The sequence below is a fragment of the Streptomyces sp. CB00455 genome (assembly GCF_001905445.1).
Lineage (GTDB): Bacteria > Actinomycetota > Actinomycetes > Streptomycetales > Streptomycetaceae > Streptomyces.
In genome coordinates this window covers 226,889-341,384 of the sequence record NZ_LIVQ01000003.1, presented here as the reverse complement: position 1 = coordinate 341,384, position 114,496 = coordinate 226,889, and the positions used below count along the sequence as shown (strand labels likewise).

General features: G+C 73.1%; 103 protein-coding genes, 2 pseudogenes and 1 riboswitch (2 of these 106 cut by a window edge). Of the genes and pseudogenes, 67 read left to right on the top strand and 38 right to left on the bottom strand.

Annotation, left to right across the window (positions count from 1 at the left end; all coding sequences use genetic code 11):
* A protein-coding gene (locus AMK16_RS14120; protein ID WP_073914464.1) for an ROK family glucokinase crosses the window boundary here: on the top strand, window positions 1-528 show its 3' portion. The gene continues 414 nt to the left of window position 1, outside the view; 528 of the gene's 942 nt are visible here — the last part of the coding sequence; its start codon lies beyond the left edge, outside the window; the stop codon is at window positions 526-528.
* A gap of 68 nt (window positions 529-596) precedes the next feature.
* A complete protein-coding gene (locus tag AMK16_RS14115; protein WP_073914461.1) occupies window positions 597-1,358 on the top strand; it encodes an endonuclease/exonuclease/phosphatase family protein in 762 nt (253 codons plus the stop codon).
* Between the two features lie 116 nt (window positions 1,359-1,474).
* Here the strand turns inward: AMK16_RS14115 and AMK16_RS14110 are convergent, their stop codons facing one another.
* Both AMK16_RS14110 and AMK16_RS14105 read right to left on the bottom strand, forming a co-directional pair.
* Entirely contained in the window at window positions 1,475-2,074 is a 600-nt protein-coding gene (locus AMK16_RS14110; protein ID WP_073914459.1) for a hypothetical protein, read from the bottom strand.
* Window positions 2,067-2,846, bottom strand: a complete 780-nt coding sequence (locus tag AMK16_RS14105) for an alpha/beta hydrolase (protein ID WP_073915970.1) — start codon at window positions 2,844-2,846, stop codon at window positions 2,067-2,069. Before AMK16_RS14105 ends, AMK16_RS14110 begins: the two co-directional genes overlap by 8 nt.
* Before the next feature lie 155 nt (window positions 2,847-3,001).
* On the opposite strand from AMK16_RS14105, the gene AMK16_RS14100 reads away from it, so the two are divergent.
* From AMK16_RS14100 to AMK16_RS14085, 4 genes are all read left to right on the top strand, one after another.
* Window positions 3,002-3,730 (top strand): lysophospholipid acyltransferase family protein, encoded by a 729-nt coding sequence (locus AMK16_RS14100; RefSeq protein ID WP_199885439.1) that lies wholly within the window; start codon window positions 3,002-3,004, stop codon window positions 3,728-3,730.
* 33 nt (window positions 3,731-3,763) lie between these two features.
* Window positions 3,764-4,981, top strand: a complete 1,218-nt coding sequence (macS, locus tag AMK16_RS14095; RefSeq protein ID WP_073915965.1) for a MacS family sensor histidine kinase — start codon at window positions 3,764-3,766, stop codon at window positions 4,979-4,981.
* A complete protein-coding gene (locus AMK16_RS14090) occupies window positions 4,978-5,685 on the top strand; it encodes a response regulator (RefSeq protein ID WP_242438724.1) in 708 nt (235 codons plus the stop codon). The genes macS and AMK16_RS14090 overlap by 4 nt, the downstream gene beginning before the upstream one ends.
* Before the next feature lie 145 nt (window positions 5,686-5,830).
* Window positions 5,831-6,859, top strand: coding sequence for a 6-phosphofructokinase (locus AMK16_RS14085; protein ID WP_073914455.1), 1,029 nt, complete (start codon window positions 5,831-5,833; stop codon window positions 6,857-6,859).
* A gap of 164 nt (window positions 6,860-7,023) precedes the next feature.
* Here AMK16_RS14085 and AMK16_RS14080 read toward each other — a convergent pair whose 3' ends face one another.
* Window positions 7,024-8,913: an anthranilate synthase family protein gene (locus tag AMK16_RS14080; protein ID WP_073914452.1), complete on the bottom strand. Its 1,890-nt coding sequence runs from the start codon at window positions 8,911-8,913 to the stop codon at window positions 7,024-7,026.
* A gap of 333 nt (window positions 8,914-9,246) precedes the next feature.
* On the opposite strand from AMK16_RS14080, the gene AMK16_RS14075 reads away from it, so the two are divergent.
* Complete coding sequence (locus tag AMK16_RS14075) at window positions 9,247-10,602, top strand: class II 3-deoxy-7-phosphoheptulonate synthase (protein WP_073914450.1); 1,356 nt, start codon at window positions 9,247-9,249, stop codon at window positions 10,600-10,602.
* A 157-nt stretch (window positions 10,603-10,759) separates the two neighbouring features.
* Window positions 10,760-11,044 (top strand): (2Fe-2S)-binding protein, encoded by a 285-nt coding sequence (locus AMK16_RS14070; protein ID WP_073914448.1) that lies wholly within the window; start codon window positions 10,760-10,762, stop codon window positions 11,042-11,044.
* A gap of 24 nt (window positions 11,045-11,068) precedes the next feature.
* On the opposite strand, the gene bfr is transcribed toward AMK16_RS14070, so the two are convergent.
* Window positions 11,069-11,545: a bacterioferritin gene (gene bfr, locus AMK16_RS14065; protein ID WP_073914445.1), complete on the bottom strand. Its 477-nt coding sequence runs from the start codon at window positions 11,543-11,545 to the stop codon at window positions 11,069-11,071.
* 172 nt (window positions 11,546-11,717) lie between these two features.
* Between bfr and AMK16_RS14060 the strand changes: the two genes are divergently transcribed.
* The gene (locus tag AMK16_RS14060) at window positions 11,718-12,350 is read left to right on the top strand and encodes a sulfite oxidase-like oxidoreductase (protein WP_073914443.1); all 633 of its coding nucleotides are present in this window, start codon (window positions 11,718-11,720) and stop codon (window positions 12,348-12,350) included.
* A gap of 23 nt (window positions 12,351-12,373) precedes the next feature.
* On the opposite strand, the gene AMK16_RS14055 is transcribed toward AMK16_RS14060, so the two are convergent.
* The 5 genes from AMK16_RS14055 to thiO form a co-directional block, all read right to left on the bottom strand.
* Window positions 12,374-13,231, bottom strand: a complete 858-nt coding sequence (locus AMK16_RS14055; protein WP_073915958.1) for a deoxyribonuclease IV — start codon at window positions 13,229-13,231, stop codon at window positions 12,374-12,376.
* Window positions 13,232-13,303: 72 nt separating this feature from the next.
* The gene (pknB, locus tag AMK16_RS14050) at window positions 13,304-15,211 is read right to left on the bottom strand and encodes a Stk1 family PASTA domain-containing Ser/Thr kinase (RefSeq protein WP_073914440.1); all 1,908 of its coding nucleotides are present in this window, start codon (window positions 15,209-15,211) and stop codon (window positions 13,304-13,306) included.
* Between the two features lie 171 nt (window positions 15,212-15,382).
* Window positions 15,383-16,177 carry a thiazole synthase gene (locus tag AMK16_RS14045; protein WP_073914438.1) on the bottom strand — a complete coding sequence of 265 codons (795 nt, stop codon included), beginning with the start codon at window positions 16,175-16,177 and terminating at the stop codon, window positions 15,383-15,385.
* A 4-nt stretch (window positions 16,178-16,181) separates the two neighbouring features.
* Window positions 16,182-16,382 (bottom strand): sulfur carrier protein ThiS, encoded by a 201-nt coding sequence (gene thiS, locus AMK16_RS14040; protein ID WP_073914435.1) that lies wholly within the window; start codon window positions 16,380-16,382, stop codon window positions 16,182-16,184.
* Complete coding sequence (thiO, locus tag AMK16_RS14035) at window positions 16,379-17,548, bottom strand: glycine oxidase ThiO (RefSeq protein WP_073914433.1); 1,170 nt, start codon at window positions 17,546-17,548, stop codon at window positions 16,379-16,381. Before thiO ends, thiS begins: the two co-directional genes overlap by 4 nt.
* Window positions 17,546-17,658, bottom strand: a riboswitch (TPP riboswitch). (Overlaps the previous gene by 3 nt.)
* An 80-nt stretch (window positions 17,659-17,738) precedes the next feature.
* Here thiO and AMK16_RS14030 point away from each other — a divergent pair.
* The 5 genes from AMK16_RS14030 to AMK16_RS14010 all read left to right on the top strand — a co-directional run bounded on the left by AMK16_RS14030 (window position 17,739) and on the right by AMK16_RS14010 (window position 22,099).
* A complete protein-coding gene (locus tag AMK16_RS14030) occupies window positions 17,739-18,959 on the top strand; it encodes an NAD(P)/FAD-dependent oxidoreductase (protein ID WP_073914430.1) in 1,221 nt (406 codons plus the stop codon).
* A 70-nt stretch (window positions 18,960-19,029) separates the two neighbouring features.
* Window positions 19,030-19,395: an Rv2175c family DNA-binding protein gene (locus AMK16_RS14025; protein WP_073914428.1), complete on the top strand. Its 366-nt coding sequence runs from the start codon at window positions 19,030-19,032 to the stop codon at window positions 19,393-19,395.
* 75 nt (window positions 19,396-19,470) lie between these two features.
* Complete coding sequence (thiE, locus tag AMK16_RS14020; protein WP_073914425.1) at window positions 19,471-20,106, top strand: thiamine phosphate synthase; 636 nt, start codon at window positions 19,471-19,473, stop codon at window positions 20,104-20,106.
* A 132-nt stretch (window positions 20,107-20,238) separates the two neighbouring features.
* A complete protein-coding gene (gene metF, locus AMK16_RS14015) occupies window positions 20,239-21,153 on the top strand; it encodes a methylenetetrahydrofolate reductase [NAD(P)H] (RefSeq protein ID WP_073914422.1) in 915 nt (304 codons plus the stop codon).
* 49 nt (window positions 21,154-21,202) lie between these two features.
* The gene (locus AMK16_RS14010; protein WP_073914420.1) at window positions 21,203-22,099 is read left to right on the top strand and encodes a hypothetical protein; all 897 of its coding nucleotides are present in this window, start codon (window positions 21,203-21,205) and stop codon (window positions 22,097-22,099) included.
* A 34-nt stretch (window positions 22,100-22,133) separates the two neighbouring features.
* Here AMK16_RS14010 and AMK16_RS14005 read toward each other — a convergent pair whose 3' ends face one another.
* From AMK16_RS14005 to AMK16_RS13985, 5 genes are all read right to left on the bottom strand, one after another.
* Window positions 22,134-23,549: a phytoene desaturase family protein gene (locus AMK16_RS14005; protein WP_073914417.1), complete on the bottom strand. Its 1,416-nt coding sequence runs from the start codon at window positions 23,547-23,549 to the stop codon at window positions 22,134-22,136.
* A 103-nt stretch (window positions 23,550-23,652) separates the two neighbouring features.
* Window positions 23,653-24,279, bottom strand: coding sequence for a DUF4126 domain-containing protein (locus tag AMK16_RS14000; RefSeq protein WP_073914415.1), 627 nt, complete (start codon window positions 24,277-24,279; stop codon window positions 23,653-23,655).
* Window positions 24,280-24,385: 106 nt separating this feature from the next.
* Entirely contained in the window at window positions 24,386-24,790 is a 405-nt protein-coding gene (locus AMK16_RS13995; RefSeq protein ID WP_073914412.1) for a DUF3040 domain-containing protein, read from the bottom strand.
* 275 nt (window positions 24,791-25,065) lie between these two features.
* Window positions 25,066-25,824 carry a methyltransferase gene (locus tag AMK16_RS13990; protein ID WP_073914410.1) on the bottom strand — a complete coding sequence of 253 codons (759 nt, stop codon included), beginning with the start codon at window positions 25,822-25,824 and terminating at the stop codon, window positions 25,066-25,068.
* A gap of 74 nt (window positions 25,825-25,898) precedes the next feature.
* Window positions 25,899-26,417, bottom strand: a complete 519-nt coding sequence (locus tag AMK16_RS13985) for an SAV_6107 family HEPN domain-containing protein (protein ID WP_073914407.1) — start codon at window positions 26,415-26,417, stop codon at window positions 25,899-25,901.
* A 173-nt stretch (window positions 26,418-26,590) separates the two neighbouring features.
* Here AMK16_RS13985 and AMK16_RS13980 point away from each other — a divergent pair, with 173 nt between their 5' ends.
* From AMK16_RS13980 to AMK16_RS13970, 3 genes are read left to right on the top strand one after another with little or no spacing between them, the layout of a single operon-like run.
* The gene (locus AMK16_RS13980) at window positions 26,591-27,550 is read left to right on the top strand and encodes an ATP-binding cassette domain-containing protein (RefSeq protein ID WP_073914405.1); all 960 of its coding nucleotides are present in this window, start codon (window positions 26,591-26,593) and stop codon (window positions 27,548-27,550) included.
* Window positions 27,522-29,609: a YhgE/Pip family protein gene (locus AMK16_RS13975; RefSeq protein WP_073914402.1), complete on the top strand. Its 2,088-nt coding sequence runs from the start codon at window positions 27,522-27,524 to the stop codon at window positions 29,607-29,609. Before AMK16_RS13980 ends, AMK16_RS13975 begins: the two co-directional genes overlap by 29 nt.
* Window positions 29,610-29,638: 29 nt before the next feature.
* Window positions 29,639-30,271 (top strand): TetR/AcrR family transcriptional regulator, encoded by a 633-nt coding sequence (locus AMK16_RS13970; protein ID WP_073914400.1) that lies wholly within the window; start codon window positions 29,639-29,641, stop codon window positions 30,269-30,271.
* A gap of 583 nt (window positions 30,272-30,854) precedes the next feature.
* Here the strand turns inward: AMK16_RS13970 and AMK16_RS13965 are convergent.
* The 4 genes from AMK16_RS13965 to AMK16_RS13950 form a co-directional block, all read right to left on the bottom strand.
* The gene (locus tag AMK16_RS13965; protein WP_073915954.1) at window positions 30,855-33,311 is read right to left on the bottom strand and encodes a transglutaminase family protein; all 2,457 of its coding nucleotides are present in this window, start codon (window positions 33,309-33,311) and stop codon (window positions 30,855-30,857) included.
* Window positions 33,308-34,672: a DUF58 domain-containing protein gene (locus AMK16_RS13960; RefSeq protein WP_073914397.1), complete on the bottom strand. Its 1,365-nt coding sequence runs from the start codon at window positions 34,670-34,672 to the stop codon at window positions 33,308-33,310. Before AMK16_RS13960 ends, AMK16_RS13965 begins: the two co-directional genes overlap by 4 nt.
* Window positions 34,672-35,682 (bottom strand): AAA family ATPase, encoded by a 1,011-nt coding sequence (locus AMK16_RS13955; RefSeq protein ID WP_073914395.1) that lies wholly within the window; start codon window positions 35,680-35,682, stop codon window positions 34,672-34,674. Before AMK16_RS13955 ends, AMK16_RS13960 begins: the two co-directional genes overlap by 1 nt.
* 135 nt (window positions 35,683-35,817) lie before the next feature.
* Complete coding sequence (locus AMK16_RS13950; protein ID WP_242438723.1) at window positions 35,818-36,369, bottom strand: beta-class carbonic anhydrase; 552 nt, start codon at window positions 36,367-36,369, stop codon at window positions 35,818-35,820.
* A 438-nt stretch (window positions 36,370-36,807) separates the two neighbouring features.
* Here AMK16_RS13950 and rsmH point away from each other — a divergent pair, with 438 nt between their 5' ends.
* From rsmH to AMK16_RS13870, 17 genes are all read left to right on the top strand, one after another.
* Window positions 36,808-37,737 (top strand): 16S rRNA (cytosine(1402)-N(4))-methyltransferase RsmH, encoded by a 930-nt coding sequence (gene rsmH / locus AMK16_RS13945; protein WP_242438763.1) that lies wholly within the window; start codon window positions 36,808-36,810, stop codon window positions 37,735-37,737.
* On the top strand, window positions 37,734-38,432 hold the full coding sequence (locus AMK16_RS13940) for a septum formation initiator family protein (RefSeq protein ID WP_443333564.1): 699 nt from the start codon (window positions 37,734-37,736) through the stop codon (window positions 38,430-38,432). The genes rsmH and AMK16_RS13940 overlap by 4 nt, the downstream gene beginning before the upstream one ends.
* Window positions 38,433-38,436: 4 nt before the next feature.
* Window positions 38,437-38,571, top strand: a complete 135-nt coding sequence (locus AMK16_RS38095) for a hypothetical protein (RefSeq protein WP_274535361.1) — start codon at window positions 38,437-38,439, stop codon at window positions 38,569-38,571.
* The gene (locus AMK16_RS13935) at window positions 38,568-40,574 is read left to right on the top strand and encodes a peptidoglycan D,D-transpeptidase FtsI family protein (protein ID WP_073914387.1); all 2,007 of its coding nucleotides are present in this window, start codon (window positions 38,568-38,570) and stop codon (window positions 40,572-40,574) included. The genes AMK16_RS38095 and AMK16_RS13935 overlap by 4 nt, the downstream gene beginning before the upstream one ends.
* 45 nt (window positions 40,575-40,619) lie before the next feature.
* The gene (locus AMK16_RS13930; protein WP_073914384.1) at window positions 40,620-42,314 is read left to right on the top strand and encodes a UDP-N-acetylmuramoyl-L-alanyl-D-glutamate--2,6-diaminopimelate ligase; all 1,695 of its coding nucleotides are present in this window, start codon (window positions 40,620-40,622) and stop codon (window positions 42,312-42,314) included.
* A complete protein-coding gene (locus AMK16_RS13925; protein ID WP_073914382.1) occupies window positions 42,311-43,735 on the top strand; it encodes a UDP-N-acetylmuramoyl-tripeptide--D-alanyl-D-alanine ligase in 1,425 nt (474 codons plus the stop codon). Before AMK16_RS13930 ends, AMK16_RS13925 begins: the two co-directional genes overlap by 4 nt.
* Window positions 43,732-44,802, top strand: coding sequence for a phospho-N-acetylmuramoyl-pentapeptide-transferase (mraY, locus tag AMK16_RS13920; protein ID WP_073914379.1), 1,071 nt, complete (start codon window positions 43,732-43,734; stop codon window positions 44,800-44,802). Before AMK16_RS13925 ends, mraY begins: the two co-directional genes overlap by 4 nt.
* Window positions 44,784-46,229 carry a UDP-N-acetylmuramoyl-L-alanine--D-glutamate ligase gene (gene murD / locus AMK16_RS13915; RefSeq protein ID WP_073914377.1) on the top strand — a complete coding sequence of 482 codons (1,446 nt, stop codon included), beginning with the start codon at window positions 44,784-44,786 and terminating at the stop codon, window positions 46,227-46,229. Before mraY ends, murD begins: the two co-directional genes overlap by 19 nt.
* 64 nt (window positions 46,230-46,293) lie before the next feature.
* Window positions 46,294-47,655 carry a putative lipid II flippase FtsW gene (gene ftsW / locus AMK16_RS13910; RefSeq protein ID WP_073914374.1) on the top strand — a complete coding sequence of 454 codons (1,362 nt, stop codon included), beginning with the start codon at window positions 46,294-46,296 and terminating at the stop codon, window positions 47,653-47,655.
* A 6-nt stretch (window positions 47,656-47,661) separates the two neighbouring features.
* Entirely contained in the window at window positions 47,662-48,756 is a 1,095-nt protein-coding gene (gene murG, locus AMK16_RS13905; protein ID WP_073914372.1) for an undecaprenyldiphospho-muramoylpentapeptide beta-N-acetylglucosaminyltransferase, read from the top strand.
* A 32-nt stretch (window positions 48,757-48,788) separates the two neighbouring features.
* Complete coding sequence (locus AMK16_RS13900; RefSeq protein WP_073914369.1) at window positions 48,789-49,625, top strand: cell division protein FtsQ/DivIB; 837 nt, start codon at window positions 48,789-48,791, stop codon at window positions 49,623-49,625.
* 278 nt (window positions 49,626-49,903) lie between these two features.
* Entirely contained in the window at window positions 49,904-51,109 is a 1,206-nt protein-coding gene (gene ftsZ / locus AMK16_RS13895) for a cell division protein FtsZ (protein WP_073914367.1), read from the top strand.
* Window positions 51,106-51,837 (top strand): peptidoglycan editing factor PgeF, encoded by a 732-nt coding sequence (gene pgeF, locus AMK16_RS13890; RefSeq protein WP_242438722.1) that lies wholly within the window; start codon window positions 51,106-51,108, stop codon window positions 51,835-51,837. Before ftsZ ends, pgeF begins: the two co-directional genes overlap by 4 nt.
* 3 nt (window positions 51,838-51,840) lie before the next feature.
* On the top strand, window positions 51,841-52,560 hold the full coding sequence (locus tag AMK16_RS13885) for a YggS family pyridoxal phosphate-dependent enzyme (protein WP_073914362.1): 720 nt from the start codon (window positions 51,841-51,843) through the stop codon (window positions 52,558-52,560).
* 149 nt (window positions 52,561-52,709) lie between these two features.
* Window positions 52,710-53,327, top strand: coding sequence for a cell division protein SepF (locus AMK16_RS13880; protein WP_073914360.1), 618 nt, complete (start codon window positions 52,710-52,712; stop codon window positions 53,325-53,327).
* 60 nt (window positions 53,328-53,387) lie between these two features.
* Entirely contained in the window at window positions 53,388-53,684 is a 297-nt protein-coding gene (locus tag AMK16_RS13875; RefSeq protein WP_073914357.1) for a YggT family protein, read from the top strand.
* A gap of 82 nt (window positions 53,685-53,766) precedes the next feature.
* Window positions 53,767-55,020, top strand: coding sequence for a DivIVA domain-containing protein (locus AMK16_RS13870; protein ID WP_073914355.1), 1,254 nt, complete (start codon window positions 53,767-53,769; stop codon window positions 55,018-55,020).
* A gap of 425 nt (window positions 55,021-55,445) precedes the next feature.
* On the opposite strand, the gene ileS is transcribed toward AMK16_RS13870, so the two are convergent.
* Window positions 55,446-58,604: an isoleucine--tRNA ligase gene (gene ileS, locus AMK16_RS13865; protein ID WP_073914352.1), complete on the bottom strand. Its 3,159-nt coding sequence runs from the start codon at window positions 58,602-58,604 to the stop codon at window positions 55,446-55,448.
* A 572-nt stretch (window positions 58,605-59,176) separates the two neighbouring features.
* Between ileS and AMK16_RS13860 the strand changes: the two genes are divergently transcribed.
* From AMK16_RS13860 to AMK16_RS13840, 5 genes are all read left to right on the top strand, one after another.
* Complete coding sequence (locus AMK16_RS13860) at window positions 59,177-59,971, top strand: TraR/DksA C4-type zinc finger protein (protein ID WP_079191501.1); 795 nt, start codon at window positions 59,177-59,179, stop codon at window positions 59,969-59,971.
* A gap of 242 nt (window positions 59,972-60,213) precedes the next feature.
* The gene (gene lspA / locus AMK16_RS13855; protein WP_073914347.1) at window positions 60,214-60,774 is read left to right on the top strand and encodes a signal peptidase II; all 561 of its coding nucleotides are present in this window, start codon (window positions 60,214-60,216) and stop codon (window positions 60,772-60,774) included.
* Between the two features lie 41 nt (window positions 60,775-60,815).
* Window positions 60,816-61,757, top strand: coding sequence for an RluA family pseudouridine synthase (locus AMK16_RS13850; RefSeq protein WP_073914345.1), 942 nt, complete (start codon window positions 60,816-60,818; stop codon window positions 61,755-61,757).
* Window positions 61,754-62,236, top strand: a complete 483-nt coding sequence (locus AMK16_RS13845; protein ID WP_073914342.1) for a GNAT family N-acetyltransferase — start codon at window positions 61,754-61,756, stop codon at window positions 62,234-62,236. Before AMK16_RS13850 ends, AMK16_RS13845 begins: the two co-directional genes overlap by 4 nt.
* 106 nt (window positions 62,237-62,342) lie before the next feature.
* A complete protein-coding gene (locus AMK16_RS13840) occupies window positions 62,343-63,932 on the top strand; it encodes a Na+/H+ antiporter (protein WP_073914340.1) in 1,590 nt (529 codons plus the stop codon).
* 96 nt (window positions 63,933-64,028) lie between these two features.
* On the opposite strand, the gene AMK16_RS13835 is transcribed toward AMK16_RS13840, so the two are convergent.
* Window positions 64,029-65,129, bottom strand: a complete 1,101-nt coding sequence (locus AMK16_RS13835) for a mechanosensitive ion channel family protein (RefSeq protein ID WP_073914337.1) — start codon at window positions 65,127-65,129, stop codon at window positions 64,029-64,031.
* 48 nt (window positions 65,130-65,177) lie between these two features.
* Between AMK16_RS13835 and AMK16_RS13830 the strand changes: the two genes are divergently transcribed.
* Entirely contained in the window at window positions 65,178-65,756 is a 579-nt protein-coding gene (locus AMK16_RS13830) for a dienelactone hydrolase family protein (RefSeq protein ID WP_073914335.1), read from the top strand.
* A gap of 139 nt (window positions 65,757-65,895) precedes the next feature.
* Here AMK16_RS13830 and AMK16_RS13825 read toward each other — a convergent pair whose 3' ends face one another.
* The 5 genes from AMK16_RS13825 to AMK16_RS13805 all read right to left on the bottom strand — a co-directional run bounded on the left by AMK16_RS13825 (window position 65,896) and on the right by AMK16_RS13805 (window position 71,808).
* A complete protein-coding gene (locus tag AMK16_RS13825) occupies window positions 65,896-66,849 on the bottom strand; it encodes a zinc metalloprotease (RefSeq protein WP_073915947.1) in 954 nt (317 codons plus the stop codon).
* 222 nt (window positions 66,850-67,071) lie between these two features.
* Entirely contained in the window at window positions 67,072-68,754 is a 1,683-nt protein-coding gene (locus AMK16_RS13820; protein ID WP_073914332.1) for an alkaline phosphatase D family protein, read from the bottom strand.
* Between the two features lie 108 nt (window positions 68,755-68,862).
* Window positions 68,863-69,657: a DsbA family protein gene (locus AMK16_RS13815; RefSeq protein WP_073914330.1), complete on the bottom strand. Its 795-nt coding sequence runs from the start codon at window positions 69,655-69,657 to the stop codon at window positions 68,863-68,865.
* 62 nt (window positions 69,658-69,719) lie between these two features.
* Entirely contained in the window at window positions 69,720-70,409 is a 690-nt protein-coding gene (locus tag AMK16_RS13810; protein WP_073914326.1) for a hypothetical protein, read from the bottom strand.
* 64 nt (window positions 70,410-70,473) lie between these two features.
* Window positions 70,474-71,808 carry a DUF2252 domain-containing protein gene (locus tag AMK16_RS13805; protein WP_073914322.1) on the bottom strand — a complete coding sequence of 445 codons (1,335 nt, stop codon included), beginning with the start codon at window positions 71,806-71,808 and terminating at the stop codon, window positions 70,474-70,476.
* Between the two features lie 158 nt (window positions 71,809-71,966).
* On the opposite strand from AMK16_RS13805, the gene dnaE reads away from it, so the two are divergent.
* Entirely contained in the window at window positions 71,967-75,509 is a 3,543-nt protein-coding gene (gene dnaE / locus AMK16_RS13800) for a DNA polymerase III subunit alpha (protein ID WP_073914319.1), read from the top strand.
* 92 nt (window positions 75,510-75,601) lie between these two features.
* Here dnaE and AMK16_RS36620 read toward each other — a convergent pair whose 3' ends face one another.
* Window positions 75,602-75,766: a hypothetical protein gene (locus AMK16_RS36620; RefSeq protein ID WP_199885438.1), complete on the bottom strand. Its 165-nt coding sequence runs from the start codon at window positions 75,764-75,766 to the stop codon at window positions 75,602-75,604.
* Between the two features lie 221 nt (window positions 75,767-75,987).
* On the opposite strand from AMK16_RS36620, the gene AMK16_RS13795 reads away from it, so the two are divergent.
* The 4 genes from AMK16_RS13795 to AMK16_RS13780 are packed head-to-tail and all read left to right on the top strand — an operon-like array spanning window position 75,988 to window position 79,912.
* Window positions 75,988-77,298: an NYN domain-containing protein gene (locus tag AMK16_RS13795; RefSeq protein ID WP_079191500.1), complete on the top strand. Its 1,311-nt coding sequence runs from the start codon at window positions 75,988-75,990 to the stop codon at window positions 77,296-77,298.
* Window positions 77,299-77,326: 28 nt separating this feature from the next.
* Window positions 77,327-78,364 carry an ABC transporter ATP-binding protein gene (locus AMK16_RS13790; protein ID WP_079191499.1) on the top strand — a complete coding sequence of 346 codons (1,038 nt, stop codon included), beginning with the start codon at window positions 77,327-77,329 and terminating at the stop codon, window positions 78,362-78,364.
* A gap of 20 nt (window positions 78,365-78,384) precedes the next feature.
* Window positions 78,385-79,227, top strand: a complete 843-nt coding sequence (locus AMK16_RS13785; RefSeq protein ID WP_107417160.1) for an ABC transporter permease — start codon at window positions 78,385-78,387, stop codon at window positions 79,225-79,227.
* Window positions 79,228-79,261: 34 nt separating this feature from the next.
* Complete coding sequence (locus AMK16_RS13780) at window positions 79,262-79,912, top strand: hypothetical protein (RefSeq protein ID WP_073914314.1); 651 nt, start codon at window positions 79,262-79,264, stop codon at window positions 79,910-79,912.
* 84 nt (window positions 79,913-79,996) lie between these two features.
* On the opposite strand, the gene ybaK is transcribed toward AMK16_RS13780, so the two are convergent.
* From ybaK to AMK16_RS13765, 3 genes are all read right to left on the bottom strand, one after another.
* The gene (ybaK, locus tag AMK16_RS13775) at window positions 79,997-80,494 is read right to left on the bottom strand and encodes a Cys-tRNA(Pro) deacylase (RefSeq protein WP_073914312.1); all 498 of its coding nucleotides are present in this window, start codon (window positions 80,492-80,494) and stop codon (window positions 79,997-79,999) included.
* A gap of 15 nt (window positions 80,495-80,509) precedes the next feature.
* Window positions 80,510-81,247, bottom strand: a complete 738-nt coding sequence (locus tag AMK16_RS13770; RefSeq protein ID WP_073915936.1) for an LON peptidase substrate-binding domain-containing protein — start codon at window positions 81,245-81,247, stop codon at window positions 80,510-80,512.
* A 65-nt stretch (window positions 81,248-81,312) separates the two neighbouring features.
* Window positions 81,313-82,911, bottom strand: a complete 1,599-nt coding sequence (locus AMK16_RS13765; RefSeq protein ID WP_073914310.1) for an oxidoreductase — start codon at window positions 82,909-82,911, stop codon at window positions 81,313-81,315.
* A gap of 139 nt (window positions 82,912-83,050) precedes the next feature.
* On the opposite strand from AMK16_RS13765, the gene hisD reads away from it, so the two are divergent.
* Genes hisD through hisF form a run of 8 tightly spaced genes read left to right on the top strand, consistent with a single transcriptional unit; the run spans window position 83,051 to window position 88,839 of the window.
* Window positions 83,051-84,373, top strand: a complete 1,323-nt coding sequence (gene hisD / locus AMK16_RS13760) for a histidinol dehydrogenase (RefSeq protein ID WP_073914308.1) — start codon at window positions 83,051-83,053, stop codon at window positions 84,371-84,373.
* Window positions 84,370-85,491, top strand: a complete 1,122-nt coding sequence (locus AMK16_RS13755) for a histidinol-phosphate transaminase (protein WP_073914305.1) — start codon at window positions 84,370-84,372, stop codon at window positions 85,489-85,491. Before hisD ends, AMK16_RS13755 begins: the two co-directional genes overlap by 4 nt.
* The gene (hisB, locus tag AMK16_RS13750) at window positions 85,488-86,081 is read left to right on the top strand and encodes an imidazoleglycerol-phosphate dehydratase HisB (RefSeq protein ID WP_073914303.1); all 594 of its coding nucleotides are present in this window, start codon (window positions 85,488-85,490) and stop codon (window positions 86,079-86,081) included. The genes AMK16_RS13755 and hisB overlap by 4 nt, the downstream gene beginning before the upstream one ends.
* Before the next feature lie 2 nt (window positions 86,082-86,083).
* Window positions 86,084-86,251, top strand: coding sequence for a hypothetical protein (locus tag AMK16_RS36615; protein WP_199885437.1), 168 nt, complete (start codon window positions 86,084-86,086; stop codon window positions 86,249-86,251).
* A complete protein-coding gene (gene hisH, locus AMK16_RS13745; protein WP_073914300.1) occupies window positions 86,248-86,889 on the top strand; it encodes an imidazole glycerol phosphate synthase subunit HisH in 642 nt (213 codons plus the stop codon). The genes AMK16_RS36615 and hisH overlap by 4 nt, the downstream gene beginning before the upstream one ends.
* On the top strand, window positions 86,889-87,629 hold the full coding sequence (priA, locus tag AMK16_RS13740) for a bifunctional 1-(5-phosphoribosyl)-5-((5-phosphoribosylamino)methylideneamino)imidazole-4-carboxamide isomerase/phosphoribosylanthranilate isomerase PriA (RefSeq protein ID WP_073914297.1): 741 nt from the start codon (window positions 86,889-86,891) through the stop codon (window positions 87,627-87,629). Before hisH ends, priA begins: the two co-directional genes overlap by 1 nt.
* Complete coding sequence (locus AMK16_RS13735; RefSeq protein WP_079191498.1) at window positions 87,626-88,087, top strand: RidA family protein; 462 nt, start codon at window positions 87,626-87,628, stop codon at window positions 88,085-88,087. Before priA ends, AMK16_RS13735 begins: the two co-directional genes overlap by 4 nt.
* Window positions 88,084-88,839, top strand: a complete 756-nt coding sequence (gene hisF, locus AMK16_RS13730) for an imidazole glycerol phosphate synthase subunit HisF (RefSeq protein ID WP_073914295.1) — start codon at window positions 88,084-88,086, stop codon at window positions 88,837-88,839. Before AMK16_RS13735 ends, hisF begins: the two co-directional genes overlap by 4 nt.
* Before the next feature lie 187 nt (window positions 88,840-89,026).
* On the opposite strand, the gene AMK16_RS13725 is transcribed toward hisF, so the two are convergent.
* Window positions 89,027-89,659 carry a TIGR03085 family metal-binding protein gene (locus AMK16_RS13725; RefSeq protein ID WP_073914292.1) on the bottom strand — a complete coding sequence of 211 codons (633 nt, stop codon included), beginning with the start codon at window positions 89,657-89,659 and terminating at the stop codon, window positions 89,027-89,029.
* Between the two features lie 92 nt (window positions 89,660-89,751).
* Here AMK16_RS13725 and hisI point away from each other — a divergent pair, with 92 nt between their 5' ends.
* The 11 genes from hisI to lgt all read left to right on the top strand — a co-directional run bounded on the left by hisI (window position 89,752) and on the right by lgt (window position 99,067).
* Window positions 89,752-90,120, top strand: coding sequence for a phosphoribosyl-AMP cyclohydrolase (gene hisI / locus AMK16_RS13720; RefSeq protein WP_073914290.1), 369 nt, complete (start codon window positions 89,752-89,754; stop codon window positions 90,118-90,120).
* Window positions 90,121-90,135: 15 nt separating this feature from the next.
* Window positions 90,136-91,626 carry an anthranilate synthase component I gene (locus tag AMK16_RS13715; RefSeq protein ID WP_073915928.1) on the top strand — a complete coding sequence of 497 codons (1,491 nt, stop codon included), beginning with the start codon at window positions 90,136-90,138 and terminating at the stop codon, window positions 91,624-91,626.
* Between the two features lie 14 nt (window positions 91,627-91,640).
* A complete protein-coding gene (locus AMK16_RS13710) occupies window positions 91,641-92,291 on the top strand; it encodes a TIGR02234 family membrane protein (RefSeq protein WP_073914287.1) in 651 nt (216 codons plus the stop codon).
* Window positions 92,292-92,383: 92 nt separating this feature from the next.
* The gene (locus AMK16_RS13705) at window positions 92,384-92,635 is read left to right on the top strand and encodes an HGxxPAAW family protein (protein WP_073914285.1); all 252 of its coding nucleotides are present in this window, start codon (window positions 92,384-92,386) and stop codon (window positions 92,633-92,635) included.
* Between the two features lie 370 nt (window positions 92,636-93,005).
* Complete coding sequence (locus AMK16_RS13700; RefSeq protein ID WP_443333563.1) at window positions 93,006-93,377, top strand: DUF2752 domain-containing protein; 372 nt, start codon at window positions 93,006-93,008, stop codon at window positions 93,375-93,377.
* A 172-nt stretch (window positions 93,378-93,549) separates the two neighbouring features.
* Window positions 93,550-94,359, top strand: coding sequence for an indole-3-glycerol phosphate synthase TrpC (gene trpC / locus AMK16_RS13695; protein ID WP_073914279.1), 810 nt, complete (start codon window positions 93,550-93,552; stop codon window positions 94,357-94,359).
* Between the two features lie 64 nt (window positions 94,360-94,423).
* The gene (trpM, locus tag AMK16_RS38515; protein ID WP_397735302.1) at window positions 94,424-94,579 is read left to right on the top strand and encodes a tryptophan biosynthesis modulator TrpM; all 156 of its coding nucleotides are present in this window, start codon (window positions 94,424-94,426) and stop codon (window positions 94,577-94,579) included.
* Between the two features lie 201 nt (window positions 94,580-94,780).
* Window positions 94,781-96,052, top strand: a complete 1,272-nt coding sequence (trpB, locus tag AMK16_RS13685) for a tryptophan synthase subunit beta (RefSeq protein ID WP_073914274.1) — start codon at window positions 94,781-94,783, stop codon at window positions 96,050-96,052.
* Window positions 96,049-96,876 carry a tryptophan synthase subunit alpha gene (gene trpA / locus AMK16_RS13680; protein WP_073914271.1) on the top strand — a complete coding sequence of 276 codons (828 nt, stop codon included), beginning with the start codon at window positions 96,049-96,051 and terminating at the stop codon, window positions 96,874-96,876. Before trpB ends, trpA begins: the two co-directional genes overlap by 4 nt.
* A gap of 95 nt (window positions 96,877-96,971) precedes the next feature.
* Window positions 96,972-97,958, top strand: coding sequence for a DsbA family protein (locus AMK16_RS13675; protein WP_079191497.1), 987 nt, complete (start codon window positions 96,972-96,974; stop codon window positions 97,956-97,958).
* Window positions 97,959-98,044: 86 nt separating this feature from the next.
* Window positions 98,045-99,067 carry a prolipoprotein diacylglyceryl transferase gene (gene lgt, locus AMK16_RS13670; protein WP_073914266.1) on the top strand — a complete coding sequence of 341 codons (1,023 nt, stop codon included), beginning with the start codon at window positions 98,045-98,047 and terminating at the stop codon, window positions 99,065-99,067.
* A gap of 139 nt (window positions 99,068-99,206) precedes the next feature.
* Here lgt and AMK16_RS13665 read toward each other — a convergent pair whose 3' ends face one another.
* From AMK16_RS13665 to AMK16_RS13635, 8 genes and pseudogenes are all read right to left on the bottom strand, one after another.
* Window positions 99,207-100,028: an HpcH/HpaI aldolase/citrate lyase family protein gene (locus tag AMK16_RS13665; protein WP_073914264.1), complete on the bottom strand. Its 822-nt coding sequence runs from the start codon at window positions 100,026-100,028 to the stop codon at window positions 99,207-99,209.
* Window positions 100,025-101,218, bottom strand: a complete 1,194-nt coding sequence (locus tag AMK16_RS13660) for a CaiB/BaiF CoA transferase family protein (protein ID WP_073914261.1) — start codon at window positions 101,216-101,218, stop codon at window positions 100,025-100,027. Before AMK16_RS13660 ends, AMK16_RS13665 begins: the two co-directional genes overlap by 4 nt.
* Window positions 101,215-102,120, bottom strand: coding sequence for a ribokinase (rbsK, locus tag AMK16_RS13655; protein ID WP_073914259.1), 906 nt, complete (start codon window positions 102,118-102,120; stop codon window positions 101,215-101,217). Before rbsK ends, AMK16_RS13660 begins: the two co-directional genes overlap by 4 nt.
* A pseudogene (locus tag AMK16_RS13650) lies at window positions 102,117-103,169 on the bottom strand (ADP-ribosylglycohydrolase family protein); the annotation flags it as partial. The pseudogene AMK16_RS13650 and the gene rbsK, both read right to left, overlap by 4 nt.
* A 537-nt stretch (window positions 103,170-103,706) precedes the next feature.
* A pseudogene (locus tag AMK16_RS37190) lies at window positions 103,707-103,982 on the bottom strand (ADP-ribosylglycohydrolase family protein); the annotation flags it as partial.
* 389 nt (window positions 103,983-104,371) lie between these two features.
* On the bottom strand, window positions 104,372-105,511 hold the full coding sequence (locus tag AMK16_RS13645) for an ADP-ribosylglycohydrolase family protein (RefSeq protein ID WP_073914256.1): 1,140 nt from the start codon (window positions 105,509-105,511) through the stop codon (window positions 104,372-104,374).
* Between the two features lie 7 nt (window positions 105,512-105,518).
* On the bottom strand, window positions 105,519-106,754 hold the full coding sequence (locus AMK16_RS13640; protein WP_079191496.1) for an ADP-ribosylglycohydrolase family protein: 1,236 nt from the start codon (window positions 106,752-106,754) through the stop codon (window positions 105,519-105,521).
* Between the two features lie 662 nt (window positions 106,755-107,416).
* On the bottom strand, window positions 107,417-108,403 hold the full coding sequence (locus tag AMK16_RS13635; RefSeq protein WP_073914254.1) for an ADP-ribosylglycohydrolase family protein: 987 nt from the start codon (window positions 108,401-108,403) through the stop codon (window positions 107,417-107,419).
* A 246-nt stretch (window positions 108,404-108,649) separates the two neighbouring features.
* On the opposite strand from AMK16_RS13635, the gene AMK16_RS13630 reads away from it, so the two are divergent.
* The 3 genes from AMK16_RS13630 to AMK16_RS13620 form a co-directional block, all read left to right on the top strand.
* Window positions 108,650-109,381 (top strand): VIT1/CCC1 transporter family protein, encoded by a 732-nt coding sequence (locus AMK16_RS13630; protein ID WP_073914250.1) that lies wholly within the window; start codon window positions 108,650-108,652, stop codon window positions 109,379-109,381.
* Between the two features lie 343 nt (window positions 109,382-109,724).
* Complete coding sequence (gene gltB, locus AMK16_RS13625; protein WP_073914248.1) at window positions 109,725-114,326, top strand: glutamate synthase large subunit; 4,602 nt, start codon at window positions 109,725-109,727, stop codon at window positions 114,324-114,326.
* A protein-coding gene (locus AMK16_RS13620; RefSeq protein WP_073914245.1) for a glutamate synthase subunit beta crosses the window boundary here: on the top strand, window positions 114,319-114,496 show its beginning. 1,283 nt of this gene lie beyond the right edge of the window; the window shows 178 of its 1,461 coding nt (coding positions 1-178); it begins with the start codon at window positions 114,319-114,321; its stop codon lies beyond the right edge, outside the window. The genes gltB and AMK16_RS13620 overlap by 8 nt, the downstream gene beginning before the upstream one ends.

Here is a 114,496-nt window from a genome sequence, read left to right as displayed (position 1 = left end):
ATCATCGGCAACAAGCTGCGCCGCGGACGCTTCGGCGTCGCCGCCGAGTTCGGCCACATCCGGGTCGTCCCGGACGGCCTGCTGTGCGGGTGCGGCAGCCAGGGCTGCTGGGAGCAGTACGCCTCCGGCCGGGCGCTCGTGCGGTACGCGAAGCAGCGCGCCAACGCCACCCCCGAGAACGCGACGGTCCTGCTCGGGCTCGGCGACGGAACCCCCGACGGCATCGAGGGCAAGCACATCAGCGAGGCCGCCCGGCAGGGCTGCCCCGTGGCCGTCGACTCCTTCCGCGAGCTGGCCCGCTGGGCCGGCGCGGGCCTGGCCGACCTCGCCTCGCTCTTCGACCCGTCGGCCTTCATCGTCGGCGGCGGCGTCTCGGACGAGGGCGACCTCGTGCTGGACCCCATCCGCAAGTCGTTCAAGCGCTGGCTGATCGGTGGGGCCTGGCGCCCGCACGCGCAGGTCCTCGCCGCCCAGCTGGGCGGCAAGGCCGGACTCGTCGGCGCCGCGGACCTGGCCCGCCAGGGCTGACCCGCCCGTGACGCGACTGCCCGCCGCGCCCCTTGGGGGAGCGGCGGGCATCTGCGTATGTTGCGGGCATGGACCAGCTGCTGCCTTCGCTGCCGAAGTCTCGTACGGAGCCCGACGGTTCTGCCGTGATCCGCGTGCTCACCTACAACATCCGCTCGCTGCGCGACGACGAGGAGGCGCTGGCCCGGGTCATCCGGGCCTGCGCACCCGACCTCGTCCTCGTGCAGGAGGCGCCGCGGTTCTTCCGATGGCGCAAACACGCGGCCCGTCTGGCCGCCACCTGCGATCTGGTGGTCCTCGGCGGAGGCGCCACGGCGGCCGGGCCCCTGCTGATGTGCTCGCTGCGGGTCTTCGTGGAGCGGACCGAGGACGTGCTGCTGCCGCTCACCCCCGGCCTGCACCGCAGGGGCCTCGCCACGGCGGTGGTCCGGATCGGGGCGGCGCGGGTGGGCCTGGTCTCGGCGCACCTGTCGCTGGACCCGGCGGAACGGCGGGCCCAGGCCGCGATGCTGCTGGAGCGGGCCGCCACCCTGGACGCCCCGCACACGATCGTCGCGGGCGACCTGAACGAGGGCCCCGGCGGCCCGGCCTTCGGGCAGCTGGCCGCCGCCTTCCAGGACTGCCGGACGGTGGCGCCGTGGGGCGGGGAGGGGACCTTCCCGGCGGGAGCGCCGGAGCGCCGGATCGACGCGGTCTTCGCGAGCCGGGACGTGCGGGTGCTGGGCTGCGGTGTCCCCGCGGGGCTGGCGGGGATCTCGCCCGGCGACCTGCGGTCGGCCTCCGACCACCTGCCGGTACTGGCCGCCCTGCACCTCCCGGCCACGCCGTAGCTCCGCGGAGTCGGCCCGCGCCGGCGCTGACGGGGGTCTTCGCCCGGGGGCACGCACAGCCCCGGGCAGGAGCCGCCGCGGGGCGGGCCCGGCTCCGGCCGTGCCCGTCCCCCGCCTCAGACCACCGCGCCGCGGCCCGGGTCGTCGTCCTCGTCGTCGCCGTGCGCCATCCGCGCCACCAGGGTCGCGAACCCGCCCAGGAAACCGCCGATGCACAGCGTCGCCAGCCACCAGGTCATGTCCCACTGCAGCAGCACCGCCACCAGCAGGAGCACCGGCCCGCCGACCACCGCCAGCCACGCGAACTTCGCCGTCGTGTCCGCCGGCGGGAGCTCCGGCTCCGGAGGGACGAAATGGCCCTCCTCCGCGGGGTCGGCCGGGACCGCCGCACCGTCGTCCTGCGGCTGCGCGAGCGAGTGGTCCCGGGGGCCCGAGAGCCCCACGCCCGGCGCGAAGACCACCGAGCCGCCCAGCGCGGTGACCGGCGGTTCGCTCTCCTTCTCCGGATCCGGAGCCGGGTCCTTCTCCGGCGGCTTCACGTCCATCTCCGGGGGCTTCACGTCCTCCTCCGGCAGCAGGAGGTTCTCGATCGGCCTGTACGGTCTGGACCCCGGCGGGTCCGGCGGCTCCTGCCCGTACCCGGCGACGATGGCCGCCCAGGCCGCCTCCTCGTCCAGCGGCGGCACCCCGCCCGACTGCTCCTCGTGCTCAGCCACCCGCCTGCGCCCCCTCCCTGCCCACGCTCTCCGCCAGCCGGCCGACGAACGCATAGCTGTCCGCGAAGATCCGCTCCGCGTCATGGTCCAACGTCGCGACGTGGTAGCTCTGTTCCAGCAGGGTCTCGGTGACGTCCGTCGACGACACCCGCGCCAGGATCCGCGCCGAGTCGGCCGGGTGCACGACGTGGTCCTGCGGGCTGTGCAGCAGCAGCACGGGCTGCGTCACCTGCGGCAGCTCGGTGTCCACCAGCCGCAGGAACTGCCGCAGCGAGTGGGCCGCCCGCGTCGGTACCCGGTCGTACCCGACCTCGTGCGAGCCCGGCTTGGCGATGTCGCTGGCGATGCCCGGCGTCGAGCGGACGAAGTGCCGGGCCACCGGCAGCGCGAAGGCGAGCGGGTCGTGCACCTTGTTGACCGGGTTGACCAGGACGATGCCGCTGATGGCTTCCCCGTGGCGGGCCGCCAGCCGCAGCGTCAGCGCGCCGCCCATCGACAGGCCGAAGACGAACACCCGCGTGCAGCGGTCGAGCAGTTCCCGCAGCGCGCGGTCCACCTCGGCGTACCAGTCCTGCCAGCCCGTGAGCTGCATGTCCTGCCAGCGCGTCCCGTGCCCGGGCAGCAGCGGGAGCGACACCGTCAGGCCCCGCCCCGCCAGGTACTCGGCCCAGGGGCGCAGCGACTGCGGGGTGCCGGTGAAGCCGTGGCAGAGGAGGACGCCGACCTCTCCGCCCTCGTGGCGGAACGGCTCGGCTCCAGGGAGGACGGGCACCAGGGTCTCCTTGATCATGATGTACGTCGGGTGTGTGCGTTGCTCTGTGTGACTTCACCGTACGCGACCGGGGTGACACCGACCAGGGCCGTCGGGCCGCTCCTGCGTGAGCCACGGGTTAAGGTCTGTTCGACAGACACAGGAAGGCTTTCGAGTTGATCTACGGCGCAATGAAGTTCTCCATCGGCGGTTCGCTGAAGCTCGCCTTCAGGCCGTGGGTGGAGGGCCTCGAGAACATTCCCGACGAGGGGCCGGCGATCCTCGCGAGCAACCACCTGTCCTTCTCGGACTCCTTCTTCCTGCCGGCGGTGCTGGACCGGAAGGTCACCTTCATCGCGAAGGCGGAGTACTTCACCTCCCCAGGCGTCAAGGGCAGGCTCACGGCCGCCTTCTTCAAGGGCGTCGGCCAGCTCCCGGTGGACCGCTCCGGAGCGCGCGGAGCCGGTGAGGCCGCCGTCAAGAGCGGCATCGACGTCATCGAGCGGGGTGAACTGTTCGGTATCTACCCCGAGGGGACGCGTTCACCCGACGGACGCCTCTACCGCGGCAAGCCCGGCGGTCTGGCCCGCGTGGCCCTGGCCACCGGCGCCCCCGTGATCCCCGTGGCGATGATCGACACCGAGAAGATCCAGCCGCCCGGCAAGGTGGTCCCCAAGCTGATGCGCCCGGGCATCCGGATCGGCAAGCCGCTGGACTTCAGCCGCTACCAGGGCATGGACGGCGACCGCTTCATCCTGCGCTCGGTGACCGACGAGGTCATGTACGAGATCATGAAGCTCTCCGGCCAGGAGTACGTCGACATCTACGCGACGGCGGCCAAGCGCCAGATCGCCGACGCCGAGAAGGCCGCCAGGAACGAAAAGGCCGACGGCAAGGCGGAGTAACGGCGGGATCTGCGTCCGCGGGGGGTGGGGGAGATGGCCAGACGCGAACGCGTCGTGCGCATGTCGGTCGAGCAGCCGCTGTGGCAGGCCCTGACGGGCTATCGGCTGCTGACGGCGCTCTACGCGGCGCTGCTGTTCGCCTCCGCGTACGAGGAGTACGGGCGCCCCTGGGTCGCGGCCGGCTACCTCGCCGTCCTCGCGGCCTGGACCCTGGCCACGCACCGCAAGGTGGCCGGCGCCGCCGGCTGCACCAGGCGCTTCCTCGGCGCGGACCTCGGCGTCGCCCTCCTCGGGATCCTGCTGACCCCCCTCGCCGACACCGCGCAGCGGATCACCGCCGGCGGTCCCACGCTCCCCTCCATCTGGACGGCGGGCTCGGTCCTCGCCTTCGCGATCAAAGGCGGCTGGCGCTGGGCGGGGTTCGCCTCCACCTTCGTCGCCGCCGCCAACATCGTCATCCACGGCGGCGAGCCCACCCGGGACACCCTGCACAACGTCCTGCTGGTCTGGGTCGCCTCCATAGCGATCGGCTACGTCGTCGAGGTCGCCCGCGCCAGCGAGGCCACCCTCGCCCGCGCCCTGGAGATCGAGGCCGCCACCCGCGAGCGCGAGCGGCTCGCCCGCGACATCCACGACGGAGTGCTCCAGGTCCTCGCCATGGTCCAGCGCCGCGGCACGGAACTGGGCGGCGAGGCCGCCGAGCTGGGCCGGATGGCGGGGGAGCAGGAGGTGGCGCTGCGCACCCTGGTCTCCACCGGGCTGGTGCACCCCTCCCGGGTCTCGCGCGACGGGTCGCGCGGCGCGCTGGTGGACACCTATGAGGAGGAGGAGACCGGCGCGGACGGCGGCGAGCTGGACCTGCGCACCCTCCTGGCCCCGCACGCCGGGTCCCGGGTGAGCTTCGCCGAACCGGGCACCCCGGTTCCGCTGCCGGTGCCCGCGGCCAGGGAGCTGGCCGCGGCGGTGGGCGCGGCGCTCGACAACGTGCGCCGGCACGCGGGGGAGGGGGCCCGTGCCTGGATCCTGGTCGAGGACTGGGGCGACGAGGTGGTCGTGACCGTCCGGGACGACGGGCCGGGCATCCCGGCGGGCCGGCTCGACCAGGCCGAGGGCGAGGGCCGGATGGGGGTGGCCCTGTCCATCCGCGGCCGGCTGCGTGACCTCGGCGGCAGTGCCGAGCTGGTGTCCGTCCCCGGGCAGGGCACCGAAGTGGAACTGAAGGTACCGAGGGCCAGGACGGACAAGAGATGAACGAGCACACCGAGTTGCACCCGTGGGACGAGCCGGCCGGACCGGGCGGGATCAGGGTGATGGTCGTCGACGACCACCCGATGTGGCGGGACGCGGTCGCCCGCGACCTGGCCGCCGCGGGTTTCGACGTGGTGGCCACCGCCGGGGACGGCCCGGAGGCGGTCCGCCGCGCCCCCGCGGTCACCCCGCACGTCCTGGTCCTCGACCTCAACCTCCCCGGCATGCCGGGCGTGCAGGTCTGCAGGGAACTGGTCGGCGCCCACCCCGCACTGCGGGTCCTGGTGCTGTCGGCCAGCGGCGAGCACGCGGACGTCCTGGAGGCAGTGAAGTCCGGCGCGACCGGGTACCTGCTGAAGTCCGCCGGCGCCCAGGAGCTGATCGACGCGGTCCGCCGCACGGCGGCGGGCGACCCGGTGTTCACCCCGGGCCTGGCCGGACTGGTCCTCGGCGAGTACCGGCGCCTGGCCACCGACCCGGCCCCGGCCGCCTCCGACGAGCCGAAGGCGCCGCGGCTGACCGACCGCGAGACCGAGGTGCTGCGGCTGGTGGCCAAGGGGCTCTCGTACAAGCAGATCGCGGAACGGCTGGTCATCTCGCACCGCACGGTGCAGAACCACGTCCAGAACACCCTGGGCAAACTCCAGCTGCACAACCGGGTCGAGCTCGTCCGCTACGCGATAGAGCGGGGCCTCGACGACGCGTAGCCGCGTGCGTACGTCGTACTTACCTCCCCGTCCGAGTGAACGGGCGTACGCAACGCCCCGCGATTCCACCTGAATTGCGCGATCCGGACCCCTTGCTGTGACCTGAGTCACCACTAGCGTGACCGTCATGGCGAAGGGAGATTCCATGAAGGTCGGAGTGCTGACCGGCGGCGGCGACTGCCCCGGGCTCAACGCGGTGATCCGGGCCGTCGTCCGCAAGGGCGAGCAGGAGTACGGCTACGGGTTCATCGGATTCAAGGACGGCTGGCGCGGCACGGTCGAGGGGGCCGCGGTCCCCCTCGACATCCCCGCCGTGCGCGGGATCCTGCCCCGCGGCGGCACCATCCTCGGCTCCTCGCGCACCAACCCGTTCAAGACGGAGAACGGCGTACGGCGCATCAAGGAGAACCTCGCCAAATACGAGGTGGACTCGCTCATCGCGATCGGCGGCGAGGACACCCTCGGCGTCGCGGCGAGGCTGTACGAGGACTACGGCATCCCCTGCGTCGGCGTGCCGAAGACCATCGACAACGACCTGTCCGCGACGGACTACACCTTCGGCTTCGACACCGCCGTCGGCATCGCGACCGAGGCCATCGACCGGCTGCACACCACGGCCGAGTCCCACATGCGGGTCCTGGTCGTCGAGGTGATGGGCCGGCACGCCGGCTGGATCGCCCTGCACTCGGGGCTCGCGGGCGGCGCCAACGTCATCCTCATCCCGGAGCAGCGCTTCGACATGGACCAGGTGTGCGCCTGGGTGGCCTCCCGCTTCAAGGCGAGCTACGCGCCGATCGTGGTGGTGGCGGAAGGCGCGATGCCCAAGGACGGGGAGATGGTCCTCAAGGACGCCACGAAGGACTCCTTCGGCCACGTCCGGCTGTCCGGCGTGGGCGAGTGGCTGGCCAAGGAGATCGAGGCGCGGACCGGCAAGGAGGCCCGCACGACGGTGCTCGGTCACATCCAGCGGGGCGGCACGCCGAGCGCCTTCGACCGGTGGCTGGCGACCCGGTTCGGGCTGCACGCGATCGAAGCGGTGCGTGACCGGGACTTCGGCAAGATGGTCGCGCTGAAGGGGACGGACATCGTGCGGGTGCCGATCGCCGAGGCCACGGCGAAGCTGAAGACGGTGGACCCGGCGCTGTACCGGGAGGTCGGCGTCTTCTTCGGATGACGCCGGGCGGCGCCCGCGAACCACGGGTCCTACCCGGCGGGCTGCCTCGCGGACCGCCAGTCCGAGAAGACCCTGGTTCCCCCGCCCTCCTGACGCCGCCGCCCGCCGCCCGCCGCCCTCCGGACGCCGCCCGGAGCCGGCGGCCGGACGGCCGACCGGGCGGGTCATACCGGCTGGGCCGGGGCCGTGACGGCGGCGACGAGGTCGCGCAGCAGGTCCGCGCCGCGCAGCGTCAGCACCGACTCCGGGTGGAACTGGACCCCCGCGAAACCCGCGGCGGCCGAGCGCAGGGCGTGCACCTCGCCCGTCGCCGGATCGCGCGCGACCTCCACCCCCTGCGCGGCCAGGCGGGCCGCCGCCGGGGCGTCGCAGTGCGCGGTGTACGTGTTGTAGAAGCCGACCACCTCCTGCGCCCCGAACAGGTCGATCCGGATCTGCGCCCCCTGCGCCGGCTCCGCCTTGCGGACCAGCGGCAGGCCCAGCTCGGCCGCCAGCAGCTCATGGCCCAGGCAGACCCCGACCAGGCCGCGGCGGTGCCCGGCCAGCAGCGCGGCCGCCAGGGAGCGCAGCATCCGCATCTTCGGGTCGCCCGCGTCCGCCGGGTTCCCGGGGCCCGGACCCAGCACGACCGGCCCCTCCCAGGCCAGGGCCGCCGCCCGCAGCCCCGGGTCGTCGTAGCGCCGTACGGTCACCTCCAGCCCGGCCACCCGCAGCACGTGCGCCAGCATCGCGGTGAAGGTGTCCTCGCCGTCCACCACCAGGGCGTGCCCGGCCGGGGCGCAGGGCCGTTCCTGCATGCGGAGCCAGAAGGGGGCCAGGTCCGCCCGCCGGGCCGCCAGCGCCGCCTGCACCCGGGGGTCGTCGGCCAGGTGCGCCCCCTCGAAGGCCGGGCGCGGGGCCGCGGGCCGGACCCCGAGCGCCGCGAGCACCCCCGCCGCCTTCGCGTGTGTCTCCGCCACCTCGCCCGCCGGATCGGAGTGGCGCACCAAGGTCGCTCCGACCGGCACGCGCAGCAGCCCCTGACGGTCGATGTCGGCCGTGCGGATCAAGATGGGCGAGTCCAGCGTCTGCGCCCCCTCGCCGTCCCGCCCCAGCAGGGCCAGCGCGCCCGCGTAGTAGCCGCGGCCGCCGCTCTCGTACCGCTCGATCACCCGGCAGGCGTTCTGCACCGGCGAGCCGGTGACCGTCGCCGCGAACATCGTCTCCCGCAGCACCTCCCGTACGTCCAGCGAGGAGCGGCCGCGCAGCTCGTACTCGGTGTGCGCGAGGTGGGACATCTCCTTGAGCCGGGGCCCCACGACGACCCCGCCCATGTCGCCGACGGTGCACATCATCTTCAGCTCCTCGTCGACCACCATCGACAGCTCCTCGGTCTCCTTGCGGTCGCCGAGGAAGGCGAGCAGCGACTCGGCCGTCGGGCCGGCGGCGGGATAGCGGTACGTCCCGCTGATCGGGTTCATCACGACCGTGCCCCCGGACATCCGCACGTGCACCTCGGGGCTGGCCCCGACCAGGGTGCGCTCCCCGGTGTGGACCACGTACGTCCAGTACGCGCCCCGCTCGCCCACCAGCAGCCGGCGGAAGAGCGCCAGGGCGTCGGCCCGGCCGAAGCCCTCGATCCGGCCCTCGAAGGTGCGCCGGATGACGAAGTTCGCGCCCTCGCCGCGCCCGATCTCGTCCCGGATGACGCGCTCGACGGTGGCCGCGTAGTCGGCGTCGGGCACGTCGAAGGCGCCGCCCCCGACCCGGACCTCGTGCGCGGGCAGCCGCTCCAGCGCCTCGGCGAGCGGGATCTCGTGCGCCTCCGCGGCGACGAGCACGCTCAGCGGGGTGCCGTCGTCGCGCACGTCGAAGCCGCGCTCGCGGATCTGCCGGAAGGGGACGAGGGCGAGGGTGGGCAGCTCGCCGACGGGCAGGTCGGCGAGGCGCTGGGCCTCGTGGACGGTGCCGATGAGCACTTCGACGGTGTCGTGGTCGCGGCCGGGGGTACGCCGTCGCAGCAGGGCGAACGGCGGGCAGGAGTCTTCGAGCAGTCGGCTGAGTACCGCGTTCATGGGGTGGGCGTCCTTCCGGTGGGAGGAGCGGCCCTGCTCTGCGGCGGTCGTCCACCACATGCGGAAGGCCGCCCCTGGGGGCGGCCTTCGCGTCGGTCGTCAGTGGGTACGCGCGAGGAGTGGGCCGCCGGGAGCGGGCCACCACCAGTTCTGGTTCGAGTGCGCGTACATGGGGGCGACCCTAGCCCACGCCCGGGGCGGAAGCGAAGCGTCCGAACCCCGCCGCGGGCGGAATTGTGCACTCCGCCCACGGGTGGACCGGTACGGGGGATATCTGTCTCACGTTGTGGGCACAGGGCCGGACGGGGGGTGGGACGCCGTAATGTGTACGGGGTGACCGTGAACGCTGAGACCCAAGCCCCCGCCGCAAAGGCGACCTGGCGAGACCTTCCCGCGGCGCAGCAGCCTTCGTACCCCGATGCCGAGGCTCTGCGCGCTGTCGTCGCGGACCTCGAGTCGTATCCTCCGCTCGTTTTCGCGGGTGAGTGCGACCAGCTGCGCGCCCGTCTGGGAGCCGTCGCCAAGGGCGAGGCGTTCCTCCTGCAGGGCGGCGACTGCGCCGAGGCCTTCGACGCCGTGTCGGCCGAGCACATCCGCGCCAAGCTGAAGACGCTGCTCCAGATGAGCGCCGTCCTGACCTACGCGGCCTCCGTGCCCGTCGTCAAGGTCGGCCGCATCGCCGGCCAGTACTCCAAGCCGCGCTCCAAGGACACCGAGACCCGCGACGGCGTCACCCTGCCGACCTACCGCGGTGACTCCGTCAACGGCTTCCCCTTCACCGAAGAGGCCCGGATCCCGGATCCCGAGCGGCTGAAGCGCATGTACCACGCCTCGGCCTCGACGCTGAACCTGGTGCGCGCCTTCACCACCGGCGGTTACGCCGACCTGCGCCAGGTGCACGCCTGGAACCAGGACTTCGTGAAGTCCTCCCCGTCCGGGCAGCGCTACGAGCAGCTCGCGCGGGAGATCGACAACGCGCTGAACTTCATGAAGGCGTGCGGCACCGACCCGGCCGAGTTCAAGGCCGTCGAGTTCTACGCCTCCCACGAGGCGCTGCTGCTCGACTACGAGGGCGCGCTGACCCGCACCGACTCGCGGACCGGCAAGTTGTACGACACCTCGGGCCACATGGTCTGGATCGGCGAGCGCACCCGCCAGCTGGACCACGCGCACATCGAGTTCTGCTCGCAGATCTCCAACCCGATCGGCATCAAGCTCGGCCCCACCACCACGGTGGACGAGGCGCTCACCTACATCGACCGCCTCGACCCCGAGCGCGAGCCGGGCCGGCTGACCTTCGTCGTCCGCATGGGCGCCGACAAGGTCCGCGACCGGCTCCCGGCGCTCGTCGAGAAGGTCACCGCCTCCGGCGCGACCGTCGCCTGGGTCACCGACCCGATGCACGGCAACACCTTCGAGGCGGCCTCCGGCCACAAGACGCGCCGCTTCGACGACGTGCTCGACGAGGTCAAGGGCTTCTTCGAGGTCCACAAGGCCCTCGGCACCCACCCGGGCGGCATCCACGTCGAGCTCACCGGCGACGACGTCACCGAGTGCGTGGGCGGGGGCGACGAGATCTTCGTCGACGACCTGCACCAGCGCTACGAGACGGCCTGCGACCCCCGGCTCAACCGCAGCCAGTCCCTGGACCTGGCGTTCCTGGTCGCCGAGATGTACCGCGACCAGTAGGGAACGGCCTGTAGCCGTCTACGGGAGCGGGGCGCGGATCCATGTGATCCGCGCCCCACTGTCGTATCCGGGACTTTTAGGCCACCCTAAGTTCGGCTACGGTTAGGTAAGCCTCACCGAACAGGGGATGGCCCGCCGAACCGTTCCGCCCAGAGAGGTGAACCGCGTGTACGTCTGCTCTTGCTTCGGCATCACCGACCAGCAGGTCAGGCAGCACGCGGCCGACGGGGCCTGCACCCCGCGCCAGATCGCCTCGGCGACCAAGGCCGGCACCGACTGCGGCTCCTGCGTGCGCACCATCCAGGGCATCCTGGGCCGCGGTGCGTGCCCCCGCCGGGAACTGCCGGCGAAGGGCGACGCCGCGGGCGTCCTCACCGCCGACGTCCGGCCGGCTCCTTCGCCCCTGATGGCGCAAGCGCCCCTGATGGCGGAAGCCGCCTAGACCTGGCCCGGCCGACCGGCCCGCCTAGCTCGGCTGCTCGATCAGCTGCGCGATGTACAGCGCCTCACCCAGCGACTCGACGAGCTCCAGCTGGGTGTCGAGGTAGTCGATGTGGTGCTCCTCGTCCTCCAGGATCTCCTCGAAGAGGCGCGCGGAGGTGATGTCGCCCTTGCCGCGCATGACGTCGATGCCCCGCTTGAGCCGGTCGATCGCCTCGACCTCGACCTGGCGGTCCGCCTGGAACATCTCCGTGACCGTCTGGCCCACGCGCACGTGGAAGAGGCGCTGGTAGTTCGGCAGGCCGTCGAGCATCAGGATGCGCTCGGTGATCTTGTCCGCGTGCTTCATCTCGTCGATGGATTCTTCACGCGTGTACGTGGCGAGCTTGGTCCAGCCCTTGTTGTCCTGGATGCGGTAGTGCAGCCAGTACTGGTTGACGGCCGTCAGCTCACCGGTCAGCTGCTCGTTCAGAAACTCAAGGACCTCGGGGTCGCCCTGCATCGCAGAGGCTCCTTCCAGGCTGTGTCAGCTATGTGACGGGGCAGGTGCGCGCATCCTCGCACCGCTGCCGGGGGCAGTCCAGTAAGTACCTCCTTAGTGGGAGTTACCATGACTTGCCCGAATCGGTCGTGCCTGGTCACGACCACCCTGCCCGGTCTGTCACCATGGACTCATGGGTCAGCCGGAAAGCCGGGAATCTCCGGGAGCAGAGCAGCCGGAGCTTCCACCGGGGCAGCGGTTGCAGCGGGGCTGGCCGGTCACCCACTACGGTCCCGTGCCCAAGTTCAAGCCCGAGCGCTGGGAGTTCCGCGTCTTCGGCGCGACGGCCGACGGCGACAAGCACTGCTGGAACCACGAGGACTTCGCGGCCTTGCCGTTCGAGTCCGTCGTCGCCGACCTGCACTGCGTGACCAAGTTCAGCATGCAGGGCGCCGAATGGGGCGGGGTGCTGGCCCGTACGATCCTCGCCCTGGCGCCGCCCGCACCACAGGTCACGCACGTTATGGTGTGGGCCGAGTACGGCTTCAGCTCCAACATGCGGCTCGCCGACTTCGCCTCGGAGCGGACCGTGTTCGCCACCCACCAGGGCGGGGAGCTGCTCACCGCCGAGCACGGATTCCCGCTGCGCCTCGTGGTCCCGCACCTGTACGCCTGGAAGGGACCCAAGTGGGTCCGCGGTGTGGAGTACATGACCGCCGACCGGCGGGGCTTCTGGGAGGAGCGGGGCTACCACAACCTCGGCGACCCCTGGCGTGAGCAGCGCTTCTCCTATCAGGAGGAGCCGGGGGACGGCCCCGAGCTGTAGGCGGGCCCGGCGTCCTCGCCCGCTCACCGCGCGCCGCGCAGCTCCTTCAGCAGGGCCACGTCCGCCGTGTGGCCCTCCTTGCCCCCCGGGGTCTCGGTGATCAGCGGGACGCCCGCCGTCGCCGGGTGCGTGAACAGCTCGGCGAAGGGCTCCCGGCCGATGTGGCCGTGGCCGATGTTGGCGTGCCGGTCCTTGTGGGCGCCCGCGCCCTCCTTGGAGTCGTTCGCGTGGACCAGCTTCAGCCTCCCCTCGCCGACCGTGTCCACCAGCAGGTCCAGCATCAGCTTCGTCCCGCCCGGCTCCGCCAGGTCGTGTCCGGCCGCGAAGACGTGGCAGGTGTCCAGGCAGATCCCCAGCTTCGGGTGGCGGTCCAGCGCCTCGAAGTACGGCCCGAAGTCCTCGGCCCGGGAGCACAGCGAGGAGCCCTGCCCGGCGGTGGACTCCAGCAGCAGGAAGGGGTCCTCCTCGTGCGTCAGCTCGTCCAGCAGCGGCAGCATGTACTGGCTGACCTGGGCGTAAGCCTCCTCACGCGGGCGGCCCCCGGTGGCCGAGCCGGTGTGGACGACCACCCCGAGGGCGCCGATCTCCCGGCCCCGGCGCAGCGAGTGGCGCAGGGACTCCACCGACTTCTCGACGGTCGCCTCGGTGTGCGAGCCGAAGTTGATCAGGTACGGGGCGTGGACGTAGGCCGGGATGCCCTCGGCCGCGCACCCGTCCCGGAAGAGTTCGTCCTGGGCCGGATTGCCCGCCGGGGTGGCCCAGCCCCGCGGATTGGCGACGAAGACCTGGACCGCCTCGGCGCCCATCTCCCGGGCGTACGCCAGCCCGACCGAGGCGAGGCCGCCCGCGACGGGGATGTGCCCGCCGACGGGATTGCGCAGCGCCCGCGCCGCCTGTGCGGCCCGCTCGTCGTACTCCGCCCGCTCCGCGGGTGTCAAATGGTCCACGTCGCCCTACAGCCCCTTGGTCCTGATGGTGATCGTGCTGCCCTCGGGGGCGCTCTGGCCGCCGGGCACCGACTGCGCGTCCACGGTGTTGCTGAAGGACAGGAAGGGCCGCTCCACCCTCACCTTGAAGCCGGAGGTCTCCAGTGCCTTGCGGGCCGCGTCCACGTCCTGGCCGGTGACGTCCGGTACCGGGAGCTGGCGGGGGCCCTTGGAGAGGGTCAGCGTGACGGTGTCCCCGGCCGCGGCCTGGGCGCCGGCGCCGACGGACTGGCCGGCGACCGTACCGGCCGGCGTCGGGGCGTTGACCTGCTCGGGGGCGGTCGCGACCTTGAGGCCGAGGCCCTCCAGTGCCGCCCGCGCCTGCTCGAAGGGGACTTGGGCGACGTTCGGGACCTGGACGGGACGGCCCCTGCTGACGACCAGGGCGACCGCCGTGTCGGGGGCCCGCTTCTCGCCTCCCGCCGGGTCGGAGCCGATCACCGAGCCCTGGGCGACGTCCTGGCTGAAGGACTGCGTGACGACGCCGGGGGCGAGCCCGGCCTTCGTCAGCTCGGCCCTGGCCTGCTCCAGCGGCCTGCCCTTGAGGTTGGGCACGGCCACGACCTGCGGGCCGCGGGAGAGGGTGACCACCACCGCTCCGTTGCCGCGGATGCGCTTGCCGCCCGGGGGATCGGTGTTCATCACCGTCCCGCGGTCGAAGGCGTCGCTGAACTTGCGGTCCACCCGCTTCACCCCGAGCCCGGCCGCGGACAGCTGCGACCTGGCCTGCTCCTCGGTCTTGCCGAGCAGGTTGGGGACCTTGGTGAACTGGCCGGAGTTGATGTACCAGACGCCCATGGCGAGGCCGAGGGACAGCAGGACGCCGGCGATGACCAGGAGCGTGCCGCGGCGCGGCGCGCGGCGCCGGTGCGGCGGCACGTGCGCCGGCGGTGCGGGCGGCATCTCCAGCCGGGAGGTGTGGAGCACGGGCTGCTCCACGGCCATCGGCCGCGGGATCACACCGGTGCGGTCCTCGCTGGCCGTGCGCGCTTCGGCCCGGGCCTGCGGCGGTACCGCGTCCAGTTCGGGATCGCTCAGTCGCAGGCGCGCCGCCCGGGCGAGGCCGAGCAGCGCGGCGGCGTCGTACGGGCGCAGCTGCGGGTTGCGGGCGGCGGCGTGCGCGACCAGCTCGTCGAGGCAGACGGGCAGGCCCGGGACGGCCGCGGACGGGGGCGGCACGTCCTCGTGCAGGTGCTGGTAGATCACCTGGGCGGCCGAGCCGCCGGTGTGCGGCTTGGCGCCGGTGAGCATCTCGTAGAGGACGACGCCGCAGGCGTAGACGTCCACCCGGGTGTCGGTGACGCCGTTCTCGATCTGCTCGGGAGCCAGGTAGGAGACGGTCCCGAGGACGGAGCCGGTGGTGTGGGTCACCGAGTCCACGGACCGCACCAGTCCGAAGTCGGCCACCTTCACCCGGCCGTCGTCGCCGATCAGGACGTTCTCGGGCTTCATGTCGCGGTGGATGAAACCTGCCCGGTGGGCCGCGCCGAGGGCGGCGAGGACGGGCTCCAGGATGTCGAGGGCGGCCCGCGGCTGGAGGGCGCCGCGCTCGCGGAGCACGTCGCGCAGGGTGCAGCCGGAGACGTACTCCATGGCGAGGAAGACGTACGGCCCGTCCGTGCCCTGGTCGAAGACGGCGACGACGTTGGGGTGGGCGAGCCGGGCCACGGACTTGGCCTCCCGGATGAACCGGTCGACGAAGGCGGCGTCCGCGGCGAGCGCCGGGTGCATCACCTTCAGGGCGAGGACGCGGTCGAGGCGGGTGTCGAGGGCCCGGTAGACCGTGGCCATGCCGCCGGCCGCGATGCGGGCGTCGACGCGGTAGCGGCCGTCGAGCACGCGCCCGACGAGGGGGTCATCCAGGGTCGTATCCACCCGGCGATTCTACGAGGGGCGCGGCGCCCGCCGGCCGGGGCGGGTCGCCTTGCAGCGCAGCTGTGACGGACCCGGCCGCGGACGGGGTCCGGGCGGAGCCCCGGGAGGCCGGGCCCGGCGTGGCCCGGGCCCGGGCGGTTCCCGGGCCCGGGGGCGCGGCTCACGACGGCGTCAGAAGGCCGGGCGTTCCGGGTCCAGGGCCGCGCGGCCCTGCGCCGGGGACGAGGCGTGGGCGAACCGCCGCTGCGGGATCCGTCCCGCGCGGTAGGCCAGGCGGCCCGCCGACACCGCGTCCCGCATGGCCGCCGCCATCAGGACCGGGTCCTGCGCCCGCGTCACCGCCGAGGCCAGCATCACGGCCGCGCAGCCCAGCTCCATCGCCAGCGCCACGTCGGACGCCGTCCCGGCCCCCGCGTCCAGGATCACCGGGACCCCGGCCCGCTCCGTGATCAGCTCGAAGTTGTGGGGGTTGCGGATCCCCATCCCGGAGCCGATGGGGGAGCCCAGCGGCATGATCGCCGCGCAGCCCGCGTCCTCCAGCTTCCGCGCGAGCACGGGGTCGTCGTTCGTGTACGGCAGGACGGTGAAACCCTCGTCCACCAGGACCTCGGCGGCGTCCAGCAGCGCGACGCCGTCGGGCAGGAGGGTCCGCTCGTCCGCGACCACCTCCAGCTTGATCCAGTCGGTGCCCAGCGCCTCCCGCGCCAGGCGCGCCGTGAGCACCGCCTCGCCCGCCGTGAAGCAGCCCGCGGTGTTCGGCAGGACCGCGATGTCCAGCTTCGACAGGACGGACAGCACCGAGCCCTGGACCGTCGGGTCCAGCCTGCGCATCGCCACCGTGGTGAGCCCGGTCCCCGAGGCCACCAGGGCCCGCTCCAGGACGTCCAGGCTGGGGGCGCCGCCCGTGCCCATGATCAGACGGGAGGAGAAGCTCCGGCCGCCCAGCGTGAAGAGGTCCCCGGCCATGCCCTCAGCCTCCCTGGACCGCGGTGAGGATCTCGATCCGGTCGCCCTCGCCGACCGGCGTGGCCGGCCACTGCCCGCGCGGGACCACGGTCTCGTTGAGCGCCGCCGCGACGCCCGAGGGCGCCGTCGTCAGGGTGGCGACCACCGCGGCGAGCGTGGTGCCGGCCGCGATCTCGCGCGGCTCGCCGTTGACGGAGATGCTCATGCGTACGACTCCTGACGTGCTGCCGAGAACCGGCGGGGGCTGAAGGGGCGTGCGACCGGCGGCAGTTCGCCGGTGGTCAGCAGCTGCGCCATCACCTCGCCGGTGAGCGGGGTCAGCAGCACCCCGTTGCGGTAGTGCCCGGTGGCCAGGTGCAGGCCCGGAAGGTCCGTCGGGCCCAGGAGCGGGGCGTTGTCGGGGGAGCCCGGCCGCAGCCCCGCCAGGGTCTCGGTGAGGGGGAGTTCGGTGATGCCGGGCACCAGCTCGTGGGCGTCGCGCAGGAGTTCGTAGACCCCGCCCGCCGTGACGGTGGTGTCCCAGCCGAGCTCCTCGCTGGTGGCGCCCACGACGAGCTCGCCGTTCTCGCGGGGGACCAGGTAGACGTGGCTGCCGCGTACGACGGCCCGGACCGTCCGCGACAGGAACGGCGCGTACGCCGCCGGCACCGTGAGCCGCAGCACCTGCCCCTTGACCGGCCGGACCGGAGGCACGACGTCCGCGGGTACGCCGGCCAGCCGGCCGCTGAGCGAGCCCGCCGCCAGGACCACCTGGTCCGCCCGCAGCTGCGTACCGTCGTCGAGCAGGGCCCCGGCGGCCCGGTCGGCGGTGACGAGCAGACGCTCCGCGGCCGCGCGGTGCACGCCCACGCCGGCCCGTTCGCAGGCGGCCAGCAGGGCGGCCGCGAGCCGCCGGGGATCGACCTGGTGATCGCCGTCCACGCGCAGGCCGCCGCGCACGCCCGGCGCCAGCATCGGCTCCAGGCGGCGGCACTCGCGGCCGGTGAGCCACTGCGACTCCAGGCCGCAGCGGCGCTGGAGGGCGTGCAGCTCGCGCAGGTGGAGCCGGTCGTCCGCGTCGAGGGCGACGGCCAGGGTGCCGCAGGCGCGGTAGCCGATGTCGATGCCGCCGCTCGCGTCGGCCACTTCGGCGGCGAAGCGCGGATAGCGCGCCGCGGAGTCGAGGCCCAGCCCCAGCAGGGCCTCCTCGCCGTAGTGCAGTTCGGTCACGGGGGCGAGCATCCCGGCCGCGACCCGGGCGGCGCCCCCGCCGGGCGCCGGGTCGGCCAGGACGGTGCGCAGACCCCGCTGGGCGGCCCGCCAGGCCGTGACGAGTCCGATGATCCCGCCCCCGATGACGAGGACGTCGGATCCCTTCCGCAATGAGTGCATGGGCGTCCAGCCCCTCCCTTCGCCGGCATGACCCGGATCAGGTTCGTACGGTCGGAGGCCGGCCAGCCTCCCTCTCAGCCCGGTGCGCCCGGACTCCCGCGATAGGTACGGTGGCCAGACTAACCCCGCCGGGCACGACGGGTAAGGGGCGCCTGTCCCTGACGAATCGTCAGGTGGCTAGGGTGGCCCGGTGAGCGAGCAGACGGAACAGACACTGAGCGGCGTCGTGATCGTGGGCGCCGGAATGGCCGGCGTGCAGACCGCGGTCGCCCTGCGCGAGCAGGGCTTCACCGGCCGCGTGACGTTGCTGGGCGCCGAGCCCCACCAGCCCTACGACCGGCCCCCGCTGTCCAAGGCGGTGCTGCTCGGCAAGGCCGAGGACTCCGCCTTCGACGTGGACTTCGAGGGGCTCGGCATCGAACTGCGCCTCGGCACCGAGGTCACCGGACTGCGGGCCGCCGACCACGAGCTCGACACCGAGGCGGGACCGGTCCCGTACGAAGTCCTCGTACTGGCCACCGGCGCGCGGCCGCTGACCCTGCCCGGCACCGGCGGCGTCCCCGGCGTCCACCTGCTGCGCACCCTGGACGACGCCGCCCGGCTGCGCCCCGTCCTGGCGGCCGCGCCCGCGACCGTGGTCGTCGGCGCGGGCTGGATCGGCGCCGAATTCGCCACCGCGGCCCGCGGGGCCGGCTGCGAGGTGACCGTGGTCGAGGCGGCGGACCGGGTCCTGGCGGGAGCGCTGCCCGCCGAGGTCGCCGCGCCCATGGCCCGCTGGTACGCGCAGGCGGGCGCGGAGCTGATCACCGGCGCGAGGGTCGCCGGGATCGAGGAGGGCCGCGTACTGCTCGCCGACGGGCGCGCCCTGCCGGCGGGCGCGGTGGTCGTCGGCATCGGCGCCCGCCCCGCCACCGGCTGGCTCGCCGGGACCGGTGTGGAACTGGGCCCCGACGGCTCCGTCACCGCCGACGCCCACCTGAGGACCTCCCTGCCCGGGGTGTACGCGGTCGGCGACTGCGCCTCCTTCCCCTCGGCCCGCTACGGGGCCCGGCTGCTCGTGCACCACTGGGACAACGCCCTCCAGGGGCCGAGGACCGTCGCCGCGAACATCCTGGCCGGGCAGCCGGCGCAGGCGTACGACCCGGTGCCCTACTTCTGGTCGGAGCAGTTCGGCCGCTTCGTCCAGTACGCCGGCCACCACGACGGGGCCGACACCCTGCTGTGGCGCGGGGACCCGGACGGGCCGGCCTGGTCGGTGTGCTGGCTCCGCGAGGGGGCGCTGGTCGCCGTCCTGGCCGTGGGCCGGCCCCGTGACCTGGCCCAGGGCCGCAAGCTCATCGAGACGGGCGCCGTCCTCGACCCCGCCAGGGCCGGCGACCCGGCGGTCCCGCTGAAGTCCGCGACGGCCTGAGGCGGCCCCCGGGACCCGGACGGTGCCGCTCGGGTACCGGGGGCCAGTCCGAGATGGCAGGCTTGTCCCCGTGACCGAGATTGACGCAAAGATCGATGCCCTTGTCCCCTCCTGGCTGTACCTCCCCGACATCGCGGAGATGCTCGGCATCGAGGTGACCCGGGTCCGCCAGATGGTCAAGGAAGGGCAGCTGATCGCCGTACGCCGCGGCGAGAACCGCTCCCTGCAGGTGCCGGCCCCCTTCCTCGACGGCGACAAGGTCGTGAAGGGCCTCGTCGGCCTCCTGACCGTGCTGCGCGACGACGGCTTCTCCGACGAGGAGATCCTGGAGTGGCTCTTCACGGCCGACCCCACCCTGCCCGGCACCCCCGCCCAGGCGCTGAGCGAGAATCGCGGCACGGAGGTGAAGCGCCGCGCTCAGGCGCTCGCCCTCTGACCTGATCCGCATCGGCTACATCGCGGCGCACGGGCCCCACCGGGCCGTGCGCCGCTCCACCACGGGGGTACACCCATGCAGCTGTCCGACGCCCGGCTCTACCTGTGCACGGACGCCCGCAAGCGCCAGGGAGACCTCCCCCAATTCCTCGACGCCGTGCTCGCGGCAGGCGTGGACGTCGTCCAGCTCCGGGACAAGGGCATGGAGGCCGCGGAGGAGCTCGAACACCTCCAGGTCTTCGCCGAGGCCGCGCGCCGCCACGGCAGGCTCCTCGCCGTGAACGACCGCGCGGACATCGCCCACGCCATCGGCTCCGACGTGCTCCACCTCGGCCAGGGCGACATACCCGTCCCCGCCGCCCGCGCCGTCCTGGGCCGGGAGGTGCTCATCGGCCGTTCCTGCCACGCCGAGGCCGAGGTCGACGCGGCCGCAGCCGAGCCCGGCGTGGACTACTTCTGCACCGGCCCCTGCTGGCCCACCCCCACCAAGCCCGGCCGCCCCGCCCCCGGCCTCGGCCTCGTCCGGTACGCGGCCTCCCTGGAGCAGGAGCGGCCCTGGTTCGCCATCGGCGGCATCGACGGCGGCAACCTCGACCAGGTGCTCGACGCCGGAGCCACCCGCGTGGTGGTCGTCCGCGCCCTCACCGAGGCCGCCGACCCGGGCGCGGCCGCCGCGGACCTCGCGAAGCGGATCCGCGCCCGGCTCGGCTGACCGACCGCACCGACCGCGCCCACGGGCCGGCCGCGCGCGCCCACCGCCTCGCCGCCCGCTGAACTGTCCAAAAACGTGTCCAAAACGCGGACAGGGCTTCGGCGTCCGCCAGGGCCCGTCTAACCTGCCCGTATGGCCTCTGGTACCGCTTCCACCTGGTCGGATCGTGCGCACACGGTCCGCGACCTCCTCGCGTCCGGACGCTCGTACTCCTTCGAGTTCTGGGCCCCGAAGACCGAGAAGGGCGAACGCAACCTCTGGAACGCGCTGCGCCGGGTCGAGGCGGTGTCCCCGAGCTTCGTCTCCGTGACCTACGGAGCGGGAGGCTCCACCCGCGGCGGCACCGTCAGGGCCACCGAGCAGATCGCCTCGGACACCACCTTGACCCCCGTCGCCCACCTGACCGCCGTCGACCACTCGGTCGCCGAGCTGCGCAACGTCATCGGGCAGTTCGCCGACGCCGGGATCCGCAACATGCTCGTCGTGCGCGGGGACCCGCCGGGCGACCCGATGGGCGAGTGGGTGGCGCACCCCGAGGGCGTGCACTACGCCGCCGACCTCGTCCGCCTCGTCAAGGAGTCCGGCGACTTCTGCGTCGGCGTCGCGGCCTTCCCCGAGATGCACCCGCGGTCCACGGACTGGGACACGGACATCCGGCACTTCGTGGACAAGTGCCGCGCGGGCGCCGACTACGCGATCACGCAGATGTTCTTCGACCCGGAGAATTATCTCCGGCTGCGCGACAGCGCCGAGAAGGCGGGCTGCGAGACCCCGATCATCCCCGAGGTCATGCCTGTTGTGGGCATCAGGCAGCTCGACCGGCTGCCCCAGCTCAGCAACGCGCTCTTCCCGGCGGACGTGAAAGAACGCATGCTCGCGGTCAAGGACGACCAGGCCGCTGTACGCTCCATTGGCATCGAGTTCGCCACGGAGTTCTGCGCGCGGCTGCTGTCCGAGGGTGTCCCGGGGCTGCACTTCATCACGCTGAACAATTCCACGGCGACCCTCGAAATCTACGAGAACCTGGGCCTGCACCAGCGGGCCTGAGCGGCCGTCCCCGTTCCCGCGCCGGCGGCCGTACCGAGAGGGGCCACGCATGGGAATGACGGTCCTCTACATCGCGTTCGGATTCGTCGCGCTGTGGCTGCTTGCCGAGGTCCTGATGCAGTACAAGGCCCGGCTGCGCTGGCGCCTGCTCGCCTTCGGCGGCTTCCTCGGCGTGGTCGCCGGAGTGGTCCTGCCGTCGGTGCCCGTCATCGGCGCCGGCGCGGCCGCGTTCGCCCTGGGCCAGATCCTGGTGACGCTGTCCTTCCGCAAGGGCTTCGTGGCCGGCTGGGCGCTGCGCCGCGGCGGCGAACCCGCGCGCAAGTCCGGCCGGCGCCGCTCCGGCGCTCCGCGGTCGCAGCCCGCGCTCCAGGTCACCGCGCTGGAGTACGAGGGCGCGGACGACGCCTCGGGCGAGCGCGAAGAGCGGGAATCCGAGGGGCAGTTCCAGGCCGCGGTCGAGGAGGTCTACCGTCCTCAGCCGGTGCCCGAGGACACCGGGTCCTACGGGATCCAGAGCTTCGCGCCGCCGCCCGCGGCCGATGCGGGCCAGAGCGCGGGGTTCGCCTCGCCGTTCACCACGGCCGAGCAGGACGCCCACCAGTACGCCGCGTACTACGACCCGGGGGCCCAGGGCGGTTCGGGCGGCGGGTACGACTACTCAGGCGGCTACCCCGGCGAGCAGCAGGTCTACGCCGCGTACTCCGACCCGTACATCGGCACCGGCGGCGGGCTCGCGCCGCCCCAGCCGTACGACTACGCCCCGTACGCGGACCCCGGCGCGCCGTACTCCACGGACACCCCGCCCGGCGGGGTCTGGGTCCCGCAGCAGCGGTCCACCGAGGAGGCCGCCCAGCCCTACCCGCAGGAGCAGCCCGGGCCGCAACAGCAGTACCCCTACCCGTACCCCCACCAGGGCGCCGGCGAGTACGAGCAGTACCGCTACTGACCCGCCCGCTACCGCTCCCGCCGCGCCGGGACGGTCACTGGGAGCCGCGGAATCCCGCGCCCTCCACGATCAGCCCAGCCACCAGGGCCCCGGTCATCCCGGCGTGCGCCAGCCCGCCGCCGGGATGTGCCCAGCCCCCCGCCAGGTAGAGCCCCGCCACCGCCGTGCTGTTGGCCGGGTACAGCAGCCGGCCTCCCGCCCCGGCCAGCGCGGGCGGGGGCACCGAGCCGCCCGGCGCGCCGGTCGCCGCCTCCACGTCGGCCGGGGTGCGCACCTCGTGCCACAGCAGCCGCTCCCGCAGTCCCTCCACGGCCCCGCAGGCCAGTTCCAGCAGCTCGTCGGCCCCGGCGCCCCGCGGTCCGCACAGCGCGCTCACCGTGACCGCCTCGTGGTCCGCGTCGGGGCGGCCGGCCGGGTCGTCGGGGCGCAGGACGGTGGCGACAGCGCCGGGGGAGTGCACGAGGGTCCGGTGCACGACGTCCGCCGGACGTCCGCCGCGCAGTGCCAGGAAGAGCGTCAGCCGGCTGGGCACGCCCTCCCCGCGGGCCGGGACGGCCTCCTGCGGCCAGGGCAGGGAAGCGGCGGGGAGCAGCCGCGGGTCGATCCCGCAGACGACGGAGTCGGCGGCCACCTCGCTGCCGTCGGCCAGCCGCAGCCCGGCCGCGCGGCCGTCCGCCACGAGGACCTCCCGTACCTGCGCCCCGAAGACGAACTCCACCCGCCGCTCCAGGCAGCGCTCGTGGACGGCGGTCGCCAGCGCCCGCATGCCGCCGCGCACGTACCAGCTGCCGAAGGTCTGCTCCATGTACGGCAGGACGGCTGCCGAGGCGGGCGCCCGGCCGGGGTCGATCCCGTAGGTGCGCACCAGACCCGTCAGCAGCTCCCCGAGACCCCCGCCCAGCTCCCGCTCGGCCACCTCCGCGAGGGTGGGGCTGCGGCGGCGCAGCAGCCCGCTGCGGCGCAGGGCGGGGTACGGGTCCGAGGCCAGTGCCCGCCGGTCCGCGGGCAGCGGCTCTTCCAGCAGCGGGCGCCGGGTGGCGTCCCAGGCGTCCCGGGCCCGCCCGAGCACGCCGTTCCACCGCTCGCCCGCGCCCGGGCCGAAGGCGCCGTCGAGCGCGGCGGCGACACCGCCGCGCGAGGCACCGGGCAGGGTGACGGCGACTGCGTGGCGGGGGAGGACGTGCCGGACCGCCGGGTCCGCCTGGACCATGTCGACGCAGTCCTCCAACGGCCGCTTGCCGGTCTTGACGAAGAGGTCGCGGTAGACGGCGGGCAGGTGCAGCAGCCCCGGGCCGGTGTCGAAGGCGAAGCCGTCGCGCTCGTACCGCCCGACGGCGCCTCCGTAGGTGCTGCCGCGCTCGTACACCGTCACCCGGTGCCCCGCCACGGCCAGCCGGGCCGCCGTCGCCATCGCGCCCATCCCGGCGCCGATCACCGCAATTCGTGCCATGCGGCTGAGCCTACCGAGCGGGGCCGGCGGGGCCTTGGCGGGTCCGGGGCAGGGGGAGCGCCGGGCAAGGGGAGCGCCCGGGGCCGGCCGGAAGCGGCGGAGGTCAGGGGGGCGGGGCCCCGGTCGTCCCGTGGGCCGCGGAGGCCAGTCGCTTCTCCTCACGGCGCTGGGCGCGGCGGCGCAGGAAGCGGCGGATCCGGGTCCAGAGGAAGACCAGTATTGCGAGCCCGGCGGCCAGCAGGACGGCCGCGATGCCCGCCGCGGCCTGGGGGTTGAACATCGCGAAGGTGACGATGCCCGCCACCCCGAGGTCCTCGGCGGTGCTCACGGCGACGTTGCTGAACGGCTCGGGCGAGGTGTTGACCGCCATCCGGGTGCCGGCCTTGACGGCATGGCTGGCCAGTGCGGTGGAGCCGCCGACCGCGGCGGCGGCGAGATCGGAGAGCGAGCCGCTCTGTCCGGCCAGCAGCGCACCCACCACGGCGCCGGCCACCGGCCGGATCACGGTGTGGACGGAGTCCCAGACCGAGTCCACGTACGGGATCTTGTCGGCGACGGCTTCGCACAGGAACAGCACCGCCGCGACGATCAGCACGTCGGTGCGTTGCAGCGACGCGGGGACCTCGTCGGTCAGACCGGTCGCGCCGAAGATGCCGAGCAGGAGGACCACGGCGTAGGCGTTGATCCCGCTGGCCCAGCCGCTGGTGAAGACCAGGGGGAGCACACTCACCGGGCCATCATGCCGCAGGCGGCGTGCCGGGGGCGGGCGGAACGCCAACGGCGAGGGGACGGCCGCTGCGGGCGGCCGTCCCCTTCACACACGCTGTCCGGGGCGGCTACTGCCCCTGTTCGTCGCGGCGGCGCTGCCACCGCTCCTCGATGCGGGTCATCATCGACCGACGCTGCCGGTGGTTGCGGCCGGGGGCCGAACCGCCTGCACTTCCGGAGACGGGCTGCTCGCCGGGCTTGGGTGCCTTGCGCCAACCGGTGACCACGAGGACCGTACAGCCCAGCATGACGAGGAACCCCACCACGCTGATCCACAGTACGTTCGGGACGATCACACCGGTCATGAGGAGCGCGATGCCCACCACAATGCCCGCGACTGCCTGGTAGACCCGTCGCCGGGTGTACGTGCGCAGTCCGCTTCCCTCAAGCGCTGTCGCGAACTTGGGGTCTTCGGCGTACAGCGCTCGCTCCATCTGCTCGAGCATTCGCTGCTCGTGCTCCGAGAGCGGCACGGGAGTCCTCCTCATCCGTCGGTCGCGGGGGTGGCGACCAGGGGTCCCCTTCAGGATAGGCGGGGAATCGCCCCCGTGACACCCGCCCTCTACGCCACGTTCTGAAAAACAAAGCCTGCTCACGCCACTGTGCGCATTCCTGCCGCCGCGGGGCGGTCACTGAGGCGCTTATTCCCCAGCGGCCCGTCCACCATGCCGGTCACTGCCCCGAGCATACGGGGCCGACGGCCGGATCGGAGGGTGTCCGGCCGACTCCGTGCGCGGAAGACCGCAGATCAGGCAGGCTTCTCGCCGAGGACGTGCAGTTGCGTGGCCACCGCGTGGAAGGCCGGCAGCTCCGCGGCGGCTTCCTCCAGGCGCAGCAACGCTTCGACCGCGCCCGGCTCGGTGTCCACCAGGACCCCCGGGACGAGGTCGGCGAAGATCCGTACGCCGTGGACCGCGCCGACCGCGAGGCCGGCCCCGCCGACGAGCTCGGAGAGCTGCTCGGCGGTGAAGCGGCGCGGTACCGGGTCGCCGCTGCCCCAGCGGCCGGCCGGGTCGGTGAGAGCGGTCCGGGCCTCGGTGAAGTGCCCGGCGAGGGCGCGGGCGAGGACGGCTCCGCCGAGGCCGGCGGCCAGCAGGCTGAGCGTGCCTCCGGCGCGCAGGGCCGCGACCGTGTTGGCCACGCCCTCGGCGGGGTCGTCCACGTACTCCAGCACGCCGTGGCAGAGCACGACGTCGTAGGCGTCGCGCTCGACGACCTCCAGCAGGCCCTGGGCGTCCCCCTGGACACCGCGGACCAGGTCGGCCACGCCCGCCTCGGCCACCCGGCGCTCCAGCCCGAACAGTGCGTTCGGGCTGGGGTCCACCACGGTGACCCGGTGGCCCAGGCGGGCGACCGGGACGGCGAACTTGCCGGTGCCGCCCCCGGTGTCGAGCACGTCCAGCACATCCCGCCCGGTCGCCTTCACCCGGCGGTCGAGTGCCTCCTTGAGGACCTCCCACACCACGGCGGTGCGGAGGGAGGCGCGGGGGCGGGAAGTGTCCGACACGGCTGATGGCTCCTCGGCGCGGTTAAGGATGAGCGGTCAGTGCCCCACCCTATGGCCTCCCACAGCCGTGCAGCTCATCCCGCGTCCGGACGCTCCGGACGGGGCTTGGGCACCGCCGCCGGCGCGGGGTGCGACGAGGGCTGCGGCAGGGGCTGCTGCCCGGGCTGGATCGCGAGCATCCGCTCCACGAGGCGCACGAACATCGAGACGGCGCGCACCAGGTCGTCCGCGTCCCGCCCGGTCGCCGCGCCCTCGATGCCGGCCTCCGCCCGCGCCCGGCGCTCGGCGCCGGAGGCGAAGAGGGCGCTCCACTCGGCCAGCTCCGGCGCTATCTCCGGCAGGACCTCCCACGCGCTGCGGATCCGGGGCCGGCGGCGGGGGTGGACGGGCTCGGGCCGCCCGCGGGCGGCGAGCACGGCCGCGGCGGTGCGCAGGGCGGCCAGGTGGGCGGTGGCGTAACGCTCGTTGGGGCGGGTCAGGCGGGCGGCCTCGGTCAGACCGCTGCGGGCCTTGGCGAGCAGGTCGAGGGCGGCCGGGGGAGCCGACGACCTCCGCAGGACGGGGTGGACAGGGGACGGGGACGGTGTGGCCATGACGAACCTCCTGTCGTTGCGTTCCCATCATCGTGACCGCCCCCACTGACAATCACTCTGACCTGGGGGTTTTCGGTCACCTACGGATCAACTGCCCCCCGCTGCGCGCAGGATGCGCCGGGAAGTGCTAGTTTTTGAACTGACCGGTCAGTTCAAAAAGAAGGGGGGGCGGCGTGGACAGTCCGCACGGCGCGGCCGTCAGAGCCGAGGACTTCGGACTCAAGGGCCCGCGCGGCTGGGCCTTCCGCGGGGTCGGTATCGACGCGGCGCCCGGCTCGCTCATCGCGGTCGAAGGCCCTTCGGGAAGCGGCCGTACCTGTCTGCTCCTTGCCCTCACCGGGCGGATGAAACCCACCGAGGGGTACGCGGAGGTGGGCCGCCACCGGCTTCCGAAGAAGATGGCCGCGGTCCGCCGGATCACCGCCCTCGGCCCGGTCTGCGGCGTCACCGACCTGGACCAGGCCCTCACCGTCTCCGAGCAGCTGCGCGAGGGAGCCCTGCTCCAGCGGCGCTACGAAGGCCCCGTCCGCGCCCTGCTGCGCCCCCGCGCCGAACGCCGCGCGAGCGCCGCCGCCCGCGTCGACGAGGCCCTGGCCGCCGCCGGACTGGACCTGACCGCCCTGCCCAAGGGGCCGCGCACCTCCGTACGGGACCTGGAACGCCTGGAATCCGTGCGGCTGTCGGTGGCGATCGCCTTGCTGGGATCGCCGCGGCTGCTGGCCCTGGACGACCTCGACCTGAAGCTCTCGGACGCCGAACGCGACGAGGCATGGGCGCTGCTCCGCTCGATCGCCGCCCGCGGCACCACCGTCATCGCGGTGTGCAGCGAGGCCCCCGACGACGCGCTCGTCGTACGGACCGGCGCATCGGAGCTCTCCGGCCCGGACGCCCCGGCCGGGAAGGCGGCAGACGGCGACGGCGGCACGACCACCGCTCAGCCGGCCCCCGTGTCGGCCGACGCGGACACGGAGACGGACGCGGACGCGGATGCCGACGCGGATGCCGACGCCGACGCCGGCACCGGCGCCGGCACCCAGACCGAGACCGGCACCCGGACCGGCACCGGCACCGCGCACGCGGACGACGACACGAAGGGGGCGGACGATGCGATCGCCGAAGCTGGCCGCGCTTGAGCTGAAGCGGTTCGGGCGGGGGAAGCTGCCCCGGGCCGCCCTCGTCGCGCTGCTCCTGCTGCCGCTGCTCTACGGAGCCCTGTACCTCTGGTCCTTCTGGGACCCCTACGGCCGCCTCGACAAGGTGCCCGTCGCCCTCGTCAACGCCGACCAGGGCACGACCGTGGACGGCAAGCGGCTCGACGCCGGCGGCGAGATCACCAAGAAGCTCCACGCCAGCAAGACCTTCGACTGGCGCGAGGTGAGCGCCGAGGAGGCCGCGAAGGGGCTGGAGAACGGCAGGTACTACCTGTCCCTCACCATGCCCGCCGACTTCAGCGCGAAGATCGCCTCCAGCGCAGGCGAGGACCCCACCACCGGCGCCCTGCAGGTCCGCACCAACGACGCCAACAACTACATCGTCGGCTCGATCTCCAAGACCGTCTTCTCCGAGGTCCGCTCGGCGGCCTCCGCCAACGCCTCCCGCGGCTTCCTGGACAAGATCTTCGTCAACTTCTCCGACCTGCACGACAAGACCGCCGAGGCCGCCGACGGCGCCGACAAGCTCAAGGACGGCGCGGGCAAGGCCCAGGAGGGCGCGAAGCAGCTCGCCGAAGGCCTCGACACGGCCGAGGAGAAGACCGGCGAGCTCAACAGCGGCCTGAAGAAGCTCAACTCGGCCGCCGGCCAGCTGGAGACCGGGACCAAGGACCTCGCGGCGGGCACCCAGACCCTCGCCGACAAGGTCAACGGCGCCGCCGACAAGGCCCGCCCCTTCGTCAAGGACCCCAAGAACCTGGCGGACACCGCCGAGCTCGTCGCCGACACCGCCAAGGTCGTCAACCACCACCTCGGCACCTTCGCCGAGAAGGCGCCGGCCGCAGCTGCCGTCGCCCGGAAGGCATCGACCGGCGCCGACGCCTACTACACCAAGCACTGCGTCACCCCCGGTGGCGAGCCGCACCTGGCCTCCTGCCCCGACCTGAAGAGGGTCAGGGACGACATCGCCGAGGCCGCCGAGCTCTCCGGGGACGTCAGCACGCTGGTCAAGAACGCCAACGGGGACGTCGGCAAGCTCCGCACCCAGCTGAGCGACCTGGAGACCCAGGCCCGCCGGCTCGTCGCGGCGGCCCCCGGCCTCGCCGGCGACCTCGACCAGGCCGTCGCCAAGGTCAACGCCCTCAACTCCGGCGCCCACAAGGTCGCCGGTGGCATGGCCCAGCTGCACACCGGCCTCGGCACCGCCACCACCGGCTCCGGAGCCCTGAGCGAGGGCGTCGGCAAGCTCGGCGACGGCGCGCACACCCTCGACGGCGGCATGTACAAGCTCGTCGACGGCAACCGCGACCTCGCCGACGGCCTCCACGAGGGCGTCGGCCGGATCCCGGACTACGACCAGCAGGCGCGCGACGCCCGCACCCAGGTCATGGCCGACCCGGTCCGCCTCGCCAACGGGTCCCTGCACAAGGCGCCCAACTACGGCACGGGCTTCGCGCCCTACTTCATCCCGCTCTCCCTGTGGGTCGGCGCGATGGTCGCCTACATGCTCATCACCCCGCTCAACCGGCGGGCCCTGGCCGCCGGCGCCTCGCCCTGGCGGATCGCCGTCGCGGGCTGGCTGCCCGTAGCCGGCCTCGGCGCCCTCCAAGTGAGCGCGCTGATGTCCGTCCTCCACTGGGGCCTCGGGCTGGAGATGGCCCGGCCGGCCCTGACCATCGGCTTCCTGATGATCGTCACCGCCTGCTTCGCGGCGATCGTCCAGTGGCTGAACGCCAAGTTCGGCGCCGCCGGCCGCATCCTGGTCCTGGCCCTGCTGATGCTCCAGCTCACCTCCGCCGGCGGCACCTACCCCGTGCAGACCAGTCCCGGCTTCTTCAACGCCATCCACCCGTACCTGCCGATGTCGTACGTCGTCCAGGGCCTGCGCCGCCTCATCACCGGCGGCGACCTCACCCCGGTCTGGCAGGGCTGCGCGGTCCTTGGGGCCTTCACCGTGGGGGCCCTCGCGCTCACCGCGCTGGCCGCCCGGGGCAAGCAGGTGTGGACCATGGACCGGCTGCACCCGGAACTGAGCCTCTGAGGACCGGTTGACCTGTGAGAATCAGCGCCATGGAAAGCAGCAGCACCGGCACGGGCGCCGGCGGCGCCCGACGCCAGGCCACCCGCCAGAAGCTCTACGAAGCCGCCGTGACCCTGATCGCCGAGCAGGGCTTCTCCGCGACCACGGTCGAGGAGATCGCGGAGCGCGCGGGCGTCGCGAAGGGCACCGTCTACTACAACTTCGCGAGCAAGAACGACCTGTTCGAAGAGCTGTTGAGGCACGGCGTGGGGCTGCTGACGGTCTCGCTCCGTGCGGCGGCCGAGGAGACGGAGGCACGCGGCGGCAGCCGAGTCGAGGCGCTGGACGCGATGATCCGGGCCGGCCTCGTCTTCATCGACCGCTACCCGGCCTTCACCCAGCTGTACGTCGCCGAGCTGTGGCGGACCAACCGGACGTGGCAGTCCACGCTGATGGTCGTCCGGCAGGAGGCGGTGGCCGTCGTCGAGACGGTACTGCGGGAGGGCGTCGAGCGCGGGGAGCTCAGCGCGGAGATCGACGTGCCGCTCACCGCTGCCGCGATGGTGGGGATGGTGCTGGTGGCCGCCCTGGACTGGCAGTCCTTCCAGAGCGAGCGGTCCCTGGACGACGTGCACTCGGCGCTGTCGCTGCTGCTGCGGGGCCGGGTCAGCGGGAACCGCTGAGCGCCGGGTCGGGGTGGCTGCGCCGGCCACCCCCCAGTCGGCGGTGCCGTGGCGGCGCGGCAGCCCGTACAACTGGTGGGGCCTGCCGCGGTGGCTGAGTATCCGTACCCAGGTGCGGAACTGAGTACGTGCGCGGATGTGCCCCCGCCTGCGCGGACGCCAGACTGGGGGCAACGGACAGGGGGTCCGGTCCGCACCGCCGACACGGGGCTGCGGAGCGGATCGGCCACCTCCTTCCGGAGCCGGGTCCTGGGGGCCCGGCGGGACGGTACGCGCACGCGGCGGGGCTCGGGGGGATCGAGCCTCGCCGCGTGCGCGCGTCCGCGTGGCCCCGCTGCCTGCCCCGGCTGCGCCAAACCCCCGGGGCTCCGCCCGGACCCCGCGCCTCAAGCGCCGGCGGGGCTGGGTGTGGCTGCGCCAAACCCCCGGGGCTCCGCCCCGGACCCCGCGCCTCAAACGCCGGCGGGGCTGGATTGCGGCTCCCCCGGACCCCGCGCCTCAAGCGCCGGCGGGGCTGGATGTTGGGTCCCCCGGGTCTGTGCTGCGAGCGTCGGCGGGGGTGCGTGGGGGTTTTGGTTTGGGGTCAGGGGCTTTTGCGGTTGGCCAGGGGGAGGTGGGAGCGGGCCGTGGTCAGGCGGGTGGTGGTTTTCGTGGTGAGGGCCGTCCAGCGGGTGGAGAGGGACGAGGTCAGGGCCGTGGTGCGGGCCGAGAGCGCCCAGCCCAGTCGCGCTGCCGAGCGCGGCAGCAGCAGCGCCCGCAGGCGGGTGACCCGCCCGGCCGAGGCCAGCAGGCCCGCGCGTGCCCCCAGGACGTCGTCCCCGAGGCCGGGGTAGGAGACCTCCGTGCCCGGAGGCGCGTAAAGGGCCCGTTCCACCGCGCCCGCGACCCGGTGGACGGCGGCCGCCGCCTCCGGGTCCAGCCGGCCCAGCTCCACGATCCGCCCGGCCGTCCGGCGCGGCGACAGCGCCCCGTCCGGCGGCACGCCCACGTCCCACGCGGCGTCGCCCAGCTCCTGCCAGGCCGCCGGGACCGCCCCGGTCCCCAGGCGCCGGACCCGTACCCGGTTGCGCCACAGCAAGGGCAGCACCGGCAGCGCCAGGACCGCCAGCGCGCCCGCCGCCCAGCCCAGGACCGCCAGCGGCGACGGACCGCCGCCCGATCCCGTGCCCTGCTTCGGCGCCGCCACCCCGCACTCGCCCAGCTTCTTCAGCTCCGGCGGGCACTCGTCCGCCCTGGACGGTGCGGCCGTCGGCTCCGTCGCCCCCGGCGAGGGCGCAGGAGCCGGCACGGACGGCTGCGCCGCCGACGCCGGCTGCCGGGAGTAGTCCGGCACCGTGATGCCCGACCGCGGCGTCGGCTCGAACCGCGTCCAGCCCACGCCCTCGAAATACAGCTCCGGCCAGGCGTGCGCGTCCCGCATCGACACGTCGACGCTGCCGTCCGACTGCTTCTCACCCGGGGTGAAGCCCACCGCCACCCGCGCCGGGATGCCCAGCGAACGCGACATCGCCGCCATCGAGAACGCGAAGTGGATGCAGAAGCCCTCCTTGTCGGCCAGGAAGCGGGCCACCGCGTCCGGACCCGTCCCCGAGGCCGTCTTCGTGTTGTAGCGGAATCCGCCGTTCACGGCGAAGAAGTCCTGGAGGGCCACCGCCCGGCTGTAGTCGTCCTTGGCCCCCTTCGTCACCGAGCGGGCCGTGTCGGCGACCACCGGCGGCAGGTTGTCCGGCAGCTTCGTGTACTCCGCCCGGACCTGCGGATCGGGCGCGGGCGCCTTCTGCAGCTGCTGGGCCGTCGGCTTCAGCAGCAGGCTGCGCACCGCGTACGCCGCCCCCTGGACGTTCTGGAAGCGTTCCTTGCCCAGCTGGTCCCCGACCAGGGTCCGGCCCGCCGGTTCGAACCGCCACCTGCCGCCGATCTCGACGGCCGTCGCCGGGTAGGGCATCGGCAGGTAGCGCTGGGTGTACGAGTCCGCCGCCGAGATGTTCGTCTGCACCTCGGTCGCGTTCGCCAGGACCGGGCCGCTGACGCCGGGCGGGTTCGGCAGCCGCCTGGGCACATCGGCCAGGGGCCGCCCCGACGCCTCCCACTTGACGCCGTTGAACTCGTCCAGCGCCAGGATCCGCAGGTACTGCTCACCCTGCTGCGGGCTGTCCGTGCGGTACTTGAGCACCACCCGGTTGTCCTGCGCGTTCAGGTTGCTCTGCAGCGACACCAGCGGGTTCACCGCCGAGATCGTCCCGCCGACACCGCCGCCCGGCTCCTCGCCGCCGCCCGCCGTGCCCATCAGACCGCCGCCGAGCGCGGGCAGCGCCGCCGGCACCGCCAGCGCCAGCCCCAGGGCCACGGCCCCGATCCGGCGGCCGGTCCGCACCGGGGCCGTCACCCGGCCGGCGCCCCCGCCGCCGAGGCCCGAGGCGGCCGAGACGCGCTCGCGCGGGGCCGCGCCGAAGACCCGGCCCCACTGGGCCAGCCGGTCCCGGCCCTCGGCCAGCAGCAGCATCAGGTAGCCGCAGCCCGCCAGCAGGAAGGAGAACCAGGAGGCGTCCCCGCCGCCCGACAGGCCCGCGGCCACGGAGTAGAGCGCGAGGAGCGGCAGCCCGGCCGCCGCGGCCATGCGCAGGGACACCGCCAGCAGGTCGACCAGCAGCCCGATCAGCAGCACCCCGGACACCAGGAGCAGCCGGATGCCGTCCGTCAGCGGGGCGGGCATCGCGAACTCGCTCACGTCCTGCACGCCCTGCCGGAACAGCGCGCCGAAATCCGTCACCAGGTACGCCATCGGGCCGGTCCCGCCGGTCCCGGCCTTCCCGCCGAACAGGACCGCCAGCACCATCAGCGACACCAGCAGCTGCGCGCCCACCGTCAGGGGCCGCGCCAGCGGGACGCGCCGGGCCCCGGCCCCGACCGCGCTCTGCACGGCCAGCAGCAGTGCCGCCTGGAGCAGCCAGGCCGCCGACTCGACCAGGGGGATCAGCGACCACGCCGTGAGCAGCGTCGCCAGCGCCGCGAACAGCGTCACCCGCGCGCGCCCGCTCATGCCCGGCCCCCCGGGGCTCCCGCGCCGAGCGCGGTGGTCCCGGCGCTGCGCCACAGCTCGCCGAAGGCCGTCCCGGGCGGGGCGGCCAGCGCCGTCCACCCGGCGTCGCGCAGCCGGCCCAGCCGCTGCTCCAGCGGCGGCAGTGCGTGGGCCTGCGCGGGCCGGCCGGCCCAGGTCGCGGAGTCCAGTACGAAAGCCACCGCGCCTCCCGTGCGCTGGCGCATCCGGGCCGCCAGCTCCGTCTGTACCTCGTCCAGGTCGCCGAAGAAGGCGATCAGCAGCCCTTCGCCGCGGGCCGCGCCGAAGCCGCCGCCCGCCCCGCCGCCCCGTACCGCGTCGTGGGCGCGGGAGAGCCCGGCGCCGTCCGAGTGCCCGACCACCGCGAGGGTGTCCATCAGCAGGCCGGCGGCCTCCGCGGACTCGTGCCCGCCGGAGGTGAAGCCGCCGCCGCCCTCGCCGGGCACCGAATCGCCGGTGTCCGTGAGCAGCCGCACCGCGAAGCCGTGTTCCAGGAGGTGCACCAGCGCGGAGGCGGCGGCGGAGACGGCCCACTCGAAGGCGGAGTCGGGGCCGGCGCCCTCGAAGGCGGTGCTCCGGGTGTCCAGCAGGACGGTGGCCCGGCTGCGCTGCGGCTGTTCCTCGCGGCGGACCATCAGCTCGCCGTAGCGGGCGGTGGAGCGCCAGTGGACCCGGCGCAGGTCGTCGCCGCGGCGGTAGTCGCGCGGGATCACGTCGTCCTCGCCGGCCAGGGCCAGCGAGCGCCGGCTCCCGTCGCCGTAGCCGGAAGCCTGCCCGGCCAGCCGTACCGGCGGCAGGGGCTCGGTGCGCGGTATGACGGTGAGGGTGTCGTAGGCGCTGAAGGAGCGGGTCAGCTCGACCAGCCCGAAGGGGTCGGTCAGACGCAGCTGGAGCGGGCCCAGCGGGTAGCGGCCGCGCAGGTCGGAGCGGACCCGGTAGGACACCTCGCGCCGGCCGCCGGGCTCGACCCGGTCCAGGACGAAGCGCGGCCGGGGCCCGAGCACGTAGGGCACCCGGTCCTGGAGCATCAGCAGGCCGGTGGGCAGCCGGGAAACGTTGTCCATGCGCAGCTGCACCCGGGCCTCGGCGCCCGCGGAGACCCGTTCCGGGGTCAGCCGGCGGCTTCCGGAGACCCGGTGGCGGGTGCGGTGCAGGGCGTAGACGCAGATCAGCGGCAGGAGGGCGAGCAGCAGGCCGACCCGGAGCAGGGCGCCCTGGCCCAGGACGTACGCGCACGCGGCGGCGGCGATCCCGGCGGCCAGGAAGGAGCGGCCGCGGGTGGTCAGGCCGGACAGCGACGTGCGCAGACCGCCGCCGGCGCCGCCCGGGGCACCGGCGCCCATCAGAAGCCCCGGATGCCCGCGCCGGGCGGCATCTCGCCGCGGGCGTGCGCGGCGGGGACGGAGGTGCGCTGGAGGATCTCGCCGACGACCTGCTCGGCGGTGCGCCGGTTCAGCTGGGCCTGGGCGGTGGGCAGCAGCCGGTGCGCGAGGATCGGGCCGGCCAGGGCCTGGACGTCGTCGGGCAGGACGTAGTCCCGGCCGGAGAGCGCGGCGGACGCCTTCACGGCGCGCAGCAGGTGCAGGGTGGCCCGGGGGGAGGCGCCCAGGCGCAGGTCCGGGTGGCTGCGGGTGGCGGAGACCAGGTCGACGACGTAGCGCCGGACGGGCTCGGCGACGTAGACCTCGCGGACGGCCTCGATGAGCTTGACGATCTCATGGGCGTGCGCGACGGCGGTGAGGTCGTCGAGCGGCGGGAGGCCGCCGTGCACGTCGAGCATCTGGAGTTCGGCCTCGGGGCTGGGGTAGCCGACCGAGACGCGGGCCATGAAGCGGTCGCGCTGGGCCTCGGGCAGCGGGTAGGTGCCCTCCATCTCCACCGGGTTCTGGGTGGCGACGACCATGAAGGGGCTCGGCAGCGCGTACGTCGTGCCGTCGATGGTGACCTGCCGCTCCTCCATCGACTCCAGCAGCGCCGACTGGGTCTTCGGCGAGGCGCGGTTGATCTCGTCGCCGATGACGATCTGCGCGAAGATCGCGCCCGGCTTGAACTCGAACTCGCGGCGCTGCTGGTCGTAGATGCTGACACCGGTGATGTCGGAGGGCAGCAGGTCCGGGGTGAACTGGATGCGCTGGACCGAGCAGTCGATGGACTTGGCGAGCGTCTTGGCCAGCATGGTCTTGCCGACGCCGGGGACGTCCTCGATCAGCAGGTGCCCCTCTGCCAGCAGCACCGTCAGCGCGAGGCGTACGACCTCGGGCTTGCCCTCGATCACGCTCTCGACCGACCGGCGAACCCGCTCCGCCGTGCTGGTCAGATCCGCGAGGCTCGCTCGGTCGTCGTACGTCGTCACCAGGTTCTCCTCGGCCCATTCCCAGGGCCGACGCCCTTGGCGCATGACCGGCCCACCCCGAAACACGGACACCGGTCCGGGGGGTCCCGGAGGGCGTCTGCCCGCATTGTCGACGGCGCTGCGGCCCCGTGTCACTCAGGAGCCGGGATCGATCTCCCGCAGGAGGCCGGTGTGCACGTCGAAGACGAAGCCTCGCACATCGTCCCGGTGGGGCAGGAAGGGGTTGGTCCGGACCCGCTGCATGGACTGGCGGACGTCCTGGTCGACGTCCCGGAAGGCCTCCACGGCCCAGGCGGGGCGCTGGCCGACCTCGTCCTCCAGCTCGTGCCGGAAGTCCTCGGTCAGGCTTTCGAGGCCGCAGCCGGTGTGGTGGATCAGTATGACCGCGCGGGTGCCGAGGGCCCGCTGGCTGATGGTGAGCGAGCGGATGGTGTCGTCGGTGACCACGCCGCCCGCGTTGCGGATGGTGTGGCAGTCGCCGAGCTGCAGGCCCAGGGCGGCGTGCAGGTCGAGCCGGGCGTCCATACAGGCCACGACGGCGACCTGGAGCACGGGGCGGGCGTCCATGCCGGGATCGGCGAACTGCGAGGCGTAGGTCCGGTTCGCCTCGACCAGGCGATCGGTGACGGAGCCGTCGCCGACTGCCAGGGGCGCGGATCCGGCGGGCAGGGGTGCGGAAGTCGTCATGGCAAAGACGTTAGTGGTCAGAGCGGTGGGAGGCATTGGGCGGGACGGGACAAAGAAGGCCAACGAGCCTTGTTGTGAGCTAACCCACAGGGGTGAGGGGGAGGCGGCCATCCGGGTGATTCGCGGCTTTTGCCGATTGGATGTCAGCCGTGCGCACGCCGCGCGGGGCGGTTCGTTGACCGTGGCGACCGTTGCACTAAAGTGACGCGAACCGGCCGGAGCCCGGCCCTGACCGGGCGCCCGGCCCCCGACGAACACTCCGCGTGCGCGGCGCGTACGTACGGCCCGGCCCTCTCCCGCTCACCGGCCGGCCGGCGCCACTTCCCCGGCGCCGGCGGACCGGGTCCCTTCCCGGGGGAGGACCCCGGTGGCGCGTACGCCGGCCGCGCCGTTATCTGAGAGGGCGCTTTGACTAGCGAGTCCCGACATGTCCCGGTGATGCTCCAGCGGTGCCTGGACCTGTTGGCCCCGGCGCTGGAGAGGCCCGGGGCCGTCGTCGTCGACTGCACCCTCGGCCTCGGCGGCCACAGCGAGGCCCTGCTGTCCCGGTTCCCCGAGGCCCACCTGATCGGCCTCGACCGCGACAAGGAGGCCCTGCGCCTCTCCGGAGAGCGGCTCGCCCCCTTCGGCGACCGGGCCACCCTCGTCCACGCGATCTACGCCGACCTCGCCGAGGTCCTCGACGGACTGCGCATCCCCGCCGTCCAGGGCATCCTCTTCGACCTCGGCGTCTCCTCCATGCAGCTGGACGAGGCCGACCGCGGCTTCGCGTACGCGCAGGACGCCCCGCTCGACATGCGGATGGACCAGACGACGGGCATCAGCGCCGCCGAGGTGCTCAACACCTACGCGCCGGGCGAGCTCGTCCGGATCCTGCGCCAGTACGGCGAGGAGAAGCAGGCCAAACGCATCGTGTCGGCGGTCGTCCGGGAGCGGGAGAGGGAACCCTTCACCAACAGCGCCCGGCTGGTCGAGCTGATCCGCGACTCCCTGCCGCAGGCCGCCAAGCGGACCGGCGGCAACCCCGCCAAGCGGACCTTCCAGGCGCTGCGCATCGAGGTCAACGGGGAGCTCTCGGGGCTGGAGCGGGCGATCCCGGCGGCGGTGGACCGGATCGCGGTCGGCGGCCGGATCGCGGTGCTCTCCTACCACTCGCTGGAGGACCGGCTGGTCAAGCAGGTCTTCGCAGCGGGTGCGGCCACCACGGCGCCGCCCGGGCTGCCGGTGGTCCCGGAGAAGTACCAGCCGAAGCTGAAGCTGCTGACCCGCGGCGCGGAACTGCCGACCGAGGAGGAGATCGCCGAGAACCGGCGGGCCGCCCCGGCGCGCTTCCGCGGGGTCGAACGCATCCGGGAGGCGCGACTGTGACGGCCGGGGGCGGCAAGGCCGGGCGGTTCGCCACGCTGACGCGCGGGCGGGCGGCCCGGGTCGGCCGCGCGATCGGCGGCCGCCCCGGCCGCCCCGGGGGCTCCGCCGGGCAGGCCGCGCGGATGCCGTTCGTCCTGCTGGTCGTGGCCCTGCTCGGCGGCGGCCTGATCAGCCTGCTGCTGCTGAACTCGGCATTGAACGAGGGCTCCTTCCAGCTGAGCAGGCTGAAGAAGGAGACCACCGCCCTCACGGACGAGGAACAGGCCCTCCAGCGGGACGTCGACGGGTACTCGGCCCCCGACGCGCTCCAGCGCCGGGCCCAGGAACTGGGCCTGGTCCCCGGCGGCAGCCCGGTCTTCATCGGCCCGGACGGCAAGGTCACCGGCTCCGCCGCCGCCGCCGAGACCCCGGCGTCCCCGTCCCCGCCGCCGGCCGCCGCCCAGGCCGCTCCCGCCGCGCAGCCCGCGGCCTCCACGGGCCCGGCCGCCGGCCAGCCCGGCGCCGGCGGCGCGCCCTCGGGGCAGCCCGGACCCGGCGGGGCGGCACCCCAGGCCCCCGGCCAGGCGCCGGGGCAGCCCGCCACGGGCGGGGCCGCACCCCAGGCACCCGCCCCCGCCGGCCAGGCCGCGCCGCAGAACCAGTCCCCGGCCGCCCCCGGCGCGGCCCCGCAGCCCCACCAGACCCCCGGAAGGTGACGTCGTGACGCGGACCCCTGCGGGGCCTTCCCCCGCCTCCGGCCCCGAGCAGGGCGGACCGCCGCTCCCCGGACGGCCCGGCCGCCCCGCCGCCACCGGCGCGCCCGGCGCGGCCCACGCCGCGGCGGTGGCCGCATGAGCCCCCAGGAACCGCCCCGGCGGCGGGTGCCCCGCCCCGCCCGGCCCCGGCCCGTCGACCGCGCCCGCCCCACGGGCCGCCCCGCCCCGCGCCCCGCCGTCCGCCGGCCGGCCGGCGCCCGCACCGCGCACACCATCCGCCTCGGCAGCCCCCGGCCACGGCTGCGCCTCGTCGGCGCCGGCCTGACCGCCGTCATGCTCGTCTTCGTCGTCCGCCTGCTCCAGGTGCAGGCCGTCGACGCCCCGGCCTTCTCCGCCGAGGCGTCCAAGAACCGCTACACGAGCGTCAAACTCGCCGCCGAGCGCGGTGAGATCACCGACCGCAAGGGCGTGGCCCTGGCCACCAGCGTCGACGCGTACGACATCACCGCCGACCCGAAGATGTTCACCCCGCAGGACAGCAAGGCCCCGGACGCCCCCGAGCAGGCCGCCGCCCTCCTCGCGCCCATCCTCGGCAAGGACGCCAAGGAGCTCGCCGGGCGGCTGAAGACGAAGAACACCCGCTACGTCGTCCTCGCCCAGCGCCAGACCCCCCAGGTGTGGAACCAGATCAAGGACCTCAAGCGGGTCTTCGCCGAGAAGGCGGCGGCCGACAAGAGGAACAACGGCCCCGGCGCCAACGTCCTGGCCGGGGTGTTCAACGAGGACAGCAGCAAGCGCGTCTACCCCAACGGCGACCTGGCCGCCGGGATACTGGGCTACGTCAACGCCGAGGGCAAGGGCGGCGGCGGTCTGGAGTCCTCCCTGGACAAGAAGCTGTCCGGCAAGGACGGCGAGGTCACCTACGCGCAGTCCGGTGGCCGCCGGGTGCCCACCGCGGGCTCCAGCGAGAAGCCGGCCGTGCCCGGCGAGGACATCGAGCTGACCATCGACCGCGACATCCAGTGGGCGGCCCAGAGCGCCATCGCCGAGCAGGTCCAGAAGTCCGAGGCCGACCGCGGCTACGTCATCGTCCAGGACACCCGGACCGGCGAGGTGCTGGCCATGGCCAACGCACCCGGCTTCGACCCCAACGACCTGACCCGGGCCCGCTCCACCGCCATGGGCAACGCCGCGCTCCAGGACGTCTACGAGCCCGGCTCCACCGCCAAGGTGATGTCGATGGCCGCCGTGCTGGAGGAGAAGAAGGCCACCCCCGCCACCCACGTCGAGGTCCCCAACCGGCTGCACCGCGGCGACCGGCTGTTCAAGGACGACATCGACCACCCGACCTGGTACCTGACGCTCAACGGCGTCCTCGCCAAGTCCTCCAACATCGGCACCATCCTGGCCACCGGCCAGCTCGGGGCCACCCAGAAGGAGGCCAACGAGGTCCTGCACTCCTACCTGACCAAGTTCGGCATCGGACAGCCCACCGGCCTCGACTACCCCGGCGAGTCCCGCGGCATCCTCGCCAAGCCGGGCGACTGGTCCACCTCCCAGCAGTACACGATCCCCTTCGGCCAGGGACTGTCCCTCAACGCCATGCAGGCCGCCTCCGTGTACTCGACGATCGCCAACGGCGGGGTCCGCATCGAACCCACCCTGGTCCGCGGCACCAAGGGCCCCGACGGCCGCTTCACCCCGGCGCCGGCGCCGGAACACAGCCGCGTGGTCAGCGCGGAGACCGCCAAGACCCTCGCCGAGATGCTCGAATCCGTGGTCGACGACCAAGAGGGCACCGGCACCAAGGCCCGCATCCCCGGCTACCGCGTCGGCGGCAAGACCGGCACCTCCAACCGGGTGGATCCGGCCACCGGACGCTACAAGGGCTACACCGCCTCCTTCGCCGGCTTCGCGCCCGCCGACAACCCCCGCATCACCGTCTACTGCGCCATCCAGAACCCCACGAAGGGCAGCTACTTCGGCGGACAGATCTGCGGGCCGATCTACAAGAAGGTCATGGAGTTCGCCCTGAAGACCCTCCGGATCGCCCCCACCGGCACCGCCCCCGCCGGGCTCCCCGTCACCTACGACCCCGGCCCGCAGGCCGCCCCGCAGCCCAGCCCGCAGCCCGGTCCGTGACCCGCGGACCGGCCGGCCCCCTCAGAAACGCGTGAGGCACCATCAGTGACAACGATCACCCCGGAACCCGGGAACCAGACGCCCGCCGGCGCCGAGGCCGGGCCCTCGCTTCGCGGGCGGCCCACCGCGCCCGGTACGCTCACCGCCGTGCCCCACGCTGATCAGCCCAGAACCACCCAGAAAGACGCCCCGGCAGCGCCGCCGGGAGCGCCCCGGCCCGTGTCCGCCCGCCCGACCCCCCTGGGCGAGCTGGCCACCCTGCTGGGCGTCCGAGCGCCAGGCGCGGCGCAGATCACCGGCATCACGCACGACTCCCGTGCGGTCCGCCCGGGAGACCTGTACGCCGCCCTGCCGGGCGCGCGGACGCACGGCGGCGACCACGCCGCCCAGGCGGCCGCCCTCGGCGCCGCGGCCGTGCTGACCGACCCCGCGGGGACGGAGCGCGCCGCCGCGACCGGCCTGCCCGTGCTCACCGTGGACGACCCGCGCGGCCGGATGGGCGAGCTCGCCGCCGCGATCTACGGCCGACCCGGCGAGGAACTGCTCCAGATCGGCATCACCGGCACCTCCGGCAAGACCACCACGGCGTACCTCGTCGAAGGCGGCCTGCGCGCGGCGGGCCGCAGCACCGGACTCGTCGGCACCGTCGAGATGCGCATCGGTGACGAGCGCATCAAGTCCGAGCGCACCACCCCCGAGGCCACCGACCTCCAGGCCCTGTTCGCCGTCATGCGCGAACGCGGGGTCGAGGCCGTCGCGATGGAGGTGTCCAGCCACGCCCTGGTCCTCGGCCGCGTCGACGGCTGCGTCTTCGACGTCGCCGTCTTCAACAACCTGAGCCCGGAACACATGGAGTTCCACTCCGGCATGGAGGACTACTTCCAGGCCAAGGCCGGCCTCTTCACCGAACGCCGCGCCCGCCGCGGCGTGGTCAACCTCGACGACGAGTACGGCCGCCGCCTGGCCAAGGAGACGACCATCCCGGTCGTCACCTTCTCCGCCGAGGGCGACCCGGCCGCCGACTGGCGCGCCGAGGACGTGGTGTTCGGTCCGGCGAGCTCCACCCTGACCCTGACGGGCCCCGAAGGACAGCGCGTACGGGCCATCGCCCCGCTGCCCGGCCCGTTCAACGTCGCCAACACCGTCGCCGCGATCGTCACCCTCGCCGCCGCCGGCCTCGACCCGCAGACCGCCGCCGACGGCGTCGCCGCGGTCCCCGGGGTCCCCGGCCGGCTGGAGCGGGTCGACGCGGGACAGCCGTACCTGGCCGTCGTCGACTACGCGCACAAGACCGACGCCGTCGAATCGGTCCTGCGCGCCCTGCGCGAGGTCACCGAAGGCAAGCTGCACATCGTGCTCGGCTGCGGCGGCGACCGCGACACCACCAAACGCGCCCCGATGGGCGCGGCGGCCGCCCGGTTCGCCGACGTCGCCGTCCTGACCTCCGACAACCCCCGCTCCGAGGACCCCCTCGCGATCCTCGCCGCGATGTTCGAAGGCGCCGTGTCCGTGCCGCCGGCCGAGCGGGGCACCGTCCTCGTCGACGCCGACCGGGCCGCGGCCATCGCCGCCGCCGTCGCCCGCGCCCGGGCCGGCGACACCGTGCTGGTGGCGGGCAAGGGCCACGAACAGGGGCAGGACACCGCGGGCGTCGTACGCCCCTTCGACGACCGCGAGGTGCTCCGCGCGGCGATCGAGACCCAGCAGAGCAGTGCCCGACAGGCCGAGGTGAACCAGTGATCGCCCTCTCCCTCGCCGAGATCGCCGACATCACCGGCGGGCGGCCCCACGACATACCGGATCCGTCCGTGCGGATCACCGGCCCCGTCGTCATCGACTCCCGACAGGTGGAGCCCGGCAGCCTGTTCGCCGCCTTCGACGGCGAACACGTCGACGGCCACGACTACGCGCAGCGCGCCGTCGCCGCCGGAGCCGCGGCCGTCCTCGCGGCCCGGCCCGTCGGCGTACCCGCCGTCGTCGTGCCGGACGTCGAAAAGGCGCTCGGCGCCCTCGCGCGGGCCGTCGTGGGGCGCCTGGGCACCGACGTGGTGGCCCTGACCGGCTCCGCCGGCAAGACCTCCACGAAGGACCTCATCGCGCAGGTCCTCCAGGCGCACGCGCCCACCGTGTGGACGCCGGGCTCCCTCAACAACGAGATCGGCCTGCCGCTCACCGCCCTGAAGGCCACCGCCGACACCCGGCACCTCGTGCTGGAGATGGGCGCCCGCGGGATCGGCCACATCGCGTACCTCACCGGCCTGACGCCGCCGCGCATCGGGCTCGTCCTCAACGTCGGGACCGCCCACATCGGCGAGTTCGGCGGCCGCGAGCAGATCGCCCAGGCCAAGGGGGAACTGGTCGAAGCGCTGCCGGCCGAGGCCGAGGGCGGGGTCGCCGTCCTCAACGCCGACGACCCGCTCGTGCGTGCCATGTCCGCCCGTACGAAGGCCCGTACGGTCCTGTTCGGCGAGGCCGAGGACGCCGACGTCCGGGCCACCGACGTGCGCATGACCCCCGGGGGACAGCCCGCCTTCACACTCCACACACCGACCGGGTGCAGCGATGTGACCTTGCGGCTGTACGGTGAGCACCACGTGTCGAACGCGCTCGCCGCTGCCGCCGTGGCCCATGTACTGGGCATGTCCAGCTCGGAGATCGCCACCGCGCTCTCCGGGGCGGGCACCTTGTCCCGGTGGCGGATGGAGGTCACCGAGCGGGCGGACGGCGTGACGATCGTCAACGACGCCTACAACGCGAACCCGGAGTCCATGCGGGCCGCCCTGCGCGCGCTTGCCGCGATGGGCGGCGCAGCCAGGGCGAACGGGGGACGCACGTGGGCGGTGCTCGGCCGCATGGCCGAACTCGGCGACGCATCGCTGGCGGAGCACGACGCGGTGGGACGGCTTGCCGTCCGGCTCAACGTGAGCAAGCTCGTCGCAGTCGGGGGCAGGGAAGCGTCCTGGCTGCAACTGGGCGCATATAACGAGGGTTCGTGGGGTGAGGAGTCGGTGGTCGTGTCCGACGCGCAGGCGGCGGTCGACCTGTTGCGCAGTGAACTGCGCCCGGGTGACGTCGTGCTGGTGAAGGCTTCCAGGTCGGTCGGTCTGGAACGGGTCGCGCTGGCGTTGCTGGAGCGCGAGGGCGAGGTCGCCGACCGATGAGGCAGATCCTGTTCGCCGGAGTCATCGGACTCTTCCTCACGCTCATCGGCACCCCGCTGCTGATCAAGGGGCTGGCCCGCAAGGGCTACGGCCAGTTCATCCGCGACGACGGCCCCCGCGGCCACGCCGGGAAGAAGGGCACACCCACCATGGGTGGCATCTCCTTCATCCTGGCCACCCTCGTCGCGTACGCCCTGACGAAGGTGATCACGTCCAGTGAGCCGACCTTCTCGGGCCTGCTCGTCCTCTTCCTGATGGCGGGCATGGGTCTGGTCGGCTTCCTCGACGACTACATCAAGATCGTCAAGCAGCGTTCGCTGGGCCTGCGCGCCAAGGCGAAGATGGCCGGGCAGCTGATCGTGGGCATCGCCTTCGCGGTGCTCGCGCTCCAGTTCTCCGACGCGCGCGGGCTGACCCCGGCCTCCACCAAGCTGTCGTTCGTCACGGACTTCGGCTGGTCGATCGGGCCGGTGCTCTTCGTGGTCTGGGCCCTGTTCATGATCCTGGCGATGTCCAACGGCGTGAACCTGACCGACGGTCTGGACGGCCTGGCCACGGGCGCCGCGGTGATGGTCTTCGGCGCCTACACCTTCATCGGCGTGTGGCAGTACCAGGAGTCCTGCATCAACGCGGAGACCCTGACCAACCCCGGTGCCTGCTTCGAGGTGCGCGACCCGCTGGACCTCGCGGTCGTCGCCTCCGCCCTGATGGGCGCCTGCTTCGGCTTCCTGTGGTGGAACACCTCGCCGGCCAAGATCTTCATGGGTGACACCGGTTCGCTGGCCCTGGGCGGCGCGCTCGCCGGCCTCGCGATCTGCTCGCGCACCGAGTTCCTGATCGCCCTGCTCGGCGGTCTCTTCGTCCTCATCACCATGTCGGTCGTCATCCAGGTCGGCTCCTTCAAGCTGACCGGGAAGCGCGTCTTCCGGATGGCCCCGCTGCAGCACCACTTCGAACTCAAGGGGTGGTCCGAAGTCCTTGTCGTGGTCCGCTTCTGGATCATCCAGGGCATGTGCGTGATCGTGGGTCTCGGTCTCTTCTACGCGGGATGGGCAGCCGACAAGTGACCTCCTGGCACGGCAAGAACGTCACCGTCGCCGGTCTCGGCGTGAGCGGCATCAGCGCCGCCCGCGCCCTGGCCGGCCTCGGCGCTTCGGTGACCGTCGTCGACGGCGGCGACAGCGAGGGCCACCGCGCCCGCGCCGCCGAACTCGGCGAACTGGGCATCTCCGTACGCCTCGCCGACGCGCACACCCTGCCCGAGGGCACCGACCTCGTCGTCACCTCGCCCGGCTGGAAGCCCGACAGCCCGCTCTTCGCCGCCGCCGCCGAGGCCGGCGTCGAGGTGGTCGGGGACGTGGAGATCGCCTGGCAGCTGCGCGGGGAGAACGCCGCCCCCTGGCTCGCGATCACCGGCACCAACGGCAAGACCACCACCACGCAGATGCTGGCCTCGATCCTCAGGGCCGCGGGCCTGCGGACGGCGGCCGTCGGCAACATCGGCACCCCCATCGTCGACGTGGTGCTCGACGAGGGCGCCTACGACGTGCTCGCCGTCGAACTCTCCAGCTACCAGCTGCACTGGGCGCCCTCACTGCGCGCCCACTCCGCGGCCGTCCTCAACCTGGCCCCGGACCACCTCGACTGGCACGGCTCGATGGAGGCGTACGCCGCCGACAAGGGCCGCATCTACGAGGGCAACACCGTGGCCTGCGTCTACAACGTCGCGGACAAGGCCACCGAGGACCTGGTCGTGGCCGCCGACGTCGAGGAGGGCTGCCGGGCGATCGGCTTCACCCTCGGCGCCCCCGGCCCCTCCATGCTCGGCGTCGTCGACGGCATCCTCGTCGACCGCGCCTTCGTCCAGGACCGGCAGAAGAACGCCCAGGAACTCGCCCACGTCGAGGACGTCAACCCGCCGGCCCCGCACAACATCGCCAACGCGCTCGCCGCTGCGGCGCTGGCCCGCGCCTTCGGCGTGGAGCCGCGCGCGGTCCGCGACGGGCTGCGCGACTTCCGTCCGGACGCCCACCGGGTCGCGTACGTGGACGAGGTCGGCTCGGTCGTCTACATCGACGACTCCAAGGCCACCAACACCCACGCGGCCGAGGCGTCCCTCGCCGCCTTCGAGCCCGTCGTGTGGATCGCGGGCGGCCTCGCCAAGGGCGCGACCTTCGACGAGCTGGTACGGCGCTCCGCGAAGCGGCTGCGCGGCGTGGTGCTCATGGGCGCCGACCGGGCGCTGATCGCCGAGGCGCTGGCGCGACACGCCCCCGAGGTCCCGGTCGTCGACCTCGACCGGACCGACACTGGGGCGATGCTCGCAGCGGTCCGGGAAGCGGCCCGCCTCGCCGAGCCCGGCGACACCGTCCTGCTGGCGCCCGCCTGCGCCTCCATGGACATGTTCGCGAACTACAACAAGCGCGGGGACGCATTCGCCGACGCGGTGCGCGAACTGGCCGCCGGGAGCGCCGCGGACACGGCGCAGGCCTAGGGCCCCGGGACAGGTTCCCTCCGGCCGGCTGATCGCCTCGTACGAGTGGAGGGGAAGATCACAGATGCCGGCCAAGCAGATGCTGCCCGGACGGCGGCCTTCCGCCGTCACGGCGCAGGGCCGCAAGCGCCCGTCGATGCGTGCCGGGCGGCCCGGCGCGCGCGGGCCGCTGGCCCGGCTGCGGCGTACCCAGCAGCAGGTGCGCAAGGCCTGGGACCGTCCGCTCACGGCGTATTACCTGATCTTCGGCAGCTCGCTGCTCATCACCGTGCTCGGCCTGGTGATGGTCTACTCCGCCTCCATGATCAAGGCGCTCCAGCTCGGTCTGGGGGACGCCTACTTCTTCAAGAAGCAGTTCCTGGCGGCCCTGATCGGCGCCGGACTGCTGCTGGTCGCCTCCCGGATGCCCGTCAAGCTCCACCGGGCGCTGTCCTATCCGGTGCTCGCGGGCACCCTGTTCCTGATGGTCCTGGTCCAGGTCCCCGGGATAGGGGTCTCGATCAACGGCAACCAGAATTGGATCTCCCTTGGCGGTCCGTTCATGCTCCAGCCCAGTGAGTTCGGCAAGCTGGCGCTGATCCTGTGGGGCGCCGACCTGTTGGCGCGCAAAGGCGACAGGGAACTGCTCAGCCAGTGGAAGCACCTGCTGGTGCCGCTGGTCCCGGTGACCTTCCTGCTGCTCGGCCTGATCATGCTGGGCGGGGACATGGGCACCGCGATGATCCTCGGGGCCATCCTGTTCGGCCTGCTCTGGCTGGCGGGCGCCCCGACCCGGCTGTTCGTCGGGGTGCTGGCGTTCGCCGGTGTGATCGTCGCACTGCTGATCAAGACGAGCCCGCACCGGATGGACCGGCTGGAGTGCATCGGCGCGACGGATGCGGGCAAAAACGACCTGTGCTGGCAGGCCGTTCACGGGATCTACGCCCTCGCCTCCGGCGGATGGTTCGGTTCCGGCCTGGGTGCCAGTGTGGAAAAATGGGGACAACTACCCGAAGCCCACACGGACTTCATCTTCGCCATCACCGGGGAGGAACTGGGTCTGGCGGGGACGCTGTCGGTACTCGCCCTGTTCGCGGCTCTAGGCTATGCGGGTATCCGCGTGGCCGGACGCACGGAGGACTCCTTCGTACGGTTTGCCGCGGGAGGCGTGACCACCTGGATCACGGCCCAGGCCGTGATCAACATTGGTGCGGTGCTCGGCCTGCTGCCGATCGCCGGAGTCCCGCTCCCGCTGTTCTCCTACGGGGGGTCGGCCCTGCTGCCGACCATGTTCGCGGTCGGACTGCTCATCGCCTTCGCGCGGGAGGAGCCGGCGGCGCGCGCGGCCCTCGCGATGCGGCAGCCGAAGACCGGCTGGAGGCGGACCGGGGTGAGATGGAAGTCGATGAGACGGCGCGTCAAGAAGCGACCGTCCGGAGAGCGGTGAATTTCGGTGCATGTCGTACTCGCCGGTGGGGGGACCGCCGGCCACATCGAGCCGGCGCTCGCCCTCGCGGACGCCCTGCGCAGGCAGGACCCTTCAGTGGGCATCACCGCCCTCGGTACCGAGCGCGGTCTGGAGACCCGCCTCGTGCCGGAACGCGGTTACGAGCTGGGGCTGATCCCCGCCGTACCGCTGCCCCGCAAGCCAACGCCCGAGCTGATCACCGTCCCAGGACGGCTGCGCGGCACGATCAAGGCCGCGGAGGAGATCCTCCTGCGCACCAAGGCCGACTGCGTCGTCGGTTTCGGCGGCTACGTGGCGCTGCCCGGCTACCTCGCGGCCAAGCGGCTCGGGGTGCCGATCATCGTCCACGAGGCCAACGCCCGGCCGGGACTGGCCAACAAGATCGGCTCCCGGTACGCGCACGCCGTCGCGGTCTCGACCCCCGACAGCAAGCTGCGCGGTGCCCGCTACGTGGGCATCCCGCTGCGGCGCTCCATCTCGACCCTCGACCGGGCCGCGGTCCGTCCGGAGGCGCGTGCCGCCTTCGGCCTCGACCCCAACCTGCCGACCCTGCTGGTCTCCGGAGGCTCGCAGGGCGCCCGCCGCCTCAACGAGACCATCCAGGCCGTCGCCGCGACCCTCCAGCGCTCCGGGATCCAGATCCTGCACGCCGTCGGGCCGAAGAACGAACTGCCGCGTGTCGACAACATGCCCGGGATGCCGCCCTATGTGCCGGTACCGTACGTGGACCGGATGGACCTCGCCTACGCCGCCGCGGACATGATGCTGTGCCGCGCGGGGGCGATGACCGTCGCCGAACTGTCCGCCGTCGGGCTGCCCGCCGCTTACGTCCCGCTGCCGATCGGCAACGGCGAACAGCGGCTCAACGCCCAGCCGGTGGTCAAGGCCGGCGGCGGCCTGCTCGTGGACGACGCGGAGCTGACGCCCGAGTGGGTGCTCAGCGAGGTGCTCCCGGTGCTGTCCGACCCGCACCGCCTGTACGAGATGTCCCGGGCCGCCGGTGAGTTCGGCCGCCGGGACGCCGACGATCTGCTGGTCGCCATGGTGTACGAGGCGATCGCGGCACACCGCAACCGCTGAGGCGGGACCACACAGACGCAGGAGGCGCAGGAGTGGCCGGAGCGACGACCGCACCACGTGGGAACCCGGGCCCCGGCCCGGCCGCCCGGAAGGCCGCCGGCTCTCCCAAGCCGGCCGAAGCCCCGAAGTCGTCGCGGGGAACCGGCCCTCAGGGCCCCGGCAGACGCCTGCGACGGGGCCCTGTGCTGGCTTCCCTGGCCGCCGCGGTGCTCCTGGCCGCCGGCGGCACCTGGGCGCTCTACGGCTCCTCCTGGCTCCGTGTCGAGAAGGTCACCGCGGCCGGCACCGATGTGCTCTCCCCCGAGCAGGTGCTGGCCGCGGCGGCCGTCCCGGTCGGCGCACCGCTGGCCGGCGTCGACACCGACGAGATCGAGAACCGGGTCCGCAGCCGTCTTCCCCGCATCGATTCGGTCGATGTGGTGCGGGCCTGGCCGCACGGGATCGGGCTGAAAGTGACAGAACGCAAACCCGTCCTGCTCATCGAGAAGGACACCGGGTTCCTGGAAGTGGACGCATCGGGTGTGCGATTCGACACGGTTGCGAAAGCACCCCCGGGCGTACCGGTTCTGGAATTGAACGCGCGGCAGTCCCCGAGCGCCCGCCGCTTCGACGAGGAGCGGCTGCTCCACGAGGCCGTGCTCGTCGCAGGATCGCTCCCGGCGCCGGTCGCCAAGGAGACCCTGCAGGTCACGGTGGGTTCGTACGATTCCGTGGTGCTGGAGCTGACCGGGAGCCGGACCGTGGCGTGGGGCAGCGGCGAACTGGGCGACGCCAAGGGGCGCGCGCTGAGCGCCCTGCTGAAAGCCGCGCCCAAAGCCCGTCACTTCGACGTGAGCGTCCCCACCGCCCCTGCCGTGTCCGGGAGTTGACGCCCGGCCGAACACCGACGCACCCTGGTTGGCCAGCGCTACGGGTGATCACATAGGGTGAAAAGAAAAACGGGAGGTTCGGCGTGTTCGTTGAACACGCGCTACTTGTCGACTTAGTGTCCTGTTCGGAAGAGTCAAGGAACAGACACACACTTAACCCTAAACTTCAGGGTTAGGGTTCGGGTCGGCGCGTTCGGACCGTCCCCATTTCGGCATCAGTCGTCGCAACGCAGGCCCGCGAGGCGGCGACACGTAACTCGAGGCGAGAGGCCTTCGACGTGGCAGCACCGCAGAACTACCTCGCAGTCATCAAGGTCATCGGTGTCGGCGGCGGTGGTGTCAATGCCATCAACCGAATGATCGAGGTCGGTCTCAAGGGCGTCGAGTTCATCGCCATCAACACGGACGCCCAGGCGCTGTTGATGAGCGACGCCGACGTCAAGCTCGACGTCGGCCGCGAACTCACCCGGGGCCTCGGCGCCGGCGCCAACCCGGCCGTCGGCCGCAAGGCGGCAGAGGACCACCGCGAGGAGATCGAGGAGGTCCTCAAGGGCGCCGACATGGTCTTCGTCACCGCCGGTGAGGGCGGCGGCACCGGCACCGGCGGCGCACCCGTCGTCGCCAACATCGCGCGCTCGCTGGGCGCCCTGACGATCGGTGTGGTCACCCGGCCGTTCACCTTCGAGGGCCGGCGCCGCGCGAACCAGGCGGAGGACGGCATCGCCGAGCTCCGCGAAGAGGTCGACACCCTCATCGTCATCCCCAACGACCGGCTGCTGTCCATCTCGGACCGCCAGGTCAGCGTGCTCGACGCCTTCAAGTCGGCCGACCAGGTCCTGCTCTCGGGCGTCCAGGGCATCACCGACCTCATCACGACCCCGGGTCTGATCAACCTCGACTTCGCGGACGTCAAATCCGTGATGTCCGAGGCCGGCTCCGCCCTCATGGGCATCGGCTCGGCCCGCGGCGACGACCGCGCGGTGGCCGCCGCCGAAATGGCGATCTCCTCGCCGCTGCTGGAGGCCTCCATCGACGGCGCCCGCGGGGTGCTGCTCTCCATCTCCGGTGGCTCGGACCTCGGTCTCTTCGAGATCAACGAGGCCGCGCAGCTGGTGAGCGAGGCCGCGCACCCCGAGGCGAACATCATCTTCGGCGCTGTCATCGACGACGCGCTCGGCGACGAGGTACGGGTCACCGTCATCGCCGCCGGCTTCGACGGGGGCCAGCCTCCGGCCCGCCGGGACAACGTCATCAGCGCCGCGTCCACGAAGCGCGAGGAGCCGGCCCCGGCTCCGGTCCGCGCGCCCGAGCCGGCCCGGCCGGCCTTCGGCGGACTCGGCTCGGTCACCCCGCGCGAGGAGCCCCCGGCCCCGGCCCCGGCGCCCCCCGTCGAGACCCAGGCCCCCGTCCAGCAGGTCCCGACGGCCCGGCCGTACCAGGACAGCCCGGCCGAGGAACTGGATGTCCCGGACTTCTTGAAGTGACACCTGAGCAGCACCACGTGGGCGGCGCCCACTTCGCCTTCACCGACCGGTGGGGCGGGGTGAGCGCCGTTCCGTACGAAGAGCTCAACCTCGGCGGCGCGGTCGGAGACGACCCGGCCGCCGTTCGCGCGAACCGGGAGCGTGCGGCCCGGTCGCTGGGGCTCGACCCCGCGCTGGTCGTCTGGATGAACCAGGTGCACGGCCGCGACGTCGCGGTGGTCGACGGCCCCTGGCGCGCGGGGGCGGAGGTCCCCGCCGTGGACGCGGTGGTGACCGCCCGCCGGGGGCTCGCCCTCGCCGTGCTCACCGCCGACTGCACCCCCGTCCTGCTGGCGGACCCCGTCGCGGGGGTCGCGGGGGCCGCACACGCCGGGCGGCCGGGGCTGGTCGCGGGCGTGGTGCCCGCCGCGGTCGAGGCGATGGTCGCCCTCGGTGCCGAGCCCGGGCGGATCGTGGCCCGTACCGGACCGGCGGTGTGCGGGCGCTGTTACGAGGTGCCCGCCGGGATGCGGGACGCGGTGTCCGAAGTGGTGCCGTCCGCCCGGGCGGAGACCTCCTGGGGCACGCCGGCGGTCGACGTGGTCGCCGGGGTGCACGCCCAGCTCGCGCAGGCGGGGGTGGCCGGCGGTCTGCGATCGGCGGTCTGCACACTGGAGTCGCGGGACCACTTCTCGTACCGCCGCGACCGGGTGACCGGGCGGCTCGCCGGATATGTCTGGTTGGAATAGGAAATGACGGACCGTAAGTCGGAACTCGCGGCGAACCTGGCGCGCGTGGAGGAACGCATCGCGTCCGCCTGCGCGGCCGCGGGGCGCGAGCGGGAAGAGGTGACGCTCATCGTGGTCACCAAGACCTACCCCGCGAGCGACGTACGACTGCTGGCGGAGCTCGGTGTCCGTCATGTGGCGGAGAACCGTGACCAGGACGCGGCCCCCAAGGCCGCGGCCTGCACGGACTTGACCCTCGGCTGGCACTTCGTAGGCCAGTTGCAGACGAACAAAGTCCGTTCCGTGGCGGGATACGCGCATGTGGTGCAATCCGTCGACCGCCCCCGGCTGGTGAGCGCCCTCTCGGCGGCCGCCGGGAACGCGGGCCGGGAACTCGGCTGCCTCGTGCAGGTCGCCCTCGACGCGGAGGCGGGCGGGCGCGGGGCCCGGGGCGGCGCGGCGCCGGAGCAGCTCGCGCAGTTGGCGGACCTCGTCGCCGGGGCGCCGGGACTGCGGATCGACGGCGTGATGACGGTCGCCCCGCTGGCCGGCCCGTACGCGGGTCGCGAACAGGCCGCTTTCGAGCGGCTGGTTGAATTGTCATCCCGCCTGCGCGCGGACCATCCGGGTGCCACGATGGTGTCGGCCGGAATGAGCGGAGATCTGGAACAGGCCGTTGCGGCCGGTGCGACACATGTGCGCGTCGGCACTGCGGTACTCGGCGCGAGACCCCGGCTCGGGTAACGTCGCGAAGAAAGTCGGACCACAGCAGAAAATATGGTCATTACCGCTGATGAGCGGGCAGACCACGTGGATCGCGGGCAGTTGGTGACATTCGTGACACAGCGGCACCTGCGACAGGGCGATCCACCACAGAGCGGAGGACTCGGAGAATGGCCGGCGCGATGCGCAAGATGGCGGTCTACCTCGGCCTCGTGGAGGACGACCGGTACGACAACCCGGGGTACGACCCCGACGACGAGTTCGAGCCCGAGCCGGAACCGGAGCGGGCCCGAGACCGGGACCGTCGACAGCAGCCCGTGCACCAACCGCCCGTAACGGACGAACCGGTACGAGTCGCCCAACCTCCGGCACAGCGGGAACCCATCCCCATCCCGGCAGAAAGCGGACGTCCCGCGCGAATCGCCCCCGTGGCATCCATCACACCTGACCGCACCAACCTGGAGAAGAACGCCCCCGTGATCATGCCCAAGGTCGTCTCCGAGCGGGAGCCGTACCGCATCACGACGCTGCACCCCCGGACCTACAACGAGGCCCGTACCATCGGGGAACACTTCCGTGAGGGCACTCCGGTGATCATGAATCTCACGGAGATGGACGACACGGACGCGAAGCGTCTCGTGGACTTCGCCGCCGGTCTCGTCTTCGGCCTGCACGGCAGCATTGAACGAGTGACACAGAAGGTGTTCCTGCTGTCGCCTGCTAACGTCGATGTCACGGCGGAGGACAAGGCCCGCATCGCGGAGGGCGGGTTCTTCAACCAAAGCTAGACCGATCCGTCAGATACGGGACCGGGAACAGAGCGGGAGCAGGGGAGAGGGAAGCACGGGATGGGCGTCGCACTGCAGGTGGTCTACATCGTGCTGATGTGCTTCCTCATCGTGCTGATCTTCCGACTGGTCATGGACTACGTGTTCCAGTTCGCACGTTCATGGGCACCCGGCAAGGCGATGGTGGTCGTTCTGGAGGCCACCTACACTGTCACCGATCCACCGCTCAAGCTTCTCCGGCGTTTCATCCCGCCGTTGCGTCTCGGGGGCGTGGCACTCGACCTGTCCTTCTTCGTTCTGATGATCATCGTTTACATCCTCATCAGTTTCGTGAGCACCGCTGCGAGAAGCGTGTGAACGATGAGCTTCCCCGCAGGCGCGGGGACAGTCCCGATTTGGTCTTGCCGACTGCCGACGACTACGTAGAGGTGAAGAAGACATGCCGCTGACTCCCGAGGACGTGCGGAACAAGCAGTTCACGACCGTCCGCCTGCGAGAAGGCTATGACGAGGACGAGGTCGACGCCTTCCTCGACGAGGTCGAGTCCGAACTGACGCGCCTGCTGCGCGAGAACGAGGACCTGCGCGCCAAGCTGGCAGCCGCCACGCGTGCCGCCGCGCAGAACCAGCAGCAGCAGGGCATGCGCAAGCCGGAACCCCAGGACCAGCGAGGCCCCGGCGCCCCCGTGCCCGCGGCCATATCCGGCCCGCCGCAGCAGCAGCAGATGGGCCCGCCGCAGCTGCCGGGCGGCCAGCCCCAGCTGCCCCCCGGCCCCGGCGGACACGGACCCCAGGGTCCGGGCCCGATGGGCGGCCCCATGCAGCAGCACCCCATGGGCGGACCGCAGGGCATGGGCCAGCAGCCCATGGGCCAGCAGGGCATGGGCCAGCAGGGCATGGGCCAGCAGGGCATGGGCCAGCAGGGCATGGGTCAGCAGCAGTCGATGGGCGGGCAGAACCAGCTCGGCCAGCCGATGGGCCAGCAGATGCAGCCGATGGGGCAGCAGATGCAGCCCATGGGCCAGCAGATGCACCAGCAGCAGCAGCCGCAGCTCCCGCAGCAGGGCCCCGGCGGCGACAGTGCTGCCCGTGTGCTCTCGCTCGCGCAGCAGACGGCCGACCAGGCGATCGCGGAGGCCCGCTCCGAGGCCAACAAGATCGTCGGCGAGGCCCGTTCGCGTGCCGAGGGTCTGGAGCGGGACGCCCGTGCCAAGGCCGACGCCCTGGAGCGGGACGCGCAGGAGAAGCACCGCGTCGCGATGGGCTCCCTGGAGTCCGCCCGCGCCACGCTGGAGCGCAAGGTCGAGGACCTGCGGGGCTTCGAGCGCGAGTACCGCACGCGGCTGAAGTCCTACCTGGAATCGCAGCTGCGTCAGCTGGAGACCCAGGCCGACGACTCCCTGGCCCCGCCGCGGAACCCGGGTGCCCCCTCGCTGCCGCCGTCGCCGTCGCCGTCGCCCTCGATGGCGCCGGCCGGTGCGATGAGCCACTCCATGGGCGGCCCCTCGATGGGCGGTCCGTCCCCCATGGGCGGTCCCTCCCCGATGGGTGGTCCGTCCTACGGCGGCAACCAGCAGCAGATGTCCCCGGCGATGACGCAGCCGATGGCTCCGGTGCGGCCGGCCGCGCCGCAGCCGATGCAGCAGGCGCCGTCTCCCATGCGGGGCTTCCTGATCGACGAGGACGACAACTAGGCGCCACCGCCGCGTCGGTCGGCAGTCGCTTCACACGGGCCGGGCCCGGTTCCCCTTCGGGGGCACCGGGCCCGGCCCGTTCCCGTTCCCGGTGCCGGTGCCGGTGGGCAGGCGCCGCGGGCTGCGCCAGGGCTTCGCGGGGCTCCGCCCCGGACCCCGCGCCTCAATCGCCGGCGGGGCTGGGGTTGCCCTCCGGGCTCCCGGCCACCGCCGGCGGGGCTGGATGTGCCCTTCGGGCTCCCGGTCGGCCGTCGGTGGGGCTGGAATTGTGCTTCGGGCACTCAGCCGGCCCCGGCGGGGTTGGCGTTGTGCTTCGGGCAGTCGGTGCTCGCCAGGTGGGCCGGGGATGGCCGAAGTGGGGGAGGGGGGATGGCGAACGGCCCGCCCTCCCCGTGGTGGGGAGGGCGGGCCGTCGGGGAGGTGGGTTACGCCTTGCGGAGGCGGAAGGTCAGGGACAGGGAGTCGTCCGTGAACGGGGCGCCGTAGGCGGCGTCCGCCTCGCCCCGGGCGAAGTCCGTGCACAGGACCTCGTCCGCGATCAGGACCGCGTGGTCCGTCAGGGCCGTGACCACCTCCGGCGCGTCGGAGACCCACCGCAGGGCGATCCGGTCCGCCACGTCCAGGCCGGAGTTCTTCCGGGCCTCCTGGATCAGGCGGATCGCGTCACGCGCCAGGCCCGCCAGCCGCAGCTCCGGGGTGATCTCCAGATCCAGGGCGACCGTCGCGCCCGAGTCCGAGGCCACCGACCAGCCCTCGCGCGGGGTTTCCGTGATGATGACCTCCTCCGGGGTGAGGGACACGGACTCGCCGTTCACCTCGACCGCGGCGGAGCCGGACCGCAGGGCCAGCGACAGCGCCGCCGCGTCGGCCGCGGCCACCGCCTTCGCGACGTCCTGGACGCCCTTGCCGAACCGCTTGCCGAGCGCCCGGAAGTTCGCCTTGGCCGTGGTGTCCACCAGGGAGCCGCCGACCTCCGAGAGGGAGGCCAGGGAGGAGACGTTCAGCTCCTCGGTGATCTGGGACCGCAACTCCGGGGTGAGCGCCTCGAAGCCCACGGCCCCCACGAGCGCGCGCGAGAGCGGCTGGCGGGTCTTGACCCCCGACTCCGCGCGCGTGGCGCGGCCCAGCTCCACCAGCCGGCGTACGAGCTGCATCTGCTGGGAGAGCACCGGGTCGACGGCCGCGGTGTCCGCGACCGGCCACGTCGAGAGGTGGACCGACTCGGGGGCCTGCGGGGTGACCGGGACGACCATGTCCTGCCAGACCCGCTCCGTGATGAAGGGGGTCAGCGGCGCCATCAGCCGGGTGACCGTCTCCACCACGTCGTGCAGCGTGCGCAACGCGGCGGCGTCGCCCTGCCAGAAGCGGCGGCGAGAGCGGCGGACGTACCAGTTCGACAGGTCGTCGACGAAGGCGGACAGGAGCTTGCCCGCCCGCTGGGTGTCGTAGGCCTCCATGGCGTCGGTGACCTCGGCGACGAGGGTGTGCAGCTCGGAGAGCAGCCAGCGGTCCAGCACGGTGCGGTCGGCAGGCGCCGGGTCGCAGGCGGAGGGCGCCCAGTTCGAGGTGCGGGCGTACAGCGCCTGGAAGGCGACCGTGTTCCAGTACGTGAGGAGGGTCTTGCGGACGACCTCCTGGATCGTGCCGTGCCCGACCCGGCGGGCCGCCCACGGGGAGCCGCCGGCCGCCATGAACCAGCGCACCGCGTCGGCGCCGTGCTGGTCCATGAGCGGGATCGGCTGGAGGATGTTGCCCAGGTGCTTGGACATCTTGCGGCCGTCCTCGGCGAGGATGTGGCCGAGGCAGACCACGTTCTCGTAGGAGGACTTGTCGAAGACGAGGGTGCCGACCGCCATCAGCGTGTAGAACCAGCCGCGCGTCTGGTCGATGGCCTCCGAGATGAACTGCGCCGGGTAGCGCTTCTCGAAGACCTCCTTGTTCTTGTACGGGTAGCCCCACTGCGCGAACGGCATCGAACCCGAGTCGTACCAGGCGTCGATGACCTCCGGGACGCGGACGGCGGTCAGGGCGCAGCCCTGCGCCGTGCAGGGGAAGGTGACCTCGTCGATGTACGGGCGGTGCGGGTCCAGGGCGGACTGGTCGGTGCCCGTCAGCTCGCTCAGCTCCGCGAGGGAGCCGACGCAGGTGAGGTGGTCCTCCTCGCAGCGCCAGATCGGCAGGGGGGTGCCCCAGTAGCGGTTGCGGGACAGCGCCCAGTCGATGTTGTTGTTCAGCCAGTCGCCGAAGCGGCCCTGCTTGACCGAGTCCGGGAACCAGTTGGTCTTCTCGTTCTCCCGCAGCATCGCCTCCTTGACGGCGGTGGTGCGGATGTACCAGGACGGCTGCGCGTAGTAGAGCAGGGCCGTGTGGCAGCGCCAGCAGTGCGGGTAGCTGTGCTCGTAGGCGATGTGCTTGAAGAGCAGGCCGCGCGCGTCGAGGTCGGCCGTCAGCTTCTCGTCGGCCTTCTTGAAGAAGACGCCGCCGACGAGCGGGACGTCCTCCTCGAAGGTGCCGTCGGGGCGGACCGGGTTCACGACCGGCAGGCCGTAGGCGCGGCACACGGCGAGGTCGTCCGCGCCGAAGGCGGGGGACTGGTGGACCAGACCGGTGCCGTCCTCGGTCGTGACGTACTCGGCGTTCACGACGTAGTGCGCGGGGGCCGGGAATTCGACGAGCGAGAACGGGCGCTCGTAGGTCCAGCGCTCCATCTCCTTGCCGGTGAACGACCGGCCGGTGGCCTCCCAGCCCTCCCCGAGCGCCTTCTCCAGCAGCGGCTCGGCGACAACCAGCTCCTCGGAGCCCTCCTCGCCGGTCCGGCGCGCCACGACGTACGTCACGTCCGGGTGCGCGGCGACGGCGGTGTTGGACACCAGGGTCCAGGGGGTCGTCGTCCAGACGAGGAGCGCGGCCTGCCCGGCGAGCGGGCCGGAGGTCAGCGGGAAGCGGACGAAGACGGAGGGGTCGACGACCGTCTCGTAGCCCTGGGCCAGCTCGTGGTCGGACAGGCCGGTGCCGCAGCGCGGGCACCACGGGGCGACACGGTGGTCCTGGGTGAGCAGGCCCTTCCCGAAGATCTCCTTCAGCGACCACCACACGGACTGGACGTAGTCCGGGTCCATGGTCCGGTAGGCGTCGTCCAGGTCGACCCAGTAGCCCATCCGGGTCGTGAGCTCGGTGAACGCGTCGGTGTGGCGGGTCACGGACTCGCGGCACTTGGCGTTGAACTCCGCGATGCCGTAGGCCTCGATGTCCTGCTTGCCGTTGAAGCCCAGTTCCTTCTCGACGGCGAGCTCGACGGGCAGGCCGTGGCAGTCCCAGCCGGCCTTGCGGGCCACGTGGTAGCCGCGCATGGTGCGGAACCTGGGGAAGACGTCCTTGAAGACACGGGCCTCGATGTGGTGCGCGCCGGGCATGCCGTTCGCGGTCGGCGGGCCCTCGTAGAACACCCACTCGGGGCGGCCCTCGGACTGCTCCAGCGTCTTGGCGAAGGTCTTGCTCTCGCGCCAGAAATCGAGGACGGCGTGCTCCAGGGCGGGCAGGTCGACCTGGGCGGGTACCGGGCGGTACTGCGGCGGTGTGGTCATGAGGCTGAACTCTTCCTCCGGCGGGATGTCACTTCCGTCCGGAGGGACGAGAGCGTTGGAGCTGCTCCCGCGGTACCACCCTCCTTGGCCTCCGGACGACTGGTCCGGCGGCCCCCTCATTGGGGTGCGAAGCCGGTTCTACTCGCCGTACGGGACCTTGCGGGCCCGTGCGCGCTTTCTTCCGGCGGCTCCGGGGTGATCCTTCACATCGCGCTCGCCCCCGGGCTCTCACCGTCCCCGGGTCGCTCCTGGCTGCGTCCGACGCTACTCGTCCCCATCCATGCCTTTCGCTGGGCCCAGTGTACGGGGCACGGGGGCGCGCGGCCGACCGGTTTGCGGGGCCGTCGCACCGGCGGCGCCCGGGGTGCGCCGACGGCCTGCGCGCGGGCTCCCCGGCGTGCCCCCGGGTGACCCGAACGGTCCGACGCGCCCCCGCGGGATCCGGTGGGGCCGGTGGGGCGGATTACCGGGCTTCCGGATGGGCACAACGGATGCAGGCTGGCCTCGACGGATGCGTGCCCCGTTGCCGCGGGGCCGGAGCCGATTTATCGTTCCGGCACGATTCGCGAGCAATGATCACAGTATGTGAAGGGGCCGCGGCCATGGTGGCGAAGAAGACCGCCGGTACTGCCCGGAAGGCGGTTGCCGGGAAGATTCCGGCCAAGGCACCCGCGAAGAAGGAGCCGGCCGGGAAGACGACCGCCGTCAGGAAGACGACCGCCGCCGGGAAGACGACCGCCGCCGGGAAGACGGCCGGCGCCGGGAAGACGGCGGGCGACGACGAGACGACCGTCGAGAAGCGGGAAGCCGCGGCCAAGCCGGCCGGGGCCGAGGGGGCGGCGAAGGCCGCGAAGAAGACGGGAGCCCGGAAAGTGGTCGCCAAGAAGAGCACGGGTACGACGAGGAAGACGGCGACGGCCGCCACCAGCGGCCTGCCCAAGGTGCGGGCCGCCGCCACGGTCACCGCGCCCGCGGACCTCGCCGTACGGCCCGGCGAGGACCCGTGGACGCAGGGCGAGGTCGACGAGGCCCGCAGCGGGCTGACGAGCGAGGTGCTGAGACTGCGGGCCGAGCTCGACGCCTCCGAGGTGGCCATCTCGGGTCTGATGAGGGACTCGGGAGACGGCGCCGGCGACGACCAGGCGGACACGGGCACGAAGAACATCACCCGGGAGTCCGAGCTGGCCCTGGCCGCGAACGCCACGTCCATGCTGGAGCAGACCGAGCGGGCCCTGGAACGGCTGGAGGCGGGCACGTACGGCATCTGCGAGAACTGCGGGCAGCCCATCGGCAAGGCCAGGATGCAGGCCTTCCCCCGGGCGACGCTGTGCGTGGACTGCAAGCAGAAGCAGGAGCGGCGGCACTAGTGCTGCGGTCCTGCCGCGGCTGCGCGGGCGCGGCAGGATCCCGGAGCAGCGGCACCGAAGGGTGCCCGGCCGGCCGGGGCGTGCCGGGTCGGGCCCGGGACGGACGGGCGGCCGGTTCGGCGGCGGCCGCTCGCCGGGCGGTACGCGGGCGCCCTGACGTACCCTCGTGTCTCGTCAGGGTCCAGGAACCTGGCGGGGCTGTTTCGTCGGCAACCTGGTTCGGGCTAGTTCGAGGGACTCACGTGGCAGAGGCGGAGCGCATCATCGGTACGCCGGAGGTCGGGGACGACGCCGAGCCGCAGTACGCCGGACCCGGCGGGCGCCGGCGGATCGCGGCGCTGCTCGTCGTGGCGGTGCTCGCCTACCTGCTGGACCTCGGCAGCAAGATGCTGGTCGTGGCGAAGCTGGAGCACCAGCCGCCGATCGAGATCGTCGGTGACCTGCTGAAGTTCGAGGCGGTCCGCAACGCCGGCGCCGCCTTCGGTTTCGGCGAGGCCTTCACGATCATCTTCACCTGCATCGCGGCCACCGTGATCGTGGTGATCGTCCGGCTGGCCCGCAAGCTCTACAGCCTGCCCTGGGCGATCGCGCTCGGCCTCCTGCTGGGCGGAGCGCTGGGCAACCTGACCGACCGGATCTTCCGCTCGCCCGGTGTGTTCCGGGGGGCGGTCGTCGACTTCATCGCTCCAGCCCACTTCGCCGTCTTCAACCTCGCCGACTCGGCGATCGTGTGCGGCGGCATCCTGATCGTGCTGCTCTCGTTCAAGGGTCTGGACCCGGACGGCACCGTCCACAAGGACTGAGCGCGGGGATGCTCCCCGGCCGAGTCCTGCATACTCGACGGGTGAGTACGATTCCCGAGATCCGCACCCTGCCCGTTCCCGATGGCCTCGAGGGCGAGCGCGTCGACGCCGCCATCGCCCGTATGTTCGGATTTTCCCGGACGAAGGCGGCCGAACTCGCGGCCGCGGGGAAGGTGGCGGTCGACGGCAGCGTCGTCGGGAAGTCCGAGCGCGTGCACGGCGGCGCCTGGCTCGAAGTCGAGATGCCCGCGCCGCCGCGGCCGGTCGAGGTCGTTGCCGAGCCCGTCCCGGGCATGGAGATCGTCCATGACGACGACGACATCGTCGTCATCATGAAGCCGGTGGGCGTCGCCGCCCACCCGAGCCCCGGCTGGAGCGGAACCACCGTCATCGGCGGCCTCGCCGCGGCCGGCTACCGCATCTCGACCTCCGGCGCGGCCGAACGCCAGGGCATCGTGCACCGCCTCGACGTCGGCACCTCCGGCCTGATGGCCGTCGCCAAGTCCGAGCGCGCCTACACCTCGCTGAAGAACCAGTTCCGCGAGCGCGTCGTGGACAAGCGCTACCACGCGCTCGTACAGGGCCACCCGGATCCGATGAGCGGCACGATCGACGCGCCGATCGGCCGGCACCCGAGCGCGGACTACAAGTGGGCCGTGACCCAGGAGGGCAAGCCCTCGGTCACCCACTACGACCTGATCGAGGCCTTCCGTGCGGCCTCGCTGCTGGACATCAAGCTGGAGACGGGCCGCACGCACCAGATCCGCGTGCACATGGCGGCGCACCGCCACCCGTGCGTGGGCGACCTGACCTACGGGGCGGACCCGACCGTCGCGAAGCGGCTGGGCCTGACCCGGCAGTGGCTGCACGCGGTGCGTCTGGGCTTCGAGCACCCGTCGGACGGGCAGTGGGTGGAGTTCGAGAGCACCTACCCGGCCGACCTCCAGCACGCGCTGGACGTGATCCGGGCGGAGAGCGAGTGACCGTCCCGACCGCCGGCATCGAGATCCGGGTCGCCGAGGACGAGGCCGACCGGGCCGCGTGCTTCGCGGTCCGGTCCGAGGTGTTCGTGGCCGAGCAGTCGGTGCCCGAGTCGATCGAGTACGACGCCTACGACGCGGACGCGGTGCACGTGCTGGCCGTAGGACCGGACGGGACGCCGCTGGGCACCGGCCGGCTGCTCCACGGCGCCGCCGCGCTGGGCAAGACCGGGACGCAGGGCGTCGGCTCGCTGGGCCGGCTGGCCGTGCGCAAGTCCGCCCGCGGGCTGGGCGTGGGCGTCGCGCTGGTCCGGGCGATCGAGGCGGAGGCCGCCGCCCTCGGGCTGTCGGCCGTGGACCTCGGCGCGCAGACCCATGCGCTGGGCTTCTACGAGCGGCTGGGATACGTGGCCTACGGCCCGGAATTCCAGGACGCGGGCATCCGGCACCGCGCGATGCGGCGTCCCCTCGCGGAGAGCTGAACCCGCCACCGCCGGACCGGTGAACCCCCGGGGCCGCGCCCCGACCGGCGGGCGGGCGCGGGCCTGTCCGTCGCCGCCGGGCGCGGCGGCCTGGCAGGGTGGGGGAGTGGATCAGCTTGCTCTTCTGTTCGTGCTGCTGCTCGGAGCCGTGGTCACCGTGCCGCTCGGAGACCGGCTCGGGCTGCCCGCACCCGTGCTCATGACCATCGGCGGCGTCGTCCTCGCGCTGGTGCCGGCCGTACCCAACGTCGACATCCCGCCCGAGTACATCCTGCCGCTGGTGCTGCCGCCGCTGCTGTACGCCTCCGTGCAGCGCACCTCGTGGCGGCAGTTCGCCGCCAATGTCCGGCCCATCCTGCTGCTGGCCGTGGCCCTGGTGTTCGTCACGACCGCCGCCGTCGCCGCGGTCGCGAACGCGGTCGTGCCCGGGCTGCCGATCGCCGCCGCCGTCGCGCTCGGCGCGCTGGTGGCCCCGCCCGACCCGGTGGCCGCCACCGCCGTCGCGGGATCGCTCGGGCTGCCCCGCCGGATGGTGTCGATCCTGGAGGGCGAGGGCCTGTTCAACGACGTCACCGCCATCGTGCTCTACCACGTGGCCATCGGCGCCGCCGTCAGCGGAAGCTTCTCCCTGCCGGCCGCGCTCGGGGAGTTCGTCCTGTCCGCCGTCGTGGCCGTGGCGGTCGGCCTGGTCCTCGGCTGGTCGGCCAACCGGCTGATGGGGCGGCTCGGCGATGCCACCCTGCAGATCGGGCTGACCCTGCTGGTGCCGTTCGTCGCGTACGTCCTGGCGGAGGAGTTCCAGGGCTCGGGCGTGCTGGCCGTCCTGACGACGGCGCTGTTCCTCGCCGAGTACGCGAACGACGCCGACGACGTGCTGGGGCGGCTGGCCGGGCACACCTTCTGGGAAGTCGTCGACATGCTGGTCACGGGGGTGGCGTTCGGGCTGATCGGGCTGGAGCTCCACCACGTCTTCGGCACCGCGCAGGGCCGCGCGTGGGAGATGGCCGGGTGGGCGGCCGTGGTGGTGGGGGTCGTCGTCGGCGTGCGGCTGCTCTGGCTGCTGCCGGCCGGCTGGCTCGCCAAACGGCTCCACAAACGGCGGGACTACGACGAGGAGATCCCGCTGAGCTGGCGGGAGAGCGTGGTCATGTGGTGGGCGGGGATGCGGGGGGTGGCCTCGGTCGCCCTGGCCCTCGCCATCCCGCTGCGCACGGACGGGGGCGAACCCTTCCCGGCGCGCGACCAGATCATCTTCATCGCCTTCGCCGTGATCATGGCGACGCTGGTGCTCCAGGGGCTGACCCTGCCGTGGCTGGTGCGGCGGCTCGGGGTGGAGGCCGACACGGACGCGGACCGCGAGATCGAGCGGCAGCTGGCGATCCGCGCGGCGAAGGCCGCGAAGCGGCGGCTGAAGCAGATCGAGCAGGACGAGGACCTGCCGGAGGATCTGGTGGAGACGCTGTACCGGCGGGCCTACGACGTGGGCGCCCGGATCAGTCCGGACATGGTGGACGAGGAGCGGCGTGAGGCGTACGCGCAGCGGGTGGTGCGGATCAGGGACGTCCAGCGGATCCAGCGCGAGATGATGTCGGCCGCCCGCCACGAGGTGCTGGCCGCCCGCAGCGAACCCGGTTCCGACCCGGAGATCGTCGACCGGGTGCTGCGCCACCTGGACGTGCGCAGCCTGCGCAGCTGACCGCTGCGCCCGGCGGCCGCCCCGGCGGGGGCGGCCCTGTCGGCCGGCGCGGCGTCGTTCTGGCGGGTGTGTCGCCGATCACGCCGGGCCGGGGTGTCAGGACACCCCCCGGGCGCGCCCCGCCACCAGGTCCGGACCGGGGTGCGCCGGCTCGCCCGGCGGGGGCGCGGGGAGCGCGGGGGAGGTCGCGATGCGGGGGAGCGCGTACGGGTGGTGGGCCACCAGCCAGGTGATCAGACGCTCACGGACGGCGCAGCGCACCGTCCAGACGTCATCGGCGTCCTTGGCGGTGACCACCGCGCGGACCTGGACCGTGTTCGGGGTGGTGTCCGTCACCGCCAGGCCGGCGCCGCGGCCGTCCCACTCCGGGATCTCCCCCAGGACGTGCCCGAGCTGCTCGCGCATCAGGGCGATGGGGGCGCTGTGGTCCAGGTGCCAGAAGACGGTGCCGGTCATCTGGGCGCCGCCGCGCGACCAGTTCTCGTACGGCTTGGCCGTGAAGTACGAGACCGGCATCGTGATGCGGCGCTCGTCCCAGGTGCGGACCGTGAGGAAGGTCAGGGTGATCTCCTCCACCGTGCCCCATTCCTTGTCGACCACCACGGTGTCGCCGATGCGCACGGTGTCGCCGAAGGCGATCTGCAGGCCCGCGAAGAGGTTGCCGAGCGCGGACTGGGCGGCGATGCCGGCCACGATGCCGAGGACACCGGCGGACGCCAGCAGCGAGGCGCCGACCGCGCGCATGGCGGGGAAGGTGAGCAGCATGGAGGCGATCGCCACGGCGACGACGACCGCCGTCACGACCCGCTGGATCAGCGTGACCTGGGTGCGGACCCGGCGGACGCGGGCGCGGTCGGGGGCGCCGGCCGCGTACCGGGCGTACGCGGCGTCGACCACGGCCGTCGCGATGCCCACGAGCAGCCACGCCGCGGAGGCGATCAGCACGAGGGTCAGGGCTCTGCCCACGCCCACGGGGTGGCGGGGCAGGATCCCCGCCTCGCGGTACGAACTCCTCAGCAGGACGGTGCACAGGGCCAGCCGGAAGGGCAGCCGGCAGCGGCGCAGCAGCCCCCACAGGGGTGTCTCGGGGTGGCGGGCGTCGATCCGGCGCAGCAGCAGGTCCAGCAGCCATCCGGCGAGCAGGGTGACGGCCAGGGAACCGCCGATGACGGTGACGGGGCGCAGGACGTGGTCCATTTCCATGGCCAAGTACCTAACCGGAAGCCGCCCGCGGAAACTGGCACGATGGGTGACATGAACATCATGCTCTTCCATTCGACGTACGGGCTGCGGCCCGCGGTGCACGCGGCGGCCGACCGGCTGCGCGCCGCCGGGCACCAGGTCCAGGTGCCCGACCTCTTCGAGGGACGTACCTTCGAGACCGTCGAGGAGGGCATGGCACACCAGGACGAGATCGGCCGTGACGAGCTGCTCAAGCGCGCGGTGCTGGCCTCCGCCCCCCACTCCGACCAGGGCCTGGTCTACGCGGGCTTCTCCTTCGGCGGTTCGGTGGCCCAGCACCTGGCGCTGGCCGACGAGAAGGCGCGCGGGCTGCTGCTCCTGCACGGCACGGCGGACCTGGATGAGGGCGCCTCGGTGGACGGCCTGCCGGTGCAGCTGCACATCGCCGATCCCGACCCCTTCGAGCCGCACGACTGGCTGACGGCCTGGTACCTGCGGATGCAGCGGGCCGGGGCCGACGTGGAGGTCCACAGCTACCCCGGCGCCGGTCACCTGTTCACCGATCCGGATCTGGAGGACTACGACGCCGAGGCCGCCGGGCAGGCATGGAAGGTGGCGATCGGCTTCCTCGACGCCCTGTAGGGGGCGAGGCGACGGCACGCGTTCCCCGGGAGCCGGAACACGGGAACACGGGAACCCGGGAACCCGGGCATACCGGCATCCCGGCATACGGAAGGGGCACGGCCCGGCGGACGCCGGACCGTGCCCCTTCGCCCGTGGATCAGGCGCGGTAGGCGGTCCACATGCTCTTCATGCGCGAGACCTGGCCCGCGGTGAACTGGTACATGCAGGAGTCGTAGGTGTAGTCCATGAAGTTGTGGATCGGGTCGGTCCCGGTCGTCGAGCACGTGTCACGGCCGGTCGGGCACTCGAAGGCCGCGCTCGACTCGGCAGGGGTGTCGGAGACGGAGTCGCCGCTGCCAGAGCAGCCGCCCTGGAAGGTGTGGTAGAGGCCGAGCCAGTGGCCGACCTCGTGGGTGCCGGTGTCGCCCTGGTTGTAGTTGGTGGCGGAGCCGCCCGGGACCGAGGTGTTGAGGATGACGACGCCGTCCATCTTGGGCTGGGAGGCGTAGGAGCTGGGGAAGGTGGCCCAGCCGAGCAGCCCGCCGCCGAGGTTGGCGGTGTAGAGGTTCAGCGCGTTCTTGCCGCCCTTGCGCAGGGCGTTCTTCATGTTCTTCTCGGCGGTGGTGCCGTCCGAGACGTTGTACCAGGAGGCGTTGTCCGTGTAGTCGGTTCCGGCCAGGGTGAACTGGAAGCCGGAGTTGACGTTGCCGGTGCCCTGGCCGCCGTAGGCCGCGTTGAGGACCGAGATCTGGCTGTTGATCTGGGAGGCCGTCAGCTTGCCCGCGGTGCCCGAGGTGATGACGTGCACGTACACCGGGATGCTGGTGGCGGCCGCGGCGTCGGCGCGCATGCCGTCGAGCTGCTGGGGGCCCGCCTGTGCGAGCTTCTTCTTCAGGTCGGCGTCCATGGCCTTGACCTGGGCGGCGGAGACCTCGTTGGGGTCGGCGGAGGCCGAGTGCTCGCCGGTGCCGACGGCGATGCGGGCGTTGGCCTGGCCCGTGGCCTGCTCGGCGCAGGCCTCGGCGGGGGCACCGGAGGACGCCGCGGCGACGGTGGTGGGGGCCGTCAGCGGGGCGAACGCCAGGGTGGAGGCGAGCAGGGCCGTGCCCATGAGGCGGCGGCGGAGCAGGGGGGATATGCGGGCAGCAGCGCGCACGTTGACTCCTCGCGAAGCGTGGTGGGGGGTGAGGTGTTCCTCACGCTGGCCGGAATCTTACGTGTGCATGTCATTCAATAGGCAAGTACCTGGAAGTAAAAGATTTGTTGCGGGTGAGGGAGAAGGGGCGCCTGGTCTGCACCAGGCGCCCCTTCGGACAGCAGAATTGACGGAGTATCAGCGAACCGGCTGGTCGGCCCGCTCCACCTTCTGCGTGCCGTTCAGCGTGCGGTACGAGCGGGCCCACGCGGCGGTCGCGTCCTGCCGCCGCTTGTCGGAGACGACGTAGTAGTCCATCTGCGAGCGCTCGGGCGTCACGTCGAGCACGCCGTAGCCGTGCGCGTCCATGTCCAGCCACTTGACGTGCCAGTTGGCGCTCTTGACGGCCGACTCTGCGACCAGCGAGGCGGTGTCCGCCGGCACGTGCAGGATGTCGTCGAGGTTGTCCGAGGTCACCGAGGTCACCACGAACTCCGTCGCCGCCGTCCCCGAGCCGGGGTACGTCGCCATGTTCACCGGTACCTCGTTGGCCCACGCCATGTGGATGTCCCCGGTCAGGAACACCGTGTTCTTGATGTTCCGGTCCCGCAAGTGGCCCAAGAGCTCCTTGCGGTCGTCCGTGTAGCCGTCCCACTGGTCCACGTTGAGCGCCAGACCGCCCTCGGGCAGGCCGAGCAGCTTGGCGAGCGGCTTCAGCAGGTGCGCGGGCAGCGAACCGAAGGCCACCGGCGAGATCATCACCGAGGTGCCCACCAGCTTCCAGGTCGCGTCCGAAGCCGCCAGGCCCGACTTGAGCCAGTCCAGCTGGGCGCGGCCGGTGATGGTGCGCTCGGGGTCGTCCACCGTGCCGCTGCCGACCTTGGCCTGCTGCGACCGGAAGGAACGCAGGTCGAGCAGGTGCAGGTCGGCGAGGGTGCCGAAGCGCAGCCGCCGGTAGACGGTGCCCGCGATGGAGGCGCGCACCGGCATCCACTCGAAGTACGCCTGCTTGGCGGCGGCCGCGCGCGCCGCCCATTCGCCCTCGGCGCCCGGTGTGTGGTTCTCGGCGCCGCCGGCCCAGGCGTCGTTGGCGAACTCGTGGTCGTCCCAGATGGCCACGATCGGGTGCGCGTGGTGCAGCGCCTGGAGATCGGCGTCCGTCTTGTAGGCGCCGTGCCGGGTGCGGTAGTCGGCGAGGGTCAGTATCTCGTGGCGCGGCTCGTGCGGGCGCACGACGTACTTCGCCTCCGGATATCCCCCGGACTGGTACTCGTAGACGTAGTCGCCGAGGTGCAGGACCGCGTCGAGGTCCGTACGGGCGGCCAGGTGGCGGTAGGCGGAGAAGTAGCCGGACTCCCAGTTGGCGCAGGAGACCACGCCGAAGCGGACCCCGGAGGTGGTCACGTCGGCCCCCGGGGTGGTCAGGGTGCGCCCGACGGGCGAGACGGCGGCGCCGGCCGTGAAGCGGTACCAGTAGGGCGTCTGCGGCCGCAGCCCGCGCACGTCCACCTTGACCGTGTGGTCGGCCGCGGCGCTCGCGGTGACGGTGCCGGCGGCGACGACGGTGGAGAACGCCTTGTCGGAGGCCACCTCCCAGCCCACCTGGACGGCGGGTCCGAGGCCGGAGCCGGGCACGGCCCCGGCGGTGGGGGTGACGCGGGTCCACAGCAGGACCCCGTCGGGCAGCGGGTCACCGGAGGCGACGCCGTGCAGGAAGGCCGGAGCGCTGTCGGCGGCCCGCGCGGCCGTGGCGCCCAGCGCGGCCACCGGGGCGAGCGCGGCCGTGGCGGCGGCGGCCAGGACGACGGTGCGACGGCGCGGTGCCGCCGGGCCGGCGGACGGCGCGGACGGCGCGGAGGAAGAGGAGAGATGACTGGTCACGGATGATCATATTACTGAGGGGTATGGCCTCCGTAACAGCCTGTTAAAGCCAACGGGCAGGCGAACTTTGGGAGTTCACCCGCCCGTTGGCGGACATCGTGGCCGGAATCAGCCGGCGAGGGCCTTGTCGATCGCCGCCGTGAACGCCTCAGGGGTGCCCGGGGTGTCGATCTTCTTGCCGTCCATCTTCAGCGTCGGGGTGCCCGTGACGCCGGTCTTGCCGAAAGCCTTCGACATCTCCAGCGCCCACCGGTCGTAAGTGCCGTCCTCGACGGCCTTCTTGAACTCGGCGTTCCCCTTGAGCGCCGGGACGGTGTCCGCGACCTTCAGCAGGTAGTCGTCCTTGGCGAAGCTGTCGACGGTCTCCTGCGGGTGCAGCTCCTTGGAGTAGAGCGCCGCCTTGTAGTCGAGGAAGGCCTCCGGGCTGACGTTGAGCGCCGCGCCCAGGGCGCTCAGGGCGTTCTTCGAGCCCTCGCCCTTGGCGCCGTTGTCGATGAAGGTGGCGCCGAAGTACTGGAGCTTGTACTTGCCGGCGTCGACGTCCTGCTTGACCTGCGCGCCGACGCTCTGCTCGAACTGGGCGCAGGCCGGGCAGCGGGAGTCCTCGTAGACCTCCAGGGTCTTCTTCGCCTCGGCCTTGCCGACGACGACCGTGGTGCCGTCCTCGCCCGTGGTGTTCTTCGGCTTGACCAGTGCGGCCTTGGCCGCCTTGTCCCAGTATCCCGGCTGGTTGGCCTGGACGAGGGCGTAGGCGACGCCGCCTATCACGGCGAGGGCGGCGACGACCGCACCGGCCACGACCACCTGTCGGCGCACCTTGTCCTTCTTCGCCTGCGCCTCGCGCTCGGCGCGCAGCCGCTCGCGGGCCGCCGCCTTGTTGGCCTGGCTGTTGCGTGAACTCATCGTGGTCTCCGTGGGGTGTGGCATGCGCATGGCATGCGGGAAGGGGGGACTGCCGTAGTGCGTCAGGCGCGCGCGAGCGCGCCGGGCACGGGCGGTCCCCGTCGGCCCACGGAGTGGGCGGGGAAGCGCGTCAGGGCTCGCGCGCCGGGCAGGACCGCCCGGCGCACCGGCTCCGGGCGGCCGGTGGCCACCCTCGCCGGGGCCCCCGTCAGCAGCAGCGGCCGGAACGCGCAGGCGGCCACCGCGCGCAGCATCCGCCCCAGGGCCCGCTCGCCGTGGCGCAGCCAGCCGGCGGCGGCCAGGCCCACCGACACATGGGCGGCGAGCAGCAGCCACGGCTGCCACGGGCCGGGCGCGGACAACAGCGCGGCCGGATCGCCGGCGGGGCCGGCCACCTCGGTCAGCGGTCCGCCCACCGGGGTGCCCCCGCACAGCTCCCCCAGGCCGAGCGCCCGCAGCGGACCCGACACGGGACCGCCCGCGGGGCCGTAGCAGACGTGCTGCCCGGCGGTGAAGACGGTGTCCGCGGCCAGCTCCACCGGAACGAGCAGCCCGGCGATGGGGCCGAAGCCCCGCTCGCGGCCCGCCAGCGCGTAGGAGAGCGTGAACACGGCGGCGAAGGCCCCGCCCACCAGCGCGGGGGGCAGGGGTACCCGGGACATGAGGACGTGCGAGCCGGCCGAGAGCAGCACGACGAACGCGCTGAACAGCGCGGCACGCAGCCCCCGCAGCCTCACCCCTGATATGTCCATCGCCGCGAGTGTGCCATGAGTCCCTGTGAGAGGGGGCCGCAGGTCCGGATCCCGCGGCTCCCGGTCACGACGTCAGACGGCCGTTGCGGAAGAGGTCCACGAAGATCTGGTGGTCCGCGCGGGCCCGGGCCCCGTACGCGTGGGCGAAGTCCACCAGCAGCTGGGCGAAGCCGTCCTCGTCGGCCGCGATGGCCGCGTCGATGGCGCGCTCGGTGGAGAAGGGGACCAGGGTCTGGCCGCTCTCGTCCGCGTCCGCCGCCCCGTGCATGGTCGCCGTGGCCCGGCCCAGGTCGGCGACGACCGCGGCGATCTCCTCCGGGTCGTCCAGGTCGGACCAGTCCAGGTCCACCGCGTACGGGGAGACCTCCGCCACCAGCTGCCCGGAGCCGTCCAGCTCCGTCCAGCCCAGCCACGGGTCGGCGTGGGCCTGCAGGGCGCGCTGCGAGATCACGGTGCGGTGCCCCTCGTGCCGGAAGTACTCCCGCACCGCCCGGTCGCTGATGTGCCGGGAGGCGGCCGGGGTCTGCGCCTGCTTGAGGTAGATCACGACGTCGTTCTCCAGGGCGTCGCTGTGGCCCTCCAGCAGGATGTTGTAGGAGGGCAGGCCGGCCGAGCCGATGCCGACGCCCCGGCGGCCCACCACGTCCTTGACCCGGTAGGAGTCGGGCCGCACCAGGGACTCGCCGGGCAGGGTCTCCAGGTAGCCGTCGAAGGCGGCCAGCACCTTGTAGCGGGTGGCCGCGTCCAGCTCGATGGTGCCCGGCCCGGGCGCGAAGCGCCGCTCGAAGTCGCGGATCTCCGTCATCGAGTCCAGCAGGGAGAAGCGGGTGCGCGAGCGGGCCGAGCGCAGGGCGGCCAGCAGGGGGCCGTCGGCGGTGTCCAGGGTGAAGGAGGGCACCGCGTCCTCGTTGCCGGCCTCGCCCCGGACGACCAGGTCATGGATCCGCTCCCGGTAGGCGCCGGCGTAGATCCGCACCAGCTCGCCGATCTGGTCGTCGCTGAGCGCCTTGGTGTAGCCGATGAGGGCGACGGAGGCGGCGAACCGCTTCAGGTCCCAGGTGAAGGGGCCGACGTAGGCCTCGTCGAAGTCGTTGACGTTGAAGATCAGCCGGCCGTTGGAGTCCATGTACGTGCCGAAGTTCTCCGCGTGCAGGTCCCCGTGGATCCACACCCGGCCCGTCCGCTCGTCCAGGTACGGGCCGCCGTGCCGCTCCCGCTCCAGGTCCGCGTAGAAGAGGCAGGCGGTGCCCCGGTAGAAGGCGAAGGCCGACGCGGCCATCTTCCGGAATTTCACCTGGAAGGCGGCGGGGTCGGCGGCGAGGAGCTCACCGAAAGCGGTGTCGAACACATCCAGTATCTGCTCGGCGCGCTGCTCGTCGGTCGTCTCGGGAACCGCCATGGCGGATGCCTCCTGGTGGTGCGGGGTGGATCGCATTTCGGACAGGTGTCCTTGGGTCTGCAACGGATGAAGGTACCGGTCGGTGCCCCGGACGTGTCACTCGGGAGACGTAGGATTCAGAGCTGCCGCCCCTCTCTCCCCGCCGGAGGATCCCCACCGTGACCAAGCCGCCGTTCACGCACCTGCACGTCCACACCCAGTACTCGCTGCTGGACGGTGCCGCGCGGCTGAAGGACATGTTCAACGCGTGCAACGAGATGGGCATGACGCACATCGCGATGTCCGACCACGGCAACCTGCACGGGGCCTACGACTTCTTCCACTCCGCGAAGAAGGCCGGAATCACGCCGATCATCGGCATCGAGGCGTACGTCGCCCCCGAGTCCCGGCGCAACAAGCGCCGCATCCAGTGGGGCCAGCCCCACCAGAAGCGCGACGACGTCTCCGGCTCCGGCGGTTACACCCACAAGACGATCTGGGCGGCGAACGCCACCGGCCTGCACAACCTCTTCCGGCTGTCCTCCGACGCGTACGCCGAGGGCTGGCTCACGAAGTGGCCGCGCATGGACAAGGAGACCATCTCCAAGTGGTCCGAGGGGCTCATCGCCTCCACCGGCTGCCCCTCCGGCGAGCTCCAGACCCGCCTTCGCCTCGGCCAGTTCGACGAGGCCCTCAAAGCCGCCTCCGAATACCAGGACATCTTCGGCAAGGACCGCTACTTCCTGGAGCTGATGGACCACGGCATCGAGATCGAGCGCCGGGTCCGCGACGGACTGCTGGAGATCGGCAAGAAGCTCGGCATCCCGCCGCTGGTCACGAACGACTCGCACTACACCTACGCGAGCGAGGCGTCCGCCCACGACGCCCTGCTCTGCATCCAGACCGGCAAGAACCTCTCGGACCCGGACCGCTTCCGCTTCGACGGCACCGGCTACTACCTGAAGTCCACGGAGGAGATGTACGCCATCGACTCCTCGGACGCCTGGCAGGAGGGCTGCGCCAACACGAAGCTGGTCGCGGAGCAGGTCGACACCGAGGGCATGTTCCAGTTCCGGAACCTCATGCCGAAGTTCGACATCCCGGACGGCTACACCGAGGTCACCTGGTTCCGCGAGGAGACCATGCGCGGCATGCACCGCCGCTACCCCGGGGGCATCCCCGAGGACCGGATGAAGCAGGCCGAGTACGAGATGGACACGATCATCTCGATGGGCTTCCCCGGCTACTTCCTCGTCGTCGCCGACTTCATCATGTGGGCCAAGAACCAGGGCATCGCGGTGGGCCCGGGCCGAGGCTCCGCGGCCGGCTCGATCGTCGCGTACGCCATGGGCATCACCGACCTCGACCCGATCACCCACGGCCTGATCTTCGAGCGGTTCCTGAACCCCGAGCGCGTCTCCATGCCCGACGTCGACATCGACTTCGACGAGCGCAGGCGCGTCGAGGTGATCCGGTACGTGACCGAGAAGTACGGCGCCGACAAGGTCGCCATGATCGGCACTTACGGCACCATCAAGGCCAAGAACGCCATCAAGGACTCGGCGCGCGTCCTCGGCTACCCCTACGCCATGGGCGACCGCCTCACCAAGGCCATGCCCGCCGACGTCCTCGGCAAGGGCATCCCGCTCTCGGGCATCCTCGACCCGACGCACCCCCGCTACGGCGAGGCCGGCGAGATCCGCGGGATGTACGAGAACGAGCCGGATGTGAAGAAGGTCATCGACACCGCGCGCGGTGTGGAGGGCCTGGTCCGCCAGATGGGCGTGCACGCGGCCGGCGTGATCATGTCCAGCGAGACGATCACCGACCACGTGCCCGTCTGGGTGCGGCACACCGACGGCGTCACCATCACCCAGTGGGACTACCCGAGCTGCGAGTCGCTCGGCCTGCTGAAGATGGACTTCCTCGGCCTGCGCAACCTCACGATCATGGACGACGCCGTCAAGATGGTGAAGGCCAACAAGGGGATCGACATCGACCTCCTGGCCCTCCCGCTGGACGACCCGAAGACCTTCGAACTGCTCGGCCGGGGCGACACCCTCGGCGTCTTCCAGTTCGACGGCGGCCCCATGCGCTCCCTGCTGCGCCTGATGAAGCCCGACAACTTCGAGGACATCTCCGCCGTCTCGGCCCTGTACCGGCCGGGTCCGATGGGCATGAACTCCCACACGAACTACGCCCTGCGTAAGAACAAGCAGCAGGAGATCACCCCGATCCACCCGGAGCTGGAAGGGCCCCTCGAAGAGGTGCTCGCGGTCACCTACGGGCTGATCGTCTACCAGGAGCAGGTGCAGAAGGCCGCCCAGATCATCGCCGGGTACTCGCTCGGCGAGGCCGACATCCTGCGCCGCGTGATGGGCAAGAAGAAGCCCGAGGAGCTGGCGAAGAACTTCGTCATCTTCGAGGCGGGAGCCAAGAAGAAGGGCTTCAGCGACCAGGCGATCAAGGCCCTCTGGGACGTCCTGGTCCCCTTCGCCGGCTACGCCTTCAACAAGGCGCACTCCGCCGCCTACGGCCTGGTCTCCTACTGGACCGCCTACCTCAAGGCGAACTTCCCCGCCGAGTACATGGCGGGCCTGCTCACCTCGGTCAAGGACGACAAGGACAAGTCCGCGATCTACCTGAACGAGTGCCGGCGCATGGGCATCAAGGTCCTGCCGCCGAACGTGAACGAGTCCGAGCCGAACTTCGCCGCCCAGGGCGACGACGTGATCCTCTTCGGCCTCACCGCGGTGCGCAACGTCGGTCAGAACGTCGTCGAGTCGATCATCAAGACCAGGAAGGCCAAGGGGAAGTTCTCCAGCTTCCCCGACTTCCTGGACAAGGTCGAGGCGGTCGTCTGCAACAAGCGGACCGTCGAGTCGCTGATCAAGGCCGGCGCCTTCGACGAGATGGGCCACACCCGCAAGGGCCTGGTGGCCCACCACGAACCGATGATCGACAACGTCGTCGCGGTCAAGCGCAAGGAGGCCGAGGGACAGTTCGACCTCTTCGGCGGCATGGGCGACGAGAGCGCGGGCGACGAACCCGGCTTCGGACTCGACGTGGAGTTCTCCGACGTCGAGTGGGAGAAGTCCTACCTCCTCGCCCAAGAGCGCGAGATGCTCGGCCTCTACGTCTCCGACCACCCGCTCTTCGGGCTGGAGCACGTGCTGTCCGACAAGACCGACGCCGGGATCTCCCAGCTCACCGGCGGCGAGCACTCCGACGGCGCCGTCGTCACCATCGGCGGCATCATCTCCGGTCTCCAGCGCAAGATGACCAAGCAGGGCAACGCCTGGGCCATCGCCACCGTCGAGGACCTGGCCGGATCCATCGAGTGCATGTTCTTCCCCGCGACCTACCAGCTCGTCTCCACCCAGCTGGTCGAGGACACCGTCGTCTTCGTCAAGGGCCGCCTCGACAAGCGCGAGGACGTCCCGCGTCTGGTCGCCATGGAGATGATGGTCCCCGACCTCTCCTCCGCCGGCACCAACGCCCCGGTCGTCCTGACCATCCCCACCGTCAAGGTCACCCCGCCGATGGTGACCCGGCTGGGCGAAATCCTGCGCCACCACCGGGGCAACACCGAGGTCCGGATCAAGCTCCAGGGACCGCGGACCACCACCGTGCTGCGCCTCGACAAGCACCGCGTACAGCCCGACCCCGCCCTCTTCGGCGACCTCAAGGTGCTGCTCGGCCCCTCCTGCCTGGCCGGCTAGCGGCGCGGTCCCCCGGCCCCGCGGGCGCCGGGCATACGGAAGGGCCCGCCCGGCACGCCGGGCAGGCCCTTCCGTCACGGACGCCGGGGGCGTCAGTTGTGGCCGAACTTCTTCTGCTTGCTCTTGTGGGCCATGTCCATCGGACTCGGAGCCTGGGAAGCCGACTCGGACGGGGACGCCGAGCTCTTGGACATCTCCGGCGAGGACGAACGGGCCTGTTGCTTGGCGGGCTGCTTCTGGTTCTTGTTCTTGGCCATGGTGGAGCCTCCGTGAGGGTCTAGGGGCCAGGACCGCCTTCACACTCACACAGCGCCGGAAACGGCGCATTTTGGATCATTACGGCGCGTAGTCGGGGCGTACTCCCCGCCCCGGTATGAGATCCGCCACGCCGATGATCGAGTTCCGGCCGTCAACACCCTTGCGGTCGGGCAGACTCGGGGAACCCGTCGAAGAGCACAGAGGACCCCCAGGGAAGAGGGTGGTACGCGTGGACCGCTGCGTCGTCCTGGTGGACGCCGGCTATCTGCTGGGCGCCGCCGCGAGCCTCCTCGCAGGGGAGCCCTCCCGCTCCCGCATCACCGTCGACCACGCCGCCCTCATCCAGGGCCTGCGTGAACGGGCCGAAGCCGACACCGAACAGCCCCTGCTGCGCATCTACTGGTTCGACGGTGCACCCGACCGGGTGCCGCAGCCCGAGCACCGGCGGCTGCGCGTCATGCCCCGCGTGACCGTCCGGCTGGGAGCCCTCACCCGCAGCGACGGCCGCTGGGCGCAGAAGGGCGTCGACGCCGCCATGCACGCCGAACTCACCGAACTGGCCCGCAACCGCGCCTGCTCCGACGTGGTACTGGTCACCGGCGACGGCGACCTGCTGCCCGGCCTGATGTCCGCCAAGGAACACGGCGTCGCCGTCCACCTGTGGGCCGTGCAGGCCGCCGACGGGGACTACAACCAGTCGGAGGACCTCGTCGCCGAAGCCGACGAGCGCCGTGTCCTCGACCGCGTCTGGATCACCCGGGCCGTCCGCGCCAAGGACCTGACCGGGCTGTGCTCCCCGCCGCCCGCCCCGCGCCCCGACATCGCCGCCATCCTCTCCGCCCCGCTGCCCGAGGCGGCGCTCGCCGAAGCCGCCCGCAACGGCTCGGCCGCCGCCGGCCGGGAGGAGCCGGAGGGGGCGCCCGTACCCCCGCCCGCCACCGCCGGGGGCCGGCCGGTACCCACCCCGAAGGAGCTCGCCGGCTCCCTGCGGGCCCCCGGCGGGCCGGGCGCCCCCGCGGGCGGGCACGGCGGCGGTCAGCCTCCGGCGGGCAGCGCCCTGCGGTGGTCTTCCGACAAAGGCTGGATCGACCGGCCCGGACCGCTCGGCGAACCGGCCGAGACCGCGTCCCTGCCCACCCTCGCCCAGCTGACCAGCGCCGAACAGCGCTGGGCCGACCGCGAGGAGGACATCACCACCGTCGGCGGCGACCCGTTCGAGGTGGGACAGGTGTTCGCCCGGCGCTGGATGGAGCGGCTCCCGGAGACCGTGCACCTGCAGAAGCTGGCCACCATGTACCCCCGCATTCCGCACCGGATCGACGGCGAGCTGCTGCGCTACGCCGCCCGCTTCGGGCTGCTCGCGCACAAGGACGACCAGATCGACGAGCACGACCGCTACGCCATCCGGGCGGGCTTCTGGCGGGAGATCGACGTCCGGGCCGCCGCCGAACACGTGGTCGCCGTACCCGCCGCGGCCCCGGGAGCGGCGCCCCTGGCAGGGACGGCCACGGCGACCCCGGCGGCCGAGTAGGGCCGGAAGCCACGTAGGCTGCTCCCTCGTGAGTACGGGCACAGCACAAGCGCGGGGCGGTACGGCGACGGCCGCGGGAGCGGCCCCCGACGTCGTCTGCGCGGTGCGGGACCTCGTCAAGACCTACCCCGCGGTCCGCGGGCGGCGCGGCGCTCCCGCCCTCCCCGAGACCCGGGCCAACGACGGCATCCACCTCGACGTCCGGCGCGGCGAGATCTTCGGCCTGCTCGGCCCCAACGGCGCCGGCAAGTCCACCCTCGTCCGCCAGCTCACCGGGCTGATGCGGCCCGACGCGGGCTCGGTGACCCTCCTCGGCCACGACCTCGTACGTCACCCCGAGCGGGCGGCGCGGCTCCTCGCCTACCTGGGGCAGGAGTCCACGGCACTGGACGAACTGACCGTCGCACTGGCCGCGGAGACCACCGGCCGGCTGCGCGGCCTGCACGTCCGCGCGGCGCGGGCCGAGCGCGACGCCGTACTGGAGGAGCTCGGGCTGACCGCGATCGCCGGGCGGCCCCTGCGGAAGCTCTCCGGCGGACAGCGGCGCCTGGCCTGCTTCGCCGCCGCACTCGTGGGGCAGCGGCCGGTACTCGTCCTCGACGAGCCCACCACCGGCATGGACCCGGTGGCCCGCCGCGCGGTGTGGTCGGCCGTGGACCGGCGGCGCGCCCGGCACGGGGCCACCGTCCTGCTCGTCACGCACAACGTCATCGAGGCCGAGACGGTCCTGGACCGGGTCGCCGTCATCGACCAGGGCCGGGTCATCGCCTGCGACACCCCGGCCGGGCTGAAGGCGCAGGTCTCCGGCGAGGTCCGGCTGGAACTGGTGTGGCGCGAGAGCGCGCCCCTGGACGTCCCCGAGGTGGCGCGGCTGCGGTCGGCGGCGGCCGAGTCCGGCCGCCGCTGGGTGCTGCGGCTCGCGCCCGACGAGGCACGGGCGGCGGTGGCCGCGGTCACCGGCGGCCCCGCCTTCGCCGCACTCGACGACTTCACGCTGGCCACGCCGAGCCTGGAGGACGTGTACCTCGCGCTCGGCGGCAAGACGAAAGGGCTGGTGAAGTCGTGAGCGACCGCTTGACGGGCGCCGTGGCGCCGCTCACCGCTGCCGCACCGGGAGCCGGGACCGCAGCCGCCGGACCCGCCACGGCCGGACCTGCCACCGCGGTGCCGGTCGCCGCGCCCCTCGCGCCCCGTGCCCGTGTCTTCCCCGCGCTGGCCGCCGTGTACCGGGCGCAGCTGTCGCGGGCCCGGGTGGCGCGCGTCCCGCTGCTGTTCGTGGCCACCTTCCAGTCCGTCGGGATCATGATCCTGATGCGGGGCGTGGTGGACGGCGGTTCGGAGGCGCGGGCCGTCGTGGCCGGCTCCTCCGTCCTCGTCGTCGCCTTCGTCGCGCTGAACCTGCTCGCGCAGTACTTCGGGCAGTTGCGGGCCGGCGGCGGCCTCGACCACTACGCCACGCTGCCGGTGCCGCCGGCGTCGGTGGTGCTGGGCGCCGCCGCCGCGTACGCGTCCTTCACCCTGCCGGGGACGCTGGTCACCGCCGTCTTCGGGTGCGTGCTCTTCGGGCTGCCGATGAGCGGTCTGTGGATCCTGGCCGCGGTGGTGCCGCTGGCCGGGGCCGCGCTGGCGGGGCTCGGGGCGGCGCTGGGGCTGCTGGCGCCGCGCCAGGAGCTGGCCACGCTCGCCGGCCAGCTCGGCATGTCGGCGGCGCTGCTGCTGGGGGTGCTGCCGCCGGAGCGGATGCCGGAGGTGATCGTCTGGACGCGGGACCTGCTGCCCTCGACCTACGGCGTGGAGGCCTTCGCACGGACCTTCGCCCCGGAGCCCGACTGGGCCGCCGTCGCTGTGGACCTCGGCGTGTGCGGGGCGGTGGGCGTCCTGTCCCTGGCCGTCGCCACCTGGGCGTACCGGCGGGCGGCGGTCCGCTGACGCGGGTGCCCGGCGCACCTGGCACGATGTGGGGGTGACCGAAGCCGTGACCCCTCCCTCTCCTTTCGACCCGTCCTCGCTCCCGCCCGGGAGCCCGGGTGACACCGGCGCGGCCGTCACCCCCGAGGACGTCCGGGACGGCGCCGCCGTCGCCCTCGCGGTGGCGGTGGCCGGAGTGCTCCTCGCACTGCTGTGGGCGTGGCTGGCGCCGCGGGTGCAGTACGTCTCCAACGGCGAGGCCGTGTTCCTGCGCGACAGCGAGAGCGAGGCGCGGATCGGGTCCGACGGGACCTTCTTCGCGCTGTCGGCGGTGCTGGGCGCGGCGAGCGCCGCCGGCACCTTCCTGTGGCGCCGCAGGGGCGGTGTGCCGCTGGTGATCGGACTGGGGCTCGGTTCGCTGTTCGCGGCGCTGGTGGGGTGGCGGCTCGGGCTGTGGCTGGGGCCCTCCTCCGACCTGGCGGCCGCCGCACTGAAGGCGGGCAAGAAAGTGCCCTTCGACGCGCCGCTGGAGCTGATGGCGCACGGGGCGCTGCTGGTCTGGCCGATGGCCGCCGTACTGGTCCACCTGGGGCTGACGGCGCTGTGGTCCCCGCGGGAGCAGGAGCCGGCGGGGGAGTGGGCCGCTGCCGCTTTGCCGCCGCACGCCCACGCCGACCCGGCCGTGCCGGAGCCCCCGCAGACCTGACCCGCCACGGCCGGCGTCACGGCCCGAGCCGCGCCTGCGACCCGCCGCGCGCCGCCCGGATCCGGCGGCGCCGGCCGGCCGCGGCTACGGGCGGGCGATGGGAGCCGTCACGCCCGAGGTGAGCGCGGTCAGCACGGCCGGGGACAGCTCCACCTCCAGGCCGCGGCGGCCGGCCGAGACGCAGACGGTCTCGTGGCCGGCGGCCGATGCGTCGACCACCGTCCGCAGCCGCTTGCGCTGCCCCAGCGGGGAGATGCCGCCCCGCACGTACCCCGTGGTGCGCTCGGCCAGCGCCGGATCCGCCATCGCCGCCCGCTTGCCGCCGACGGCGGCCGCCAGGGCCTTCAGGTCCAGCGAGCCGGACACCGGGACCACCGCCACCGTCAGCACCCCGTCCACCTCCGCCACCAGCGTCTTGAAGACCCGCTCCGGGGAGACGCCCATCGCCTGCGCGGCCTCCTCGCCGTACGAGGGGTGGGCGGGGTCGTGCTCGTACGCGTGCGTGGTGAAGACGGCGCCGGCCGCCGTCAGGGCGGCGATCGCCGGAGTCCCGGCGGCCGCCTGTTTCGTCCTCTTCGCCATCGGTGCGTGCCGCCGTCAGTTCGGGCTCGTCGGCGTACGGGTCAGGTCCACCGCCGGCAGCGACGGCAGGTGGCGGATCACCGCCGTCTCCGCGCGCAGCAGCTTCAGCTCCTCCGCGAGGCGCGTCGCGGTGTCCGGGGCCTGCAGCAGCCGCTGCTTCGCCGGGATGTCCAGCACCGCCGCAGCCGCCACCAGGTACGAGACCACCGACGGCTCGTCGGGGAGTTCCGCTGCGGTCAGGGACCGCTCGCGGGCTCCGGCCAGCCGCTTCTGGTAGGCGCGGAACGCCCTCAGCACCCCTTCGGCCAGCGCGCCCGCGCCCTCGCCCGAGTCCTCCGGGAGCTCTTCCAGCTCCGCGGTGAGGTAGGGCCCCGAAGCGTCCACCGACAGCAGCCGGACCCGCGCCGTGCCCGTCGCCAGGACCTCGAAGCTGCCGTCCTCGCGCTCCCGGATCGTCGCCGCGTCCGCGATGCAGCCCACCCGGTGGAAGGCCTGGACCGGATCCGCGCCGAAGCCCGCGGCCGGGCCGCGCTCGGGCAGGGCCGTCTGGTCCGGCAGTCCGGGCGCGGTCGGCGCGACCTCGCGCCCGTCGCGGATGGCGACGACCGCGAAGCGGCGCGGCTCGTCCTCGCCCGTCTTCAGCAGCTCGCGCATCATGGCGCGATAACGCTCCTCGAAGATGTTCAGCGGGAGGACGAGTCCCGGGAACAGCACCGAATTCAGCGGGAAGAGGGGCAGGCGAACGGTGGTCACGAGGCACAGGGTAATGGCCATGGCCCCGGCCCCGTCACCCTTGTCCCACCAGCGCGTACGCCCCGTCATCCGCGTCTCAGCAGCCGGGACGCCCCCGCCGCCACCGTCGTGGCCAGGATCCACCCCAGCAGGACCAGGGCCGTCGCCCCCCACTGCCAGCCGCCTTCCAGCTTCCACTGGGCCTCCTGGCCGAGGTCGATCACCGGCAGCAGCAGGTCCAGGGCGTACAGGGCGGCGTCCCACTCCGGGTGCTCGTCCTCCTTGATCGGAGGGGGCTGGTGCCGGGAGAACAGCAGCGCTCCCGCCGCCCACAGGACCGCCATCCACAGCGCGGCCCGGCCCGGCCGGTAGCCGTAGACCACCGTCCAGTCCTGCAGGTAGCCCCATGCCTTGGCGGCCGGCGGCAGGGTGGCACGGCGCCGCCGCTGCTTGGCCAGCAGCACCTCGCGGGCGTCCGCGTCCTCCCCGCTGGCCCGCAGTACGGTCGCCAGCCGCTCGTACGGCTCCGGCGAGTACTCGGGGGTGGCCGCCTCCACCCAGGCCAGCCGGCGCGCCAGCGGGAAATGACCGCGCGGCGCGAGGTTCTCGTAGACGAAGCCCTCGATCGACACCCCGCCGGGGCCCGGCCAGCTGGTGGAGGCGTCGACGAGCTTGACCACCTTGGCCCCCGACACCACGACCCGCCCGCGCTCCGGGCGCTCGCCCACGAAGCGGAACTCCGGCGTCTGGATCCGGCGCAGCGACACCTCCTGACCTTCCGCGAGCACGAAGCGCGCCCCGTAGAAGTCGATGGCGTCCCCGAAGCGGCCGTCGTCCAGGCGCAGCCCGCCCCGACACTCGAAGCGCTGCGCCGGGCCGCCGCGCGTGGGTGTCTGGCCCAGCCCGTACGGGGGAGTGGAGGAGCCCGAGCCGCCCGGGACGTAGCCCAGGGCGATCGAGGTCAGGTACAGGGTGCGCTCGACCGTCAGCTGCGGGGCGTTCAGCGCGTACCGCCCGTACGGGTTGCGCAGGCACGCGCCGCGCAGGTTCATCGACACGCCGACCTTCGCGCCGCGCAGGCTCACCTCCCCGTACGTGTCCAGCAGCTCGCCCTGGAAGTCCTGCGCCACCGACATGCCGTCGGCGGTGATCGCCCGGCCCTTGGTGTCCCGCTGCACCACGGCCTGGCTGACCAGCAGGTCCGTGCCGATCTGCGCGTCGGTCAGCCGGATCCCCCGGGCCACCCGGCAGCGCGGCAGGTGCAGGTCGCCCTCGGTGTGCAGGCGCGCCGCCTCCAGCCGGGGGATCGCACAGTCGATCATGCGCAGGGTTCCGACCCGCGCCTCGGACAGCTGGATCTCGCTGTCGAAGCGGCAGCCCTGGAGCTCCACGTACGGGCTGACCGTGCCGCCCGACAGGTCGAGCTGCCCGGTGATCCGCGCGCCGCGCAGCTTGAGCGACGCCACCCGGCCCGGCACCGGCGGCGGCCCGTGGAGCAGCAGCAGGGCCACCACCCGGGCGCGCACGCTGCGCTCGGGACCCCAGAGGTGGTCGCCGTGCGGATCGTCCCGGCCAAAGTCGCGGGCGCGCAGGTCGCAGACGCTGCCCGTCCGGTAGGCGGCCCAGACCAGGCGCTCGGCTGCGCCGAGACCGGCCGGCTCCTCGCCCGCACGCTCCTCGGTCATGGCGGCCCCCCTCCGCATCACGTCCACGCACGTGGAAGACGTCTGCGGGAACGCTAACCGGCGCCTGTGACAGCCGGGGCGTGTATCAGCCAGTGATACGGGCGAACGGTGGCGTGAAGCGGTCTGAGAGAATTGTGGGGTGATCTCTCGTATCGACCTGCGCGGTGACGCCCTCCCCGAGGGCGGCGCCCTGCGCGACCTGCTGCCCCGTGCCGAGTTCGACGTGGAAGCCGCCCTGGAGAAGGTGCGGCCCATCTGCGAGGACGTCCATCATCGTGGCACGGCGGCGCTGATCGAGTACGCGCAGAAGTTCGACGGCGTCGAGCTCTCGCAGGTCCGCGTGCCCGTGGAGGCCGTCGAGGCCGCCCTGGAGCAGCTGGACCCGGCCGTCCGCGCCGCCCTGGAGGAGTCGATCCGGCGCGCCCGGATCGTGCACCGGGGCCAGCGCCGCACCGAGCACACCACCCAGGTGGTCCCCGGCGGCACCGTGACCGAGAAGTGGGTTCCGGTCGAGCGCGTCGGCCTGTACGCCCCGGGCGGCCGCTCGGTGTACCCGTCCTCCGTCGTGATGAACGTCGTACCCGCGCAGGAGGCGGGCGTCGAGTCGATCGCGCTCGCGTCCCCGCCGCAGAAGGAGTTTGGCGGGCTGCCGCACCCCACGATCCTCGCCGCGTGCGCCCTCCTCGGCGTGGACGAGGTGTACGCGGCCGGCGGCGCCCAGGCCGTCGCGATGTTCGCCTACGGCACCGAGGAGTGCGCGCCCGCCAACATGGTGACCGGCCCCGGCAACATCTGGGTGGCCGCCGCCAAGCGGTACTTCACGGGCCGGATCGGCATCGACACCGAGGCCGGGCCGACCGAGATCGCCGTCCTCGCGGACTCCACGGCCGATCCGGTGCACGTCGCCGCCGACCTGATCAGCCAGGCCGAGCACGACCCCCTGGCCGCCGCCGTCCTCGTCACGGACTGCGCCGAGCTCGCCGCGGCCGTCGAGAAGGAACTGGAGCCGCAGGTCGCGGCCACCAAGCACGTCGAGGACCGGATCAAGCCGGCCCTCGCGGGCAAGCAGTCCGCGATCGTCCTGGTCGACAGCCTGGAGGACGGCCTGAAGGTCGTCGACGCCTACGGCGCCGAGCACCTGGAGATCCAGACGGCCGACGCCGCCGCCTGGGCCGCCCGCGTGCGCAACGCCGGCGCGATCTTCGTCGGGCCCTGGGCCCCGGTCTCGCTCGGCGACTACTGCGCCGGGTCGAACCACGTGCTGCCCACCGGCGGCTGCGCCTGCCACTCCTCCGGACTGTCCGTACAGTCCTTCCTGCGCGGCATCCACATCGTCGACTACACCCGCGACGCCCTCGCCGAGGTCACCCACCACGTGGTGACGCTGGCCGAGGCCGAGGACCTGCCCGCGCACGGCGCCGCCCTCAAGGCACGCTTCGGCTGGAAGGTGCCCACGGCATGAGCGCCGGCCCCGTCCTCGGCATCGACGACCTCCCCATCCGCGACGAACTGCGCGGCAAGTCCCCGTACGGCGCCCCGCAGCTCGACGTACCCGTCCAGCTCAACACCAACGAGAACCCCTACGAGCTGCCCGAGGCGCTCGTTCGGCGCATCGCCGAGCGCGTCGCCGACGCCGCCCGCACCCTCAACCGCTACCCCGACCGCGACGCCGTCGAGCTGCGCACGGAGCTGGCCGCCTACCTGACGCGCACGGGCAGGCACCCCGTCGCGCGCGAGAACGTGTGGGCCGCCAACGGCTCCAACGAGGTCATCCAGCAGCTGCTGCAGACCTTCGGCGGACCGGGCCGCACCGCGATCGGCTTCGAGCCCTCCTACTCGATGCACGCCCTGATCGCCCGCGGCACCGGGACGGGCTGGATCTCCGGCCCGCGCCGGGAGGACTTCACCATCGACGTGCAGGCCGCCGAGGCGGCGATCGCCGAGCACGCCCCCGACGTCGTCTTCATCACCTCGCCCAACAACCCCACGGGCACCGCGGTCGCGGCGGAGACGGTCCTGGCCCTCTACGAGGCCGCCCAGGCGGCCAAGCCCTCCGTGGTCGTCCTCGACGAGGCGTACGTCGAGTTCAGCCACCGGGACTCGCTGCTGCCCCTCCTGGAGGGCCGTCCCCACCTGGTGGTCTCCCGGACCATGTCCAAGGCCTTCGGCGCCGCCGGACTGCGCCTGGGCTACCTGGCCGCGCACCCCGCCGTCGTCGACGCCGTCCAGCTGGTGCGCCTGCCGTACCACCTCTCGGCCGTCACCCAGGCGACCGCGCTGGCCGCCCTGGAACACACCGACACCCTGCTCGGCTACGTCGAGCAGCTCAAGGCCGAACGGGACCGCCTGGTCACCGAACTGCGGGCCATCGGCTACGAGGTCACCGAGTCCGACGCGAACTTCATCCAGTTCGGGAAGTTCGAAGACGCGCACACCGCCTGGCAGAAGATCCTCGACCGGGGCGTCCTGGTCCGGGACAACGGCGTACCGGGCCGGCTGCGGGTCACCGCCGGCACCCCGGCAGAGAACGACGCGTTCCTGGAAGCGGTTCGCGCACTGAAGAAGGAGCAGCACGCATGAGCCGCATCGGACGGATCGAGCGCACCACGAAGGAGACCTCGGTCCTCGTCGAGATAAACCTCGACGGCACCGGCAAGGTCGACGTCTCGACGGGCGTGGGCTTCTACGACCACATGCTCGACCAGCTGGGCCGCCACGGCCTGTTCGACCTCACGGTCAAGACCGACGGCGACCTGCACATCGACAGCCACCACACCATCGAGGACAGCGCGCTGGCCCTCGGCGCCGCCTTCAGGCAGGCCCTCGGCGACAAGGTGGGCATCTACCGCTTCGGCAACTGCACCGTGCCGCTCGACGAGTCCCTCGCCCAGGTGACCGTCGACCTGTCCGGCCGCCCCTACCTCGTGCACACCGAGCCCGAGAACATGGCGCCGATGATCGGCTCCTACGACACGACGATGACCCGGCACATCTTCGAGTCCTTCGTCGCCCAGGCCCAGATCGCGCTGCACGTCCACGTCCCGTACGGCCGCAACGCGCACCACATCGTGGAGTGCCAGTTCAAGGCGCTCGCGCGCGCCCTGCGCTACGCCGCGGAGTTCGACCCGCGCGCGGCCGGGATCCTGCCCTCCACGAAGGGCGCCCTCTAGCCGTGAACGGCCTCAACACCATCCTGATCGTCGTCGGCCTCTTCCTGGCCGGCGGCGTCTACTCCTTCCAGAAGCAGAAGATGCCCACATCGGTCATCGTCCTGCTCGCCATCGGCTCCGCGATGTGTCTTGCCGCCGGAGTCCTGCGGATCCAAGGAATCTGGGAATGAGCCCCACCAAGAACGTGGTCGTCTTCGACTACGGCTTCGGCAACGTCCGCTCGGCCGAGCGCGCCCTCGCCCACGTCGGCGCCGATGTCGAGATCACCCGCGACTACGACAAGGCCATGGACGCCGACGGACTCCTCGTCCCCGGCGTCGGTGCCTTCTCCGCCTGCATGCAGGGCCTCAAGGACGCCCGCGGCGACTGGATCATCGGCCGACGGCTCTCCGGCGGCCGCCCGGTCATGGGCATCTGCGTCGGCATGCAGATCCTCTTCGAGCGCGGCATCGAGCACGGCGTCGAGACCGAGGGCCTCGACGAGTGGCCCGGCACCGTCGGTCCCCTGAAGGCCCCGGTCGTCCCCCACATGGGCTGGAACACCGTCGAGGCCCCCGCCGACAGCCAGGCATTCGCCGGTCTGGACGCCGACGCCCGGTTCTACTTCGTGCACTCCTACGCGGCGCGCCAGTGGTCCCTGGAGGTCACCAACCCGGCCATCCGCGCACCCCGCGTCACCTGGGCCACCCACGGCGAGCGCTTCGTCGCGGCCGTGGAGAACGGCGCCCTGTGGGCCACCCAGTTCCACCCCGAGAAGTCCGGCGACGCCGGAGCCCAGCTCCTCACCAACTGGATCGAGACCCTGTGATGACCGTGCACCGCGCAGCGAAGCTGGAGCTCCTCCCCGCGGTCGACATCCGCGACGGCCAGGCCGTCCGCCTCGTGCACGGGGTGTCCGGCAGCGAGACCTCCTACGGCTCCCCGCTGGAGGCGGCCCTCGCCTGGCAGCGCTCCGGCGCCGAGTGGCTGCACCTCGTCGACCTGGACGCCGCCTTCGGCACCGGCGACAACCGCGCCCTGGTCGCCGAGATCACCGGCGCCATGGACATCAAGGTCGAGCTGTCCGGCGGCATCCGCGACGACGACACGCTCGCCGCGGCCCTCGCCACCGGCTGCACCCGCGTCAACCTGGGCACCGCCGCCCTGGAGACCCCCGAATGGGCCGCCAAGGCCATCGCCGAGCACGGCGAGCGGATCGCCGTCGGACTCGACGTGCGCGGCACCACCCTCAAGGGCCGCGGCTGGACCAGCGAGGGCGGCGACCTGTACGAGACCCTCGCCCGGCTGGACTCCGAGGGCTGCGCCCGCTACGTCGTCACCGACATCGGCAAGGACGGCACGCTGACCGGCCCCAACCTGGAGCTGCTGCGGGGCGTGTGCGCCGCCACCGACCGGCCCGTCGTGGCCTCCGGCGGCATCTCCTGCCTGGACGACCTGCGGGCGCTCTGCGAGCTGGTCCCGCTGGGCGTCGAGGGCGCGATCGTCGGCAAGGCCCTGTACGCCAAGGCATTCACGCTGGAAGAAGCCCTGAAGGTGGTCCGCGCATGAGCTCCCCCGACTCCCTCGACTCGCCCGATTCCCCCGACTCGCCGCAGCCGCTCGGCTCCGCCCGGGCTTTGGGCGCGGTGCGCCGCTTCTCCTCCGGCGGCGCGTACGAGGACGTGATCGGCTACTCGCGCGCCGTCCGGCTGCCAGGCGGCCTCGTCCTCGTCTCCGGCTGCACCTCCCCCGACGGCGGCGGCCCGTACGACCAGGCCGTCGCGGCCTTCGGCGTGGCCTTCAAGGCGCTGGCCCAGGCCGGGCTCGGGCCCGAGCACGTCGTCCGCACCCGGATGTACATCACCCACGCCGGGGACGTGGACGACGTCGGCCGCGCCCACAAGGAGCTCTTCGACGAGATCCGCCCCGCCGCCTCCATGATCATCGTCTCCGGCTTCGTCGACCCCGGCATGGTCGTCGAGGTCGAGGTCGAGGCCTTCGACCCGGCCGAGGGGGCGTCCGCATGACCCTGGCCGTCCGTGTGATCCCCTGCCTGGACGTGGACAACGGCCGCGTCGTCAAGGGCGTCAACTTCCAGAACCTGCGCGACGCCGGCGACCCGGTGGAGATGGCCAAGCTGTACGACGCCGAGGGCGCCGACGAGCTGACCTTCCTCGACATCACCGCCTCCTCCGGCAACCGCGAGACCACCTACGACGTGGTGCGCCGCACCGCCGAACAGGTCTTCATCCCGCTGACGGTGGGCGGCGGCGTCCGCACCGCCGACGACGTGGACAAGCTGCTGCGGGCCGGTGCGGACAAGGTGGGCGTCAACACCGCCGCCATCGCCCGCCCCGAGCTGATCCAGGAGATCGCCGAGCGCTTCGGGCGCCAGGTCCTGGTCCTGTCGGTGGACGCGCGCCGCACCGCGTCGGGCTCCTTCGAGGTCACCACCCACGGCGGCCGCAAGGGCACCGGCATCGACGCCGTCGAGTGGGCGCACCGGGCAGCCGAACTGGGCGCCGGGGAGATCCTGCTGAACTCGATGGACGCCGACGGCACCAAGGACGGCTACGACACCGAGATGATCGCCGCCGTGCGCGGGCACGTGACGGTCCCGGTGATCGCCTCGGGCGGCGCGGGCCGGCTCGCCCACTTCCCGCCGGCCATCGCGGCGGGCGCGGACGCGGTCCTGGCGGCCTCCGTGTTCCACTTCGGCGACCTGCGGATCTCCCAGGTCAAGGACACCCTCCGGGAAGCGGGCCACCCCGTCCGCTGACCGCCCTCCGGGGGCGGCCGGGGCCGCCGCGTGCACGCGGCCGGCGGGTCGGTGCCGGGCCGGGGGGACCGCCCCCGGCCTCGCCGCGTTCGAGGCGCGGGGCTCCGGCCTGTCCGGTGGGCCGCCTCGCCCGGAGCCCCGGTGGCAGGGGGAGCACCCCGCCGGCGGGCGGGCCGGGCGCCGGGGGTCAAAGGCCCAGCGGGGCCTTTTTCAGGCGGGCGACGGCCTCCTCGTCGCCGTCCAGGGAGACGGCGGCGACGTCCTGCCGGCCGAAGCAGAACAGCGTCAGTTCCCCCGGCTCCCCGGTCACCGTCACCACCGGCACCCCCTTGCGCGCCACCGCCGTCCGCCCGTCGGGACGCCGCAGGACCAGGCCCACCGGCGACCGGCGGCCCGTCAGCCGGGCCAGCTTCTCCAGGCGGCCCCACAGGGAATCGGCGAACACCGGGTACGGCTCCCGCGGCGACCAGTCCGGCTGCGCCCGCCGGACGTCCTCGGCGTGGACGAAGAACTCCACCGCGTTCGCCACCTCGTCGATCTGCTTCACCGAGTACACCGACAGCCTCGGCGGCCCGGTGCGGATCAGCTGGACCAGCTCCTCGTACGGCCTGGCGGTGTACTGCGCCATCGCCTTGTCCAGCCGGGCCTTCAACACGTTCAGCAGCAGACCCCCCGCCGCATCCGGCCGGCGCTCCCGCACGACCACGTGCGCCGCCAGCTCCCGCGTCCGCCAGCCCTGGCAGAGCGTCGGCGCATCCGGCCCGGCCGCCTCCAACAGGTCGGCCAGCAACAGTCGTTCACGCTTCGCATGGGTAGACATGCGCGCCAGCCTAAGGCCGGATCCCGCCGCGCGCCCGCCCATCAGGCGGACGGTGCGCCGTGTCCCGCCCTCCCGCCCGGCACAATGGCGGCATGAGTACGTCCCCGCGCCCCGGCAACCTCGACCCCGCCCTCGCGGCGCGCCTCAAGCGCTCCGCCGACGGCCTGGTACCGGCCATCGCCCAGCAGTACGACACCGGTGAGGTGCTCATGCTCGGGTGGATGGACGACGAGGCCCTGCACCGCACCCTGACCACCGGCCGCTGCACGTACTGGTCCCGCAGCCGCCAGGAGTACTGGGTGAAGGGGGATACTTCCGGCCACTTCCAGCACGTGAAGTCCGTCGCGCTCGACTGCGACGCCGACACCGTGCTCGTCAGGGTCGACCAGGTCGGAGCCGCCTGCCACACCGGCGCCCGCACCTGCTTCGACGAAGATGTCCTGCTCCGCGACGCCGACTAGGTGGGTCCCACGTCCATGGATCTCGATACGTTCCGCAAGCTCGCGGCAGACCGCCGCGTCATCCCCGTGAGCCGCAAGCTGCTGGCCGACGGGGACACCCCCGTGGGCCTCTACCGCAAGCTGGCCGCCGAACGCCCCGGCACCTTCCTGCTGGAATCCGCCGAGAACGGCCGCTCCTGGTCCCGGTACTCCTTCATCGGCGTGCGCAGCGACGCCACGCTGACCGTGCGGGACGGCCGGGCGCACTGGATCGGCACCGCGCCCGTCGGCGTTCCCACCGACGGCGACCCCCTCGACGCGCTGCGCGCCACCGTCCAGGCCCTGCACACCCCCCGCGACCTCGCGGCCGGCATGCCGCCCTTCACCGGAGGCATGGTCGGCTACCTCGGCTACGACATCGTGCGCCGCCTGGAGCGCATCGGCGAGCACACCACCGACGACCTGCGGCTGCCCGAGCTGACCATGCTGCTCACCTCCGACCTGGCGGTCCTGGACCACTGGGACGGCACCGTCCAGCTCATCGCGAACGCCATCAACCACAACGACCTCGACTCGGGCGTGGACGAGGCCCACGCCGACGCCGTGGCCCGGCTCGACGCCATGGAGGCCGACCTCGCGCGGCCCGCCCCCTATGCGCCCGCGCCGCTGCCCGCCTCCGAGCTGCCCGAGTTCTCCGCTCTCTGGGGCGGCGAGAAGTACCAGGCCGCCGTCGAGGAGGTCAAGGAGCGCATCCGCGCCGGCGAGGCCTTCCAGGTGGTGCCCTCGCAGCGCTTCGAGACCCCCTGCCATGCCTCCGCCCTGGACGTCTACCGGGTCCTGCGGGCCACCAACCCCTCCCCGTACATGTACCTCTTCCGCTTCGAGAACGGCTTCGACGTCGTCGGCTCCAGCCCCGAGGCGCTGGTCAAGGTCGAGGACGGGCGGGCCATGCTCCACCCGATCGCCGGCACCCGGCACCGCGGCGCCACCCCGCAGCAGGACAACGACCTGGCCGAGGAGCTGCTGGCCGACCCCAAGGAGCGCGCCGAGCACCTGATGCTCGTCGACCTGGGCCGCAACGACCTCGGCCGGGTCTGCGAGCCGGGCTCCGTCGAGGTCGTCGACTTCATGAGCATCGAGCGGTACTCGCACGTCATGCACATCGTGTCCACGGTCACCGGCCGCGTCGCCGAGGGCAGGACCGCCTTCGACGTCCTCACCGCCTGTTTCCCGGCCGGCACCCTCTCCGGGGCGCCCAAGCCCCGCGCCATGCAGATCATCGAGGAGCTGGAGCCCTCCCGGCGCGGCCTGTACGGCGGCTGCGTGGGCTACCTGGACTTCGCGGGGGACTCCGACACGGCCATCGCCATCCGTACCGCCCTGCTGCGCGACGGCACGGCGTACGTACAGGCCGGCGCGGGGGTCGTGGCCGACTCGGTGCCCGAGCTGGAGGACCAGGAGTGCCGCAACAAGGCGGCCGCCGTGCTCCGCGCGGTGGGAGCGGCGAACCGCCTCCACGGCTCCTGAGCTCGTAGGGGATAGTGGGGTACGTGAGTGCCGTACCCCCGCCCCAGCCCCCCGTCGAGAACGCCGCCGAGGTCCCCGACAGCAGGAGCGGCCGCCGCAGCGTGGCCGTCGCCCTGCTGCTCGGCACCCTCGGCGCCACCGTCGTGCTGCTCGCCTCCGGCCGGGTCTGGGCCCGCGGGACGACCGCCCTCGGCGGCGATCCGCTCGCCCTGACCGCCGACGGGCGGGCCGTCACCGGACTGCCCGCGGCCCTGGCCATCGTCGGCCTCGCCGCCCTGGTCGCCGTCTTCGCCGTGCGCGGCAAGAGCCGGCTGCTGGTGTCGGGCCTGCTGGCGCTCAGCGGCCTGGGCGCCGCACTGTCGGCGCTCTTCGCCGCCGACGGCCGCCGCGCCCTGGACGCGGAGGCCGCCCGCACGACCGCGGACACCGCCGCCCACGTCGCCGGGCTGACCCAGACGCCGTGGCCCTACGTCACCGCCGCCGGCGCGGCGCTGATCCTGGCCGCCGGCCTGCTGGCCCTGCGCTTCGGCCGGAGCTGGCCCGCGATGGGCGGCCGCTACGAACGGGACGGCACCCCCCGTCCGCGCAAGGCCGCGGCGGTGGATCCGGACCGCCCGGAGGATCTGTGGAAAGCCCTGGACCGCGGCGAGGACCCGACCCGCTGAGCGACCCCCCTGGACAGCGACACCGCCCGGTGCGGGACAATGTCACCGAGCGTTCGACACAGCACGTGCGACAGAGCAACGAGGAGCAACTCATGGCGGGCACTAGCCACGGACACACCCCGGCCGCCTGGACCGGTGTCTTGATCGCCTTCATCGGTTTCTGCATCTCCGGCGCCTTCATGGTGCTGGCGAACCCGCTCGGCTTCTGGGCCGGCCTCGTCGTCGTCGTCCTCGGCGGTGTCGTCGGCATGGCGATGAAGGCCGCGGGCATGGGCGCCCCGAAGGGGGCCCACACCGACCTCGCCGAGGTCATCGCGGCCAACAAGGTTCCCGCCAAGGTCTGAGGACCGCGTGGTCGAACCGGCGCAGCCGAAAGGCGCGGCCCGTCGGGCTGCGCCTTTCGCCGTGACCGGCGAGAATCGGCGGGTGGACGCCTCTCGCACCCCCGGCGCCGTGCCGCCGCGCACGACATCCGGCCGGACCGCCCCGCCGCCGCCGCCGCAGGCCCAGGGCCCGGTACCAGCCCGGCAGCCCTCGCCCGCGACCCCGCCGCCCGCGCAGGGCTCCGTGGCGCCCGCTCCGGCATCCGAACCGCCCGCTCCGGCATCCGTGGCGTCCCCGCAGGCACCCGTGCGTGCCCCCGCGCCCCTGCCACCCGGGGGGCCGCCCGCAGCCGCCGTACGGCCGTCCCGGGTACGTGCGTGGGCCGCTCCGGTGCTCACCCTGGCCGCCGCCGTCGCGGCCTTCGCCTACGTGGGCGCCGTGGACCCCAACGAGCCGGGCCACTACCCGGTCTGCCCGCTCTTCCGGCTGACCGGGATCCTCTGTCCCGGCTGCGGCGGCCTGCGCAGCGCGCACGCGTTCGCCCACGGCGATCTGGTGGCCGCTACCGGGGCAAATGCCCTGGCCGTCATCGGCTACTTCCTCTTCGCGGGATTCATGGCCCGGTGGCTGGTTCGGGCCTCCCGCGGCGGCCTCGCGCCGGCGATCGCGCTGCGGCCGCTGTACTGGTGGGGCATCGGCGGCGCGGCCCTCGTGTTCGCCGTTGTCCGAAACCTGCCTTTCGGATCCGCGCTCGCCCCCTGAGCCCTTGCGGCGGGCCTTGTGAAGCCCCTATTCCGAATGTCCAGTTACTGGGACGGCGTCAACCGCGTGCGGAGGGCCGGGCCTCCTGCGGATACCATTTGAGTGCTGACCTTGTGGTGGTACGTGTCCGCAAGGCGGCCGACCGTCATCGACCCGGAAGGGGGCCGCTCGCGTGAGTGTGCTCGACGAGATCATCGAAGGGGTCCGCGAAGACCTTGCCGAACGGCAGGCCCGCGTCAGCCTCGACGAGCTCAAGGAGCGTGCCGCCAAGGCGCCCCAGGCCAAGGACGGCGTCGCCGCCCTGCGCGGCGACAGCGTCAAGGTGATCTGCGAGGTCAAGCGGTCCAGCCCGTCCAAGGGCGCGCTGGCCGCGATCGCCGATCCGGCCGGGCTCGCCGCCGACTACGAGGCGGGCGGTGCGGCGGTCATCTCCGTCCTCACCGAGCAGCGCCGCTTCGGTGGCTCGCTGGCCGACCTGGAGGCCGTCCGCGCCCGCGTGGACATCCCGATCCTGCGCAAGGACTTCATCGTCACGGCGTACCAGCTCTGGGAGGCCCGCGCCTACGGCGCCGACCTCGTGCTGCTGATCGTCGCGGCCCTGGAGCAGGAGGCGCTCGTCTCCCTCATCGAGCGGGCCGAGTCCATCGGGCTGACCCCGCTCGTCGAGGTCCACGACGAGGAGGAGGTGGAGCGCGCGGTCGCCGCCGGCGCCAGGATCATCGGCGTCAACGCCCGCAACCTCAAGGACCTCAAGGTCGACCGCTCGACCTTCGAGCGCGTCGTCCAGGAGATCCCGGCGCACATCGTCAAGGTCGCCGAATCCGGCATCCGCGGGCCGCACGACCTGATCGCCTACGCCAACGAAGGCGCCGACGCCGTCCTCGTCGGGGAGTCCCTGGTGACCGGCCGCGACCCGAAGGCGGCCGTCGCCGACCTCGTCGCCGCCGGCGCCCACCCCGCTCTGCGCCACGGTCGGAGCTGACCGGACCGTGACCCGCCCCCGTCCCGCCGTCAGCACCCGGCCCGGCCGCCCCGGCCCGGCCGGCGTGCCGACGGCGCACGCGCCCCTGGCGCGCGGCTGCCGCCCCCGCGGCTGCCGCGCCCCGGCCCGGCGCGTGCACGGGCGGCGGGTGCGGTACGTGATCGGCTCCGAGCCCGGTCAGGTCAACGGCATGCGATGGCGCCGCGGAGGCGCGCTGTAACGAGGACCGCGGCGATCGGCACGACACGACGTGCCGTCGCGCCCGGTTCCCGTACGGCCCGTCGCCCGGACCGACCGGCTCCGGGCGCGGGTCCTCCTTCCCGCAAGCGGCGGCAGACCCGACGAGGGTGTGGTGCCGTGCTCTGCGGGCGGGCGGCGCAATACCGTGAGTCCACTCGTCGCATCCCGTAGGAGCATCGGCATGTCCAGCCAGTTCTTCATCCCGGACCCGGAGGGTCACGTCCCCAACGCCGAGGGTTACTTCGGTGACTTCGGCGGCAAGTTCATCCCGGAGGCGCTCGTCGCCGCCGTGGACGAGGTCGCCGTCGAGTACGAGAAGGCCAAGGGCGACCCGGCCTTCGCGGCCGAGCTGAACGACCTGATGGTCAACTACACCGGCCGTCCGAGCGCCCTCACCGAGGTGCCCCGCTTCGCCGGGCACGCCGACGGAGCGCGGATCTTCCTCAAGCGCGAGGACCTCAACCACACCGGCTCGCACAAGATCAACAACGTGCTGGGCCAGGCGCTGCTCACCAAGCGCATGGGCAAGACCCGCGTCATCGCCGAGACCGGCGCCGGCCAGCACGGCGTGGCCACCGCCACCGCCTGTGCGCTCTTCGGCCTCGAGTGCACCGTCTACATGGGCGAGATCGACACCCAGCGCCAGGCCCTGAACGTGGCCCGGATGCGCATGCTGGGCGCCGAGGTCATCGCGGTGCAGTCCGGCTCCCGGACGCTGAAGGACGCGATCAACGAGGCGTTCCGCGACTGGGTCGCCAATGTGGACCGCACCCACTACCTCTTCGGCACGGTCGCCGGCCCCCACCCCTTCCCGGCCATGGTCCGCGACTTCCACCGGGTCATCGGCGTCGAGGCCCGCCGCCAGATCCTGGAGCGCGCCGGGCGGCTGCCCGACGCGGTGGCGGCCTGCGTCGGCGGCGGGTCCAACGCGATCGGCCTCTTCCACGCCTTCATCCCGGACGCCGGCGTCCGCCTCGTCGGTTTCGAGCCCGCCGGGCACGGCGTGGAGAGCGGCGAGCACGCGGCCACGCTGACCGCCGGCGAGCCCGGGATCCTGCACGGCTCCCGCTCCTACGTCCTGCAGGACGAGGAGGGGCAGATCACCGAGCCGTACTCCATCTCGGCGGGCCTGGACTACCCGGGCATCGGCCCGGAGCACGCCTACCTCAAGGACAGCGGGCGCGGCGAATACCGTGCGGTCACCGACGACGCCGCGATGCAGGCGCTGCGCCTGCTGTCGCGCACCGAGGGGATCATCCCCGCCATCGAGTCGGCGCACGCCCTGGCCGGCGCCCTCGACCTGGGCCGGGAGCTGGGCCCGGACGGCCTGATCGTGGTCAACCTGTCGGGGCGCGGCGACAAGGACATGGACACCGCCGCCCGCTACTTCGGGCTGTACGACACCGACGGTGCAGTTGCCGACAACGAGTTCTCCGAGGGGGACGACAAGTGAGCGCCAACACCGCGACCGGCAACGTCGAACTGCTGAGCGCGACCCTCGCCAAGGCCGCGTCGCAGGACCGCGCCGCCCTGGTCGCCTACCTGCCGGCCGGCTTCCCGACCGTCGACGGCTGCATCGAGGCCGTCAAGGCCGTCATCGCCGGCGGCGCCGACATCGTCGAGGTCGGGCTGCCGCACAGCGACCCGGTCCTGGACGGCCCGGTCATCCAGACCGCCGACGACATCGCCCTGCGCGGCGGCGTCAAGATCGCCGACGTGATGCGCACCGTGCGCGAGGCACACGACGCCACCGGGGCCCCGGTCCTGGTGATGACGTACTGGAACCCCATCGACCGCTACGGCGTCGAGCGGTTCACCGCCGAACTGGCGGCCGCGGGCGGCGCCGGCTGCATCCTGCCCGACCTGCCGGTCCAGGAATCCGCACTGTGGCGCGAGCACGCGCGCAAGCACGGTCTGGCGACCGTCTTCGTCGTGGCCCCCAGCAGCAAGGACGAGCGCCTGGCCACCATCACGGCGGCCGGCTCCGGCTTCGTCTACGCCGCCTCCCTCATGGGCGTCACCGGCACGCGCGCGTCGGTCGGCAACCAGGCGCAGGACCTCGTGCGCCGCACCCGCGCCACGACCGAGCTCCCGGTGTGCGTCGGCCTCGGCGTCTCCAACGCCGTCCAGGCCAAGGAGGTGGCCGCCTTCGCCGACGGGGTGATCGTCGGCTCGGCCTTCGTCAAGCTGTTGCTGGACGCGCCGGACCTGCCGGCCGGGCTGGACGCCGTCCGTTCGCTGGCGGCCGAGCTTGCGGAAGGCGTACGCAGGAGCTGACGCGGTCCGGACAGGGATACGGGTTCCGTAGCCCGATCGGGTGGAAGTGGGAGCGGGGAGGCACGCGAGTGCCTCCCTGCTTCGTTTGGCCGAACGTGAGCGAGAAGAACGACGGTGCGAACCGCGATGCGACGAAACGATCGGCCCGGGAGCGGCTCCAAGAGGAGCGCGAGCGGGAGAAGGCCCGGGACAGGCGCCGGCGGACCCTCGTCGTGTCGGCGGCGGTGGTCGGCGTGCTCGGCCTGGCCGCCGTCGTCGGCCTGATCGCGGCCAACCAGGGCAAGAGCGGCGACACCGGCAAGGCGGGGCCGGTCGTCGCCCCCTCCGGGGCCACCGGCAAGGACGCGCCGGCCATCCGGACCGGCAAGGACGGCGCCCGGTCCACCCTCACGGTCTGGGAGGACTTCCGCTGCCCGGCGTGCAAGGCCTTCGAGGACAACTACCGGACCACCGTCCACGACCTGGAGGCCAAGGGGCTGCTCAAGGTCGACTACCACCTGGTCACGCTCATCGACGGCAACATGGGCGGCACCGGCTCGCTCAAGGGGGCGAACGCCGCGGCCTGCGCGCAGGACGCCGGGAAGTTCCCCCAGTACCACGACGTGCTCTTCCAGAACCAGCCGCCGGAGACCGACGACGCCTACGGCAAGAACGCCCGGCTGCTGGAACTGGCGGGCAAGGTGGAGGGACTGGACACGCCGGCCTTCCGGGCGTGCGTCGAGGACGGCACGCACAACAGCTGGGTGGGCAAGTCCCAGGACGCCTTCCGCGCCGGAAAGTTCCGGGGCACGCCGACCGTGCAGCTCGACGGCAAGGACATCTTCGCCGACCAGGCCAACCCGCTGACGCCGCAGAAGCTCAAGGAGCAGGTGGAGGCCGCGGCCAAGGGCGCCTCCGGCGCAGGGGTGCAGAAGGGTGCGGAGGGCAAGGCCTCGCCCTCGGCCGGCTCGTCGGCGGGTCCTTCCTCGGGCTCGTCCCCGGGATCGCCGGCCGGCGCGAAGGGCTCGTCGCCGGCCGCGCCCACGGACGGCGGTTCGAGGACTCCCGCGAAGGGCGGCCCGGGCGGGACCCCGCAGGGCTGAGCCACCCGGGGCCGTGTGTGGATTTGGTTTCGGCTTGCCGGGCGGTTGCCGTCAGCACCGTCCGGCAGGGTAGCGTCAGCTCTGCCATGGACATTGCTTACATCCCCAGTCCGTCGACCGGCGTGATCCATCTCGGACCGATCCCGCTCCGCGGCTACGCGTTCTGCATCATCATCGGCGTCTTCCTCGCCGTCTGGCTCGGCAACAAGCGATGGATCGCGCGCGGCGGAAGGCCGGGCACGGTCGCGGACATCGCCGTGTGGGCGGTGCCGTTCGGCCTGGTCGGCGGTCGCCTCTACCACGTGATCACCGACTACCAGCTCTACTTCGGCGAGGGCCGCAACTGGGTCGACGCCTTCAAGATCTGGGAGGGCGGCCTCGGCATCTGGGGGGCGATCGCGCTCGGCGCGGTGGGCGCCTGGATCGGCTGCCGGCTGCGCGGCATCCCGCTGCCCGCCTGGGCGGACGCCCTGGCCCCCGGGATCGCGCTGGCCCAGGCCTGCGGCCGCTGGGGCAACTGGTTCAACCAGGAGCTGTACGGCAGGGCCACCGACCTGCCGTGGGCGGTGCGGATCAGCGAGGGCCCGAACCGCGTCGCGGGCACCTACCACCCGACCTTCCTGTACGAGTCGCTGTGGTGCATCGGCGTCGCCGCGCTGGTGATCTGGGCCGACCGCCGCTTCAGGCTGGGACACGGCCGGGCGTTCGCGCTGTACGCGGCCTCCTACTGCGTCGGCCGCGGCTGGATCGAGTACATGCGGGTCGACGAGGCGCACCACATCCTGGGCCTGCGGCTGAACGTCTGGACCTCGATCGTCGTCTTCGTGCTCGCCGTGGCCTACCTGGTGCTGTCGGCGAAGCTGCGGCCGGGTCGCGAGGAGGTCGTCGAGCCGGTCGCCTCCGGCGCCGCCGGCGGTGACGGTCCGGCCGTCGCCGGGGCCGGCGCGGACACGGCGGCGGGGGACGGCGGCGTCGCTTCCGGCGAGGCGGAGCCGAAGGACCTGCCGCCCGGCGCGAAGGCCACGGCCGCGGCTGGTCCGAAGCCGGCGAACCTGACCAAGGGCAACGTCGCGCCCGCGGCCGGCGCCGAGGTCGCGGACAAGGCCTGAACCGTTCCACCCGCAGGGGGCGCCGCACACCGCGGCGCCCCCTGCGGCGTACCCGCAGCGCGCGCCGCGGGCGGCGGGGGCCGGGGCCGGAGCCGGAGCCGGACTCAGGGCTCAGGGCTCAGGGCTCAGGGCTCAGGGCTCAGGGCCGGTAGGGGGCGGTCCGGTGGGACAGGGCGAGGGTGCGGTGGGCCGCGGCCACGACCGCCGGGTCGACGAAACGGCCGTCCGGGAGGGCCAGCGCGCCCGGCGCGGCCCGGGCGGCCCTCAGGACCTCCTCGGCGGCGGCCACCTCCCCGGGCGCCGGGAGGTAGGCCCGCTCGATCACCGGCAGCTGACGGGGGTGGATCGCCGCCCGGCCGAAGAAGCCCAGCGAGCGGCCGCGCGCGCAGGAGACGGCCAGCGCCTCCAGATCGCGGATGTCGGGGAACACCGACTGCGCCGGCGGCGCCAGCCCGGCCGCGCGGGCCGCCACCACCACCCGGGACCGGCACCAGTCCAGCCCCGGCTCCGCACTGACCGCCAGATCGGCCCGCAGGTCCGCCTCGCCGAGGGAGAGCCCGCGCAGGGCGGGGTGCGCGCGGGCGATCTCGTACGCGCGCTCCACGGCCAGCGCCGACTCCAGCAGGGCGTGCAGGGCGACCCCGCCGGTGCGGTCGGCGGCGGCGGCCACCTGCTCCGGGGCGCTGATCTTCGGCAGCCGCAGACCGGCGAGCCCGTGCAGCCCGCAGAGGGCGGCCAGGTCCGCGCCGCCCCAGGGGGAGCCCAGCGCGTTGACCCGGACGTGGACGGGGACGGCGGGCCGCTCGCCGAGCAGTTCGGCGGTGGCGGCGCGGGCGTACTCCTTGCGGGAGGCCGGGACCGCGTCCTCCAGGTCCACGATGACGGCGTCCGCCCCGCAGCCGATGGCCTTGGCCACCACCTCCGGACGGTCTCCCGGTGCGTACAGCCAGGTCAGGATCACAGCGCCCCCTCGGTCCGCAGCCCGGCGATCTCGGCCCGGCTCAGACCGAGTTCCGTCAGGACCTCGTCGGTGTCCGCGCCGTGCGGACGTCCGGCCCAGCGGATCGCGCCGGGGGTCTCGGAGAGCCGGAAGAGGATGTTCTGCATCCGGATCGGGCCGAGCTCCGGGTCCTCGACCTCGGTGACCGTGTCGAGGGCCGCGTACTGCGGGTCGGCCATCACGTCCCGGACGTCGTAGACCTGCGCGACGGCGGCCTGCGCCTCCTCGAACGCGGCGACGACCTCCTCCGCCTTGTGCCGGGCGATCCAGCCGCCGACCGCCTCGTCGAGCACGTGCGTGTGGGCGGCCCGGCCGGAGCCGGTCGCGAACCAGGGCTGCGCGACCAGATCGGGCCGGCCGACCAGGCGCACCACGCGTTCCGCGACGGACTGCGCCGAGGCGGACACCGCCAGCCAGCGGCCGTCCGCGCTGCGGTAGGTGTTGCGGGGCGCGTTGTTGGCGGAGCGGTTGCCGGTGCGCGGCTGGACGTAGCCGAGCTGGTCGAACCAGAGCGGGTGCGGGCCGAGCACCGTGAGGATCGGCTCGATGATGGCCAGGTCCACCACCTGCCCGCGGCCGGTGCGGTCGCGTCCGGCGAGGGCCGTCATGACGGCGTAGGCGGTGGTCAGCGCGGCGATCGAGTCGGCGAGCCCGAAGGGCGGCAGGGTCGGCGGGCCGTCCGGCTCCCCGGTGATGGCCGCGAAGCCGCTCATCGCCTCGGCGAGGGTGCCGAAGCCGGGGCGGTGGGCGTACGGACCCTGCTGGCCGAAGGCCGTGACGCGGGTCAGGACCAGCCGCGGGTTGGCGGCGGACAGCTCGGGCCAGCCCAGACCCCACCTCTCCAGGGTGCCGGGGCGGAAGTTCTCGACGATCACGTCGGCGGTGGCCGCCAGGCGCAGCAGGGTGTCCCGGCCGCCGGGGGTGGACAGGTCCAGGGTCATCGTCCGCTTGTTGCGGCCGAGCAGCTTCCACCACAGGCCCACGCCGTCCTTGGCGGGGCCGTGGCCGCGGGAGGGGTCGGGGCGGCCGGGGTGTTCGACCTTGACGACCTCGGCACCGAAGTCGCCGAGCAGGGTGGCGGCGAGCGGCCCGGCGAAGAGGGTGGCGAGGTCGAGGACGCGCAGCCCCTCCAGCGGCCCCCGGGAGGTCACGAGGCGGCTCCGGACCGGGCGAAGGCGTCGGTCTCGGCGCGGGTGGGCATCGAGTCCTGGGCGCCCGGCCGCTGGACGGAGAGGGCGGCCGCCGCGGAGGCCCAGCGCAGCGCCTGCGGCACGGGCCGGCCCTCGCCCAGGGCCACGGCGAGGGCGCCGACGAAGGTGTCCCCGGCGGCGGTGGTGTCCACGGCCCGGACCCGGGGCGCCGGGACGGTCAGCGGATCCCGGCCCCGGGCGGCGTACAGGACTCCGGCCGCGCCGAGGGTGACCACCACCTCGGGGACGTCGTCCAGCAGGGCGGCGGCGGCCAGCTGCGGGTCGGTGAGGCCGGTGAGGGCGGCGGCCTCGTGCTCGTTGGGGACCAGGAGGTCGGTGGCGGCGAGGAGTTCGGCCGGCAGCGCCTGGGCGGGGGCCGGGGTGAGGACCGTGCGGACCCCGTGCGCGCGGGCGCACCGGGCTCCGGCCAAGGCCGCCTCCAGGGGCAGTTCGAGCTGGAGGAGCAGGGCGTCGGCGGCGGCGATCCGGGAGTCGTCGCCCGCCTCCAGGCCGGTGACGCGGGCGTTGGCGCCGGGGATGACGATGATGCTGTTGCCGCCCTCGTCGTCCACGGTGATGTGGGCGGTGCCACTCGCGCCCTCGACGGTGCGCAGGGGTGCCGTGTCGATCCCGGCGGCGGTCAGCGCGGAGCGCAGCCGTACGCCGAACTCGTCGGCCCCCACCGCGCCGATCATCACCACCTTCCCGCCGGAACGGGCCGCGGCGACGGCCTGGTTGGCGCCCTTGCCGCCGGGGACGGTGCGGAAGCGGTGGCCGGTGACCGTCTCCCCGAGGCGGGGGGCTTTGGGGACGTAGGCGACGAGGTCCATGTTCGTACTGCCGAGCACGGCGATGGCCGTCATGAGCGTGCTGCCTCCTGTGCGGTGCGGTGGGTGAGGTGGGCGAGGGTGTCGAAGCCGATGCCGTCGAAGCCGGGAACGCTGGTGGCGAGGCGGTTCTTCAGGGGGGCGCTCCAGCGGTGCGGGATGCCGGCCGGGGAGCCTGCCAGCAGTCCGGCGAGGGCGCCGGCGGTGGCGCCGTTGGAGTCGGTGTCCCAGCCGCCGGACACGGCGCGGCACACGGAGCGGGTGAAGTCGCCGTCGGCGTGGGTGAGGGCGGCGGCGATCAGTGCGGTGTTGGGCACGGCGTGCACCCAGTGGTAGTGCCCGTAACGGGCGTGCAGGCGGTCGACGACGTGGTCGAAGTCGGCTTCGCCGGCGGCGGTGCGCAGTGCGAAGCGGACGGCCTCGGCGAGGCGGGAGCGGGGCGGTACGAGGGCCAGGCCGGCCCGGAGCGCGGTGTGCACGTCGGCGCGGCCGGTGGCGGCCTCGGCGGTGGCGGCGGCGATGAAGAGGGCGGCGTAGACGCCGTTGCCGGTGTGGGTCAAGGTGGCGTCGCGGTAGGCCTGGGAGGCCGCGGCGACCGGGTCGCCGGGGTTGGACCAGCCGTGGACGTCGGCGCGGATGAGGGCGCCGATCCATTCGCGGAAGGGGTTGTGGTGAGTGGCGGTGGCGGGGGGCTCCAGACCCAGGAGCAGGTTGCGGTAGGCGACGCGCTCGGCGGTGAAGGTCCGCCCGGCGGGCAGCTCGTCGAGCCAGAGCCGGGCCACGTCGGCGGTGGTGAAGTGCTTGCCGTGGCGCTGGAGCAGCAGGAGGTTGAGCAGGGGGTAGTTGAGGTCGTCGTCTTCGGGCATGCCGTCGATGTTCTCGGCGAGGGAGGTGGGGGCGGAGCGGCGGTTCCAGGGATGGGCGGCCAGGAGGTCGGGCGGGACGCCGCGGGCGGTGAACCAGTCGTTCAGGGGCCAGTTGCCGGTGGCCCGGGCGAGGGCCCGGATCCCGGTGAGGGGGAGCTTCTCGACGGGCTTGCCGAGCAGACACCCGACGGCCCGCCCCAACCAGGCGGCTTCCAGCCGGGCCACAGGGTCCTCGCCGCCACCGCCACCGCCGCCGCCACCGCCGCTGCCGCCACCGCCGTCGCCACCACCACCACCACCGCCGCTGCCGCCACCGCCGTCGCCACCGCGCCCGTGGCCGCTGGCGGAGCCGTGCCCCGGCGGGCCTGAACCGTGCCGTGCCGGGGCGGCTTGGCTCGCTGCCGGGGGTGCCCGGTGTCCCGCTGGGCCCGCGCCGTGCTCGGTCGGGCCGGCTCGGTGACGCGCCGGAGCCGCTCCGTGCTCTGCCGGGGGTGCCCGGTGCCCCTGTGGGGCGGGCCCGTCTTCTGCCGGGCCTGCCATGCGGGCTGCGGGGGCCGCTTCGCGCTCCGTCGGGGCCGCCTCGCGCTCCGTCGGGGCTGCTCCGTGTCCTGTCCGCACGGCCATGTGTGCCGTGGGGGCCGTGGGGGCCGTCCGGTGGCGGCTGTCGGGGGCCGCTGGGGGGTTCCCGTTCGCCGGGCCGGGGTTCGTTGGGGGTGGGTTCCGGCGGTCGGCGGGCCACGGTGGCTGCTGGCGCACCGGGTCCGGCCAGGTGCGCGTCAGGGCCGCCCAGGACGTGGGCTCGTCCGGCGAAACGGGGGAGGGGAGCCCGGCCAGTTCGTCGAGGAGGCGGGCGGCCAGGGCGCGGAGTCCGGGTGGCGCGGGTTCCCGGGAGGCTCCCGCCCGGGCGGGAGCAGGGTGCCCGCCCGCGGCCCGCCAGGTCCGCAGCACGGCCTCCGCGTCCCGGCCGTCCTCGGCCGCCTGGCGGAGCTCGTGTCCGACGAGGTCCTCGGGCTGGGCCCAGGTGAGTCGCACACGGTCCGGATCGGCGCCTTCCCGGCCCGTCGCCGGCCCGTCGGGCCGGGAGCCGCCCGAAGGCGCCGGCGTGCGGCCCCCTGGCGTGATCGGTCCGGGGGGCCGCACGTGTTCCGAGCCGGCGGGCGCGCCCGTCCCACCCGGCCCTGGTCCCCGGCGGATGTCCGGGGCCCCCGGCCCCGGGCGCGCACCCCGCGCGGTCACGGGCAGGCCGGTCGGCGGCGGCCGCCGCCGCGGCGGCTCCGACGTCGGCGCGGGCGCCGAGGACCCGCACGGCGGTTCGGGTGTCGGCGTGGGCGCCGAGGAGGGGTCGTGCGGCGGTTCGGGGGTGGGTGACCGGCGGGACGGCTCGGGTGGTGGGGCGGGGCGGCGGGGGGCGCCGGCCGGGGTCATCGGGAGATCGCCGTGAACGCCGAGGCGTGGGCTTCGCGGCGGGCCCGGTCGCGGTCGAAGATCTCCCGCGCCACCGCGGCCATCGCCGCCGCCGGGGCGTGCAGGTCGAGCCGGCTGGCCTCGGCGACCCGCTTGGCCCAGGCGGCCGGGACCACTCCCTCGCCGCCCAGTGCCCCGGCGACCGCTCCCGCCATGGTGGCGATGGAGTCGCAGTCCCGCCCGTAATTGACCGCGCCGAGTACGGCGGTCTCGTACGCTCCGTCGGCGATCAGCAGCATTCCGAGCGCGATCGGCAGTTCCTCGATCGAGTGCAGGCGGGAGGGGCGCCGCGCCCCCAGTGACGGCTTGCGGTAGTCCGGGCCGACCGAGTCGTACGGGGCCACCGCCGCCCGCAGCGGGACGAGCGCCGACTCGAAGTCCCGGTAGCGGCACGCCACTTCCGCGACCGCGGCCACGGCGTCGCGGGTGCCGTCCTTCGCCAGGGAGAGGGCGGTCTCCACCACTGAGGACGCCGTGGCCCCCGGAACGCACGCGGCGGCCACCGCCGCCGCGAACACGCCCGCCGCCTCCCGCCCGTACGAGGACTGGTGCGCGCCGGCGATGTCCAGCGCCTCCGCGTACGCGCCGGCCGCATTGCCGGCGTTGGCGATGCCCACCGGCGCCATGTACATCGCCGCACCGCAGTTGACGATGTTGCCGCTGCCGGCCTCGCGCGGGTCCGCGTGGGCGTAGTGCAGCCGGGTCACGATCCACTTCTCGGCGAGGAAGATCCGCTGCAACGGCAGCGCCTGCGCCTCCAGTTCGGGGATCCAGCGCGGGTTCGTCATCAGGTCGGGGACCAGGTGGTCGGCGACCGCGTAGGCGTCGAGGTGGTCCCGTACGGCCTCGTAGACCCGGACCAGTGCGTGCGTCATCAGGGTGTCGTCCGTGACGTGCCCGTCGCCCTTGTGGTACGGGGCGATGGGACGGGCCGTACGCCAGTCCTCGTGCCAGGGGCCGACGATGCCGTGGACGCGGCCGCCGTGCCGTTCCAGGATCTGGTCCGGGGACCAGCCCTCCACCGGGCCGCCGAGGGCGTCGCCGACGGCGGCTCCGACCAGTGCGCCGGCCGCCCGGTCCTCCAACGTGAGCGTCATGTCCGAATCATCCCTTGGGTGAGGTGAGTTCCGTGCGAGCGAGCAGCGCGGCGAGTTCCACGAGATCGGTGCCGGCCAGGCGGGGCAACGCGCAGCCGGACAGCGTGCGGCACGCCTCGCGCCAGGCGGCGGGGAGGGAGCCGGCGCCGCCGAGCGCGCCGGTGAGGGCCCCGGCGAGGGCGGGCGCGGAGTCCGCGACGCGGGACAGGCAGGCGGCCGCCGGGACGGCCTCGGCGGTCCGGCCGCGGGCGGCGGTCGCGAGGGCGAGGGCGACGGGGACGGTCTCGGCGGCGGCGATCCCGTAGCTGTAGACGTGGTCCACGATCTCGTGTTCGAGGGTGGGGACGATGGCGAAGGCGCCGCCGCCGCGGCCGTCGTCCGGGTGGGTACGGGCGAGCTTCACGGCGTGCCGGGCGTTGCGGCCGATCTCGGTGGCCTCGGGGAGCTGGGCGAGGGCGGCGTCCACGGCGGCATCGACGTCCGCACCGCCGAGGGCGGTCGCGAGGGCGGCGGCCATGGCGCGGGCGCCGTGGACGCCGTCGCCGTCCTGGGTGTAGCGGGCGTCGAACTCGGCGAGGTCCGCTGCCGCGTGCGGATCGCCGGGGTGGACGACGGCGAGGACGCAGGCGCGCACGCAGGCGGCGTCGTCGAAGTAGTGGGGGTTGTCGTGGCCGGTGGCGGGCGGGCGCAGGCCGGCGGCGAGGTTGCCGAGGCCGGCGCGGACGGAGATGCGGGCGCGCAGGGGCAGGACGGCGGATTCGACCTCGGGCGCGCGTTCCGCTGCCGCGGCGACTTCGGAGGCGAGGGCGTTCCAGGCGAGGTCGATGGCGGCGCGCATGCGGCGGGAACGGGAAAGGTCGCTGAGGAGGGCGCCGGCGGCGGTCAGTACGGACTCGGCGGCGAAGGCGGCCCACTCGGCGTCGTCGGACGGGCCCAGGCGCAGGGGTTCCGGTGGCTGGTTGAGGGCGATGGGGACGGGCAGGGTGGTGGTGGCGTTCTGCTCGGCGAAGGTGTCGAGCTCGCGGGTGAGGCGGCGGGTCCACTCGGGCATCCGGCTGGCGCGGTGCCGGGCGGCGGGCCAGCCGGCCGCGTCGCCTGCGGCGAGGCCCAGCAGCAGCCCCTCGATCCGGATCCGCTGCTGCGCGCGAGGGTCCCCGGCCCCGCCCGCGCCCGAAACCCCGGCGGGCAGCCCCCCGCCCAGCCGCCCGGCGCCCCGGTCCCGTACGGCCGGCTCCCCGCGCACCCACTCGGCGCCCCGGGCCTGTGGGGGCGGCTGGGTGGTGGGGCCGTCGGCGCTCGCGGCCCGTGGCGGCGGCTCGGCAGCGGGCGCCCCGGCGCTCCGGGCCTGTGGGGGTGGCTGGGCAGCGCACTCCCGCGCGCTCGCGGCCTGTGGCGGTGGCCGGGTGGCGGGGCCGTCGGCGCTCGCGGCCCGTGGCGGCGGCTCGGCAGCGGGCGCCCCGGCGTTCCGGGCCCGTGGGGGTGGCTGGGCAGCGGACTCCCGCGCGCTCGCGGCCTGTGGCGGTGGCCGGGTGGCGGGGCCGTCGGAGTTCCCGCTCTGGGGTGGCGGCTCGGCAGCAGGCACACCGGCGCTCCCGGCCTGGCGCGGGGGGTGGGTGGCCGGGCCGCCCGTGTTCCCGGGCTGGTGCGGCGGCTGGGTGGCGGGAGCCTTCGCGCGTCCGGGCCGAGGCGGGGTGGGCCGGGTGGTGTCGGCGGCAGGCGTGCGGGGGGTCGTCCGGCCTGTCTCTGCCGGGGCGGGCCCGGTGGGGTGGGCCGGGGGTTCTGCGGCCGCCGGGGGCTCTGCGGTGGCCGGGACGGGGTCCGTGGTGGCGTCCCGGCTCAGGGGCTTGCCCTGGGTGTCCGGGGCGTCCGGGGCGTCCGGGGTGAACGGTGGCGGTGGCGGTGGAGTCATCGGGGGGCCTCGTATTCCGGGGTGAGGAGGTCCGCGATGTCCAAGACGTGGTAACCCCGCATCGACGGCAGGCAGCTGCCGCGCACCGGCCCGATCGCCGAGGCCCACGCGGTGGGGATCGCGGGGGCCCCCGACAGCGCGCCGGACAGCGCGCCCGCCACCGCCGCCGTGGTGTCCGCGTCGCGGCCCATGTTCACGGCCGTCAGGACCGAGGACGGAAAGTCACCCCCGCAGGCGGCGAAGGCACCGAAGGCCAGTCCCACCGCCTCCGGGGCCAGGTCCGTCCACGGGTAGCCGCCGATCACCACCGCCGAGCGCACCGCCCGCTCGCCGCGCGGCGCGGCGGTGACGGCCCGGCGCAGGGACCGGGCCGTCCACGAGTCCGAGGGGATGACCGACAGGGCCGCGGAGACCACGGACGCCGGCGGGCCGCCGGCCATCGCCGCGGCCACGCCCGCCGCCACCGCCTGGCCGCCGTAGATGCCCTCCCCGTCGTGGCTGACGCAGCCGTCGATGGCGACCAGCCGCGCCGCCTCCGCCGGCCGGCCGGCGGCGAAGACCCCGAAGGGGGCCGCCCGCATCGCCAGGCCGTCGCTCCAGGCGTGCCGGTGCTGGGCCGAGATGGGGGCGGCCAACCCCCGGCGGAGGTTCTCCAGCGTGCCGCGCTCGCTGAAGCCCGCGCCGCGGAAGGGCCCCTCGTCCAGATCGGCGATCCAGTGGTGCCAGGCCCGTTCCACGTGGGAGACGGTGAGCGCCGAGCCGTGCCGGGCCAGCAGCAGCCCGGAGAAGATCGCGTACTCCGTGTCGTCCGTGCCCGCCGGGTCCTGCGACACGAAGCCCTCGATCCGCCCCCACTTCGCCCGGATCTGCGAGGGCTTCATGTTCTCCGCGGGGGCGCCCAGCGCGTCACCCACCGCGAGGCCCAGGAGAGCGCCCCGGGCCCGTTCGAGGAGGACCTGTAGATCGGATGCGATCAGCTCCATGGCGCGCCTCTCCACTTGAGGGACCCATAGTGAGTCCCTGAGGGATTTGTGCCATGGCATGCGGTTTGTCGCTCGTTGCGAAACACCCCGGGAACGCCGCCGTCACCCGGTCGCCGAGGCTTGAAACCGCAGGTAAGTACGGCCTTCCTTGCTGGCGGGCGGCAGAAATCGTGCGTAGTTTCGAGGTGTTCAGGGGGAGCTGGGCGCCTCGTGGCGTCCGTTCGCGCAAAAGGGGAGATACACCGCATGTCCATCATCGATACCGAAGCAGCGCTTCACACCGCCCACCGCGACAACCACACCCACCGCGACGTCAACGGTGGATGGCTGCGGCCGGCCGTCTTCGGGGCGATGGACGGACTCGTCTCCAACCTCGCGCTCATGACCGGTGTGGCCGGCGGCGCCGTCGCTCCGCACGCCATCGTCATCACCGGCCTGGCCGGACTCGCGGCCGGCGCCTTCTCGATGGCGGCCGGCGAGTACACCTCCGTCGCCTCGCAGCGCGAACTGGTCCTGGCCGAGCTCGACGTGGAGCGCCAGCAGCTGCGCAAGCACCCCGTCGACGAGATGGAGGAGCTCGCCGAGCTCTACGTCTCCCGCGGCGTCGAACCCGCGCTCGCCCGCGAGGTCGCGATGCAGCTGTCGCGCGACCCCGAGCAGGCGCTGGAGATCCACGCCCGCGAGGAGCTCGGGATAGACCCCGACGACCTGCCCTCGCCGCTGGTCGCGGCGGTCTCCTCCTTCGGCTCCTTCGCGCTGGGCGCGCTGCTCCCCGTGCTGCCGTACCTGCTCGGCGCCGCGTCCCTGTGGCCGGCGGTGCTGCTGGCGCTGCTCGGGCTCTTCGCCTGCGGAGCGGTCGTCTCCCGGGTCACGGCCCGGTCCTGGTGGTTCGGCGGACTGCGCCAGCTCGCCCTGGGTGGCGCGGCGGCGGGTGTGACGTACATCCTGGGAACCTGGATCGGCGGGGCCGTAGGCTGACCGCGCAGAGAGTGAGACACTATGCAGTAGGCAACATAAGTAGTTAGTTACCCGGCGGTTTCGATCGCATGTCCGCCGGGCATCACACCAGGGCTCCCCGGCCGACCGCCGGGAGGCACCCCCGCGGGCAATGACGCCCGCCTCTGTGCGCCGGACCTTCGGCTCGTGATGCGTCTCGGAACGCTCCGAAAGTCCTCTCTTCTCTCCTCGTGCATGTCCGCATGCTGGAATGACATATCCGCTTCTCGGGATTGTCGTCATCATGTAATCTGCACGAAATTTTGCAGAGGGCCAACGTCGTCCCTCGGCCAGCACATATGCCACGACGACGACGGGAGAGCCGATGCGTTCCGCATCCACGCACTCCGCGACCGGCCTCAGCACCAACGCCTGGTCGCCCATGGACGGTCGCCCCGCCCAGCAGGGCATGTACGACCCGCGCAACGAGCACGACGCCTGCGGCGTCGGCTTTGTGGCCAACCTCAGCGGCGAGGCCAGCCACACGCTGGTCGAGCAGGCGCTGACCGTATTGCGGAACCTCGAACACCGCGGCGCGACCGGCTCCGAGCCGGATTCGGGCGACGGCGCCGGAATCCTCTCCCAGGTCCCGGACGCGTTCCTGCGCGAGGTGGCCGGATTCGACCTTCCCGAGGCCGGCGCGTACGCCGTCGGCATCGCCTTCCTCCCCGCCGACGGCTCCGCACAGGCCGCCGCCGTGGAGCAGATCGAGGCCATCGCCGCCGAGGAGGACCTGACGGTCCTCGGCTGGCGCGAGGTCCCGGTGACGCCGGACCTGCTCGGCAACGGCGCCCGCGCCACCATGCCGGCCTTCTCGCAGCTGTTCGTCTCCGGCGGCGCCGCCACCGGCATCGGGCTGGACCGCAGGGCCTTCGTGCTGCGCAAGCGCGCCGAGCGCGAGGCCGGGGTCTACTTCCCGTCGCTCTCCGCCCGCACGATCGTCTACAAGGGCATGCTGACCACCGGCCAGCTGGAGCCCTTCTTCCCGGACCTCTCCGACCGCCGCTTCGCGTCGACGCTCGCCCTGGTCCACTCGCGGTTCTCGACGAACACCTTCCCCTCCTGGCCGCTCGCCCACCCGTACCGCTTCGTCGCGCACAACGGCGAGATCAACACGGTCAAGGGCAACCGCAACTGGATGAAGGCCCGCGAGTCCCAGCTGGCCTCCGACGCCTTCGGCGAGGGCGCGCTGGACCGGATCTTCCCGATCTGCACCCCGGACGCCTCCGACTCGGCCTCCTTCGACGAGGTCCTGGAGCTGCTCCACCTCGGCGGCCGGTCGCTGCCGCACAGCGTGCTGATGATGATCCCGGAAGCGTGGGAGAACCACACCTCCATGGACCCGGCCCGCCGCGCGTTCTACCAGTACCACTCCACGATGATGGAGCCCTGGGACGGTCCGGCCTGCGTCACCTTCACCGACGGCACCCAGGTCGGCGCGGTCCTCGACCGCAACGGTCTGCGCCCCGGCCGCTACTGGGTCACCGACGACGGCCTCGTCGTCCTCGGCTCCGAGGTCGGCGTGCTCGACATCGACCCGGCCAAGGTCGTCCGCAAGGGCCGCCTCCAGCCCGGCAAGATGTTCCTCGTCGACACCGCCCAGAAGCGGATCATCGAGGACGAGGAGATCAAGGCCGAGCTGGCCGGCGCCGCCCCGTACGCCGAATGGCTGGAGACCGGCGAGATCGAACTGACGGACCTGCCGGAGCGCGAGCACATCGTGCACACCCACGCCTCCGTCACCCGCCGCCAGCAGACCTTCGGCTACACCGAGGAAGAGCTGCGCGTCATCCTCGCGCCCATGGCCCGCACGGGCGGCGAGCCGCTCGGCTCCATGGGCACGGACTCCCCGATCGCGGCCCTCTCCGAGCGCCCCCGGCTGCTCTTCGACTACTTCACCCAGCTCTTCGCACAGGTCACCAACCCGCCGCTGGACGCCATCCGCGAGGAGCTCGTCACCTCGCTGCTGTCCTCCCTGGGGCCGCAGGGCAACCTGCTGGAGGCGACCGCCGCGTCCTGCCGCAGCGTCACCCTGCCCTTCCCGGTGATCGACAACGACGAGCTGGCCAAGCTCATCCACGTCAACGCCGACGGCGACATGCCGGGCATGAAGGCCGCCACCCTCTCGGGGCTCTACCGGGTCTCGGGCGGCGCCGAGGCGCTGGCCGCCCGGATCGCGGAGATCCGTACCGAGGCCGACGCGGCCATCGAGGCCGGCGCCCGCCTGATCGTCCTGTCGGACCGCCACTCGGACGCCGAGCACGCGCCGATCCCCTCGCTGCTGCTCACCTCCGCCGTGCACCACCACCTCATCGCCACCAAGCAGCGCACCCAGGTGGGCCTGCTCGTCGAGGCCGGCGACGTCCGCGAGGTCCACCACGTCGCGCTGCTCATCGGCTACGGCGCGGCCGCGGTCAACCCCTACCTCGCCATGGAGTCCGTCGAGGACCTGCTGCGCGCCGGTACCTTCCTCTCCGGCCTGGAGCCGGAGCAGGCCATCAAGAACCTGATCTACGCGCTCGGCAAGGGCGTCCTGAAGGTCATGTCCAAGATGGGCATCTCCACCGTCGCCTCCTACCGCGGCGCCCAGGTCTTCGAGGCCGTCGGACTGAACGACGGGTTCGTCGCGACCTACTTCAACGGCACCGCCACCAAGATCGGCGGCGCCGGTCTGGAGGTCATCGCCAAGGAGGTGGCCGCCCGCCACGCCAAGGCGTACCCGGCCTCCGGCATCGCGGCCACGCACCGCGCGCTGGACATCGGCGGCGAGTACCAGTGGCGCCGCGAGGGCGAGCCGCACCTGTTCGACCCGGAGACGGTCTTCCGCCTCCAGCACGCCACCCGCAACCGCCGGTACGACATCTTCCGGCAGTACACGGACCGCGTGAACGAGCAGTCCGAGCGCCTCATGACGCTCCGCGGCCTGTTCGGCTTCAAGAGCGACCGCCCGTCGATCCCCCTCGACGAGGTCGAGCCGGTCTCCGAGATCGTCAAGCGCTTCTCCACCGGCGCCATGTCGTACGGCTCCATCTCCAAGGAGGCGCACGAGACCCTCGCCATCGCCATGAACCAGCTGGGCGCCAAGTCCAACACCGGTGAGGGCGGCGAGGACGCGGACCGCCTGTACGACCCGGCGCGCCGCTCCTCGATCAAGCAGGTCGCCTCCGGCCGCTTCGGTGTCACCAGCGAGTACCTGGTCAACGCGGACGACATCCAGATCAAGATGGCGCAGGGCGCCAAGCCCGGCGAGGGCGGCCAGCTGCCCGGCCACAAGGTCTACCCGTGGGTCGCCAAGACCCGGCACTCCACCCCGGGCGTCGGCCTGATCTCCCCGCCGCCGCACCACGACATCTACTCCATCGAAGACCTCGCCCAGCTGATCCACGACCTCAAGAACGCCAACCCGGCCGCCCGCATCCACGTGAAGCTGGTCTCCGAGGTCGGCGTGGGCACGGTCGCCGCAGGTGTCTCCAAGGCCCACGCGGACGTCGTCCTCATCTCCGGCCACGACGGCGGCACCGGCGCCTCCCCGCTCACCTCGCTCAAGCACGCGGGGGGCCCCTGGGAGCTCGGCCTCGCCGAAACCCAGCAGACCCTGCTGCTCAACGGCCTGCGCGACCGCATCGTGGTCCAGACGGACGGCCAGCTCAAGACCGGCCGCGACGTGGTCATCGCCGCGCTGCTCGGCGCCGAGGAGTTCGGTTTCGCGACCGCGCCGCTCGTCGTCTCCGGCTGCGTCATGATGCGCGTCTGCCACCTGGACACCTGCCCGGTCGGCATCGCCACCCAGAACCCGGTCCTGCGCAGCCGCTTCGCCGGCAAGCCCGAATTCGTCGTCAACTTCTTCGAGTTCATCGCCGAGGAGGTCCGCGAGCTCCTCGCCGAGCTGGGCTTCCGCACGATCGAGGAGGCCGTCGGCCACGCCGAACTCCTCGACACCACCCAGGCCGTCACGCACTGGAAGGCCCAGGGCCTCGACCTGGAACCCCTCTTCCACGTGCCCGACCTGCCCGAGGGCGCGGTCCGCCACGCCCTGATCGAGCAGGACCACGGTCTGGAGAAGGCCCTCGACAACGAGCTGATCAAGCTCGCCGCCGACGCGCTGAACGCCGCCACCGCCGAGGCCGCACAGCCGGTCCGCGCCCAGGTCGCGATCCGCAACATCAACCGGACCGTCGGCACCATGCTCGGCCACGAGGTCACCAAGAAGTTCGGCGGCGCGGGCCTGCCCGACGACACCATCGACCTGACCTTCACCGGGTCGGCCGGCCAGTCCTTCGGCGCCTTCGTGCCGCGCGGCATCACCCTGCGCCTGGAGGGCGACGCCAACGACTACGTCGGCAAGGGCCTCTCGGGCGGCCGCATCGTGGTCCGCCCCGACCGCGGCGCCGACCACCTGGCCGAGTACTCCACCATCGCCGGCAACACCATCGGCTACGGCGCCACCGGCGGCGAGATGTTCCTGCGCGGCCGCACCGGCGAGCGCTTCTGCGTCCGCAACTCCGGTGCCCTGGTCGTCTCGGAGGGCGTGGGCGACCACGGCTGCGAGTACATGACCGGCGGCCGGGCCGTCGTCCTGGGCGAGACCGGACGCAACTTCGCGGCCGGCATGTCAGGCGGCGTCGCGTACGTCATCGACCTCGACCCGGACAACGTCAACGTCGGCAACGCCGGGGCCGTCGAGACCGTCCTGTCCGACACGGACCAGCAGTGGCTGCACGATGTGGTGCGCCGCCACGAGGAGGAGACCGGCTCGACCGTGGCCGCCAAGCTCCTCGCCGACTGGCCCGCCGCGGTGAACCGCTTCAGCAAGATCATCCCCACTACGTACAAGGCAGTGCTCGCCGCCAAGGACGCCGCCGAGCTGGCCGGACTCTCGGAGTCCGAGACCACCGAGAAGATGATGGAGGCGGCGACCCATGGCTGACCCGAAGGGCTTCCTCACCACCCCGCGCGAGACCGCCTGCACCCGCCCCGTCACCGAACGGGTCAAGGACTGGAACGAGGTCTACGTCCCGGGCTCGCTGCTCCCGATCATCAGCAAGCAGGCCGGCCGCTGCATGGACTGCGGCATCCCGTTCTGCCACAACGGGTGCC

Excerpts from the sequence above, each read along its gene's own strand:
- AMK16_RS13810 (WP_073914326.1), bottom strand. The coding sequence starts at position 70,409 with ATGGACATATCAGGGGTGAGGCTGCGGGGGCTGCGTGCCGCGCTGTTC.
- AMK16_RS13705 (WP_073914285.1), top strand. The coding sequence starts at position 92,384 with ATGGCGGGCACTAGCCACGGACACACCCCGGCCGCCTGGACCGGTGTC.
- AMK16_RS13885 (WP_073914362.1), top strand. The coding sequence starts at position 51,841 with ATGACGGACCGTAAGTCGGAACTCGCGGCGAACCTGGCGCGCGTGGAG.
- murD (WP_073914377.1), top strand. The coding sequence starts at position 44,784 with ATGGGCAGCCGACAAGTGACCTCCTGGCACGGCAAGAACGTCACCGTC.
- AMK16_RS13765 (WP_073914310.1), bottom strand. The coding sequence starts at position 82,911 with ATGACCGAGGAGCGTGCGGGCGAGGAGCCGGCCGGTCTCGGCGCAGCC.
- AMK16_RS13975 (WP_073914402.1), top strand. The coding sequence starts at position 27,522 with ATGCGATCGCCGAAGCTGGCCGCGCTTGAGCTGAAGCGGTTCGGGCGG.
- ileS (WP_073914352.1), bottom strand. The coding sequence starts at position 58,604 with ATGACCACACCGCCGCAGTACCGCCCGGTACCCGCCCAGGTCGACCTG.
- AMK16_RS13935 (WP_073914387.1), top strand. The coding sequence starts at position 38,568 with ATGAGCCCCCAGGAACCGCCCCGGCGGCGGGTGCCCCGCCCCGCCCGG.
- AMK16_RS36620 (WP_199885438.1), bottom strand. The coding sequence starts at position 75,766 with ATGGCCAAGAACAAGAACCAGAAGCAGCCCGCCAAGCAACAGGCCCGT.
- AMK16_RS13835 (WP_073914337.1), bottom strand. The coding sequence starts at position 65,129 with ATGGACCACGTCCTGCGCCCCGTCACCGTCATCGGCGGTTCCCTGGCC.
- AMK16_RS13875 (WP_073914357.1), top strand. The coding sequence starts at position 53,388 with ATGGGCGTCGCACTGCAGGTGGTCTACATCGTGCTGATGTGCTTCCTC.
- AMK16_RS13815 (WP_073914330.1), bottom strand. The coding sequence starts at position 69,657 with ATGAGTTCACGCAACAGCCAGGCCAACAAGGCGGCGGCCCGCGAGCGG.
- rsmH (WP_242438763.1), top strand. The coding sequence starts at position 36,808 with ATGCTCCAGCGGTGCCTGGACCTGTTGGCCCCGGCGCTGGAGAGGCCC.
- AMK16_RS13880 (WP_073914360.1), top strand. The coding sequence starts at position 52,710 with ATGGCCGGCGCGATGCGCAAGATGGCGGTCTACCTCGGCCTCGTGGAG.
- hisB (WP_073914303.1), top strand. The coding sequence starts at position 85,488 with ATGAGCCGCATCGGACGGATCGAGCGCACCACGAAGGAGACCTCGGTC.
- gltB (WP_073914248.1), top strand. The coding sequence starts at position 109,725 with ATGCGTTCCGCATCCACGCACTCCGCGACCGGCCTCAGCACCAACGCC.
- thiE (WP_073914425.1), top strand. The coding sequence starts at position 19,471 with ATGCAGCTGTCCGACGCCCGGCTCTACCTGTGCACGGACGCCCGCAAG.
- priA (WP_073914297.1), top strand. The coding sequence starts at position 86,889 with ATGACCGTGCACCGCGCAGCGAAGCTGGAGCTCCTCCCCGCGGTCGAC.
- metF (WP_073914422.1), top strand. The coding sequence starts at position 20,239 with ATGGCCTCTGGTACCGCTTCCACCTGGTCGGATCGTGCGCACACGGTC.
- ybaK (WP_073914312.1), bottom strand. The coding sequence starts at position 80,494 with ATGGCGAAGAGGACGAAACAGGCGGCCGCCGGGACTCCGGCGATCGCC.
- AMK16_RS13950 (WP_242438723.1), bottom strand. The coding sequence starts at position 36,369 with ATGACGACTTCCGCACCCCTGCCCGCCGGATCCGCGCCCCTGGCAGTC.
- AMK16_RS13630 (WP_073914250.1), top strand. The coding sequence starts at position 108,650 with ATGTCCATCATCGATACCGAAGCAGCGCTTCACACCGCCCACCGCGAC.
- AMK16_RS13805 (WP_073914322.1), bottom strand. The coding sequence starts at position 71,808 with ATGGCGGTTCCCGAGACGACCGACGAGCAGCGCGCCGAGCAGATACTG.
- AMK16_RS13985 (WP_073914407.1), bottom strand. The coding sequence starts at position 26,417 with ATGGCCACACCGTCCCCGTCCCCTGTCCACCCCGTCCTGCGGAGGTCG.
- AMK16_RS13635 (WP_073914254.1), bottom strand. The coding sequence starts at position 108,403 with ATGGAGCTGATCGCATCCGATCTACAGGTCCTCCTCGAACGGGCCCGG.
- macS (WP_073915965.1), top strand. The coding sequence starts at position 3,764 with ATGGCCAGACGCGAACGCGTCGTGCGCATGTCGGTCGAGCAGCCGCTG.
- AMK16_RS13970 (WP_073914400.1), top strand. The coding sequence starts at position 29,639 with ATGGAAAGCAGCAGCACCGGCACGGGCGCCGGCGGCGCCCGACGCCAG.
- AMK16_RS13725 (WP_073914292.1), bottom strand. The coding sequence starts at position 89,659 with ATGTCTACCCATGCGAAGCGTGAACGACTGTTGCTGGCCGACCTGTTG.
- AMK16_RS13825 (WP_073915947.1), bottom strand. The coding sequence starts at position 66,849 with ATGGGCACGGCCCTGCTCGCCTCCACCCTGGCGTTCGCCCCGCTGACG.
- AMK16_RS14010 (WP_073914420.1), top strand. The coding sequence starts at position 21,203 with ATGGGAATGACGGTCCTCTACATCGCGTTCGGATTCGTCGCGCTGTGG.
- AMK16_RS13715 (WP_073915928.1), top strand. The coding sequence starts at position 90,136 with ATGGATCTCGATACGTTCCGCAAGCTCGCGGCAGACCGCCGCGTCATC.
- AMK16_RS14085 (WP_073914455.1), top strand. The coding sequence starts at position 5,831 with ATGAAGGTCGGAGTGCTGACCGGCGGCGGCGACTGCCCCGGGCTCAAC.
- AMK16_RS13645 (WP_073914256.1), bottom strand. The coding sequence starts at position 105,511 with ATGACGCTCACGTTGGAGGACCGGGCGGCCGGCGCACTGGTCGGAGCC.
- thiS (WP_073914435.1), bottom strand. The coding sequence starts at position 16,382 with ATGAGCATCTCCGTCAACGGCGAGCCGCGCGAGATCGCGGCCGGCACC.
- AMK16_RS13735 (WP_079191498.1), top strand. The coding sequence starts at position 87,626 with ATGAGCTCCCCCGACTCCCTCGACTCGCCCGATTCCCCCGACTCGCCG.
- hisH (WP_073914300.1), top strand. The coding sequence starts at position 86,248 with ATGAGCCCCACCAAGAACGTGGTCGTCTTCGACTACGGCTTCGGCAAC.
- lgt (WP_073914266.1), top strand. The coding sequence starts at position 98,045 with ATGGACATTGCTTACATCCCCAGTCCGTCGACCGGCGTGATCCATCTC.
- AMK16_RS13830 (WP_073914335.1), top strand. The coding sequence starts at position 65,178 with ATGGGTGACATGAACATCATGCTCTTCCATTCGACGTACGGGCTGCGG.
- AMK16_RS14090 (WP_242438724.1), top strand. The coding sequence starts at position 4,978 with ATGAACGAGCACACCGAGTTGCACCCGTGGGACGAGCCGGCCGGACCG.
- trpB (WP_073914274.1), top strand. The coding sequence starts at position 94,781 with ATGTCCAGCCAGTTCTTCATCCCGGACCCGGAGGGTCACGTCCCCAAC.
- AMK16_RS13860 (WP_079191501.1), top strand. The coding sequence starts at position 59,177 with ATGATCACAGTATGTGAAGGGGCCGCGGCCATGGTGGCGAAGAAGACC.
- AMK16_RS13870 (WP_073914355.1), top strand. The coding sequence starts at position 53,767 with ATGCCGCTGACTCCCGAGGACGTGCGGAACAAGCAGTTCACGACCGTC.
- hisI (WP_073914290.1), top strand. The coding sequence starts at position 89,752 with ATGAGTACGTCCCCGCGCCCCGGCAACCTCGACCCCGCCCTCGCGGCG.
- AMK16_RS13965 (WP_073915954.1), bottom strand. The coding sequence starts at position 33,311 with ATGAGCGGGCGCGCGCGGGTGACGCTGTTCGCGGCGCTGGCGACGCTG.
- thiO (WP_073914433.1), bottom strand. The coding sequence starts at position 17,548 with ATGCACTCATTGCGGAAGGGATCCGACGTCCTCGTCATCGGGGGCGGG.
- AMK16_RS14115 (WP_073914461.1), top strand. The coding sequence starts at position 597 with ATGGACCAGCTGCTGCCTTCGCTGCCGAAGTCTCGTACGGAGCCCGAC.
- AMK16_RS13755 (WP_073914305.1), top strand. The coding sequence starts at position 84,370 with ATGAGCGCCGGCCCCGTCCTCGGCATCGACGACCTCCCCATCCGCGAC.
- AMK16_RS14080 (WP_073914452.1), bottom strand. The coding sequence starts at position 8,913 with ATGAACGCGGTACTCAGCCGACTGCTCGAAGACTCCTGCCCGCCGTTC.
- hisF (WP_073914295.1), top strand. The coding sequence starts at position 88,084 with ATGACCCTGGCCGTCCGTGTGATCCCCTGCCTGGACGTGGACAACGGC.
- ftsW (WP_073914374.1), top strand. The coding sequence starts at position 46,294 with ATGCCGGCCAAGCAGATGCTGCCCGGACGGCGGCCTTCCGCCGTCACG.
- AMK16_RS14005 (WP_073914417.1), bottom strand. The coding sequence starts at position 23,549 with ATGGCACGAATTGCGGTGATCGGCGCCGGGATGGGCGCGATGGCGACG.
- rbsK (WP_073914259.1), bottom strand. The coding sequence starts at position 102,120 with ATGACGGCCATCGCCGTGCTCGGCAGTACGAACATGGACCTCGTCGCC.
- AMK16_RS14060 (WP_073914443.1), top strand. The coding sequence starts at position 11,718 with ATGGGTCAGCCGGAAAGCCGGGAATCTCCGGGAGCAGAGCAGCCGGAG.
- mraY (WP_073914379.1), top strand. The coding sequence starts at position 43,732 with ATGAGGCAGATCCTGTTCGCCGGAGTCATCGGACTCTTCCTCACGCTC.
- AMK16_RS14045 (WP_073914438.1), bottom strand. The coding sequence starts at position 16,177 with ATGGCCGGGGACCTCTTCACGCTGGGCGGCCGGAGCTTCTCCTCCCGT.
- AMK16_RS13960 (WP_073914397.1), bottom strand. The coding sequence starts at position 34,672 with ATGGGCGCCGGTGCCCCGGGCGGCGCCGGCGGCGGTCTGCGCACGTCG.
- bfr (WP_073914445.1), bottom strand. The coding sequence starts at position 11,545 with ATGCAGGGCGACCCCGAGGTCCTTGAGTTTCTGAACGAGCAGCTGACC.